The following is a 115,343-nucleotide window of genomic DNA, read 5'->3' on the forward strand; positions in this document are numbered from 1 at the left end:
GCAAACCAGCCACCGACGCGTCCCACACCCGCGAGAACCCCGAACCATCCCACCGGTACACATCAGCCGCATCAGCCGACCCACCCACACCAGGCGGGTTCGTCGCACCCACCGTCGAGAACCACAACGGTGCGGTGACGGCGACGGTCACGGTGGAGGTCGTGCTCCAGTTGCCGGCCGCGTCCCGGGCCCGGACGGTCACGACGAACGAACCCTCCGGACGGCTGGACACGTCGATCGAACCGGTCGCGGTCGTCGGACCGGTGCCCGACAACGTCATCGCGGTGCCGTTGCCGGCGCCGGGGTCGGTCCCGACGAACCACTCGACCCGGCTGATCGCGCTGGCCGAGTCGCTGGCCGCCGCGGTCAGGGTCACGGTCCGCGCTCCCTGCGTCGGGTTCGGGCTGGCCGAGACCGAGTCGAGCGTCGGACGCGTCTTGTCGACCACGAGCTCGGTCGTGGCAGCCGCGCCCCAGTTCCCGGCGGAGTCCTTGGCGTGCACGTACACCGGGTGCGAGCCCTCGGAGAGCAGCACGACGGTCGACAGCGGGATGTCCGCGTACCCGGCTTCGGTGGCCGAGTCGAACCGGCCGTCGGAGGCGGACATCACGATCCCGGTGCCGTCGGCGCCGAGCGTGTCGAGGAAGATCTCGGCCGCACCGACCGTGCTGTTCACGCCCGCGTTCGGAACGTCCTCGAGCGTGCCCGCGCTGACCCGCACCACCGGCGTGCCGCCGTTGTACGCGAGCGTGCCGTTGTTCGGCGACGGCGCCACCGCGAGGTTCTGCGAGACCGGTCCGGTCACGTCGATCACCAGCGGGACCGTGGCGACGGCGCCCCAGCTGCCGCCGCTGTCCTGGGCGTGGATCGACACGGTGTGCGATCCCTCGCCGAGGGCGGCCACGTCGGCAGCGGGGATGCTCGCGGTGAGGCTCGCGACCGATCCGCTGCCGCTGACCGTCATCGCGGCGCCCGTGCCGTCGGCCCCGACCGCGTCGACGAAGTACTCGGCCGCCGCGATCGTCGAGCCACCCGAGGCGGAGTCGTCCGCCGTCGCGGTCACGGACACGCTCACGGTGCCGTTGGTCGGCGACGGCTGCACCGCTGCCGCCGAGGTGGTGGGCCCGCCGGCGTCGCCGCCGTTGACCAGGACGGAGCTGAACGCGCCCCAGACGCCGCCGTCGTCCTGACCGCGCACGTAGAGGGCATGGTTGCCCGCCGGCACCGTGACGGCCGCCTCGACCGCCTCGGTGGCCGAGTCGAACGCACCGTCCGTCGCCGTCATCGGGACCGGTGTGCCGGCCGTGGAGTCGACGTAGTACTCGGCGGCAGCCACGACCGCACCCGGCGTGAGCGCGGTGGCCGTCGCGGAGAGCGTGCCACCTGCGGAGAGCGCGACCGCAGACGTGACCGGACCGATCGGGTCGGCCGGGGCGCCGCTGCCGGTGACGGCCAGGAACGTGACCATGCCGCCTGCGCCGGCCAGGTTGCTGTTGTGCAGCAGCAGGCTGCCGTCGTAGACCGGCACCGTCGCGTCGTCGCTCGAGTTCGGTGCCAGGACGAGTGCGTCAGCGGTCTGTCCCGGACCGAACGTCTCGGCGACGTAGTCGTGCGCGTACGTCAGCGGGTTGCCGTCGAGCGCGATCACGCTCTGGTCCGCGCCGAGCACCGCCATCGAGTGGTACAGGCTGCCCGCGTTGACGTAGCGCAGCAGCACCGTGTGCCCGGCCTGCGTCGCGATGGCGTCGGTGTCCGGGTACGCCTTGCCGTTGACCAGGAAGTAGCGCGGCGCGTAGTTGCGCATGTCGAACGTCGCGGGGTCCGCGCGGTTGTTCAGCGCCGGGTCGATCTCGCTGAGGACCAGCACCGCCTCGTCGTCGTAGGCCGTGCTCGCCGCGTCGTAGGCCTGACCGGCGGTCGCGGGACGCACGATCAGCGCGCCGTACAACCCCATCGCGACCTGGTGCTCGGCGTTCGGCACCGGACCGGCCTCGTACAGGTAGGTCCCCGGCAGGTCCGCCGTGAAGCTGTAGGTCTTCGAGCCGGCCGGCGCGACACCGGTCCGGTCGGGGACCATGACCTGCCCGCCGACGTACAGCGCCGTCGGCTCGGTGAGCTCGTTGTAGAGCGTGATGTCGACCGTGTCGCCCTGGTCGACGACCAGCGTCGGCCCACCGGGCGCGGTCACGGCCGCGTTCGTCGTGCTGTAGCCCCAGACCGTGACCGACTGACCGCCGGCGGGCAGCGTGGTGCTGCCCGCGACCGCGTAGAGGTCGATGGGGACGGCTGCGGCCGCAGCCGCGCCGGCCGGCACGACGACCGCCATCATCACGAGTGCTCCCCCGGCGACGGCCGAGATCACCGTCGAGGCGAGGTTCCTGGTTCGAGTCATCGTTGCGCCCACCTCTCGTGCTAGCCGCAGTTGTTGGGCGTCGGCGGGTTGATCCGCATGTACGTGATGGGGCCGGTCATCGTCACGCCCCACGAGGTGATCTGATACAGCGCGTGGTTGTGCGAGATGATGTAGTACTCGCCGCACTGGTTCAGGCTCTGGGTCCCGGGTGGCAACGCCTCCTGGGTGCCGAGGTACGGGCTGCCGCTGTAGAACACCCCGATCACCTGGTTCGCGAGGCTCGGCACCGTCACCGGCACCGGGTTGGTCACCGGGTCGTAGCTCTCGGCGTCGTACCACTTGAAGAGCACGTCCCAGGTCTGGCCGGGGCCGATGTTGATCGCGAACTTCTCGAACGACAGGTCCTCCCCGCCGGGCCCCTCGAGCGGCCGCCCGTCACGGGCGATCACGGTGCCGTTGTTGCCGTGCGGGTGGAACGGGTAGTCCTCGGTGCCGACGTTGAGGTAGCGCGCCAGGCCCGGGTCCGGGTGGTCGGTCGCGTCGTAGGAGTAGACCGAGGCGAGCGCTCCGTACGGCTGGGTGGGCAACCAGGACGCACCGTTGTCGGCGATGCTGTCGGGGAACCCACGTCCGTTGATCAACCAGTACCGCGGGTGGTACGTGTTCATGTTGAAGCTCCGGCCCTCCTCGACCGCCTGGTGCTGGTAGGGGTCGATCTCGGAGAGCAGGACCATGAACTCCTCGGACGGTGTGAACTTGCTGTCCGCACGGTCGTAGGCGTAGTCGGCACCGAGCGTCGGACGGACGATCAGGGCGCCGAACAGGCCCATCCGCACCTGCTTCTCCGGGTTCGTCCCGGACTCGTACAGGTAGGTGCCGGGGTTCGCGGCCGTGAACGTGTACGTCACGGTGCCGCCGCCGGCCGGAGCCGTCGGGGTGAGCGAGGTCATCACACCGCTGCCGTCGAGCTCCGGAGCGGCCGGGACGCCGTCCGCCAGGACGCCCGTCTGGCCGGGGAACATGACCGAGACCGGTTCGGCGAACGTGTTGTGCAGGATCACCGTCACGACGTCGCCCTCGTTGACGCACAGCACCGGGCCGGGGTGCTGGAAGGAGTCGAAGCCGTTCGAGTAGCCCCACATGAACGCGGTGTTCCCGTCGGGCAGGCTGATGTAGCCGGTCGTCGTGGTCAGGTCGAACACCGGCTGCCCGGGCGAGCCGGCCGTCGAGGTGGTGCACACGATGCCGACGCGCGGCGGGGCGTCCGCTGCAGCGGGCGTCGCCACGGACGCGGCGGCGAGCAGTGCGGCGACAGCGGCCGTGACGATCCATGTGGCGCGCCGACCCCGTGGGGCGCGCGTCCGAGCCTGGTTGGCTCCGCCGTTGGTGATCATGGCGTCAGATCCCCCAGTCGTTCGGATAGGCCTGCGCGGGCACGCCGTTCGGGTACACGTGGATCTCGGTGGCCGCGCCGCCGAACCCGCCGGGTGCGAGGTTGTTCGCCCTCGCGAAGGCGCGGTTGTAGAGGAAGTAGGTGTCGTACTCCCCCGGCCCCTGGTACGCGGGTGCGGTGAACACCACGTCGTAGCTCTCGCCGGGGCCCACGTTGACCGTGTCGGTCCCGTAGGCGGTGTCCGTGCCGTCGCGGCCGCGCATCAACGTGGCGTCGCGACCCACGACCCGCATCCGGATCCCGGTGATCGTCATGGCCTGCTCGCGGAAGCCGAGGTTCGCGAACCGCAGCGCGACCCGCTCACCCGCGTTGCAGGTCACGAGCGACGAGTGCGGCTGGTACTGGAGCTGCTCGTGGCCGGCGGGCGCGACCAGGTCGCCGTTGGCGTCGTACTGCGGGTTGAACGGGTCGATCGAGCCGTTCGGCGCGATGGTGTCCGGGTAGACGCGGCCGTTGATCATGCTGAAGTCGGCCCGGTAGTCGCTCCACTCCGGGAGCTGGATGTGGGCGTCGGCCCAGTGCGCCTCGGCCCACACCTCGGAGAGGAACATCGCGAACTCGCGGTCGAAACCGGTGGAGCCGTCGCCGTCGTTGTAGAGGTACTTGCCGCTCGGGTAGAGGGTCGTGTTGCCGTCCTGCAGCGGGCGCACGAAGACGAGGCCGGTCATGCCCATGTGCACGTGCTCCACGTCCTCGACGTGGCAGTGGTACATGTACGTGCCCGGGTCTCGCGGCCGGTACACGTAGGTGAAGTTCCGCCCGGCCGGCACCGAGACCGACCCGGTCGGCTCGCCGTCGAAGAACGGGATCACGTTGCGGAACCCGTGCCAGTGCAACGTGTGCGCGTCGAAGAGGTCGGGGCGCAGCGCGAGCCCGAGGTTCGTGAGCTGGACGGTGAAGTCGACCGGGTGCGCCGGGTCGAACTGGTTCACCCAGAACAGCGGCGCGGAGTGCTGCGCCTTGTTCTTCTGGTTCTGCCTCTGGGTGTCCGTCATGCCGCTCACGTTGCGGAAGCCGAAGATGTACGTGGTGAACGGGTTCGGCGCCAGCACGTCCGGGTGGTACGGCGGGATCGTGGGCGTGGGCGGCAGGTAGATCCACCCGTCGGTGCCGGCGAAGTAGAGGTCCGGAGGCCCCGCGGCCGCCGACGCGGCGATCGGCTCGAGGACGCGCCCCGCCCACGCCATGCCCCCCGCGACCGCCACCACTCCGCCGGCGACCTTGAGGAACTGACGACGGTCGAACCCTGCACTTCCGCTCATGGTCGGGTCTCCCTCCGGTGCGCCCGGGCTGCTGCTGGCTGGGTGGCGCCGCTGGTCACGGGCCTGGTCACGGAACATCGAAGGCGTCCAGGTCCTGGGCGTCGGCGGTGAGGCCGTGGGCGGTGCCGTCGAAGAACACCGACCATGCGCCGCCCGAGAAGAGCAGGACGTCCTCGTCCTGGACGGCGCCGAGCGCGCCCACCGTGGTGGTGGAGGCACTGAACGAGAAGTACCCGGTGGTCGCGTCGACCCGGACGTAGCCGTCGACGTTGGCGGCGTTCGGCAGGGAGTACGGCGCCGCGCTGGCGTCGATCACCCTGGCGAACGTGCTGCCGTTCCAGCTGTAGATGTCGGCGTCGTCCGCGGCACCGGTCACGCCCGGCGGGTTCGCGTTGCCGAGGGTCGAGAAGTAGAGCGTCCCGCCGACCACGCTGATCGCGTCCAGGTCCTGGCTGTTGTTCGTCAGGCCGTGCGCGGTCCCGTCGAAGAAGACGGACCAGGTGCCGTTGTCGTAGTAGACGACGTCCTCGTCCTGGACGTTGCCGATCCCCGGCAGGGTGGTGTCGCCCGAGGCGAACGACGCGTAGAAGTGCGTGTCGTCGATCCGGTCGAACCCGTCGATGTTCGCGTTCGTCGGCAGTGACGCGGCCGCGGCCGAGAACACCCCGTGGAAGCCCACGCCGTCCCAGCTGTAGATGTTGGCGTTGCTGTACGGCCCGGCCACGCCCGGCATCGTGGCGTTGCCGACCGTCGAGAAGTACAGCTGCGGGCTGGTCGGCGGAGGCGCCAGGGCGCGTCCCGCGAACGAGATCGCATCGAGGTCCAGCGCCCCGGACGTGCCCATGCCGTGCGCGGTGCCGTCGAAGTACACGGACCACGCCGTGCCGTCGAAGTACAGGACGTCCTCGTCCTGGACCGCCCCGAGCACCGGCATCGTCGTCGTCGTGTTGCTGAACGACAGGTACAGGTGCGTCGGGTCGACGTAGATCAGGCCGTCGACGACGGGGTTCGTCGTGCCGGTCGAGGACCCGGAGGCGGGCAGGTTGTACGGCGCCTCGCTCGCGTCCACGACCCGGGTGTAGGTGTCGTCGCCCGGGTTCCACCGGTACACGTCGGCGTAGCCGCCGGTACCGCCCGCGCCCGGTGGGATGGCTGCGTTGTTCGTCGACAGGTACAGCGTGTTGCCGACCAGGCTCATCGCTCCGACGTCGATCGAGCCGCCGAGCCCGTGGACGCTGCCGTCGAACCACAGCGACCACGCCGAGCCGTCGAAGAAGACGACGTCCTCGTCGGCCACCGTGCCGATGCCCGGCAGCGTCGTGTTGCCGGTGAAGGAGACGTAGAACCGCCAGCCGTCCACGTTGGCGAACGCGTCGACGTTGGCCCCGCCCGGCACGCTGTACGGCGCCTGCGAGAGGTCGAGCGTCCGGTTGAAGGCGGACAGGTCCCACCGGTAGATGTCGGCGTCGTCCGGTGTTCCCGGCACGCCGGGCGGGTTGGCGTTGCCGGCCGTCGAGAAGAACAGGTCGGAGGCCACGGTGGCACCCCACTCGTCGGCGCCGGCGTCGAAGCCGGCACCGGCCGGACGGCTCTGCTCGTCGAAGTCCCGCATCGGGGCGCTCACGCCCGAGGCTGCCGGGACGCCGAGGTCGATCGCCGGCGAGCCGTCGGCGAGGTGGTAGTCGCCGAGGATGCTCGGCGGTGCGTCGAGCGTGACGAGCGTCGCGTCGACGAACGACGGGTTCTGCCGCCAGGTCGCGAAGGACACCGTCACGTCGTAGGACTTGACGACCGCGGGGTCGCTCGCACTGTTGGTGGCGCTGGTGGTGTAGCCGTGGGTCCCGGCGTCCTGCTGGATCACCGACCCGGTCGGTGCGAGCAGACCGGTGCCGTCGGCCACCCCGAGGTCCCAGTTGTCGATCGGGCTCGGGTCACCGGTCAGGCCGATACCCGTGACGGTGGTGCCGGCCCGCGTTCCGGCGCGGTTGTCCCACAGGATGTCGTTGAACATCAGCGGGCGGCTGAACGTGGGCGAACCGGCCGGCAGCGTCGCCTGGAGCTGGTCGCTGTTCGCCGAGGTCGAGACCCCCGCCGGGGCGGGCAGGCCGTTGGACGTGACCGCGGTGGCCGTCGTGAGGTTCTTCATGATCGTGTTGTTGAAGATCCGCACGTCCGGCGCGTCGTTGATGCCGATGCCGCCGCCCTCGTGGGTCGAGACGTTGTCGACGATCATGTTGTTGTAGACGGCCATCGGGAAGTTGCCGGCCATCAGGAAGCGCAGGCCACCGCCGTCGTCGTTCGCCATGTTCGACTGGATCTCGTTCGCGAAGATCGAGACCGGGCCGGTGCCGGGCGAGAGCGCACCCGCCGTCGCCGGGAGCTGGCCGGCGATCATGATGCCGCCGCCCTCGTCGTTCGACTGGTTGAGGTAGACCCGGTTGTGGTGGATCGACCCGTTCGGGCTCAGCCCGTAGACGGTCAGGCCGCCGCCGTACTCGACCGAGAAGTTGCCGCAGATGTCGTTGCGGGCGATCTCGTAGCCGTCCGAGCCGGCGAAGATCCCGATCGCACCCGCGAGGTTGGTGCCGGCGTTGTTGATGATCCGGTTGCGGGTGATCCGCAGGTTCTCGTTGTGCTGGTTCGTGTCGGGAGCAGCCAGGTCGGGCGTGCCGATCCGGATGGTGCCGTAGCCGGCGCCGTTGTTCTCGACCACGTTGTTGGTGACCTGCAGGTTGCGCACGTAGGCGTTGGCGAAGATCGCGCCGCCCTGCGTGGTGATGTTCGGCGGCAGGCCGTTCTGAGCGCCGGTGAGGGCGTCGATGTTCGCCGGGACGCCCTGCTCGACGCCGCCGCGGATGTCGAAGCCGTCGATCGACGCCTTGTACGTCGCGGTGAACTGGCGCGCGGTGCCCGCGGCCGTCGTCGCGTTCTGCGACGCGACCAGGTAGATCGCCTCACCGTCGTTGACGTTCTGGTTGCCGTCCCAGGTCAGACCGGCGATCTTGGTGCGCCAGGCGTCGGCCAGGGCGGTGTCCCCACCGAACGCGCTCGCGTCGATGATCGAACCGGGGACGAAGGTGCTGCCCTGGAAGCCGCCCGGGCCGACGCCCTGGAGCTTCACCGGCGACGCGACGATGAGGTTCTCGTAGTAGGCGCCGCGCGGGTTGTTCCGCGGGTTGGCCAGGTCGGGCGTGCCCGGGTAGACGACCACGAGGTCGTCGGCGTTCGCCGTGAAGGCGTCGTCGAGGGCGGCCTGGATGGTGGCGTAGGTCTTGCCGGGGCCGACCTCACGCACGGTCGGGGTGTAGCCCGCGCCGAGCACGTGGAAGGTCAGGCCATTGATCGTCGTCATGCCGTTGCCGGCGGTGATCTCGAGCTGGTGCGGGCCGACCGGGGTACCGGCCGGGACCGTCACGTCGATGCTCGTGTCACCCCAGGCCGCGACGGGCAGAGCGACACCGTCGAGGGTGACCTTGCCGTCACCCTGGCTCGTGCCGAACGCCGCGCCCGCGATGGTGAAGGCACCGCTGCCGTCGACGTAGGGCTGCGAGACCGCGAACAGCTGGGGTGCGTCGGGCTCGGCGGCGCAGGCCACGTTGTTGGTCACGCTGCTGCCCGGCGTGCCGATGGTCACGCCCACCTGGGTCGGGGCGAGGTCGGTCGGGATGATCAGGCCGGGCCACGCCTCGAACTCGGTCGAGATCGTCCGGTACCGCGGGTTGAAGTTCGGGTTGAGCCGGCCCGGGATGCCCGGGTCGTTGCCGACGAAGCGGTACATGTTCGCGCAGATGCCGGACGGGGTCGGGCAGCTGATGTGGTTCGTCGACGGCAGCAGCACGTCGTACATGCCGTTGAAGTCGGACTCGAGCGTGGTCACGAGCCGGTTGGTGAAGTCGTAGACGCCGACCGGCGCGAACGGCACGCCACCCTTCTCACCGAACAGCGTCGAGCGCGGGTCGGTGGAGAAGTTCAGGTCGTCCACCAGCAGGCCACGCAACCGCGTCGGGAGCGGGACCTTGGTGAAGATGTTGAACATCGGCACGATCGACTTGCCGTTGTTGACCCGCACGAGCTTGGTGTCGCACAGCGGCTTCGCAGTGCCCTCGAACGGCGAGCCGCCCATGTCGACGAACGGGTCGTTGGCGACCGGGGTCGAGGCCGGCACGGTCACGCCGACCGGGAGGTCGTTGGTGACCCCGCCGTCGCCGACGACCGGGTCGTAGCCGTCCGTGCCGTCACCGGCGACGTCGACCGTGTGCAGCGCACCGGCGCACGCGGGCGGCGGGACCTGCGGGATGATCTGGTCGCCGTAGGCGACGTTGATGTCCTCCTCGCGGGTCGCCTGGTACACCGGGCGGCCGAGCGCGTCGTCCGGGATGGCGACCTTGACCAGGTAGTCACGCGCCGTCAGCGGGGTGAACGACCCGCCGACGCACAACGGCGCGGAGGGGTCGGTCGCGTCGAGCGCGCCGTCGAAGCACCCGTCGCCGAAGCCGTAGTTGCCGTCCACCGCGACGCCGAAGTTGGCGTCCGGCGTGCCCTGGTCGGTCGCGTTCGGGCCGAACTGGACGCCCTGCATGAAGGACGAGAGGCACTCGCCGTCGGTCTCCTGGTTGCGCACGAGCACGTTCTCGTCGGTGCCGTGGATCAGCGGGTTGCCGTCGACGTCGCGCGCGGTGCACCCGGTCGGGCGCTGCCAGCTCTCGGTCACGTAGGTGTTGAGCAGCGTGCCGAGCGCGTACGAGCCGTCGGGCGCGAGCTCGTACTGGCCGCTCGGGTCGCAGGGTGCCGAGGTCGTGCCGCACAGGACGGGGAGGTAGAGCTCCACGGGCAGGTCGGAGACGCCGGGCTGCCAGTCCTCGGTCGTCGCGTACTGCGGGACGAGCTCGTTGCGGGTCGTGTCGTAGCTGACCGTGCCGACGATGCCGCCGTTGCGCGGGTCGATGCCGTTCTTGCCGGTCGGGTCGTAGGCGTGCACGCCCCAGTCGAGCGTGCCGCTCAGACCGATGATCGGCAGCACGCTCACGTCGACGCCCGCGCCCAGCACCGTGGTCGGCGTCGGCTGGTTGTCGGCCTGGTAGGTGATGCCCGTGGTGTAGAACGAGTCGCTGTACGCCTCCATCACGTTCCACTCACCCAGCGGGTAGGCCGAGGTGAACGAGTAGTACCCGAGGGCGTCGGTGGAGACCGTGGTCATGCCGCGGTCCATCAGCGAGTTCTCGCGGCGCCGCAGCGTGAGCGTGTAGTTGGGCACGCCGGGCTCGCCGGCGTCCCGCACGCCGTTGCGGTTGGTGTCGTTGAAGACGTGGCCCGTGTACGTGGTCCACCAGCCGTTCAGCGGCATCAGCCCCATGTCGACGATCTCGCCGTCGGCGATCGTGACGTTGATCGTGTTGAGGAAGTAGTCCTGCGGCTCGTCCCACCAGCTCAGCGTGTAGTTGCCGGCCGGCACGCCGTCGATCGTGAAGCTGCCGTCGGCGCCGCCCCGCCCGACCCACACCGCGGTGTCGCCGGCCTGGAGGTCGGCGAGCGCGATCCATGGGTTGACGATCGGCTTGTCGATCTTGCTGCCGGTCATGCCGAGCCAGAAGTTGACGTTGCCCCCACGCGGCGGGACGTACTGCTTGACGGCCTCGACGACGCCCTTGATCTGCCCGGTCGCGTTCGCGTCGAGCGGCTGGCCGTTCTTGATCGGCGGGACGAACCCGAAGATCGGCGTCGGGACGGGCTCGCCGGCGACGGCGAACTCGGTGTCGTACCCGGTCGCGCCTTCCATCAGCCAGGTGTCCCAGTCGTGGTTGCCCTCGAGGGTCGTGGTCTGGATCCAGGTCTGGCCGTCCGGCGGCGTGGCGGTGAGCGTGTACCGGTTGCTGCCCAGGTGCGGGATGGTCAGCAGGCCGTCGGCGTCGGACACGCAGGTGCCGCCGGTCACGTCGACCACCGGGAGCATCTCGGCGTCGAGGCTGGCTGCCGGGATCTCGTGGGTCACCGGGTCCTCGCCGACGTACGTGGTGCACAGCGGGTTGCCGTAGACGTCGGTGGTGACCTCGCCGAGCACGTCGTTGATGTGACCGACGAAGCCGGCCAGCCCCGGCTCGCCCTGGTCGATGGCGCCGTTGGTGAACGCGGTGTCCTCGAACACCTGCGCGCGCAGCGTCGAGTCGGGCAGCGGGTTGGGCTGCAGCTCCACGGTGACGAGCCCCGGGTCCTCGAGCGGCACGGTGAAGTGCGCGCCGTCGATCTTGTAGCCGTCGGCGAGCACCGAGATCAGGTAGCGGCCGTCCGGGAGCGTCAGGCCGGCGCCACCGGCGAAGTCCGCCTGGTCACCCTCCGCGACGATCGGGCTGGCGTGCGGCTCCTCGGAGATCGACGGCCACGCGCACGACCCGGGATAGCCCGGGTCGTCGGGGTTGCAGCCGGTGCCGAGGGCAGGGCTGCGCTGATCGGTGGTGCCAGCGGTGTCGACGTTGATCATGTACTCGAACGTGCCGATCGCGTCACCCTTGGCGACGCCCGCGCCCTGGAACGCACGTGGCTCCGTGCGGGCGCTGATCACCTGGAGCGTGAGGCTGTTGGTGGCGGCCTGTGCGGCTGCGATCGGCAGCGCGCCGACCATGGTCACCGCCAGGGCGACGGTGGCGAGCCACGACCCTGCCGCGCGCCATCGGCTGCGAGCCTCCTGCGGGGACCAGGCCATCACTGTCGCGGTCGTGCTCCACGCTCCACGCATGTGCCGCACCTTCCAGGCGAGCCGGACGCTTGGTCGCCATCGTGCGCGGATCCGTGGGTGCGGCCCCGGTTCTGTCAGGGCTGTCACCGAGCCGTCATGAACCGGTCATCTGCGGCGGGGCCGGCGCGGCCTCCTGCGCGACGTCGCGGGTGCGGGACCGACCGGAGCGGCCGGGCCGCCCGCCGGCAGCCTCAGCGCGTGCGCGCCACCTCGGCGACGAACCTGACCGAACGCTCACGCAGCCCGTCCACCCGACGCCGGACGATCCGCTCCCGCTCGTCGAGCGGCGCCGTGCCGGCCTCCGCACGGGTCGGCGCGCGTCGCACGTTGCCCGAGCAGCCGAAGTCGGTGCAGATCAGCGTGCCGATCGTGTCGCCGTGGCGTCCGGGCGCACCGGCGCGGCGCGCGACGTACAGCGACACGTCCTCGGTCACGACGACGTCCTCGCACCACGCGCACACCGCGCGTCGGGGTGAGCGCCGCCCGCCGCCCGCGCGCAGCAGCACGCCGACCGGCTCGTCGTCGATCTCCAGGACGACGTACGCGGACAGCGGGGCCTTGCGATCGCGCCAGCCGAGGTAGTCGAGCCGGTCCCAGCGGGTCGCGGTCAGGTCGGGCAGGGTCGCAACGGCGGCCTCGCGCCGGGATGCGTTCACGAGGGAGGCACGGATCTGCGCCTCGGTCAGGGGCTTCATGGTCGGTCTCCAGGGTCGGGCGCGGCCGGGCGACGGTACGCGGCGGCTGCGGGTCGGCGCACACCCATTTCCGGTGACGTAGCGTCCGGGCCGGGTGGTTCACTGCACGCGTGGAGATCCTGGTGCTCGGCGGCACGGTGTTCCTCGGCCGGGAGATCGCGCAGGTCGCCCTGCGGCGCGGCCACTCGGTGACGTGCCTGGCTCGCGGCACCGCTCCGGCGCCCGACGGAGCACGCTTCGTGCCCGGCGACCGCGACCAGGACGCGGGCCTGGCGGGCGTGACGAACCGGACCTGGGACGCCGTGATCGACGTGTCGCGGCACCCGGGCCAGGTCCGCCGCGCGGTCCGCGACCTGACCACCGGCCGGTGGGTGTTCGTCTCCACGGCCAGCGTCTACGCGGACGCCGCACGCGTCGAGCAGGGCGAGGACGCCGCGGTCCTCGAGCCCCTCGACGGCGACGTGATGACCGGCCCGGACGTCTACGGCAACGCGAAGGTCGCCTGCGAGGACGCGGTGCGGGCCGCGGCAGCGCCCGCCACGGTCGTGCGCCCTGGACTGATCGGCGGGCCCGGCGACAGGTCGGCGCGCAGCGGCTACTGGCCCTGGCGGTTCGCCCACCCCAGCGGGGACGACGTCATCGTCCCCGACGACCCCGACCAGCCCTGCGCGCTGATCGACGTGCGCGACCTCGCGGACTGGATCGTCACCACGGCCGAGGACCATCTCGACGGCACGTTCAACGTCACCGGGCCGACCCTGCCGTTGGCCGAGGCTCTCGCGACCGCGGCGCAGGTCGGCGCGAGCAGCGCTCGCACGAGGCCCGTCCCGCCACAGCGGCTGCGCGAGCTGGGCGTCGGCTCATGGATGGGTCCGAGGTCGCTGCCCCTGTGGATCGACGACCCCGACTCACGCGGCCTGGCGACCCTCGACACCACACGGGCGCGGGCGGCCGGCCTACGCACCCGGCCGCTCGCGGAGACGTTGCGGGACGCGCTCGCCTACGAGGAGCGCCGTATCGACGCCCGTCCCGCCGGGCTCACCGACGACGAGGAACGCCGCGTCCGAGCGGCCCTCGACGGCACGTAGCGGGGAGCCGCGCCACAGGACCTAACCGTCCGCCAGCGGGATGAAGACCCGCATCGTCGACGGCCCCCGCTCCGCCCAGTCGTGGTACGGCACGAGCGGCACCAGCAGCTCGTCGTCGAGCCCGTCCACGCGGTCGGCCCGGTAGGGCCAGGGATCCTCCGAGGTCCGCAGCCGGACCATCGGCACCAGCACCCGCCCGTCCGCCTCCACCGGGGCGGCACGCCCGTTCATGCGGACGTCCGCCACGTCGTCCACGACCCCACCGCTGACGGCGACCAGGTCGGTCGACTCCAGGCACAGCACCTCGGGCCCGCGCTCGACCACGGCGCAGCCGCGGACCGCGTCGATCCTGGGGTCCGGGGTCACCAGACGAGGCGCCATCGGCAGCTCGAGCTCGACCGCGTCGCCGACCCGGAACGCCCGCTCCACCACGACGGCACCGGGCTGCACGTCGCGGTCCGGTTCGACCGCCGAGCCGTCGGCGCCCAGCACACGCAGCACCGCCCCCGGCGCCCACCCGGGCACGCGCAGGGTCAGCGTCCACGGCGCCTCGTCGGTGTCCGTGACCAGCACCCGGACGGTACCGCCGGTCGGGTAGTCGGTCTGCACCTCGAGCCCCACCGGGCGGTCCCCTGCCAGGCGCGTGCCGATGGTGCACGGCGCGTACTGGTGCAGCTGGATGCCGTGCTGGTCGGCGCTCGCGAGGTAGGCGTCGAGGCTGGCCAGCGTGCGGGCGACGTTGGGCGGGCAGCAGGAGACGCCGAACCACGGCGCCCGGAGCGAGGCCCTCGCCCGGGGCGACGGCTCGTCGGGATCGGCCGGCTCGCCCGGCACACGCTGGTGCAGGGTGTTGGCGTAGTAGAAGGACGTGCCCTGCGACGAGGGCGACGTGGCGACGACGTTGAACAGCGTGCGCTCGATCAGGTCGGCGTGACGGGGGTCGCCGTCGGCGAGCAGCAGCCGCCAGCTGAACATGATCGACGCGATGCCGGCGCACGTCTCGGAGTACGCCCGGTCGGGTGGGAGCTCCCAGTCGTCCCCGAAGGCTTCGTCCTGGTGGCGGGAACCCACTCCTCCGGTGATGTAGACCCGCCGCGCGACGGTCGCCGACCACTGGCGGCGCAGGGCCTCGAGGAGATCCTGGTCGTCCGTCTCGGTGGCGACGTCGACGGCACCCGCGGACAGGTAGCCCGCGCGCACCGCGTGCCCGCGCAGCACGGTGGCCTGGCGCACCGGCACGTCGTCCTGGAAGTACGCGGGACCGAACTCGATCTCACCGAGCACGCCGTGGCCGTGACGCTCGACGAACAGCGCCGCCTGGTCCACGTACCGCTGCTCACCGGTGAGTCGGCCGAGCTCCGCCAGCGCGGGCTCGATCTCGGCGTGACCGCACATCCCCGGGTTGCCCTCGGGCCCGAACTCGACGCAGACCAGGTCCGCGGCCCGACGCGCGACGTCGAGGAGGCCGTCACCGGCGTCGGGCCGCGTCCTGGCGCGCGCCACCGCGGCCTGGAACAGGTGGCCGAGGCAGTAGAGCTCGTGCCCCCACTCCAGGTCGGACCACCGCGGCGGTTGACCGGCGTTGCCGAAGGCGGTGTTGAGGTAGCCGTCCGGCTCCTGGGCGGCCGCGACCCGGTCGACCACGGCCCGGAACCGCGCGTCGAGCGCCTCGTCGCCGGTCCGCCCGATCTCCCAGGCGAGCGCCTCGAGGTACTTGTAGACCTCGGAGTCGGAGAACTGCCGGCCGCGCCGGTGGTCCGCGATCGTGCCGTCGACGACCCGGTCGAAGTTGGGCAGCCAGCCCTCGCGCTCGAGCCAGTGGCCGATGTGCGGGAGCGTCGCGGCCGCGTTCACGGCCTGGCGCGCGCCCCAGAAACCACCCGTGAGGGTGACCTCGGGCCGGCCGAGCGGGCGCAGTCGTCCCCTGGTGGGGCTCACCGGGACGGCGGCGTGCGTGGCGCGGGTCGGTGCGGTGTTCATGGTCACCCCTTGAGTGCGCCGGACAGGAAGCCGCGCACGTAGTGCCGTTGCAGGACGAGGAAGAGCACGATGCAGGGCAGCGCGAGGATCACGACGCCCGCCTCGGTCGCGCCGTAGTCGACGACCCCCTGCACCTGGACCCGGAGGTTCGACACGGCGAGCGGGAGCGTGAACTTGCTCGAGTCGTTGATGAGGATCAGCGGCGCCATGAAGTCGTTCCACGCCGCCAGGAAGGCGAACAGACCGACGGTGATCATGCCCGGGCGCACGGCCGGGAGCAGCACACGCCACAGGACGCCCCAGCTCGAGCAGCCGTCGACGATGGCCGCCTCGTCGAGCTGTCTGGGCACCGACTCGAACGAGATGCGCATCATGAACGTCGAGAACGGCAGCTGGAACATCGTGAGCACCAGCGCGACGCCGAGCAGCGAGTTCTGCAGACCCACCTGGTTGAGCAGCACGTACAGCGGGATCAGGAGGGTGGCGTACGGGACCATGAGGATCGCCAGCGTCGCAAGGAACAGCACGTCCTTGCCGGGGAAGCTGAACCGGGCGAAGGCGTACCCGCCGAGCAGCGAGATGGTCAGCGTCAGCGCCACGGTGGTCAGCGAGACCACCGCCGAGTTGAGCAGGTACTGCCAGATGCCGGCCTGGTAGTGGGCGAGCGTGACGTAGTTGCCGAAGCCCCATCCGTCGGTCTGGTTGGTCCCGGGCAGCGGCGACACCGAGGACACCGCGGTCCACAGCAGCGGGTAGAGGAAGAGCAGTGCCAGGGCGCCGGTGAACACCCAGTACGGCATCCGCAGGATCACACCGGCCACCCGGGCGCGGGGCGCGGGAGGCCGCGGGGCCGTCGTTCGAGGCGCCTTCGCGCCGAGCGTCGTCGCCATCGTCACTCCTCGTCCGGCGCGCGGAACGCCCGCAGCTGGGCGGCGTTGAGGGCGACCAGCGCGAGCAGCACGATGACCGACAGGGCCGCGGCGACCCCGAGGTCGTTCTGGCCCTGGAAGGCGACCGAGTAGATGAGCTGCACCACCGTGATCGTGCTGTTGTCGGGACCGCCCTTGGTGAGGATGTAGAACTGCTCGAACGCGAGCAGCGAACCCGTGACGCACAGCACCGTGGTCAGCGCGAGCGTCGGGCGCAGCAGCGGGAGCGTGATCCGCCGGAAGGTCTGCCAGCGTGACGCACCGTCCACCCGGGCCGCCTCGAACACGTCGTCCGGGATGCCCTGCAGACCGACGAGCATCAGCAGCATGTAGAAGCCGGCGAACCGCCACACGATGAGGAAGGTGGTGGACAGCAGGGCCGCGGTGGGCGTGCCGAGGAAGCTGAGGCCGAGCCGGTCCATGAGGCCTGCGGCGGGACCCACCAGCGGTGAGTACAGCACGTAGAACAGCAGCGACGCGGACGCGAGCCCGAGGGCGCTGGGCACCAGGAACGCGGTTCGCAGCAAGCCCTTCCACCGGCTGCTCTCCTGGACCAGCAGGGCCAGGGCGAGGCCGAGGCCGATGAGCAGGACGGTGGCCAGAACGGTGTACTTCAGGGTGAAGACGACCGAGTCGGCGAAGAAGCGGTTCGAGACGGCCGCCGTGTAGTTGTCGGGGAAGTTCCACCCCTGGTTCCCCGAGAGCAGCGGCCATCGCGAGACCGACATCTGCAGCACCAGGAGCAGCGGCACCACGAACAGCACGAACACGAAGGCCGCGGTGGGTGCGGCGTACATCCAGCCGGTGCGCCGGTTGCCGCGGCTCGTGGCCCGGCGGATCAGCGGCCGGCGCGCAGCAGTCGTCGTCATCGAGCACCTTCCTCGCGTTCGGGCCGTGGGGTCACCTGACGAAGCCGGTCCCTCGTGCTGCCGGACCACCTGCCGGCAGCACGAGGGACCTGCGGCTCACTGACCGAGCACGGCGGTGACCTCGTCGTTGTCGGCCTGGAGCGTGCTCGCGTCACCCAGGATCTGGTCACGCACGAGCGTCAGCCACGGGCTGTTCGTGGCGTTGTAGGCCTGCTGGAAGTTCAGCGCGACAGGTGTCTGCCCGTTGCCGGCGACCTGGTTGATCGTGACCAGGCGCGGGTCGGCCGTCGAGTACTCGTTCTCGGCCAGGTCGGACCGCGAGACCACGTCGTTGTCCTTGGCCAGGACTCCGACCTGGGCGTCCTCGGACATCATCCAGTTGAGGAAGTTCCACGCCTGAGCGGCGTTCTGGGAGTCCTTCGACACGCCGATCCCGTCACCGCCGACGAAGGTCGAGGCACCGCCACCCGGGCCTGGGATGCCTGCCACGCCGACATCGAAGCCGGTGGTCGAGGACAGCAGCGTCGCCGGGTAGAACATCAGGCCGACCTTGCCCTCGGTGAAGCCCGCGGTCCAGGTCGGGCCGGCCTCGTCCTTGGAGGACGGCAGCACGGCGCCGGAGTCCCACAGGTCACGCCAGATGCTGAAGACCTCGGTGCTCGGCGACTCGGCGAACAGCGCCTCCGTGCCGTCGGCGTTCATGACGTCGCCGCCGGCGGCCCAGACGCTGGGGAACCAGGTGAACACCAGGCACCCGCCGCAGTTGAGGCCGGTCGCGGTGCCGTAGACGTCGGGCTTGTTCATCGCCTGGATCGCCTTGGCGTCGGCCGCGTACTCCTCGAGGGTCGTCGGGGGCTGCTCGGGGTCGAGCCCGGCCTCGGCGTAGAGGTCCTTGTTCCAGAAGAGCATGGACAGGTCGAGCACGAACGGCAGCACGTACTCCTTGCCGTCCAAGGTGCCGGCCGAGAGGTGGCCCTTGTTGATCTGGTCCTTGAAGGACAGCCCGTCGATGTTGGTCGTCAGGTCCTGGAACAGACCCTGCTCGACCCAGTTCGGCACGTACACGATGTCGGCCGCGAACAGGTCCGGCAGACCGTTCGACCCCGCTGCGGCGCCGACCTTGGCCACGTAGTCGTCGTTCGGCACGACGGTGAGCGTGACCTGGTTCTGGTGGCTCGCGTTGTAGGCGTCCACCAGCAGGTTCGCCTGCTTCTCGAGCGGCGCCCGCGTCCACAGCGTCAGCTCGGTGCCGTCGTCCACTCCCTCGGGCCCGGCACTCGCCGCATCACTGCCGCCGGACGAACCGCCACCGCACGCCGCCATGCCGAGCGCGAGACTCGCGGCCGCGAGCCCGGTCACGGCCCGGCGCCCAACCCTGCCAAGCCTGGTCTTCATACCGACTCCTCACGTCGAGGGGCCCGCCACGCCGCCTTCGGCTGACCGTCGCCCCTCCGAAACGAATTCCGGACCCTGCTTCGTCACTGCCCGGCAGCCATGGCCAGAACATCGATCACCTTGGTCGCCATTAACGCTGTGACCTGCACCATGAGATCTCGCTTTGATGTCGCGGCAACCTCGCCCGGCATCTCGAAACCCGTTTCGGAAACTACTTGATCTCGGCTCGCTCGTCAACACCCTTCACGCTAGAGTGCCTACCGGAAGAGGAGACCCATGCGCGCTCGGAAGATCGCTCGGCCGACCACTCTCAGCGATGTCGCTCGGCTCGCCGGGGTCTCCCCAGCGACCGCGTCGAAGGCCCTGAACGGCCGCGACGAGGTGGCCCCGGCCACCCGCCAGCGGGTGATCGACGCGGCGGAGCGACTGGCGTTCAGCCCGAACCAGCTGGCCAAGGGTCTCTTCGCCGGCCGCACCGGCACCGTCGGACTGCTGACCAGCGACCTCGAGGGCCGGTTCGTCATCCCGATCCTCATGGGGGCGGAGGACGCCTTCGGCGCCGGCCAGGTGAACGCGTTCCTGTGCGATGCGCGCGGCGACGAGATCCGCGAGCAGCACCACCTGCGCGCGCTGCTGAGCCGACGCATCGACGGCCTGATCGTGGTGGGCCGGCAGACGGACCCCCGCCCGTCGCTCGGGCACGACCTCGGCGTACCCGTGGTGTACGCCTACGCCCCGTCCGACGACGAGACGGATCTGTCGATCACGCCGGACAACGTCGAGGCGGGCCGGATGGCGGCCGAGCACCTGATCAGCCTCGGCCGCACGCGCATCGCCCAGATCTCCGGCGACCGGAGCTACGCGGCGGCCCGCGACCGCGTCACGGGCGCCAACCAGGCGTTCAAGGCCGCCGGGCTGACCCCGGTCGGCGACGTGATGTTCGGTGACTGGTCGGAGACCTGGGGGCGGGACGCGGCCGCGGCGATGCTCGCGCAGCACCCGGAGATCGACGCGGTCCTGTGCGGGTCCGACCAGATCTCCCGCGGCGTCCTGGACCACCTGCGTGACATCGGCCGGTCGGTCCCGCACGACGTGGCCGTCATGGGCTTCGACAACTGGCTCGTGCTGACCACCAACGCGCGCCCGCAGCTCTCGAGCATCGACGCCAACCTCAAGCAGCTGGGCCGCACGGCCGCCGAGCGGGTGTTCGCCGCGCTCGACGGCGAGGACATCGGTACCGGCATCGAGCTGACGCCACCGCGTCTCGTGATCCGCGGCTCGACCGTGGCACGCCTGGGCTAGCTCCCCCGCGCAGGTCAGTCGCGGATCGCACCCTCCACGGCCGCGAACGCGCCCCCGATCATCTCGGCGAGGTCGCCCCGGGCGCCGTCGGCGACCCAGCGTTCGAAGGAGACGCGCAGGGCGCCGCCCGCGACCACGGCCGTCATCTCGGGCGCGAGGTCGCGCTCGTCCGCTCCGGTGCGCCGACGCACGGCGTCGCGGACCGCGCCCTCCCAGCGGGAGTACTCGAGCATGTCGCGCGCGACCAGCGACGGCGTCGCGGCGACGATCCGCGCCCGGGTCAGGGCCGCGGTGGCGTCCATCCCGAGCGCACGGCCGAGCTCGATCATCGCGTTGCGGACCGACTCCAGCGGGTGCTCCACGGCGGGCCGCGCCTCGATCGTGGCCGCGAAGAGCGCGAGCTGCTCGCCGCTGTCCGGCCACAGGACGTCCTCCTTCGCGCCGAAGTAGCGGAAGAACGTGCGCTCCGAGACCCAGGCGCGCTCGGCGATCTCACCGACGGTGACCGCGTCGTAGCCGCGCTCGGCGAACAGCTCGGTCGCGGCGGCGACGAGCTGTTCGCGGGTACGGAGCTTCTTGCGGTCCCGCAGCGACTCGGTGGCGTCCATGCCGGACAGCGTAGCGCGTGCGGACAGACACCGCCATACGGCGCTCACCTGTTTTTGGCAGTCATTGACATCTGACAGAGTGCGACCTACGGTGGTGCCATGACCAAGGAGCAAGCCGTGACCCACCTCACCGCCACCCCCGCCCTCGTCGTCGCCTTCGCGATCATGGCCGTGACCGGTCTGCTGCTGATGCGCTCGGCGCCGTCGTACGGATCGCTGCTGATCAACCTGCACAAGGTCGGAGTGCTGCTGCTGATCGCCGCGGTCGTGCTGCGCGCCCGCGCGGCCCACCTCGACACCGGCCTGCCCGGCACCACCTGGGCCGTGCTCGTGGTGGTGGCCGTCGCCGTGGTGCTCGCGGTCGCCACCGGCGGACTGCTCAGCGCACTGTCCAGCCCGCCGGCTGCGGTCCTCGTGGCGCACCGGATCCTGCCGTTCGCGGTCCTCGCGACCACCGTCGTCGCCGCCGTGCTGGTGCCGGCCCCGGTCCGCTGAGCGCACGCGACCCACCCCGCGAAGGAGCAGAACCCCATGACCACGTACACCAGCGTCACGGTGACCCACCGGGGAGGCCTCGACGCCGTGGCAGTGCTCGACCGGCCGCTGCGCGACCCCGAGCCCGGCGAGGCCCGGATCCGCGTGATCACAGCACCGGTGTGCCAGGACGACGTCGCGATCCGGATCGGGAACCGCCCGTTCCTGCGCAAGCCCCCGTTCGTGCCGGGCTACGCCTTCATCGGCGTCGTGGACGCGGTCGGCGAGGGCGTCACGGACGTGTCGGTCGGCGACCGGGTCACGGCCCTGACCCAGTTCGACAGCCACGCCGAGGTGATCTACCGCCCCCAGGGCGAGCTCGCCCCCGTGCCTGATGAGCTCGATCCCGTCCGGGCCGCTCCCCTGGTGCTCAACTACCTCGTCGCGCAGCAGGTCCTGCACCGCGTTGCCCACGTCGAGCGCGGGCAGTCGGTCCTCGTGATCGGAGCCAGCGGCGGAGTCGGCACCGCGTTCCTCGACCTGGCTCGACTCGCCGGCCTACGCGCCTACGGCACCGCGTCGCCCCGCAAGCACCCGGTCGTGGCCGGCTACGGCGCCACGCCGATCGACTACCGTTCCGGCGACCTGGTCGCTGCCGTCCGCCGGCACGAGCCCGACGGCGTGGACCTCGTGGTCAACGGCATGGGCCCGGAGTACCTGAGCGACGGTCTGGCCGCGCTACGACGAGGCGGCAGGCTCGTCGCCTACGGCGCCCCGCAGGGCCTCGGCGCCCTGGCTGTCCTGATCGGCCGGCTCGTCGCCACGAACGTCACGCCGAACGGCAAGAGGATCATCGGCTACGGCACCCACCGCGAAGGCGTCACCTCGTTCAAGGAGGACTGGGCCACGCTGTTCGAGCTGCTCGGCCGGCGGCAGATCGAGCCTCTGGTCGCCGGGACCTACCCGCTGCGCCGGGCACGGGACGCCTACGCCCGGCTCGAGAGCGGGAGTGTGGCGGGCACCCTGGTGCTCACCGTGCCGTAGGCCGCTCGGCCGCGCGGACGGTGCACCGGGGCGGCGTCCGTTCTCGGCCGGCAGTGCCGCAGAGGACGGACACCGTGCGTGATCGATCTTGGACACCGATACCCTTCTCGCGCCAAACCGCCAGAACGCCGGAGGTGCCCCTCGTGACTGCCAGCGGACCTCGACCGTCGATCTGGGGCTACGCCGGGCGCGGCGTGGTCGTCGGGTTCGTGGTGTTCATCGTGTGGGGATTCGTGAGCCCGATCCTCATCGAGCGAGACAAGTACGAGTACTTCGGGTTCACCTGGATCAACCTCTTCGGGTGGGAGGCGATCGGCGTCATCGGTGGTCTCGCCCTCGGTGCCGTGGCGATCTCCAGGCACGACGCGCGGGTGCGGGCTGCCGCCGACACGCAGCGGGTGGCGGCCGGACGCCTGGAGCGTGAGCGGCACGCGGAGCAGCGACGTCAGCTCGAGGAGCGGATCTCCGGGTACGCCGCTCGGGCCGAACGTGAGTTCACCGGCCTTCCCACGACCCTCACCCAGGCGGCGGACCTGCACGACGAAGCCCTCGAGCACTTCCGCGAAGGTGCCTACTCGCCGTTCTGGTCGGCGATCGAGCGAGCGTTCGTCCTGCTGGGCACGTACAACGCAGCCCTGCGCACGATCCAGACGTGCGCTGACGACCATGCCAGGACCAGACAGTCCTACCTGGCCGGGGGCGGCTCCCCCGACGTCGTCGCACCCTTCCCGGTGACTCTGGTCGCCGCCGAGGCCACCGGGGCGGCCGAACCGGTGGCCGCTGCCCTGCGCACCCTGGCCTACCGCGCGCAGAAGGACCCCGTGTACGCCCAGATCTGGGAGCAGCGGCGCACGACCGCGGCTGTCGTCCAAGGGTTCACGAGCCTCGAGCACGCGGTCGGCAGCCTCGCCACCACGGTCCAGCAGAGCACGCTCGGCCTCGTCCACGAGCTCCGGTCGGTCGGAGCCGGCGTCGGACGCGCGACCGACGCGATCACCACCACGGCGACCGAAGCGGAGCGGTCGCGTGACGCCGCAGCCACCCAGCTCCGGACGACCGTGGAGCGGGCCGTCTGGCTGCTCGACGACCATCGTCAACGGGCGGCCGGCTGGCGCACGTGAACCCGGCCCGCTCCTGTCATCGGTCGACGCGGATCGCCCCGGACTCCAGGCCCTCCCGTGCCCGGTCGGCGGCGTCGCGCTGAGCGGAGATCTCCAGCTCGGCACCCGCGGTGCTACGGAGGTGAGCGATCGCGGCCTGCTGAGCGGCCGTCAGCGCCGCCGGGCGCTGCCACCACAGGTCGATCACCGACTCGACGCGTCCCTGCGCGCCGATCGGCACGGCCGTCACCGACCGCAGGCCACCCAGCAGGGCACGGACGCGCACCCCGGGATCACGGCGGTCGACGTGCCAGTCGGGGACGGTGAGGACCTGGCCGTAGGCCGCGGCGGTCACGGCCGGGCCCCGGCATGCCTGCTCCTGCCACTGCTCGGCCTCCCGAGCACGGGGCCCGGTGCAGTGCACCAGGCGGGGACCACCGTCGGCATCGAAGCCGAGGACACACGCCTCGTCGGCGCCGAGACCGAGCACCGCCACACGAGCCAGCCAGCGCAGAACCGCGTCGTGACGGGGTGCACTCACGTCCAGCAAGGGACCGTCTCCTTTGACCTGCCCTCACGCCCGGCTCTCCAGACGTAGCCCCATGGTCCTCTCGTTCAGCACGGCGCGCGTGGGACCTCGACGCCGAGATGCTGCCTGACCCGGGAGGTGAGTCTCGTCACATCGGTGTCGGCAGTGCGTGCCGGCGGATGCCCAACCGGACCCGTGAGGAGCTAGCATCGAGCTCCCGGTACCAGCGGCGCCTCGGGTACAGCCGAGGACGCGCGGACCGAGATCCGGCCGTCGCCCCGTACGCACCCTTGCGGCCCACCACGATCCCCGGATCCCACTTCGACGCCGGCCGGCGACCGCTCGGCGGGTTCGTCCCGAGGGACGACCCACCGGCCCCCTCCTCGACCCTCCGACCACCTGTGAGGCTTCGATGACCCCGCACCTGACATTCACCCTCGAAGGCACCCGCTACGCGCTCCCGACCACGGCCATCGCCGCCGTCCTGCCGGCGATGCCGTGGGCCGGTGGCCCCCTGGCCGCACCCACCACCCTGCGCCCCGTCGACGTGCGACCTGCCCTGGCGGGTGTGGCGACCCAGGCCGGCGCCGCCTGCCCGCTCGTCACGATCCGCAACGCGCTGCCGGTGGTGTTCCCGGTCGACAGCCTCGACCAGGTGACCGACCTCGGCGATCCCTCCGTCACGAGCGTCCACGGCGCCGACCTCGTCTCCGGGATGCACGGCGGTGCCGATCAGGTCCTCATCCTGAACCCGGTCGCCATCGTGCGGCTCGCCGACAACACCGTGACACCCTCACCCGAGGCCTGAGTCGCCAGGCGTCACCGGCGACGACCCGGCCGCACGCCCTCGGCTTCATGGACGCCGAGCCCGCGAGCGGGGACGTCCGGGCGCCGGATCGCGTGTCGCGGAAGTTCCGGTATGGCCCGGCGCTCGCGCTGACGCGGAGGAGTCGCCTCCTGACAACGGGCACCTGCCGACGGGCCGCTCGGCGTCACGGCTCCGGCGCCACCTTGTCTCGCCAGACCGTGTAGCGCGGCGGGAAGACCCCGCGCGGTTCGTAGTTCGCCCACATCACCCGGTCCAGCAGGAGCTCGACGAGAACGGTGTCCGGCCCCGGGATGAAGGGGCAGGCGGCGGCGACCTCGTCCCGCAGCGCGACGTCCGCGCTGATCCGGGCGCGGCCGACGACCATCAGCTCGTCGTCAACGTCCTCCGACCCGGTCGAGTGCAACGCGTAGCGTCCGTCACGTTCGAGGTCCTTCAGCTTGGGTGACGGTTCGATGAAGGCGAACATCGAGCCGACGGCCCAGACCGGCATGATCGGGTGGATCCTCGGTGCGCCGCCGCGATCGACCGTGGCGAGGTAGCCGAAGCCGGTTCCCGGGACGGTGAGCAGGGAGGTCGCCACCTCCGCCACATCTGGTGCCTGCCGTGCGAACTGCGCCCACGTGGCCATGGCGCCGATCCTGACACGGCGAGCGCGTGGGAGCTGGCCGTTGACGCGATGTCTCCGGGCCGGGACCAACGGCTCTCGCTCCCTCGGCGCGGGTCGGGCATCACTGAGATGTGCCGGAGCGATCGGGCGAGCCCGCGATGCAGGACTTCTACCGTCGCTTCTACGAGCGCGTGCCGACCTCGCCGGCCTACCGACGGCTCTGCGAGCTGAGCCTCGGGGGCGACCTGGGCCAGCACGGGTTCGCCGACCTCGCGCAGATCGACGACCTGATCGAAGCACTCCGGCCGCGCGCCGGGCACCGCGTCCTGGACCTGGGCTGCGGGACCGGACAGATCAGCGAGCGCGTCGCCGTGCGGACGGGCGCGGCGGTGACGGGTGTGGACTTGTCGCCCCTGGCGATCGCGGCCGCCAAGGCCAGGACCGCCGACCGCCCCGCGCTGGAGTTCGTCTGCGCCGATCTGAACACCCTCCGGCCCGAGCCGGCGAGCCTCGATGCCGTGATGGCGATCGACAGCCTCTACTTCGCCGACGACCTGCCCGACCTGGCAGCCCGGTTGCTCACAGCGCTGCGGCCGGGGGGACGGATGTCGTTCCTGCACAGCCACGGCCGGCTGCCGTGGATCCCCGAGGATGAGTTCGACCGATCGACGCTCGACCCGCAGCGGACCCCCGTCGGCGCGGCGCTGGTCGCCGCAGGCGCCGACCCGGTGGCCACCGACCTCACCGCCGAGGACGTACGGCTCGCCGAGCTGCGCCTGGAGGTGCTCCGCGCCCTGCACGACGATTTCGCCACCGAGGACCTGCTCGACGTGTGGGACAACCGGCGCGCCGAGGCCGACGGCACCCTCCGCGCCGCCCGAGCCGGCCTGCACCGCCGCTATCGGCTCGATGCGCAACGACGCTAGGCGTCACCCGCGGGCGCCCGTCGATCTACGCGACGGTCCACGTTGCCCGGTCGACCTCGGTGTGATCGGTCATCGCCCCGGACGCACGACGGGCCGTGACCCACATCTCTGCAGGTCACGGCCCGTCGGCTCGCTGTCTCAACGAGTGTCCGGAGGGGGACTTGAACCCCCACGCCCTATACGGGCACTAGCACCTCAAGCTAGCGCGTCTGCCATTCCGCCACCCGGACGAGGTGGACCCGACTCCTCGTGTCGAGGGGCCGAGCGCGGCGATAAAGATAACACGGAGTGGCGGGAGGCCAGGACGCCACCCCTGCGGCAGACTGGCGAGCATGGCGCCCGCCACCGGTCGGGTGCGCGGGGAGGTGCGGTGTCCGAGCACGACCAGTCCGGCGGAGCCGAACGCCCTCACCCGTCGGCCCAGCTCCCGGGCGGCAGCCGCGTGATCGGACGCGTCGCGGGTTCGCGTCGCAACGCGCCCACCGAGGTCGCGCCGTTGTGGCTGCGGGCGGCGGCCGCATGGTCCTGGCGGATCATCATCGTGATCGCCGCCGTGGCTCTGGCGTTCTACGCGACGACCCGGGTGCTGCTGCTGTTCATCGCCGTCTTCCTCGCGCTGGTCTTCACCGCGGTGCTGCGTCCCCTGGTCGGCGCGCTGAGCCGCTGGATCCCCCGCGGGCTGGCCACGACCCTGTCGATCATCCTGGCGTTCGCCGTGGTCGCCGGCCTGTTCACCTACATCGGGTTCTCCGTCGCCGGGCAGTGGAACAAGCTCGGCCAGCAGTTCAGCGACGGCATCCAGACGATCTTCGACTACCTCGCGGCGTCTCCGCTCCACCTCACGATCACCAGCGCCGACTTCGAGCAGTGGCTCACCCAGGCCCAGCAGTGGGTGCAGGACAACTCCGGTCAGGTCGCGAGCACGGCTCTGACCAGTGCGGGTTCGGTCGCGGAGGTGTTCGCCGCGCTGGCACTGGCGATCTTCCTCACGGTGTTCTTCCTGATCCGGGGCACCGAGATGTGGACCTGGTTCCTGAACCAGCTGCCGGCCAGCATGCGCGTGCCGTGGCACAGCGGTGGCCGCGTCGCGTGGGACACGTTCTCCGGGTACACCAGAGGAACGTTCCTGGTCGCCGCGTCCGACGGGTTCCTCGCCGGCATCGCACTACTGATCCTGCGCGTGCCGCTGGCGGCGCCGCTTGCCGTGCTCGTGTTCATCGGTGCCTTCATCCCGCTGATCGGCGCCCCGCTGGCCATGGTGATCGCGATGATCGTGGCGCTCGCCGCCAACGGGCCGATCACCGCGCTGATCGTGGGTCTGGTGATCGCCGGCATCGGCCAGCTCGAGGGGCACGTCCTGCAGCCGCTGATCATGGGCAAGCAGGTGTCGCTGCACCCGGTCGCCGTCGCGCTCTCGGTCACCGCCGGCACCTTGGTCGCGGGCATCCTCGGAGCGGTGATCGCCGTGCCACTCGTCGCGGTCGCCTGGGCGGTGTTCGCCCGGCTCCGCCATGTCGACCCACCGATCACGCTGGCCGAGCTCGACGCAGCGACAGCCGGACCACCTGGCGAGGACGACACCGACGACGACCAGGACGAGAACGCCGAAGACGACTGACCCCACCCGGCAGTCGGCCGGTCGCCGGGTGCGAGGCGGGCGACGCGCGCAGGGTTCAGCGGTAGTCGCGTGACGTGCTCGGGATGCGCAGCGACAGCGCCGACATGTGCTCGGCGAGCAGGTTCGTCGCGCCGTCGGCCCGTTCCAGGCGACCACGCACCACCAGTGCAGCCGAGGTGCGTGCGGCCGTGCGGAACCGTTGCCACACGCCGGCGGTGCAGATCACGTTGAGCAGGCCGGTCTCGTCCTCCAACGACAGGAACGTCACGCCGCCCGCAGTGCCTGGCCGCTGGCGGTGGGTCACCACGCCCGCGACGGCGACCCGGCGACCGGGCTCGTGGCGGTGCGCGTCGGCCACGGTGAGCACCCCGGCATCGGTCAGCCCGTTGCGCACGTACTGCGTCGGGTAGGAGTCCACCGACACCCCGGTGGCCCACACGTCGGCCATCGCGACCTCGACCTCGTCCATGCCCGGAAGCATCGGCGCCTCGACCCCGACCGAGACCCCCGGCAGGGTGTCCGGACCCTCCTGCGCCAGAGCGCCGGCAGCCCACAGCCCTTCGCGTCGCTCGACCCCGAAGCAGGACAGCGCTCCCGCCGTGGCCAGCGCCTCGAGCTGGGCGGTGGACAGCCGCACCCGGCGCACCAGGTCGCGCAGGTCGGCGAACGGACCTCCGGTGCCGCGCTCGTCGACCAGAGCCTGGGACACGTCGGTACCCATCCCCCGCACGGATGCCAGCCCGAGCCGCACGGCGAGCGTGCCGTCCACCACGAGGGAGACCTGCCCGGGGCGGACCTCGGTACAGGGCGGCTGGTCCGGCGCCGGCGTCCAGCGACCGTCGGTGTCGCTGCGCTCGGCGCACCGTTCCAGCCCCGCCTGCACGTCCGAGTGCTGCACGTCGGGCCGCAGCACCGGCACACCGTGCCGGCGTGCGTCTGCCACCAGGGACTGCGGTGAGTAGAAGCCCATCGGCTGGGCGGCGAGCAGCCCGGCGAAGAACGCTGCCGGGTGGTGCATCTTCAACCACGAGCTCGCATAGACCAGGTAGGCGAACGAGTACGCGTGCGACTCGGGGAAACCGAAGTCCGCGAACGCCTTGAGCTTGTCGAAGATCTGCTCTCGAACGTCCGGGCCGACACCGCGTTCGGCCATCCCGTCCATCAGTCGCGCCCGCAGCGCGTCCATCCGTTCCATCGAGCGCTTGGACCCCATCGCGCGCCGCAGCTGGTCGGCCTCGGCACCGGTGAACCCGGCGACGTCGATCGCCATCTGCATGAGCTGCTCCTGGAACAGCGGCACGCCCTTGGTCTTGGCCAGCGACGACTCGAGCAGCGGGTGCAGATAGGTCACCGGCTGTCGTCCCCTGACCCGGTCGATGTAGGGGTGCACCGACCCGCCCTGGATCGGGCCCGGCCGGATCAGCGCGACCTCGACGACGATGTCGTAGAACCTCCGTGGTCGCAGCCGCGGCAGGGTGGCCATCTGCGCGCGGGACTCGACCTGGAACACGCCGACGGTGTCCGCGGCGCACAGCAGGTCGTAGACCGCCGGGTCCTCCTGCGGCAAGGTGTGCAGGCCGAGCTCGACGTCCTCGTGCTCGGCGATCAGCTCGAACGCGATCCGCAGCGCGGACAGCATGCCGAGCCCGAGCAGGTCGAACTTCACCAGCCCGGCGTCGGCGCAGTCCTCCTTGTCCCACTGCAGCACCGTCCGGCCGGGCATCCGTGCCCACTCCACCGGGCAGACCTCGATGACCGGCCGGTCGCACATGACCATCCCGCCGGAGTGGATGCCGAGGTGCCGCGGCAGCCTCAGGAACCGTTCGGCGAGATCGATGACGTCGGCCGGGATGAGCCCTTCCTCGGTGGCCGCCGGGGGCCGGTGCGGCGGGACGACGTCGTGGCCGTCGTCGGTGACGGTGCCCGGCGGGGCCTCCCGGGAGCCCGGGTGCCCGAGCGTCGGGGTCCAGGTCGCCTCGCTGCGGCCGATCGCGCGTCCCACACCGGTGACGTCCGGGCCGCTCCCGGGGGGAGGTCCGGTGTGGTCGACGTGCGGGCGGTCGGGGCGGCCCGCCGGCGCGGCACGCTGTGGTTGCTCCGGCTTGCCGTAGGTGCCGTGCGGGCCGAACCAGGACGGCAACCCGTCCACCGCCGGCGGGCCGACCGGGCCGGACTTGTGCATGGTCCACCAGCTGCTGGCCGGCTCCGGGCCTTTGAGCGAGCCCCAGCGCTCCACCGACTTGCTCCAGGCGTCCTGCTGGCCGACGTCGTAGCCCAGCGCCCGGGCGGCGTCGCGCACCGCTGACCGCGGCCGGTAGGAGATCACGTTGGCGACCTGCGCCGCGTGCCGTCGACCGAACCGCTCGTAGACGTACTGGATGACCTCCTCGCGCCGGGTGGACTCGATGTCCACGTCGATGTCCGGAGGCCCGTCGCGCTCCGGGGCGAGGAAACGCTCGAACAGCAGGCCGTGGCGCACCGCATCCACCGCGGTGACCCCGAGCGCGTAGCAGACCGCCGAGTTGGCGGCCGAGCCGCGGCCCTGGCACAGGATCCCGCGCTGCCGGCAGAAGTCGGTCAGGTCGTGGACGATCAGGAAGTACCCCGGGAAGCCGAGCACCTCGATGACGTCCAGCTCGTGCGCGAGCTGAGCCCACGCGCCAGGGACCCGCTCGGCGTCCGGCGGCCCGTACCGTTCCAGGGCACCACGCCGGACGAGCTCCCGCAGCCAGCTGGCCTCGTCGTGCCCGGGCGGCACCGGGTAGGGCGGAAGGCTCGGCGCGACCAGCGCCAGGTCGAAGGCGCACTCGTCGGCGAGGGCCGCGGCCGTCACGACGGCCTGCGGGTGCCGCCGGTGCCGGTCGAGCATCTCGGCGGCCGAGCGCAGGTGCCGCCCGGTCCCCCCGGGCAACCAGCCGTCCACCTCCTCCATGCTCGACCTGGCCCGCACCGCGGCCAGCGCCGCGGCGAGGTCGGCGTCGGCCGGCCCGGCGTGGTGCGCGTTGGTGGTCGCGACCACCGGCAGCCCTGCGTCGACCGCGAGCGCGGCGAGGGCGTCGTTGCGCTCGGTGTCCCAGGGGTCGGCGTTGTCGGTCAGCTCGACGGCGACGTTGTCCGAGCCGAACAGTGTGACCAGCCGGTCCAGCTCGGCCCGTGCGGCGTCGAGGTCGAGGCGCGAACCGTCCCGGTACGTCCGTCTGGCCCGCCCGGTGCCCTCCAACGCCTGACGCACCGCGCCCTTGCGACACCCGGTCAGCACGAGCCACTGACCGTCGGCGGCGGCCGCGAGCTCCTCGAGCCGGTAGCGCGCCACCCCCTTGGCACCGGTGACGAGGTGCCCGTCGGCGATCGCCGAGGACAACGACCGGTACCCGTCAGGACCACGGGCCAGCACCAGCAGGTGGGTCGCACGCGGGTCCGGTGTGCCGGTCGGCTCGTCCAGCACACCGTCCACGGTGGCCAGGTGCAGCTCGGCACCGAACACCGTGGGCAGGCCGACGTCACGCGCCGCCTGAGCGAACCGCACCACGCCGTACAGGCCGTCGTGGTCGGTCAGGGCGAGGCCGGACAGACCCAGCCGAGCCGCCTCGGCGACCAGGTCCTCGGGCTGGCTCGCGCCGTCGAGGAAGCTGAACGCGGAGTGCGCATGCAGCTCGGCGTACCGCGGCGGAGACGCGGGTCGCGCGCCGGTCAGGGGCCGCTCACCGGACATGGGCAGGTCAGTCATAGCGCGCCTCGAGCGACCAGACCCCGTCGCGCAGGGCCAGCAGCACAGCACGGCCGTCCGCCAGGGTGACCTGCAGGTACACCGCTCGCCGAGGGTCGTTCGACCACCACCGCTGCACCACCGGCCACGGTCCCGCCCATCCGGTGACCGAGGTCTGCGAGGTGCCGTCCGGCCACCACACCGTCGCCGGGTCGGCGCTCATGATCAGCCGGGCGTCGATCTCGACCCGCCGGCCGTCGGTCCCGCACAGCTGGACCGGCTGCGGTACCGGGAGCACCGTGGCGGGGGCCGGCGGCGGCAGCCTGCCGGGCCAGGGTGCATCCGCCCGACGCCCCGGTGGCACGGCGTCGCCCCAGGGCACCAGCTGGACCTGGTCCCGCACCTCGCGCCCGCCCTGGACCCGGGCGGACAGCACTGCCTCGGCACCGAGCAGACCCTGGACGCGATGCACCGCCCGATGTGCGCGGAGGTCCGACCCGGCCGCCTGGCCCCACAGCCGGCCCTGCTCGGCGCCGACCGCGACGACCTCCTCGGCCCGCAGCGCGAGCCTGGTCAGCGGTGCCGGCGGCGGGTCGCCGTCGCCCCTGCGCAGCTGCTGGGCGGTCAACCAGCCGTCGAGCTGCCAACGCACCCGGTCGGTCAACCTGGCCACCGACAGCCCGCCGAGCGCGGTGTCGGTGCGCCAGGTGCGCACGAGCTCGTTGCCCTCGGCCGTGGTCGCGGAGATCTGGACCCGTCCGCACCCGGCTCCGGCCTCGACCATCACGGTGTGCAGCCGACCGGCGAGCCGTCGGGCCACGAACGCCGCCTGCTCGACGGTCTCCACCGGCGGGTCGAGGTCGAGGTCGACCGCGACGTCGGCCTCGGGACGGCGCAACGCGGTGGGGCGGTCGTCCTGCCCCGAGGCGACCTGGTGCGCCCACTGCCCCCACGGCCCGAACCGGGCGAGCACGTCACGCCGAGGCAGGGCTGCCAGGTCTCCCAGGGTGCGCACACCGAGCCGGACCAACAGGTCGACGAGCTCGTCGACCTCGGCGACACCGTCGGGTGCCACCACGTGACGCAGCTCGCCGACACCCCGCCCGGCGAGGAACGACGCCGTACCCCCGGAGGGCACCATGGCGTGCGCCCGGGCGGCGATCACCGCGGCCCCCACACCGTCGGCCATGCCCACCTGAGCCTCGCACCCGGCCTCGGCCACCGCCTCGACAAGCAGCTGCGCGAGCGCCTGCTCCGAGCCGTGGTACCGCCCGGCGCCCGCAGCAGGCAGCAGCACGAGACCCGGCCGGGTGACCTCGAGCCCGGCGACCACCGTCTCGGCGGCGAGGACCACGGGCTCGAACTCGCGCACGTCCCGCCCGGGGTCGGCGGGCAGCAGGACGAGGTCGGGGCACACCTGCTGCGCGGCCCTGCGTCGCATGCCGCGCCGCACCCCCAGACGTCGGGCCGGTGCGGAGGCGGCGACCAGGCGGTGCCCGTCGTGCACGGCTGCCGGCAGGTGTGCGGGCACCTGCTCGACCTGCATCGCGGCGATCACCGGCCAGTCCGGTACCCACAGCGCTGCGGTCCGTCGTGGCCGCGACGTGCCGGCCGGCAGGTCCAGACTCGGCGGGCCACCCGGCGACGGGGTCTCGGTCGCAGTCATCCGACCCGCTCCAGCCCGACCACGACACCGTCGCGCACACCGCCGTGCGGGACGGTGTCGACCTCACCGCCGTGCAGCCGCACCTCACCCCGCCACCCGCGCGCCGCCGAGCCCCGGCCGGCCCGGCTCACCGTGAGCACCCGGTCACGCAGCCGCCCGTTCCCGCGCCCGACCCCCGACCATCGGGTCCTCTCGACGGTGAGCTGCACCGAGGCTCCTGGCCACGGGGTCGTGGCGACCAGGACCGCGGACCGTTCCCTGGCCCGTGCGCTGAGCCGACGCCGGTCGGCGTCGGCGAGCGCGACATCACCGACGACCACCGCATCCACGCCGTCCACGAGCGCCGCGATCACGCGTGGCCCGTCCGGACCGGGGTCCGGCACCAGGACCACACGGTCCAGCGCGAGCCCGAGCTGGTGGGCAGCGAGCATGCCGACCGCAGGCATGCCGACCACGGCGACCCAGCTGCCGGCAGCGGAGGCGGCGCCGAGCATCGTCAGGACGAGGGAGGTCGACCCGGTCACGGTCACGGTGGCGCCACGGGTCAGCCCGCCGGGCAGCAGCGGTGCCAACGCCGGGGCGATCGGCAGCACCGTGTGGTCGTCGGCGGACCTGCGGACCTCGCCGGAACGCCACGGCTTGCGACGCGTACCGGTGCGCTCCTCGGCACTGGCCAGCACGGCGCGTGCAGCCGCTGCCCTGGCGGCACGGTCGGCATGCTCGGCCGGACGCACCGTCACCGCAGTCATGCCGCACCTCGATCCACGATCGTTCGACCACCGGTCGATCTGTTCGAACACCTGTTCGAGTATCGCACTCTGGTCCGACACGATGTCAATCGCGCTCACCCCTGCTCTCCCCTCCGCTCGAACGCCACCCGAACGCCACCCCGACACCGAGCGCCCCGCCCGCACCGGGAGCAGGATGGGGACGAGACCACCGTCGAGGAGGCACACGTGGACCTCAGCCGACCTGTCGCACCCGAGCCCTACGAGCTGCTGCCGAGCGTCCCTGCCTTCGAGGTGACGAGCACCGACGTCGTCGACGGCGGTGCCTGCGACCACGTCTTCACCGCTGCGGGCGGCTCCACCTCACCGCAGCTGGCCTGGTCCGGGTTCCCGGCCGGCACCCGGAGCTTCGTGGTGAGCTGCTTCGACCCGGACGCACCGACCCCCGCCGGGTTCTGGCACTGGACAGTGGTGGACATCCCGGCCGGGGTGACCTCCCTGGCCACCGGAGCCGGGGCGCCGGACGGCAGCGGCCTGCCCGCCGGCGCGTTCCAGGTGCGCCACGACGGCGGCGGTCCGGGCTACATGGGGATGGCCCCGCCGGTCGGCGACCACGTGCATCGCTACGTCTTCGCCGTCCACGCCCTCGACGTCGACAAGCTCGGCGTCGGCCCGGACGCCACACCGACCGCGGTCGCGTTCAACACGCTCTTCCACACCCTGGCGCGCGGCACCCTGACTGCGACCTACCAGCGCTGACCTACCAGCGCTGACCGGCCGGCCGCGAGCCACCCGGCATGATGGCCCGGTGGACCTCGTCACCGTGCCTGCCCTGACCCGCCCGGACCTGCTCGCCGCTCCGACGCTCGCGGCGTTGCAGGACGTCGCCGAGCGCGACCCGGCCACGGCCGAACGCGTCCTGGTCACCGAGATCGACCCGGACCTGGCCGACACCGCCGCGCTGACCGAGGCCTACGGGCTCGACCTGCACGCCTCGGCGAACTGCGTGCTGGTGGTCGGCAGGCGCGCCGGCGAGGAACGGTTCGCCGCCTGCGTGGTGCGCGCGACCACCCGCGCCGACGTCAACAACCTGGTGCGCCGCCTGATCGACGCGCGCAAGGCCACGTTCCTGCCCACCGACCGTGCCGTGGAGCTGTCCGGCATGGAGTACGGCGGGATCACCCCGATCGGGCTGCCGGCCGACTGGCGCGTCCTGGTGGACGCGGACGTGCTCGCCGACGACGCGAACGTGATCGTCGGGTCCGGGGTGCGCCGCTCGAAGGTCCTGCTGCCCGGCCGCGACCTCGCGGCGTTCGGCGTCGAGGCGGTCGACGGGCTCGGCATGCCGGTCGGCTGAGGCCGCCGAGCACTCGGGCAGCACTCGGGCTGCACTCTGGCAGCACTCGGCAGCGCTCGGCCCACCGTTCAGGCCGGCACTGCCTCACCTTCGTCGACGAACCACCCGGAGGTTCCGATCCGGGACCCGTAGCGCGGCTGGTACTGCTCGAGGACGACCTTCGCGATCAGCTCGCGACGGCTGCCGACCCCGGCCTTGTCGAAGATCACCTTGAGGTGGTCCTGCACCGTGTACGGCGACAGGTGCAGGCTGCGCGCGATCTCCTGGGTGCTCGCACCGTGCACGACGGCCGCCAGCACGTCGCGCTCGCGACCGGTGAGCCCGAGCGCGGCCACCACTAGCGGCACGACGTCGGCCGGCCCCGCCTCCTCGATGGTCACCGCGACCTGGGCCGCCGGGCCGCCGTCCGGCGAGGCCAGCGGCGAGGCGTGCACCACGAGCCACTGCCCCGTCCGGCTGCGGACCCGCAGCCGCGGCACCAGGTCCGAGCGGCCGGCAGCCATCGCGCGAGCGACCGCGACGATCGACCCCACGGCGGTGGGCAGCCGCTCCCAGACCGAGCCACCCAGCTCGGCGACCCGCTCCTGCGCGGCCGTGCTCGCCTGGACCACACGGTCGTCGCTGCCGACCACGAGCACGGCCGGGCCCGACCCGGGCGCGGCCAGACCGGCGTCGGCCGCCTCGGCGACGAGGCCCACCCGCACCCCGCGCGCGATGCTCGGGGCGATGCCCGCCAGGAACTCGGCCTCGGCGGGGCTGAAGCCACCCGCACCGGAGGCCCGGTACAGCGAGAACCCCGCCCACGGCCGACCCTCGAGCACCGCGGCCGCGCGCACCTCGTGGCCCAGGTCCCACTCGGGCACGAAGAGCTCGCGGTAGCGCGAGACGACCTCCGGATGACCGTCGGTGTCGTCCACCAGGATCGCGACCGGGAAGTCACGCTTGGCCAGGTCCGAGAAGAGGTTGACCGAGTCGTCCAGGTACTCGTGGCGGAGGAACTCGAAGTCCTTCTCGTTGTGCAGCCCGATCTTGGCCGAGCCGGTGAGCAGCGCCGTGCGAGGGTCCGCCGGGCCGACGCAGGCGGCGTCGAAGGGGACGGCGCGTCGCAGGAGCTCCAGTGCTCCGATGGCGAAGGCCTCCCACGGCAGCCCGGTGCGGGCGAGCGCGTCGAGGCCCTGCCGCACCGGGTCGGTGCGCATGGTTGTCACACCCATATGGTGACCTTGGTCCCTTGCCTTGGGTACCCCCAGTTTTCTGGGTAGTCCGACGGTCCACCGCCCTGGGCCACGGATCCCCCAGGAAAATGGGATGGTCGCGGCCCGCCGGGACCGGGCACCTTTGCCGCCATGACAACCGCGAACGAGGCCCTCACCCCGTCCCACGACGGCGGGGCAGGCCACCCCGAGCACCACCACTCCCCCGACCGACCCGGCGACCACCCCCTCGCCGGGCTCCACCTCACCGGCCGCATCGTGCGCCCGTCCGACCCGGACTGGGACGCGGTCCGCATGCCCTGGAACGTCGCGATCGACCAGCGTCCCGTCGCCGTGGTCCTGGCCGCCGACGCCGAGGACGTCACGCAGGCGGTCCGGCACGCCGCGCACCACGGCCTGACCGTCACCGCGCAGCCACGCGGCCACGGTGCGTCCTCCGACCTCGCCGACGTCGTGCTGATCCGCACCACGGCCCTCGACGACATCTGGATCGACGCCGAGACCCGCGTCGCCCGGGTCGGTGCGGGCGTCCGGATGGGCGCCCTGCAGGCGGCTCTCGACGGCACCGGCCTCACCGCGCTCAGCGGCTCGAGCGGTGACGTGAGCGTCGTCGGCATCGCCCTCGGCGCCGGCCTGTCCTGGTTCAGCCGGGCGCACGGCAACGCCGCCCAGACGCTGCGCGCCGTCGAGCTCGTCGACCCGCACGGCCGCCGCCGATGGGTCACCGACGAGTCCGACCCCGAGCTGATGTGGGCGCTGCGCGGAGGCGGCGGCGACTTCGGCATCGTCACGGCCGCGGAGATCGGCCTGGTCCCCGCACCCGAGCTGCACGGCGGCACGATCGCCTTCCCGATCGACGCCGCACCGGTGGTCCTTCGCGCCTGGCGGGACGCCACCGAGCGGGCCACCCGGGACACCAGCCTCTGGGCCGCGCTGCTGCACCTGCCGGACATCCCCGAGATCCCCGAGCCCATGCGCGGGCAGTCCTTCGCGCTGGTCCAGGCGATGCACCTGGGCGACAGCGCCGGGCTGGACGCCCTGCTCGCCGAGGTGCGGGCGGCAGGTCCGGTGCTGCGCGACAGCATCCACCCGGTCGCGATCGCCGAGGTCGGCACGGTCGCGGAGGACCCGGAGGACCCCAGCCCGTCCATGCTGGCCGCGACCCGCCTCACCGGGCTGACCGACGAGGCGATCGACGCCCTGGTCGCCGTGGCCGGCGGCGGAAGCGGCACGCCGATCCTCCAGGTTCAGCTCCGTCACCTCGGTGGCGCGCTGGCCGACCCCGGCAGCCCGGCGGTCGCGGGTCCGGAAGCGGCGCCGTACCTCATGTCCGGCCTGGCCATGGTGCCCGCACCGCCACTGGCACCGGTGATGTCGGCCGGTCTCGACGCGGTCCTCGACGCCATGGCGCCGTGGGCCACCGGGACCGCGCCGCTGACGTTCCTGGACCGGGCCGACACCATTGCGCGCAGCTACCCGGACGATGCCGTGGTGCGCCTCCAGCTGCTCAAGGAGCTGGTCGACCCGGCGGGAGTCGTGCGCAGCAACCGCCCGGTCCTCGACGCGGCGATCGGGGCCAGGACGCCCGAGGCGCTGGTCAGCGAGATCTGACCCGGCGATCGAGCCGGAGACCCGACCAGGGGATCCGGCTCCGGAACCCGACACGGCCTGACGGGTCCGGCGACGCGTTCGCCGGGCCCGTCAGAGCGTCTTGGCGAACCAGTGGGTCGCGTTCGGGTTCTCGTTGTACCGCTCGACCTCGCGATAGCCGGCGGACCGGTACAGCGACTGCGCGGCCGGCAGGGTGTCGTTCGTGTCCAGGACGACGGTCACCGCACCGAGCGACACCGCCTCGGCCTCGAGGGCGGCGAGCAGCGCGCGGCCCCATCCGCGGCCGCGCTGCTCCGCGCGCAGGTAGAGGTGCTTCACCTCCGCGCGCTCCGGGTCGAGCATCCGGACCCCGCCGCAGCCGATCGGGTCGCCGCCCACCTCCGCGAGCAGGAACGCACCGCGCGGCGGCACGAACGCCGAGGGCACGGGCGGTGCGACATCCCAGGTCCCGCGCTCCACGGGCCATGCAGCGCGGCGCATCGCGAAGTACTCCGCGAGCACGGCGGCCGCCGTCGGATCGGTCAGCGGCACGCGGCGGGTCAGCACCGGGACAGCCTAGGTCGGTGCTGATCGCGAACCCCAACCGCGGCCGGAGAGCCGGGGCTACGCTGACAACGCGGACGACCGCACCCACCTGTGAGCGGAGGTTCCCATGGCGCTCGGCCCCATCGAGGTTCTCGAGATCGCGTTCCCCGGCAATCACTTCAACGGCCAGATCCTCCCCGAGCTGCAACGTCTGGTGGACACCGACGTCATCTCGGTCATCGACGGCATCTTCGTCCTCAAGGACGAGGCCGGGGAGGTCACCTTCCTCGAGTTCGACCAGCTCGACGCGAACGAGGACGCCGCCCGGCTCGCAGCCGTGGTCGACCACCTCGACGACCTGATCTCCGACGAGGACGTCGAGACGCTCGCCGAGGGTCTCGCGCCGGACAGCTCCGCGGCGATCCTCGTCATCGAGCACACCTGGGCCAAGGCGTTCCGCGACGCGATCCTCGACTCCGGAGGCATGCTCGTGGCCAACGTCCGGATCCCCGGTCTCGTCGTCGACGAGGTCCTCGACTCGCTCGCCGCCGCGGAGTGACGGCAACCCCCTCTCTCGTTGGAAGGACATGACATGCCTCGACGCATCGGCCGACCCGGTCTGATCGGGACGATGGCCCGGACCGCGGTGATCACCGGCACCGCCTCGGCGACCGCTGGAGCGATGAACCGGCGCCAGCAGGCCAAGTACTCCGCCGCGCAGCAGGAGCAGGCCGCCCAGCAGGCAGCCTTCGAGTCGCAGGCGCAGATGGCCGAGATGCAGTCCCAGCTCGCCGCGATGCAGGCCCAGCAGCAGCTGCCTCCCGCGCCGCCCGCCCCGGCACCGGCGCCCGCGGCAGCGTCCGGCGGCGACGACCTGATGGCCAAGCTCCAGCAGCTCGCCGAGCTCAAGGCCGCAGGCGTGCTCGACGACGCCGAGTTCGCGGCGGCGAAGGCGAAGCTGCTCTCCTGACCGAGCGGCTCAGCGGGTCGCCCAGAACGCCACGGCCGACGCTGCCGCGACGTTGAGCGAGTCGACCCCACCGGCCATCGGGATCCGGACCACGAGGTCGGCCGCGGCGACGGTCGCGGGCTTCAGCCCGTCGCCCTCCGCGCCGAGCACGAGGGCCAGGCGCTCCGGCGGCTCGGCGGCGAGCTCGTCGAGGCTGACCGAGTCGTCGTCGAGCGCCAGCGCGGCCACCGTGAACCCGAGCTGGTGCAACAGGTCGACGCCGCCCGGCCACGGGTCGATGCGGGTCCACGGGACTTGGAACACGGTGCCCATGCTGACCCGCACGGCACGCCGGTAGAGCGGGTCGGCGCACCGCGGGGTGACCAGCACGGCGTCGACCCCGAGGGCTGCCGCGCTGCGCACGATCGCCCCGACGTTGGTGTGGTCGACGATGTCCTCGAGCACGGCGACCCGGCGCGCGCCCGCTCCGGCCCGCGCACCGGTGACCAGGGCTTCGACGGTGGGCAGCTCGGGGCGCTGCATCGCCGCGAGCGCACCGCGGTGCACGTGGAACCCGGTGATCGCCTCGAGCACGTCGGTCTCGGCGAGGTACACCGGCACCTCGGCGCCGTCCGGGACGTCGGCGAGCATCGCCTCGACGTCGGGCAGCCAGCGCGGCGAGCACAGCACCGACCGCGCTCGGTGACCCGCCTCGAGCGCCCGGCCGAGGACGGTCGACGACTCCGCCATGTACAGCCCTCGCTCGGGCTCGATCCGCCGTCGCAGTGCGACGTCGGTCAGGGAGACGTAGTCGGTGAGCCGCTCGTCGGCGGGGTCATCGATCGGTACCACGGGCACGCCGGGCATTCTGCCGCGCCCGAGCTACCGCTGGTGGCTCACCACCAGAGCCCGGGCCCGGACACGGGGCGCCAGCCGTCCGGCGGGTCCTCCCCGACCCGGCCGTCCACCACCTCGCGCAGCAGGTCCGCGTGCCCGGTGTGGCGGCCGTACTCCTCGATGAGGTCGCAGACCAGGCGGCGCAGGCTGAGGTGCTGCCCGTCCGGCCAGCTCAGGTGGACCTCCTGGTCGAGCCCGCCGTCGGCGACCGCGATGGCCATCCGGGCCCGGCTGCGCGCCACGGCACCGTCCCAGATCGCGTAGAGCTCCTCGGGGCTGTCCGCGGCGGCGGAGACGAACTCCCAGTTCGGCACGTCGGGGTCGTACGGGCGCCAGACCGCGGGGTACGGCGCTCCGTCGAGGCGGTTCGTCGAGACGTCGTCCTCGCACAGCGCGAGGTGCTTGAGCAGCGCCCCGAGGGTGAGCGCCGACGCGCCGACGTGGGTGTCGAGCGCGGCGGCGTCCAGCCCGTCGGCCTTCCACCGGAACGTCGCGCGCAACCGGTCGAGCGCGCCGAAGAGGTGCTCGGCCTCGGTGCCGGCCACCGGCGGCTCCCACGGGGGGACGGTCGCGTCCTGACTCATCGCTCCTCCTGGTGACCTCGGTCGCCGTGCCGGCCCGCTGGGGCGGTTCCGCCATCCTCCGCGCCCAGGTCGATCCCGGCACGTCGGGCCAGGACCGCCAGGTCCCGCTCGGCGAACCGCCGGTGCCACCACTCCTCGTTGAGCAGGACGTGCAGCGGCTCGGTCACCGGGAAAGCCCGGACCGGTGGCCAGCCCGGGCCTTCGACCGGGACGGTGCTGCCGGCGAGCTGCTCGTCGGTCAGCGTCGCCAGGTAGTCCCGCACGCCGGCCTGCCGGTCCGCCCGTACCGCGAGCACGTCGTCCAGGCCCGGCCGCACCGCACGGTCCCGCGGCACGCCCGGGGTGTCCGGCATCTGGTCCCAGGGCAGGTCCAGCGCGTGCCACGGACGTGGGTCGCCGAGCAGGCCGCGGCGGACCCACGAGTCGGTGACGAACAGCATGTGCCGGAGCGTCTCGATGAACGACCACTCGCCGTCCACGGACTCGTGCAGCAGGTCCGGGTCGTGCGCAGCGAGCGTCCTGGCGCGTGCGACGGTGCGGTCCCACTGCTCCTCGAGCACCGGCCAGACGGCCCGGAGACCCGCCGCCGTGGTGGGTCTCAGGAGTCCGTACTCGGGGTACCGGCGGGCCAGCTCGGCGTCCACCAGCGGCCCGATCTCCACCCCGTTGACCGTGACGTTCTCGAGCTCGCCGGTGATCTCCACGTCGAGCATCTCCACGCCACGGATCCGGCCGCCGCGCCACAGCACGTCACGCAGCTCGACACCCGAGAGGTTCGCGTCGGTGATCCGCGCGTCCCGCAGCCGGACGTCGGTGAAGGCGCTGCCGGTCAGGTCGACCCGCTCGAACCTGCTGCCGCTGAGGTCCTCGTCCCGGTGCTCGATGGCCATGGCGGCACGGTAGACGCCACCTGTGACAACGGTTCGCGATCTCTGTCACCGCGGGGACGCCACGGGCTACGCTCGATGAATGGTGGTCTTCCTCATCCGCACCGGGATCTACCTCGGCTCTGCCGCGCTCGGGATCTGGGTGGCGTCGCTCCTTCTCGACGGCATGTCCGTCACGGCGACCGGTTTCGTGGTCGCGGTCCTCGTCTTCGTCGTCGCCCAGTGGATCCTGTCACCGCTGATCCTCAAGCTGACGCACAAGTACGCCAACGCCTTCATCGGCGGCGTCGGGCTCGTCTCGACGTTCGTCGCGCTGCTCGTCGCCACGCTCATCGCGAACGGCCTGACCATCGACGGTGCCGACACCTGGGTGATCGGGACGCTCGTCGTCTGGCTCGTGACGGCGCTGGCGACGCTCGTGCTCCCGATGATCTTCCTGAAGAACCGGATCGAGGAGCGCCGCGACTCGAAGTGACCGACTCGAGCTCGCCGGCCCGGGCCTGACCCGGGCCGACCGAGCCACGACCTCCGACACCCGAGCCACGAGCACCTGAGCCGCCGCAGCGCGCGAACCGGTCGCGCCCGTCGGCAGGCGGACGTCACGAGTGGGGCCGACCCCACGGGCCGGCCCCACTCGACGTCCACGCTCACTCGACCGGCGCGACGGCCTCCTCGAACTGCGAGCGGTAGAGCCGCGCGTACGCGCCGTCGGCCTCGAGCAGCTGGGCGTGCGAGCCCTGCTCGACGATCTGCCCGTGCTCCATCACCAGGATCACGTCGGCATCGCGGATCGTGGAGAGCCGGTGCGCGATCACGAACGACGTCCGCCCGTGCCGCAGCGCGTTCATCGCCTCCTGCACGAGCACCTCGGTGCGGGTGTCCACCGACGACGTCGCCTCGTCGAGGATCAGGATCGCCGGGTCGGCGAGGAACGCCCGCGCGATGGTCAGGAGCTGCTTCTCCCCCGCGCTGACGTTCGACCCCTCCTCGTCGATCACGGTGTCGTACCCGTCGGGCAGGTGGTGCACGAACCGGTCGACGTAGGCGGCGCGCGCGGCTGCCTCGACCTCCTCCTGCGTCGCGTCGACCCGCCCGTAGGCGATGTTGGCCGCGATCGTCCCGCCGAACAGCCAGGTGTCCTGCAGCACCATGCCGATCCGGGAACGCAGGTCCTCGCGGTCCATGGCCCGGGTGTCGACGCCGTCCAGCGTGATCCGCCCGGAGTCGACGTCGTAGAACCGCATGATGAGGTTCACCAGCGTGGTCTTGCCGGCCCCGGTCGGCCCGACGATGGCGATCGTCTGACCGGGCTCGGCGACCAGGTCGAGGTCCTCGATCAGCGGCGCGTCCTCGACGTACCGGAACGAGACGTCCTCGAACGCCACCCGGCCGGCGACCTTCTCGATCCGGGCGGGCTCGGCGGGCTCGGGGCTCTGCTCGTCCTCGTCGAGCAGCTCGAACACCCGCTCGGCGGAGGCGACCCCGGACTGCAGCAGGTTCATCATCGACGCGACCTGCGCGATCGGCTGGGTGAACTGCCGCGAGTACTGGATGAACGCCTGGACGTCACCGATCGAGATCGCGCCCGAGGCCACCCGCAGGCCGCCGACCACGGCGATCCCGACGTAGCTGAGGTTGGACAGGAAGATCATCGACGGCTGGATCAGCCCGGAGATGAACTGCGCGCGGAACGACGCCTCGTAGAGCTTCTCGTTCTCCTCGGCGAAGGTCTTGGCGGCGGCCTGCTGGCGCCCGAAGACGGTCACCAACGAGTGGCCCGTGTACATCTCCTCGATGTGCGCGTTGAGCGTCCCGGTGTAGCGCCACTGGTCGACGAAGCGCGGCTGGGACCGCTTGGCGATCTGCGCGGTGACGATCGCCGACAGCGGGATCACCACGAGCGCGATGAGCGCGAGGATCCAGGAGATCCAGAACATCATCACCAGCGTGCCGACGAGCATGAGCACCGACTGCACGAGCTGGCTCAGCGTCTGCTGCATGGTCTGGGCCAGGTTGTCGATGTCGTTGGTGACCCTGGACAGCACCTCGCCACGGGTCTGCTTGTCGAAGTACGACAGCGGCAGGTTGCCGAGCTTGACCTCGACCCGCTGGCGCAGCCGGTACACGGTGCGCTGGACGAGCGCGGTGGTCAGCCAGCCCTGGGCGTACATGAAGATCGATGCCCCGACGTACAGCGCGAGCACGCCGACCAGCACCGAGCCGAGGGCGGAGAAGTCGATCCCCTGGCCCACCGTGATGTCCATCGACGAGACGAGGTCGGCGAACTGGTTCTCCCCGGCTGCGCGCAGGGCCGCGACCACCTGGTCGGTGGTGGCGCCGTCCGGCAGGTTGCCGGCGAGCATCTTGCCGACGACGCCCTGCACGATCACGTCGGTGGCGTGCCCCAGGACCCGCGGGCCCATCACGTTCAGCGTCACGCCGATCGCGGTGAGCAGCAGGACGACCACGATCACCGGACGTTCGGGCTTCAGCTCACCGAGCAGGCGGCGCAGGGAGCCGCCGAAGTTCATCGCCTTGGCGGTCGGCATGCCGAGGCCACCCATCGGACCGTGCCCCATCGGACCGCGGCCACGCTGCTGCTGACCGGCACCGCCGGTCGCCGGCTGACCGCCGGCAGGTCGCTCCGCGCTCATGCTGCCTCGCTCTCGCTGATCTGGGACAGGACGATCTCGCGGTAGGTCTCGTTGCTCGCCATGAGCTCGGCGTGGGTCCCGGTCCCGACCACCCGGCCCTCCTCGAGCACCACGATCCGCTCCGCGTGCCGGATCGTGCTGACCCGCTGGGCGACGACCAGCACGGTCGCGTCCCGGGTCTCGGGCGCCAGCGCCCGACGCAGCGCGGCGTCGGTCGCGTAGTCGAGGGCCGAGAACGAGTCGTCGAACAGGTAGATCTCGGGCTTGCGGACCAGGGCCCGGGCGATCGCCAGCCGCTGGCGCTGCCCGCCCGAGACGTTCGTGCCGCCCTGGGCGATCGGCGCCTCCAGGCCGCCCATCTCCAGCACGAAGGTCTTCGCCTGGGCGATCTCCAGCGCGTGCCACAGGTCCTCGTCGGTGGCGTCCTCGTCCCCGTAGCGCAGGTTGGACGCCACGGTGCCGCTGAACAGGAACGGCTTCTGCGGCACCAGGCCGATCCGGGTCCACAGGGCCTCGGGCGCGAGGTCCCGCACGTCGACGCCGTCCACCAGCACGCTGCCGCCGGTCACGTCGAACAGCCGGGGCACGAGGTTGACCAGCGTGGTCTTGCCGGAGCCGGTCGACCCGATGATCGCGGTCGTCTGGCCCGGCTCGGCGACCAGCGAGACGCCGTGCAGCACGTCCTCGTCGGCTCCCGGGTAGCCGAAGCCGACGTCCCGCAGCTCGAGGTGACCGCGCCCGGTGACCTCGGTGACGGGGGCCATCGGCGGCACCACCGAGGACTCGGTGTCCAGGACGGCGCCGATCCGCTCGGCGCTCACCTCGGCGCGGGGCACGATCATGAACATCATCGTGGCCATCATCACGGCCATCAGGATCTGCATGATGTACTGCAGGAACGCGGTGAGCTCACCGACCTGCATGACGCCGGAGTCGATCCGGTGCCCGCCGAACCAGAGCACACCGACGCTGGTCACGTTCATGATCAGCATGACCATCGGGAACATCAGCGCCATCAGGCGACCCACCTGGATGCCGACCTGGCGCAGGTCCGCGTTGGCGACGTCGAAACGCTCCCGCTCGTGGTCGTCGCGCACGAATGCGCGGATCACCCGGATGCCGGTGATCTGCTCACGCATGATGCGGTTGATCCCGTCGATCTTGATCTGCAGCGAGCGGAACAGCGGGCGCATCCGGCTGATCGCGAAGCCGAGGGTCAGCAGCAGCACCGGGATCACCAGGAGCAGCAGACCGGACAGCTGGACGTCCTCCCGCAGCGCCATGATCACGCCGCCGACCGCCATCACCGGCGCGGCGACCATCAGGGTCAGCGCGAGCAGCACGACCATCTGGACCTGCTGGACGTCGTTGGTGCTTCGCGTGATCAGGGACGGTGCGCCGAACTTGGCCATCTCCCGCGCGGAGAACTCCTGCACCCGGCCGAACACGCCCGCGCGCAGGTCGCGGCCCACCGACATCGCGATCTGGGCACCGAAGTAGACGGCGACCATCGTCGCGACCACCTGGCCGAGCGTCACGGCGAGCATGACGCCGCCGATCCGCAGGATGTAGCCGGTGTCGCCCTGCAGCACGCCGTTGTCGATGATGTCGGCGTTGAGGCTGGGCAGGAACAGGTTCGCGATCGCCTGGAGCAGCTGGAGGACCAGCACGAGCGACAGCGGCCCGGCGTAGGGGCGCAGATAGCTGCGCAGGAGACGGATCAGCACGGTGCCTCCGGGGTGTCCGGTGAGAGGGTCTGGGTGGCGGGCCGGGCACGCATGCCGTCGAGGAAGACCTCGACGACCTCGCGTCCGGTGAGCTGCTCGGTGGCGCTGAGCGGCTCGTGGAAGGACGAGGTGACGATCGAGAAGAGGATGCGCGCGCACACCTCGGGGTCGCGACGCAATTCGGCGCGGTGCGGCGTGAGCGCGTCGGCGAGCGCTCCGACGATCCGCTCGGGCGCCCGACCCGCCCGGGAGCGCAGCTGGTGAGCAGCGTGCGCGAGGCTGCCCGGGCGGTCGACGTCCTCGTGCCGGCTGAGGGCGTCGGGATCACGGATCAGCCCGGTGTGCGGGTCCTCGGCCGAGGCGCGCCGCAGCTCGTGCGCCACGCCCATCACGCTGCGGATGCCGGCGCTGCGGGTGGCGAGCACGTCGACGAGCTCGGCGAGCACGTCGTCCAGCGCGCGCTCGCCGTCCACCGCGCCGAGGGCGGCGATCACGGGGTCCGGGTCCATCGCCCGCGCGATCGCCGCGATGACCAGGGCCTTCTTGTCGTCGAAGACGCGGAAGAGGGTGCCTTCGGCCACGCCGGCGGCGTCGGCGATCTGGCGGGTCGTCAGGCCGAGCCCGTGCTCGACGAGCAGCGGGATGGTCGCGTCGATCACCGCGGCGCGTCGGTCCTCCGGGCTGAGCCTGGTCCGGGCGACGGGATCGGCACCGCCGGCGCCCTCCGGCGCCTCCGTGCTCCCGGCGCCGACGTCATCCAGTGTTGTCACGGGCGCCGACGCTACCACAGCGGAGTGAGTGCTCACTCATTAGCGCCACGCGGTTTCACTTCTGGCGAACTGATCCCCGTGTCGGCAGGACGAATCGGTTCGACAGCGGTTGGCTGGGAACCATGACCACTCGCGTTCCCCTCGTGACCCTGTCCGGCTCCGCCACCATCCCGCAGCTCGGGTACGGGGTGTTCCAGATCCCGCCGGACGAGACCGCCGCCGCCGTCGCCGAGGCCCTCGCGACCGGCTACCGGCACATCGACACCGCCCAGATGTACCGCAACGAGCGCGGCGTCGGCGAGGGCGTGCGCGCCTCCGGTCTCCCCCGCGAGGACGTCTGGATCACCAGCAAGCTCAGCAACGCGGCCCACCGGCCGGACGACGCACGCCGCGCCATCGACGCGACGCTCACCGAGCTCGGCACGGACCACGTGGACCTCTACCTGATCCACTGGCCGCTGCCGACCCGCTTCGACGGGGACTTCGTCTCGACCTGGCGGGTGCTCGGCGAGGCGCTCGCCGACGGCCGCGCGCGCACCATCGGCGTCTCGAACTTCACGCCCGCCCACCTGGACCGGATCGTCGAGGAGACGGGCATCGCGCCGGCGGTCAACCAGATCGAGGTGCACCCCTACTTCGCCAACGACGAGACCCGCGCGGCGACCCAGCGGCACGGCGCGGTCGTCGAGGCCTGGTCGCCGATCGCCCAGGGCGCCGTGCTGGGCGACCCCGTGATCACGGCGATCGCCGAGCGCCTCGGCGCCACCGCCTCGCAGGTCGTGCTGGCGTGGCACCTCGGCCGGGGCGACATCGTGTTCCCCAAGACGACGCACGCCGACCGCATGGCGGAGAACCTCGCGGCGGTCGACGTACGGCTCTCCGGCGAGGACGTCGCCGCGATCTCCGCCCTCGACAAGGGCGAGGCGGGCCGCACCGGTCCGAACCCCGACGCGTTCGACTACATCCCCGGCTGAGGGGCCTGGGAGACACGGCGCACGCGCCACGGCCCTACGGACCGTCCGCGAGGCCGGCCGTCAGGTGACCGGCGGGTCGGCCAACGCCCGACCCCAGGCCTCGAGCAGCGCGGCCAGTGCGCGGCGCTGCCCGGGGTCGAGGCCCGCAACCAGGCGGTGCTCGTTCGCGACGTGCCGTTCGACGAGGCGGTCCACGGTCTCCAGGCCGGTTGCCGTGAGGCGGGCCAGCCGACCGCGCGCGTCCTGCGGATCGACCCGCCGCGCCACGAGCCCGGCGGCCTCGAGACGGTCCAGGCGCTTGGTCACCGCACCCGAGGTGACCATCGTGGTCGCGCCGAGGCGGCCCGGCGAGAGCTCGTACGGCTCCCCGGCCCGCCGCAGCGCCGCGAGCACGTCGAAGTCACCGTCGGACAGCCCCGCGGCCGCGAACACCGGCCGCAGCTCGGCGTCCAGCGCAGGTGCGAGCCGGTGCAGGCGTCCGATCAACCCCATCGGCGAGACGTCCAGGTCCGGGCGCTCGTGCGCCCACTGCTCGATGATCCGCGCGACGTGGTCGGGTGCCATGCCGGAGAGACTATCTTCCGCGGAAGGGAATTATCTTCCGCGGAAGATAGTTGCCTCGGGCATGGAGCACCACGACACGTCGCTGCGCACCGTCGCGATCACCGCCATCGCCCCGCTCGCATGGGGCACGACCTACATCGTCACCGCCGAGCTGCTGCCGCCCGACCGTCCGCTGTTCGCCGCCGCCGCGCGCGCACTGCCGGCCGGCCTCGCCCTGCTCGCCTGGCGCCGCACCCTTCCGCACGGAGGGTGGTGGTGGCGCGCCGGCCTCCTCGGACTGGTCAACATCGGGCTCTTCTTCCCGCTGCTCTTCATCGGGGCCTACCACCTGCCGGGAGGCCTCGCCGCGACCATCCAGGCAACCTCGCCGCTCGCGGTGATCGTCCTGGCCTGGCTGCTGCTGAGGGAACGACCGGGTACCGCGCGCATCCTCGGCTCGGTGATCGGCCTCACCGGCGTCGGGCTCCTCGTCCTGCGGGCCGGGGCCGGCGCGGACCTCGTGGGCCTGCTGGGTGCCTTCGGCTCGGTCGCGATCTCCGCGCTGGGCTTCGTCCTGGTCAAGCGTTGGGCGCCGCCGGTGGACATGGTGACCTTGGTCTCCTGGCAGCTCGTCGCCGGCGGGCTGGTGCTCGTCCCGGTGGCGGCCGTGGTCGAGGGCCCGCCACCGGCCCTCGACGTGCCCGCTGCGCTCGGCTTCACCTGGCTCGTGGTGGCCGGCACGGCCGTGGCCTACGTCGCGTGGTTCCACGGGCTCAACCGCATGCCGGCCGGCGCCACCGCCCTCGTCGGCCTGCTCAACCCGGTCGTCGGCACCGCGCTCGGCGTGGCGGTCGCAGGAGAGGCGTTCGGCTGGCCTCAGGCCATCGGCACCGCCCTCGTGCTGGGCGGCGTGCTCGCCGGGCAGCCCGCCGTCGCCGCGCGGTTCCGGGCAGGACGAGGGCCCCGGACCGAGACGGTCCGGGGCCCTCGTGAGGTCACGAGTCCTGCGGGGAAGGCGGCGTGACCGGCGGCTCGGTGGGACGCTGGCCGATCTCGACGTCCGGGTCGAACGGCCGCCCCGACAGCGTGCCCGAACGCGTCGCGTCGGCCGTCGCTGCCGTGGACTCCTTGCGCGCCTCGGCGAGCGCCGTCGCGGCGTCGCCGGGCGCGCTCGGCCCCAGGTCGTCCGTCGTCAACGGCGAGGCGCCCGCGGGCCGGGCCGGCGCGAAGGCGTCGCCGCTGTCCGGGCCGGGACCACCGCCGAAGCCCTTGGTGATCGCACCCAGCGCAGCCGTGAACTCGGTCGGCACGAACCAGACCTTGTTCGACTGCGTACGGGCGATCTCCGGCAGCACCTGGAGGTACTGGTAGGCCAGCAGCTTCGGGTCGGCGTCGCCGCGGTGGATCGCGTCGAACACCTGCAGGATCGCCCGCGCCTCACCTTCCGCCTTGAGGATGGCCGACTGGGCGGCGCCCTCGGCCCGGAGGATCGCCGACTGCTTCTCGCCCTCGGCGGTGAGGATCTGCGACTGCTTGACACCCTCGGCCGTGAGGATCGCGGCGCGGCGATCACGCTCGGCGCGCATCTGCTGCTCCATCGAGCCCTGGATGCTCGCGGGCGGGTCGATCGCCTTGAGCTCGACACGGTTCACCCGGATGCCCCAGCGGCCGGTCGCCTCGTCCAGCACCCCGCGCAGCTGGCCGTTGATCTGGTCGCGGCTGGTCAGGGTCTGCTCGAGGTCCATCGAGCCGATCACGTTACGCAGCGTCGTCACGGTCAGCTGCTCGATGCCGGCGATGTAGTTGGCGATCTCGTACACCGCGGCCTTGGGGTCGGTCACCTGGAAGTAGATGACGGTGTCGATGCTCACCACGAGGTTGTCGGAGGTGATCACCGGCTGCGGCGGGAAGGACACCACCTGCTCGCGCAGGTCGACCCGGGCACGAGGACGGTCGAACCACGGGATCAGCAGGTGCAGGCCGGCGTCCAGGGTGCGCGAGTAGCGCCCGAGCCGCTCGACCAGCACCGCCTCGGCCTGCGGCACGATCCGCACCGACTTGACCAGAGCCGTCACCACGAGGATGACGACGAGCAGCAATATGACGAGGCCCGCGATCTGGGACGCGTTCACGTTCACGAGGTGGTCTCCTGCGACTTGTCGTTGGGCGACGGCGGAGTGCCGGGGCCCGGGGGCTGGGGGCTGTCGACGTGCCGGGTGACGAGCGCGGTGGCGCCCATGATCCGGAGCACCCGGACCTCGTCACCGACCGTGACGACCTCGTCGTTCTCGGTGCGGGCGGACCACACCTCGCCGGAGAGCTTGATCCGGCCGGCCCGCTCGGTCACCTCGGACAGGACGACACCGATCTTGCCGACCAGCGCCGCGGCGTTCGTCTCGACGAGCGGCACGCGGTTGCGCAGGTGGCGCAACAGCCACGGACGCAGCGCGAGCAGCATGAGGGTCGATGCGACGGCGAAGCCGACGATCTGCCCCCACAGCGGTACGCCGAGCAGCGCGAGCACCATGCCGAACAGCGCACCGCCGGCCAGCATCATCAGGAACAGGTCGAGCGAGAGGAACTCCGCGACCCCGAGCAGCAGCGCTGCCCCCAACCACCACAGCCAGGCCATCAGCGGCTCCTTTCCAGCCGAGGCCAGCGTAGCGACGCCAATCTTGTCAATCCGGGACGACCGGGAGCCGGGCGGCGCACGTCCGGCTCCCGGGCACCGCAGGTCCGGGAGCCGGGCACCTGCCGGCGGGGGACCGCCGGGCCGCTCAGCGCGCCGACCGCGCGGACCAGCGCGCGCCGTGGCGGTCGACCACCAGGGGCAGGCCGAACGTCTCGGACAGCTGCTGACCCGTGAGGACCTCCTCGATCGGCCCGGCGGCGTGCACCCGGCCGTCGCGCAGCAGGAGCAGGTGGGTGAACCCCTCGGGGATCTCCTCCACGTGATGGGTGACGAGCACCAGCACGGGAGAGCCGGCGTCACGCGCCAGCTCGCTCAGTGCCGCCACGAGCTCCTCCCGGCCACCGAGGTCCAGGCCGGCCGCCGGCTCGTCGAGCAGCAGCAGCTCCGGGTCGGCCATCAGCGACCGGGCGATCTGGGTGCGCTTGCGCTCCCCCTCGGACAGCGTGCCCCACGTGCGATCGGCGAAGCGTCCCACCTCGAACGCGTCCAGCAGCGCCCGGGCACGCTCGTGATCGAGCGCCTCGTACGCCTCGCGCCACCGGCCGGTCATGCCGTAGGCCGCGGTCAGGACGACGTCGAGCACCTTCTCGTCCGCGGAGATCCGGTCCGCGAGCGCGGCCGAGGCGACACCGACCCGCTGGCGGAGCTCGAACACGTCGACGGCGCCGAGCCGCGAGCCCAGCACCCGCGCCGCCCCCGAGGTCGGGTGCATGCGACCCGCAGCGATCTGCAGGAGCGTCGTCTTGCCCGCTCCGTTGCGGCCCAGGATCACCCAGCGCTCGCCGTCCCGGACCGTCCAGCTGATCCCGTCGAGGATCTGGGTGGTGCCGCGCCGCAGCGTCACGTCGTCCAGCTGCAGCACGAGGTCGCTCGGCTCCGGAGGGGTCGTGCTCATGGCGACCGACCCTACCTGCGCCGTGCTGCTCGCGGCGGTCGCCAGGCCGTAGGTTGGACGGCGTGGACGTCCCGCAGCGCATCCTGCCCCGCTCGGTGCTGCTCGCGCTGTGGCTCGCGTACGTACCGAGCGGTCGCGGGGACCTGCGCCGCGCCGTGCAGCTCCTGCAGGGCGACGACGAGCCGCACGTGGTCGAGGGCCTCGCCGCCGAACCGGTGGACCTCGGACGGCTGCTGACCATGCTCGGCGGGAAGCGTGAGATCGCCGCGGTGCTGCCGGTACCGGGCGACCTCGGTGTGCCGCCCGAGGTGGCCGGCCTCGCGGCCGACGCCGGCGAGGCGGTCATCGTCCTCGGAGACGACCAGGGCTGGGCCTTGGTGCCGAACGTCCAGGAGTTCGGCAGCGCGCGGGAGACCGGGCACCTGGTCACCTGGCGCGCCGTCGCCCTGCCGAGCGGGCGCCGGTCGCTGACCGGCTCGCTCGGGACCCTGGCCGAGGCGCAGCAGGACCTACGCGCCACGCTGCAGCGGGCGGTCCAGGCCCTGGACGACCTCGATGTCGCACGCTGGCGCCCGGAGGCGGCCGAGGCTCTCGCCGAGCTGCGCACGGACCCCGGCCTCACCGCGGTACCGGACCAGGTGGACCGCCGGGTGGTCGGCACGCTCGTCGAGGCGGTCCGGCTGCTCCGGATCGTCGAGCTGGCGGAGGCGAACGAGGGTGGGGCCGTCAACGTGTGGCAGGCCGACCAGCGCTCGACCGCGTTGCGCGAGGTCGGCCGGGCCGCGCGACGTGCCATCGCGGCCGCGACCCTCACCGCGAGCGGGCCCGCGCCGGGGAGCCCGCGCCTGACCGGCACCTGACCGGTCGCTCAGCGCCCGGGCGGCACCGATCCGTTCGGCACCGACGTCAGCCCAGGACCGACCGGTACACCTCGAGCGTCCGCTCGCCGATCGCATCCCACGCGAAGTGGTCCTCGACGCGCTGCCGCGAGGCGACACCCATCGCCGCCGCCCGGGTCGGGTCGGTGGCCAGGGTCGTCAGGGCCTCGGCGAGGTCGGCGACGAACGCGTCCGGGTGGACCGGCGTCCCGGTCCCGTCGCTCACCTGCTCGATCGGCACCAGCAGCCCCGTGGCGCCGTCGTCGACGACCTCGGGGATGCCCCCGGTCGCGGTGCCCACGACCGGGAGCCCGCAGGCCATCGCCTCGAGATTGACGATCCCCAGCGGCTCGTAGACCGACGGGCAGGCGAAGACCGTGCCGGTCGAGAGCACCGAGACCAGCTCGCGGCGCGGCAGCATCTCCTCGATCCACACGACGCCGTCGCGGTGCCTGCGCAGGTCCTCGACCAGGCCCGTCACCTCGGTCATGATCTCCGGGGTGTCCGGCGCCCCTGCGCACAGCACGAGCTGGACGTCCGCCGGCAGCCGCTCCGCCGCGCGCAGCAGGTACGGCAGACCCTTCTGCCTCGTGATCCGGCCGACGAACACCACCGAGGGCCGGTCCGGGTCGATGCCGCGAGCACGCGCCACGGCACGAGCGGCCTCGACCTGCTCGTCACCGACCGGTCGCTGCCAGCCGTCCAGGTCGATGCCGTTGTGCACCACCGTGACGCGGTCGGGGTCCAGCGCCGGGTAGGACCGCAGGATGTCCGCTCGCATGCCGGCCGACACCGCGATGACCCGGGCCGCCGACTCGTACGCGGTCTTCTCCGCCCAGGACGACACCGCGTAGCCCCCGCCGAGCTGCTCGGCCTTCCACGGGCGCAGCGGCTCCAGGCTGTGGGCGCTGACGACGTGCGGCACGTCGTGCAGCAGGCTCGCCAGGTGCCCGGCCATGTTCGCGTACCAGGTGTGGGAGTGCGCGAGGTCGGCACCCGCGACGTCGTTGGCCATCTGCAGGTCGACCCCGAGGGTGGCGAGCGCCGGGTTGGCCCCGGCGAGCTCGGCCGGGACGTCGTAGCCGGTCACCCCCTCGACGTCGCGAGGCCCGTCGAAGCAGCGCACCCGGACGTCGACGTGCCGTCGCAGCACCGCGGCGAGCTCCGTCACGTGCACGCCGGCGCCACCGTAGACGTGCGGGGGATATTCCCTGGTCAGCATGTCGACTCGCACGGTCTCACCCTAGCCACGCGGGCCGCCGGCGTGACCCCCCGGCCGGACATCCGCCCGATCGGGCCGTGGTGTCCGGATCTTGGTCGGGCGTGCGTCCGGAGATGGCGCGTGCGGTGGCCGCCCGACACCATGCGCCCCTAGGGTGGGGCCATGGCAGCGCCGCGTGTTCTTGCGATCGTCCTCGCCGGGGGCGAGGGCAAGAGGCTGATGCCACTGACGGCGCAGCGAGCCAAGCCCGCGGTCCCGTTCGGCGGCATGTACCGACTCGTCGACTTCGCCCTGTCGAACCTGGTCAACTCGCGATATCTGCAGATCGTCGTGCTGACCCAGTACAAGTCCCACAGCCTGGACAGGCACGTCGCCAAGACCTGGCGGATGTCGCCGCTGCTCGGCAACTACGTCGCGCCGGTGCCCGCCCAGCAACGGGTCGGCAAGCACTGGTACCTGGGCAGCGCCGACGCGATCTACCAGTGCCTCAACATCATCACCGACGAGCGCCCGGACGTCCTGGTCGTGGTCGGCGCGGACCACGTGTACCGGATGGACTTCTCGCAGATGGTCGAGTCGCACCTGGAGTCGGGCGCGGAGTTCACCGTCGCGGGGATCCGCCAGCCGATCGCGCTGGCCGACCAGTTCGGCGTGATCGAGACCGCTCCCGACGACCCGAAGAAGATCGCCGCCTTCCGCGAGAAGCCGAGCGACCCCGTGGGCCTCATCGACTCGCCGCACGAGATCCTCGCCTCGATGGGCAACTACGTCGCGAACGTCAGCGCGCTCATCGACGCGGTGACGCTCGACGCCGAGAACCCGACCTCGCGCCACGACATGGGCGGCGACATCGTCCCGTGGTTCGTCGAGCGCGGTGAGGCGGGGGTGTACGACTTCGTCGAGAACGACGTGGCGGGGTCGACCCCGCGGGACCGCGACTACTGGCGCGACGTGGGGACCCTGGACGCCTACTACGAGGCGAACATGGACCTGATCTCGGTCAACCCGGTGTTCAACCTCTACAACCAGGCCTGGCCGCTGTTCGGTGGCTACCAGAACCTCCCGCCGGCCAAGTTCGTGCACGCCGGACCGGGGCGGCTCGGGCACGCGTCCGACTCCGTCGTGTCCTCGGGCGTGCTCGTCTCGGGCGCGACCGTCTCGGGCTCGGTGCTCTCCCCCAACGTCCACCTGCACTCGTGGTCGTCGGTGAGCGACTCGGTGCTGCTCGACGGCACTGAGGTCGGCCGGCACGCCCAGGTGCACCGCGCGATCCTCGACAAGAACGTCGTGGTGCGCGAACGCGCCAGGGTCGGCCTGGACCACGAGCACGACCTCGCACGCGGGTTCACCGTCACCGACGCAGGCGTCACGGTGGTGCCCAAGGGCGTGGTCATCGACGGCTGAGCGCCGTCGCTCCGAGCCCGGCCCGCCGGGTCGGGCGTGCCGCGCGGCCGCCGGCGGCGGCGCGGCTCAGGCGAACGGGTGCACGAACAGGCCCGAGCGCAGCTTCGGCTCGAACCACGTCGACTTCGGCGGCATGACCTCCCCCAGGTCGGCGACGTCCATGACGTCGACCGTCGACGTCGCATGCAGGGCGAACGCCACCGAGCCCGGCACCGCATCCACCCGCCGGACCAGCTCGTCGGTACCGCGGATCCCGCCGACGAACGAGATCCGGGCGTCGGTGCGCTGGTCGGCGATGCCCAGGATCGGCTCGAGAACACGCTCCGCGAGCACGGCGACATCGAGCCGTGCGATCACGTCGGACTCGTCGACCGTGCCGGGTCGCGTGTCGAGCAGGTACCACCGCCGGTCGAGGTAGACACCGAACTGATGACGGGCCGGCTCGGGCGCGGCGGGCACCGGCGTCACCGTGAACGACGCCTCGAGCGCCGCGAGGAACGACGCGGTGTCGTGCCCGGCGAGGTCGCGCACCACGCGGTTGTACGCCATCACCGTCAGCTCGTCGGCGGCCAGCACGGTCGCCGGGAACACCGAGGCCTCGGCCTCGTCCCGCAGCTGGGAGACCCGGGACGCCGCCGCGCACCGGTGGTGCCCGTCGGCCACGTACAGGCGCGAGACCCGACCGAACGCCTCCACGAGGCGCGTGACGAGGGACGGCTCGCTGACGTCCCAGAGAGTGTGCCGCACACCGTCGGCGGAGAAGTCGTACTCCGGCTCGGTCGACGTGACCGCGGCGAGCACGTCGGCGACATCGGCCGCGCCCGGCTCGTCGGTGCGATACATCAGCATCACCGGCTCGTCGTGTGCGCCGAGGGTGTCGATGTGCCTGGTCCGGTCGTCCTCCTTGTCCGGCCGAGTGAACTCGTGGGTCGCGATGACCCCCTCGCGGTACTCCCGCGCGCTCACGCAGCCGACCACGCCCGTCTGCACGGCGGGACCCATCTGCTGCCGGTAGACCAGCAGAGCCGGCTCGTGGCGCACCAACGATCCGCGCCGCACCGCGTCGTCGAGCGCGGACCGGGCCTGCTCGTAGGCGGCGTCCGAGTGCGGGTCGGGCTCGGCCAGGTCGATCTCCGGCCGGGTCACGTGCAGGAAGCTGTCCGGGTTGCCCTCGGCCAGGGCCGCCGCCTCGGGCGTGTCGACCACGTCGTAGGGCGGAGCAGCCACCGCCTCGACGAGCTCGCGAGGGGGACGCAGGGCGGCGAAGGGTCGGAATGTGGCCACGCAGCCATGCTGCCACGGCACCCGACCGGGCGGTCCGGGCGTCCGGCCCTCGGCCGACCGGCGCGGGCGAGGCCGGAACCGGGCCGGCGCCGGCACAGCCGCCGCGCCACGGGCCGGGTCAGCGCGGGGGTCGAGCCACCTCGAGCAGGCGCAGGGCGGCGCGGTCTGCCTCGGCCCACGCCGGGCCCTCGAGCACGGCGTAGCCGGCCGTGGGCAGTCCGACGTGCAGCTGACCGAGGTCCCCGACCGGAGGGGTCGGGTCCGCGAGCAGTGCGGCGGTCACGGACATGGTGGGCTCGTGGCCCACGACGAGCACCGTCGTGATCCGCTCGTCGAGCAAGCGCAGCAGCGCCAGGACGTCCCGAGGGCCCGCGTCGTAGAGCTCGTCGGTGAACAGCACCTCGGGCTCGGGCACGTCGCCCATCGCCGAGCGCACCAGGTCCCAGGTCTGCCTCGTCCGCACCGCCGTCGAGACCAGCACGTGCTCCGGCACCAGACCGGAGGTCGACAGCCGCTGCCCGACGTCGCCGCACTGGCGCCGACCGACCACGGCGAGCGGTCGGAGCTGGTCCGGTACGTTCCCGGCGGGCTCCGCCTTGGCGTGCCGCAGGAGCACGAGGCGTCGACGCCGCACCGAGGTCATCGGCTCACTGGCCCATCGCGTGCACGCCGCCGTCGACGTGCACGATCTCGCCGGTCGTGGCCGGGAACCAGTCGGACAGCAGGGCCGCGACGGCGCGGGCCGTCGGGACCGGGTCGGACACGTCCCAGCCGAGCGGTGCCCGCTCGGGCCAGCCCCCCTCCATCACCTCGAACCCGGGGATCGACTTCGCCGCCGTGGTGCGGATCGGCCCCGCCGAGACCAGGTTGACCCGGACACCGTCCGGTCCGAGGTCGCGCGCGAGGTAGCGCGCCGTCGACTCGAACGCCGCCTTCGCGACACCCATCCAGTCGTAGACCGGCCAGGCGAACGACGCGTCGAAGGTCAGACCGACGATCGAGCCCCCGTGGCGCAGCAGCGGCCGGGCCGCGACCGCGAGGGACTTCAGCGAGAAGGCCGAGATCTGCATCGCGGTCGCCACGTCCGGCCACTCGCCGGCCAGGAAGTTGCCGCCCATCACCGACTGGGGGGCGAAGCCGATCGAGTGCACCACGCCGTCCAGGTGGTCCGCGTGCTCCCCCACCCGCTCGGCCAGGGCCGCGAGGTCGTCGTCGTCGGTCACGTCGAGCTGCACGACGGGTGCCTCGGTCGGCAGGCGCTTGGCGATCGCCGCGGTCAGACGCGCCTGGCGCCCGAACGAGCTGAGCACGACCTGAGCACCCTCGAGCTGGGCCAGGCGTGCCACGTGGAAGGCGATCGAGCCCTCCGTGAGCACGCCGGTGACCAGCACCGTCTTTCCGTCCAGCAGAGCCACGTCGGGTCCTTCCTCGCAGTGCCGGTGGTCCGACCGTACCCGTCGGGGGGCGGTCCGGGTCAGGGGGGTGGCGCCGGTACGCGGTCGCGCGACGCCCGGGCGGGCGTCAGTGCCCCATGCCGAGGCCGCCGTCGACCGGTACGACCGCACCGCTGATGTAGCCGGCGCCGGCCGAGGCCAGGAACTCGACGACGGAGGCGACCTCGTCGGGCTCGGCGAACCGGCCCGCCGGGATAGCCGCCCGGTAGGCGGCCTGCCGCTCCTCGGGCAGCGCCGCGGTCATGTCTGTGTTGATGAAGCCCGGCGCGACGACGTTGGCGGTGATCCCTCGTGACCCGACCTCACGGGTCAACGACCGCGCGATGCCGACCAGGGCTGCCTTCGACGCGGCGTAGTTCACCTGGCCCTGGCCGCCGTACAGCCCGACCACCGAGGAGATCAGGACGATGCGGCCGCGCTTCATCCGTAGCATCGGCGTGGTCGCGCGTCGCACGCAGCGGAAGACGCCCGTGAGGTTGACGTCGATCACCTGGTCGAAGTCCTCGTCGGTCATCCGGATCAGGAGCTGGTCGCGGGTCATGCCGGCGTTCGCGACGAGCACCTCCACCGGGCCGTGCGCGGCCTCGGCCGCAGCGAACGCGGCGTCGACCGATGCCGTGTCCGTCACGTCGCCGCGGACCGACAGCACACCCTCGGGCACGTTCCCGGTGCGGTCCAGCGACGCGACCTTGTCCCCGGCGGCGACGAACCTCTCGGCGATCGCACGACCGATCCCTCTGCTGCCGCCCGTGATGAGCACGCTGCGCTGCGCGGTCACGCGGCACCTCCTCCGTTCCCGACGGGCGTCGGGTCAGTGCCAGACCGTACCGGACCGGGCACGGACGGCACGTCGAGGCCCACGAGGTCGACGGCCGAGCCGGGGCCACCGTGCCTGCGGGGGCGGTGCGACCAGCCCGGACGTAGCCTGTGGCGGTGACGAGGACCGGCTCCGACCGGGACCGGCGCACCGAGGAGGTGCACCGGATCACGGACGCGCGCGAGCCCCTCACCGACGACCTCGCACGGCGCACGCACCGCTACCTGCTGCAGATGTCGATCCGCATCGTGTGCTTCCTCGGCGCCGCCTTCATCGACCACTGGACGCGGTGGCTGCTGCTGGTCGGCGCGGTGGTCCTGCCCTACGTCGCGGTCGTGCTCGCCAACGCGGGTCGTGGGCCCGGCGAGGATCCCGGTACGTTCGTGGAGCCGCGGCACCTCGAGGCACCGCCCGAGCACCGCTGATCGCCGCGGAACGCACCGAAAGGCACACGATGGACGACGGGGACCTGATCTGCAGCGCGAAGGGCTGCCGCGCGCCGGCCGTCTGGGGGGTGCGCTGGAACAACCCCGCGCTGCACACGCCCGAGCGCCGCAAGGTCTGGCTCGCGTGCGACGACCATCGCCCGCACCTGGAGCGGCACCTCGAGGCCCGCTCCTTCTGGCGGGACACCGTGCCGGTCGGCGACCTGGGCGAGGGTGACGGGTGAGCGCACGGTGAGCGACTGGCGGCGGGTCGTCGCGACGCTCGGTGTCGCGAGCCTGGTCGCTGCCGCGTGCACGATGCTCGGTCTGTGGCAGTGGCACCGGCACGTGGCACGCAGCGCCGCGGTCGCCGTGCTCCTGTCCTGGACGGACGCGACGCCCGTGCCGATCGACGAGGCCCTGCCCGACGGCGGCCCGGTGCCCGACGACCAGGTCTGGCGACCGGTCGGCGTGGAGGGGCGGTACCTGCCCGACGCCGAGGTGCTGCTGCGCAACCGTCCGGTCGACGGACAGGTCGGGTTCCACGTGCTGAGCCCGTTCGAGATCAGCACCGGACCGCTCGCGGGTCAGGTGCTGCTCGTGGACCGCGGGTGGCTGGCGTCCGGCGGGGAGGCGTCCGTGGTGCCCGACGTCCCCGAGGCTCCCACCGGCACGGTCGACCTCGTGGTGCGGCTACGGCAGGCCGAGGGGCTCTCCGGCAGGGACGCACCGATCGGACAGGTGCAGTCGATCGACCCGGAGGAGGCCCGGGCCGCGGCCGTACAGCCGTGGCGGGGCGACGCGGTCGACGCGTACGGCCAGGCCGTGACCGAGAACGGCGCGGCCCCGGCCGGTCTCGGCCCGCTCGAGCGGCCGAGCACCGACCTGGGACCCCATCTCTCCTACGCCTTCCAGTGGTGGGTCTTCGCCGCCGGCGCCCTCGTCGGTGCGGTGATCCTCCTGCGGCGCGGAGAGGACTCGCCGCGTCCGGCCCGCGTCCGCAGCAGCGCGGAGCAGGAGGAGGACGCGATCCTCGACGCGCAGGAGCGCGCGGCGAGGGGCACCCTCAGCTGACGGTGCCCGTCGCCGGCGCCCCCTGCACCCTCTGTTCAGCCCTTCTTCAGCGCGGCGCGACGTTCCTCGGCGGCCTTGCCTCGGGTCGCGCCACCGCGGCTACGCATCGTCACGCCGGACTCCGCGAGCAGGCCGTGGACGAAGCCGTACGAACGCCCGATGTCGTCGGCGATCGAACGGATCGACTCCCCCTTCGAGTAGCGCTGCACGAGGGAGCCGGCCAGGTCCGTGCGCCCGGTACCGGTGATGCGCGATCCCTTCGGGAGCTTCGAGCTCATCTGGTCCTCCTGGCACAACAGGTGGCCCCGGGGCGATCGACCCCGGGAGCGACTCACGCGAGCGCGATGAGGTCCGCGTAGTCGTCGCTCCATAGATCTTCGTCCCCATCGGGCAGGAGCACCACCCGTTCCGGACCAAGAGCGGAAACGGCTCCTTCGTCGTGGGTGACCATGACCACCGCGCCGGTGTACTGGTGCAGCGCGCCGAGCACCTCGGCACGGCTCGCGGGGTCGAGGTTGTTCGTCGGTTCGTCGAGCAGCAGCACGTTCGCCGAGGAGACGACGAGCGTTGCCAGGGCGAGACGAGTCTTCTCACCACCCGAGAGCACCGACGTCGGCTTGTCGGCGTCGTCGCCGGAGAACAGGAACGAGCCGAGCACGGAACGCACCTGGGTGTCGGTGAGGTCGGGCGCGGCATGGCGGAGGTTCTCCACCACCGTCACCGAGCTGTCCAGCGTCTCGTGCTCCTGCGCGTAGTAGCCGAGCTTGAGCCCGTGCCCCGGCTGCACCTCGCCGGTGTCCGGCCGCTCGATCCCGGCGAGCAGGCGCAGCAGCGTCGTCTTGCCGGCACCGTTCAGCCCGAGCACGACGACCCGGCTCCCCCGGTCCACCGCGAGGTCCACGTCGGTGAAGACCTCGAGCGACCCGTACGACTTGCTCAGCCCGGTCGCCGTCAGCGGGGTGCGCCCGCACGCCGCCGGCTCCGGGAAGCGCAGGTGGGCGACCTTGTCGGACTGGCGCTCCGACTCCAGGCCCGACAGCAGCCGCTCGGCGCGGCGCGCCATGTTCTGGGCCGCGACGGCCTTGGTGGCCTTGGCGCGCATCTTGTCCGCCTGGGCCATCAGGGCAGCGGCCTTCTTCTCCGCGTTCGCGCGTTCCCGCTTGCGGCGCCGCTCGTCGGTCTCCCGCTGCAGGAGGTACGCGTCCCAGCCCAGGTTGTACTGGTCGAGCTCGGCCCGGTTCGCATCGAGGTGGAAGACCTTGTTCACGACCGTGCGCACCAGACCCACGTCGTGGCTGATCACCAGCAGGCCACCGGGGTAGACCGCGAGGAAGTCGCGGAGCCACGCGATCGAGTCGGCGTCCAGGTGGTTCGTCGGCTCGTCGAGCAGCAGCGTCTGGGCACCGGAGAACAGGATCCGGGCCAGCTCCACGCGTCGGCGCTGGCCGCCGGAGAGGGTGCCGAGCTGCTGGGCGAGGACCCGCTCGGGCAGGCCGAGGTTCGCGGCGATCCGGCTCGCCTCGCTCTCCGCCGCGTAGCCACCGGCGGCCGTGAACCGAGCCTCGAGGCGGGCGTACCGGGCCATCGCCTCGTCGCGGGTCCCGTCGTCGGCCGAGGCCATCCGGCCCTCGGTCTCGCGCATCGACCGGACGATGTGGTCCAGGCCCCGCACCGAGAGGATCCGGTCCAGCGCGGTGACCTGGAGGTCCCCGGTGCGGGGGTCCTGGGGCAGGTAGCCGACGTCGCCCCCGAGGACCACGCGGCCCGCGGTGACCTGCCCCTGCCCGGCCAGGGCCTTGGTCAGCGTGGTCTTGCCGGCGCCGTTGCGTCCGACCAGACCGATCCGGTCTCCCGCGGCGATGCGGAACGAGGAGGCGTGCAGCAGCACGCGGGCGCCGACCCGGAGCTCCACGTCGTGGGCGGTGATCACTGCGGTTTCCTCCGAGCGGCACGATGGCGTTCTGTCGCCCGGCACAGGCGACGCTCATCCTACGACCGGCTAGCCTCACGGGGACCAACCCGAGGTTGCCACGGTGATCCGGCCCCGGGCCACCGGATAGTCCAGCGCCCTCGACCGACGTCCCCGCACCGCACCGGCGCCCGCCGACAGGAGGCCACGTGACCGACGACGCCGCACCGACCCCTCGCGCCCTGGCAGCGACCGACCTCGCCCTCATCGGGACGGGCGCCGCCCTCGTGGCGGTGTGCTCGCTGCTCGCCATCCCGGTCGGCCCGGCCGGCGCGCCGATCACGCTGCAGACCTTCGCGGTCCTGCTCGTGGGGGCTGTGCTCGGCGCGCGCCGGGGCATGCTCGCCGTGGCGCTCTACCTGCTCGTGGGGTTCGCCGGCCTGCCGATCTTCGCCGAGGGCACCGGTGGGCTCGCCACGTTCGGCAAGGTGACGCTCGGCTACCTGCTGGCCTTCCCGTTCGCGGCGGCGGTGACCGGCCTCGTCGTGGAGCGCGCGGTGCGCTCGCGCCGGAGCTCCGCCGCACGAGACGGACGTCGCCCGGCGTGGCTCCGCAGCAGCGCCCCCGCCTTCGTCGGGTCGCTGCTCGGCGGGCTGCTCGGCACGCTGCTGATCTACCTCGTCGGCGTGCCCGTGCTCGCCGCCAGGATCGGTGTCTCGCTGGCCGAGGGCATCGCCATCAACGCGGTGTTCATCCCGTTCGACCTGGTCAAGCTGGTGCTCGCAGCCGTCGTGGCGAGCGCGGTGCACCGCGCCTTCCCAGACCTCCTTCGGCGGTGATCGAGCTCGACGCCGCCGGGGTCACCGTCCGGTCCGGCGATGCCGACCGGGTGCTCCTGCACCCCACGACGTGCACCCTCACCGAACGACGCGTCGCGTTGATCGGCGCCAACGGCTCCGGGAAGTCGACCCTCGCCCGGCTCGTGAACGGGCTGCGCCCGGTGACCAGCGGGCGGGTGCGCACGCTCGGCCTCGACGTGGCCACGCACGGCCCGCAGGTCCGAGCCCGGGTCGGCTTCGTCTTCACCGATCCCGACGCGCAGCTGGTCATGCCGACCGCGGTGGAGGACGTCGCGCTCTCGCTGCGGGCATCGGTGCGAGACGCACGTGAGCGGGACGCCCGGGCCCGCGCCGTGCTGGCCCGGATCGGCCTCGCCGGCCACGCCGAGACACCGGTGCACGCCCTGTCCGGTGGGCAGAAGCAGCTGCTCGCGCTCGCCGGGGTGCTCGCCACCGAACCCGAGATCCTGGTCTGCGACGAGCCGACCACGCTGCTCGACCTGCGGTGGCGTCGCGTGGTCGACGGCCTGCTGGACGAGGTGGACGCCCAGGTCCTGCTCGTCACGCACGACCTCGACGCGGCGGCGCGAGCCGACCGGGTGCTCGTGGTCGACGGTGGCCGGGTCGTGGTCGACGGCCCTCCGCTGGACGCCGTGGCGGAGTACCGCGACCGGATGGCCGCGCCGTGAGCTGGCTCGACCCGGCCGGGCTCTACCGACCGGGCACCTCGCTGGTGCATCGCGCCCCGCTGTGGCTGAGGCTGGGCGGTCTCGCCGCGCTCGGGGTGGCACTCGTCGTGCTGCGCGGACCGTGGTCGGCGCTCGCCGTGCTCGCCGCCGTGATCGGGCTGGCCGCGCTCGCCCGGCTGCCGTGGCGCGCGACCCTGCGGGGCGTGCTGCCCGCCCTCGTCACGGCCGTGCTGGTCGCCGCCTACCAGACCTGGCAGCGGGGGTGGGAGGTCGGCGTCGAGGTCGGCGCGGACCTGCTCTCGCTCGTGCTCGCTGCGACCGTGGTCACCGCGACCACCCGGGCCGACGTGCTGCTCGACGCGGCGGTGCGGACACTGCGCCCGCTGCGCCGCGTCGGGGTGGACCCGGAGGCCGTCTCGCTGGCGATCTCGCTCATGCTGCGCACCATGCCTGCCCTCGCCACGCTCGCCGGCGAGACCCGGGACGCCGCGCGGGCACGGGGGCTCGAGCGGTCGCCCCGCGCCCTGCTCGTGCCGCTCGCGGTGCGCACGGTCGGCCGCGCGCGGGCCACCGGAGAGGCCCTCGCGGCGCGAGGCCTCGGCGAGACGCCGGCCGACCGGCCGGTCAGGAGCTGACGGGTCGGCCGGTCAGACGTTGAAGCCGAGCGCGCGCAGCTGCTCGCGGCCCTCGTCGGTGATCTTGTCGGGCCCCCACGGCGGCATCCACACCCAGTTGATCCGGAAGCCGTCGACCAGACCCTCGAGCACTGCCGCCGACTGGTCCTCGATGACGTCCGTCAGCGGGCACGCCGCCGAGGTCAGCGTCATGTCGATCACCGCGTGGTTGTTCTGGTCGACGACCACGCCGTAGACCAGGCCGAGGTCCACCACGTTGATGCCGAGCTCGGGGTCGATGACGTCGCGCATCGCCTCCTCGACGTCGGCCACCGAAACCGGGCTCATGCATCCTCCTCGTTCGTCGCGACGCCGGCCTGGGCCAACGCGTCGCGCAGCGCCGCCCAGCCGAGCAGCGCGCACTTGATCCGGGCCGGGAACTGCGCGACGCCGGTGAAGGCCGTCGCGTCGCCGAGCTGATCCTCCAGCTCGTCCGACAACCCCTCACCACGCGAGCGCATCAAGGCCCGGAAGGTCTCACCGAGCTGCTCGGCCTCGTCCACCGACGTGCCCTCGACCAGCTCGGACATCACCGAGATCGACGCCTGCGAGATGGAGCACCCCTGCCCCTCCCAGGACACCCTCTCGAGCGTGCCGTCGTCCAGGTGCACCCGCAGCGTGACCTCGTCGCCGCAGGTCGTGTTGACCTGGTGCGACTCCGCCGCCGCGCCGTCCACCAGCCCCTTGGCGTGCGGGTGCTTCGCGTGGTCGAGGATGAGCTGCTGGTACAGCTGCTCCATCGCCGAGCTCATGCGGCACCTCCCAGGCCGAAGAAGGGTCGGACGTGCGCAAGGGCCTCGCCGAACGCCGCCACCTCGTCGATCGTCGTGTACACCGACGCCGAGGCGCGAGCCGTGGCCGCGACGCCGAACCGGCGGTGCAGCGGCTGCGCGCAGTGGTGGCCGACCCGCACCGCGACACCCGCGTCGTCGAGCACCTGACCGACGTCGTGAGCGTGCACGCCGTCGACCACGAACGAGACCACCGCGAGGCGGTCGGTCGGGTCGGTCGGACCGATCACGCGCACCCCGGGCACCGCGGCGACCGTGTCGAGCAGCGCCCGGGTCAGGGTGGCCTCGTGCTCGGCGACCGCAGCCATCCCGAGCTCGCGCAGGTACCGGGCGGCGGCGCCCATCCCGACCGCCTGCGCAACCATCTGCGTGCCCGCCTCGAACCGCTGCGGCGGAGCGGCGTAGGTGGTGGTCTCCATCGTGACGACCTCGACCATCGAGCCACCGGTCAGGAACGGCGGCATGGCCTCCAGCAGCGACCGCCTCGCCCACAGCGCACCGACGCCGGTGGGACCGAGCATCTTGTGCCCGGAGAAGGCCGCAGCGTCCACCCCGAGGGAGGGCAGGTCCACCGGCAGGTGCGGTACCGACTGGCACGCGTCCAGGAACACGAAGGCTCCGACCTCACGCGCCCGGGCCACGACGGTCCGCACGTCCGTGACGGCACCGGTGACGTTCGAGGCGTGCGACACGGCGACCACGCGTGTGCGGTCGCCCACCACAGTGGCCAGCTCGTCCAGCCGGAGGCGACCGTCGTCGTCGACGCCGATCCATCGCAGCGTCGCGCCCGTCCGTGCGCACAGCTCCTGCCAGGGCACGAGGTTCGCGTGGTGCTCGGCCTCCGTCACGACGATCTCGTCACCGGGACCGAGCGCGAGCGCCCGGGCCGCCTCGCCGCCGCGGCCCAGCGAGGCGTTGGACATCGCGTAGGCGAGGAGGTTGATCCCGGCCGTCGCTCCCGAGGTCCAGACGAGCTCGCGGGCCGGCACGCCGACCAGGGCGGCCACCTCGGCGCGCGCCTGCTCGTAGGCCTCGGTCGCCTCCTCGGCCAGCTGGTGGGCGCCGCGGTGCACCGCGGCGTTGCGCTGGCTGTAGAAGTCGAGCTCGGCGTCGATCACCACCTCGGGCTTCTGCGAGGTCGCCGCCGAGTCGAGGTAGACCAGCGGGCGACCGCCGCGCAGCCCGCGACCGAGCAGCGGGAAGTCCGCGCGGACCGCCGCGAGCTCACCGGCGCTCAGTGCTGCCGTCGTCATCAGGGCCTCCGGGGGATGCGGGGTGTGTGCGGTGCGAGAGGCTCAGGCCTTCGCGAGGAAGCGGTCGTAGCCTTCGGCCTCGAGCTGCTCGGCGAGCTCCGGGCCACCCTCTTCGGCGATCCGGCCGTCGACGAACACGTGCACGAAGTCCGGCTGCACGTAGCGCAGGATCCGGGTGTAGTGGGTGATCAGCATGACGCCCACGTCACCGCTCTCCCGGACGCGGTTGATGCCCTCCGACACGATCCGGAGCGCATCGACGTCCAGACCGGAGTCGGTCTCGTCGAGGATCGCGATCTTCGGCGCGAGGAGCTCCATCTGGAGGATCTCGTGGCGCTTCTTCTCGCCACCGGAGAAGCCCTCGTTGACGTTGCGGTCGGCGAACGCGGGGTCCATCCGCAGCTGCTCCATGGCGGTCTTGACGTCCTTGACCCAGTGGCGCAGGGCCGGCGCCTGGCCGTCCAGCGCGGTCTTGGCGGTGCGCAGGAAGTTCGAGACCGTCACGCCAGGCACCTCGACCGGGTACTGCATGGCCAGGAACATGCCGGCGCGGGCACGCTCGTCGACCGTCATCGCAAGGACGTCCTCGCCGTCGAGCAGCACGGTGCCGCCGGTGATCTGGTACTTCGGGTGGCCGGCGAGCGAGTACGCCAGCGTGGACTTGCCGGAGCCGTTCGGGCCCATGATCGCGTGCGTCTGGCCGGCGCTGATCGTCAGGTCGACGCCGCGCAGGATCGGCTTGGCGCCTTCCTTGGTCTCGACGCTGACGTGCAGGTCGCGGATCTCCAGGGTGGACATGCGGTTCCTCTCGGGTCTGTCTGGGATGTCAGGGGACCTCGACGAGCACACGCTCGCCGTCGACGGTCACGGGGTAGACGGGGACGGGCTTGGTGGCGGGCAGGGCCTGCGGAGCGCCGGTGCGCAGGTCGAACATCGACCCGTGCAGCCAGCACTCGATGTGGTGGCCCTCGACCTCGCCGTCGGACAGCGAGACCTGCCCGTGGGAGCAGATGTCGGAGATCGCGTACACCGAACCGTCGTCGGCGCGGACCACCGCGACCTCGACCGTGCCGGAGTCACCCGCCACCTCGACCCGCAGCGCGCTGCCCGGCGCGAGGTCGGCGAGACGGCACGCCTCGTGACTGCTCACGAGGCCGCCTCGATGAGCTTCATGCTGGTCTCCAGCTCGCGCTCGATGCCGGCGAGCAGGCGCTCCTCGACCTCGGGCACGCCGATCTGCTGGACGAGCTCGGCGAAGAAGCCGCGGACCACGAGCCGGCGGGCGTCGACCTCGTGGATGCCACGGGCCATCAGGTAGAAGAGCTGCTCGTCGTCGAACCGGCCGGTCGCGCTCGCGTGCCCGGCGCCCTCGATCTCGCCGGTCTCGATCTCGAGGTTCGGCACCGAGTCGGCACGGGCACCGTCGGTGAGCACCAGGTTGCGGTTCAGCTCGTAGGTGTCGGTGCCCTCGGCGTGGGCCTGGATGAGCACGTCGCCCACCCACACGGTGCGGGCCGACTCGCCCTGCAGCGCACCCTTGTAGGTCACCCGGGACCGGCACTGCGGCACGTTGTGGTCGATGAAGAGCCGGTGCTCCTGGTGCTGGTTCGCGTCGGCGAAGTACAGCCCGAGCGACTCGATGTTGCCGCCCTCGCCGGAGAACTCCGCGTCCGGCGTGATCCGTACGACGTCGCCGCCGAGCGTCACCACGACGTGCTTGAGGGTGGCGTCCCGGCCGACCACCGTGCGGTGCGCGGACGCGTGGACCGAACCGGTGTCCCAGTCCTGGATGGACACCACGGTCAGGTGGGCGCCGTCCTCGACGCGGATCTCCACGGTCTCGGCGAGCGTCGCCGCGCCCACGTGGTCGAGCACCACGACGGCCTCGCTGAGCTCGCGCGCGTGGATCAGCAGGTGCGCGGCCGAGGCGTCGCTGGTCACGCCCTCGATCCGGATGCTGGTCGCGGCCGAGGCGACGGCCTGCGGCGGCACGGTCACGACGGTCGCCTCGGCGAAGGACGACCACGCGGTCGCGGCGGTCCGGTCTCCCGGCCGGCCGACGGTACCCAGGCGGCGGTCCTCGCGGCCGACGATCTCGACCGTGACCTCGGGCGGGTTCACGACGGTGACCAGGACGCCGCCCGCGGCGAGCTTCTCGTTCGTGGCGTCGAACAGGGGGTTGAGCCGGTCCAGCGGGCTGAACCGCCACTCCTCCTCGCGGCCGGTCGGGACGGGGAAGTCCGCCGGGTCGAAGGAGGTACGCCGCTCGGCGCGCGAGGACTCCGGGACGGTGCTCGGCCGCAGGCCGTGGCTGTGCGCGCCGTCGGCCGACGCACGGCTGTGGTCGGTGGTCAGTCCGGCGGGCGTCCCGGCGGGCGTTCCGGCAGGCATGGAGGTGTCGGTCGTCATCACGTCTCTCTCGTGGGTGTCCGGTGGGGAGTCTCGGTCAGCCGACCGAGCCCTCCATCTGCAGCTCGATCAGGCGGTTCAGCTCGAGCGCGTACTCCATCGGGAGCTCGCGCGCGATCGGCTCGACGAACCCGCGCACGATCATCGCCATCGCCTCGGTCTCCGGCATGCCTCGCGACATGAGGTAGAACAGCTGGTCCTCGCTCACCTTCGACACGGTGGCCTCGTGCCCCATGGACACGTCGTCCTCACGCACGTCGACGTAGGGGTAGGTGTCCGACCGGGAGATCTGGTCGACCAGCAGGGCGTCGCACAGCACGTTCGACGCGGAGCGCTCGGCGCCCTCGAGCACCTGGACGAGCCCGCGGTACGAGGTCCGGCCACCGCCGCGGGCGACCGACTTCGACACGATCGAGCTCGAGGTGTTCGGGGCGGCGTGCACCATCTTCGCGCCGGCGTCCTGGTGCTGGCCCGTGCCGGAGAACGCGATGGACAGCGTCTCGCCCTTGGCGTGCTCGCCCATGAGGTAGATCGCCGGGTACTTCATGGTGACCTTGGAGCCGATGTTGCCGTCGACCCACTCCATGGTGGCGCCCTCGGCGGCGGTCGCCCGCTTGGTCACCAGGTTGTACACGTTGGTCGACCAGTTCTGGATCGTCGTGTACCGGACGCGCGCGTTCTTCTTGACGATGATCTCGACGACGGCCGAGTGCAGCGAGTCGCTCGAGTAGATCGGCGCCGTGCAGCCCTCGACGTAGTGCACGTAGGAGCCCTCGTCGGCGATGATCAGCGTCCGCTCGAACTGGCCCATGTTCTCGGTGTTGATCCGGAAGTAGGCCTGCAGCGGGATGTCCACGTGGACGCCCGGCGGGACGTAGATGAACGACCCGCCCGACCACACGGCGGAGTTCAGCGCGGCGAACTTGTTGTCGCCGGGCGGCACCACGGTGCCGAAGTACTCCCGGAACAGCTCGGGGTGCTCCTTCAGCGCGGTGTCGGTGTCCAGGAAGATGACGCCCTGCTGCTCGAGGTCCTCACGGATCTGGTGGTAGACCACCTCGGACTCGTACTGCGCGGCGACGCCGGCCACCAGGCGCTGCTTCTCCGCCTCCGGGATGCCGAGCTTGTCGTAGGTGCGCTTGATGTCCTCGGGCAGGTCCTCCCAGGAGGTGGCCTGCTTCTCGGTCGAGCGGACGTAGTACTTGATGTGGTCGAAGTCGATGCCCGACAGGTCGGCACCCCAGTGCGGCATCGGCTTCTTGCCGAACAGCCGCAGCGACTTCAGCCGGAAGTCGAGCATCCACTGGGGCTCGCCCTTGATGCCGGAGATGTACCGGACCACGTCCTCGTCGAGGCCGCGGCGCGCTGCCGCGCCGGCCGCGTCGGAGTCGTGCCAGCCGTAGCCGTACGAGCCGATCGACTCGATGATCTCCTGGTCGGACGTGGGGGCGGCGGGCGTGGTGGCCGGCTCGGTCGATGCGCTCATCGCTCTCCTTCCGCGACCACGTGCGGGCCGCTGGGGTCGGCGGGCCGGAGGGCCGCGCCGGTCGAGTTCCCGGGGACGTGCACCGGGACGTGGGTCGTGCAGACGTGCCCGCCGGTGGCGAGCGTGGACAGCCGCTGGACGTGCACGCCCAGCAACCGGGAGATCATCCGGGTCTCGGCCTCGCAGAGAGCCGGGTAGGTGGCCGCGACGTCACGGACCGGGCAGTGCCCCTGGCACAGCTGGACCGCGCGCCCGCCGGGGACCGAGCGGACCGAGGCCGCGTAGCCCTGGTCCGAGAACGCGTGGGCCAGGCTCGCGGTGCGCTCGCGGAGGTCGGCGCCGACGAGCGCCGGGCGGAGCACCTGCTCGAGGTCGGCCGCGCGCCGCTCCGCGAAGTCGTCGACCGCCTGCTCGCCGGCGACCTCGGCGAGCTGGGCGAGCGCCTGCCCGGCGAGCTCGGCATAGGTGCAGTCGAGCGTCGCCTGGGCACGCTGGGTCGCGATGTAGCGGCGGGCCGGGCGACCGCGGCCGCCCGGCCCGGGGGGGCGGGCGGGGGGCGCGGGGGCCGGGCCGGCCGCCGCGCGCGCCGCGATGTGCCGGCGCACCCCGGCCGAGGTGAGGTTCAGGTCGTGCGCGAGGTCCAGCACCGAGACCGGTCCGGCCTCCACGACGAGGTGCAGGATCCGCTCACGGGTGGAGCTCTCGCTCTCCGTCGTCTCGGTCATCTCACCCCCGTGCTGATCAAGCCTGGCCGATATTGGCAACAGTGTCGTTGCCGAAATCATTCCACGCAACGAAGGCAAACCTCACATGGCGCCGGGCGCTGCGCACTCGGGGTCCGTCCGACGGGCCTACACTCGGCGCACGTGAGCCTCGTCGCATCCGGGCTGGTGGTCCGCTACGGCCAGCACGAGGCGCTCGCCGGTGTGGACCTCGCCCTCGAACCGGGCCGTCTGACCGCACTGCTCGGGCCGAACGGGGCGGGCAAGACCACCCTCGTGGAGTGTGCGGTCGCGCTCCGCCGGCCGGACGCAGGCACGCTGCGCGTGCTGGACCGCTCCCCCGACGACCCCGCCCTACGCACCCGGGTCGGCGTCATGCTCCAGGACGGGGGGCTCCCGCTCGCAGCGCCGGCGGGCCAGGTGCTGCGGCACCTGGCGGCCCTCCACGCGCGGCCGCGCGACCTCGGCGAGCTGACCGAGCGCCTCGGCCTGACCCGGGTCCTACGCACCTCCGTGCGACGGCTGTCCGGCGGCGAGCGCCAACGCGTGGCGCTGGCCGCAGCGCTGGTCGGCCGACCCGAGGTCCTGCTGCTCGACGAACCGACCGCCGGCCTGGACCCGCAGGCCCGGCTCGCCGTACGCGAGCTCGTCGGCGAGCTGCGCGCCGACGGCACCACGATCCTGCTCACGACGCATCTCACGGAGGAGGCGGCCGCGCTGGCCGACCACGTCGTGGTCCTCGACTCCGGGCTGGTGCGGGCGGCGGGCAGCCCGGCGTCGCTCATGGGCGCCGAACAGGGACTGCGGATCGGCATCGCCGGGAACGCGGAGGTGCTCCGCGCAGACCTGCAGCGGCTGCTCAAGGTTCCGGTGCTCGCATCGGCCGGTCTGCTCGAGCTCCGCGCCACCCCGACGCCGGCGCTGCTGCACAAGGTCACCGGCTGGGCGTTGCAGCACGACGTGCAGATCCTCGAGGTCGCCGTCGGACATCGCACCCTCGAGGAGGTCGTGCTCACGCTGACCGGACGGAGCCTGCGATGACCGCATCCTCCGGCGCGGCCTCCCCGGTGGACCACGCTCCCGCCCCGACCTGGCGTCGGGTGCTCTCGCACGCCGACTTCGAGATCCGCGGCCTGGTGCGCAACGGGGAGCAGCTGCTGCTCACCCTGGTGCTCCCGATGCTCGTGCTGGTGGTCCTCGGCCGGACGAGCCTGGTGGACCTCGGGCCCGACCGCATGGCCGTCGTGGCCCCGGGCGTGCTGGCGCTCGCGGTGATGTCGACGTCCTTCACGTCGCAGGCGATCAGCACCGCGTTCGACCGACGCGCCGGGGTCCTGCGGCTGCTCGCGACCACACCACTCGGCCGATCCGGACTGGTCGCCGGGAAGGTGGTCGCCGTCCTGGCGGTCGAGGCGGCCCAGGTGCTCCTGCTCGCGGGCGTGGCCGTGGCGCTGGGCTGGCGGCCCACCGGCGTGGCCGGCGCCGCCCTCGTGCTCGTGCTCGGGACGGCCGCGTTCGTCGCGCTCGCGCTGCTGCTGGCCGGGACGGTGCGCGCCGAGGCGGTGCTGGCCGGGGCGAACCTGCTGTGGGTGCTGCTCCTGGTCGGCGGCGGGATCGTGGTGCCGGTCGACCTCCTCCCCGGCCCGCTCGCGGCGCTCGCCGGCCTGCTGCCGTCCGGTGCCCTCGGGGAAGGCCTCCGCGCGGCGTTCGACGGCCAGGGGATCGCCTGGGGCCCGGTGCTGGTGCTGGTGATCTGGACGGGCGCGGCCTCGACGCTGGTGGCCCGGACGTTCCGCTGGACGTGAGCGCCGACCAGACGTGAGCGCCGAGGACCGGATGCGACCGACGACACGCGCCCGGACGGCCGACCGGCGACACGCAGGTCTCAGCCGGGCGGGCCGAGCGCACCGGCGCGTCACACCCTCGGCCAAGTAGGTTGACCACGTGAGCCTCCTCGCCTCGTTGTCCCGGCCGTCGCCCGCGTGGACCAGCCGCGTGCTGTGGGCCAACCTCGTCGGACAGGTCGGGATCATCGTGACCGGAGGAGCAGTTCGGCTCACCGGGTCGGGCCTGGGGTGCTCGGACTGGCCCCAGTGCGAGCCCGGGCAGTTCACGCCGGTGCGCCACGAGGCCACCTCGTTCCACCCGTACATCGAGTTCGGGAACCGCACGCTCACCGGTGTGCTCGTGCTGCTCGCGGTGGCGGCGCTGTGGGTCGTGTGGCGACGGCCGGGCACGTCGGTGTGGCTGCGGTTCCTGGCCGTGGTGCCGCTGCTCGGGGTCCTCGTGCAGGCCGTGATCGGCGGGCTGACGGTGCTGGTGGACCTGCACCCCGCCCTGGTCGGTTCGCACCTGCTGATCTCGATGCTGCTGGTCGCCGCGTCCACGGTCCTGGCGCTGCGTTCGCGCGTGCCCGACGGGCGCGCCCGCTGGGCCGTGACCGGCCGGACCCGCGCCCTCGTGCTCGCCCTGATCCCGCTCTCGGCGGTCGTCCTGACCCTGGGCACGGTGGTGACCGGCTCTGGCCCGCACTCGGGCGACGCCGACGCCCCGTACCGGTACGCGGTCGACCCGCTCCTCGTCACCCGGGCGCACTCGCTCGCGGTGTGGCTCTACCTCGCCGCTCTCGTCGCGCTGGCGCTCGACCTTCGCCGGCTGGCCAGGCGCGACGCCGACCCGGCGGTCGTGGGTGGGCTGCGACGGACGACCGACCTGCTCGTGCTGGCCTTCGCGCAGGGCGCGGTCGGCTACCTGCAGTACTTCCTCGGCCTGCCCGAGGTGCTCGTGGGCCTGCACATGCTCGGTGCGGCCCTCACCGTGGTGCTGCAGAGCGCCCAGGTCGTGTCGCTGCGGCCCACTGCCCCGGCCACGGCTGACACCCCGCTCCCGCCGGCCCCGGCCGCCGCGGCCGCCTAGGACCCGACCGCGCCGAGCGCCCTACCGGGCTCCGGACGGGTCCACGGGCTCCAGGCCGGACCAGCCGGCCCCGCGAGCCACGTGCGCCGCCAGCAGCCCGGCGACCGCCGCGGGGTTGCTCACCCGACGGCCCAGGACCGCCGCCACGGCCTCGTCGAGCGGGACCCAGACCGCGACCATGTCGAGCTCCTCGGCGTGCCGTTGGTGCCGGTCCTCCTCGGGCACCGGACGCAGGCCACGAGCGAGGAACACCTCGACCCGCTCGTTGGAGCACCCGGGACTGGCCAGGTAGTCCACCAGGTGCCACCAGCGGTCGGCCGTGACGTCGGCCTCCTCGGCCAGCTCGCGCGCCGCGGTCAGCACCGCCGGCTCGCCCGGCTCGTCGCGCAGGCCCGCCGGCAGCTCCCACAGCTCGCCGCGCACCGGGTGGCGGTACTGGCGCAGCAGCAGCACCCGCTCCGCCTCGTCGAGCGCGAGCACCGCCACCGAACCCGGGTGGTCGAGGTACTCCCGCGTCACGACCCCGCCGTCACCCAGGTCGACGACGTCCACCGCGAGGCCGAACTTCCGCCCCTGGTACACGTTCTCGCTGCGCCGGACGGGACGGGAGGCCGCCCGGTCCGCGAGCGCCGACTCGGCGTCGCCGAGGTCGGCCGACGGCTCGGGGCTCACGCCTCCGCCTGGCGGGCCAGCGCGGCCGCGACCAGTCCGGCGAACAGCGGGTGGGCACGGGTCGGCCGGCTCTGGAACTCCGGGTGTGCCTGGGTCCCGACGTAGTACGGGTGGACCTCGGCGGGCAGCTCGACGAACTCGACCAGCGACGAGTCCGGGGACACGCCCGAGACGACCAGGCCGGCCTCCTCGAGGCGACCGCGGTAGCCGTTGTTCACCTCGTAGCGGTGGCGGTGGCGCTCGTGGACGCGCTCGACCCCGTAGGCCTTCGCGGTCACCGAACCCGGCGTGAGGATCGCCTCGTACGCGCCGAGCCGCATGGTGCCGCCCATGTCGCCCGAACCGTCGACGATCGCCTGCTGCTCCGCCATGGTCGCGATCACCGGGTGCTCCGGGTTCGCGTCGAACTCCGACGAGGACGCACCGTCGAGGCCGAGCACTGAGCGCGCGTACTCCATCACCATGACCTGCATGCCCAGGCACAGGCCCAGGGTCGGGACGCCGCGGGTCCGCGCCCAGCGCGCCGCACCGATCTTGCCCTCGATGCCACGCACACCGAACCCGCCGGGGATGCACACGGCGTCGACCCCGGCCAGCGCGCGCTCCGCCCCTTCGGGGGTGGCGCAGGTGTCCGAGGGCACCCACCGGACCTGCACCTTGGCCGCGTTCGCGAAGCCGCCCGCGCGGAGCGCCTCGGTCACCGACAGGTACGCGTCAGGCAGGTCGACGTACTTGCCCACCAGCGCGACCGTCACCTGGTGGGACGGCCGCTGCACGGCGTTCGTGACCTTGTCCCACGCCGTCCAGTCGACGTCGCGGAACGGCAGGTCGAGACGCCGGACGACGTAGGCGTCCAGGCCCTCCCGGTGCAGCACCCGCGGGATCTCGTAGATGCTCGGCGCGTCCGCCGCAGTCACCACCGCTTCCACGTCCACGTCGGTGAACAGCGCGATCTTGCGCTTGGTCGACTCGGGCACGTCGCGGTCGCAGCGCAGCACGAGCGCGTCGGGCTGGATACCGATCGAGCGCAGCGCGGCGACGGAGTGCTGGGTCGGCTTGGTCTTCAGCTCGCCGCTCGGCCCGATGTAGGGCACCAGCGACACGTGCAGGAAGAACACGTTCTCGCGACCGAGGTCGTGGCGCACCTGGCGGGCCGCCTCGAGGAACGGCTGGGACTCGATGTCGCCGACCGTGCCGCCGATCTCGGTGATGATCACGTCCACGTCGGAGCCCGCCTGAGCGCGCATCCGGGACTTGATCTCGTCGGTGATGTGCGGGATCACCTGCACCGTGTCGCCGAGGTACTCCCCGCGCCGCTCCTTGGCGATCACCGAGGAGTAGATCTGCCCGGTGGTCACGTTCGCCTGGGCGGACAGCGGCACGTCGAGGAACCGCTCGTAGTGCCCGATGTCGAGGTCGGTCTCGGCCCCGTCGTCGGTGACGAAGACCTCACCGTGCTGGAACGGGTTCATCGTTCCGGGGTCGACGTTGAGGTAGGGATCGAGCTTCTGCATCGTGACTCGAAGGCCACGGGAGCGGAGAAGACGACCGAGGCTCGAAGCCGTCAGTCCCTTGCCCAGTGAGGAGGCAACGCCCCCGGTGACGAAGATGTGCCGCGTCGTAGTGTCCGACCGGCCGAAGATCGCGCGCTCTGCCACGGGATTCCAGCCTACCTGACGCCGGGACCCGCTCCCGCACCGGGCGGTGCGTCGTCGGGCGTGTCGGGCGCGTCGGCGGGCGCGTCGTCGCGCGTGCCGGGCGCGTCGTCGCGCGTGCCGGGTGCGTCGGCGGGCGCGTCGGGTGTGCCGGCGGGCGCGTCGAGGGGTGCGTCCAGGGGCGCGTCCAGGGGCGCGGTCGCGCCCGGATCGAACCCCGCCGGCGACCCCTCCTGCGGCTCGCCCGTCACCCGGCCGAGCGGTGGGTCGACCGCCGGATCGACCGGCGCGTCGGCCTGTGCGGAGCGCAGCCCCAGCAGCGTGCCACGGTCGCCGAGGACGACGGCGACCACCGTCACGGCAGCGGCGACGATCCCCCCTGCGGCCGCCGCGGCCAGCGCCCGCACGAGACCGACCGCGAGGTAGGCGTCCAGGGACGGCACGACGGCAACGGGCGACCCCGGTGTCGGCAGTCCTGCGGCCTTCAACGTGACGAGGTAACCGGCACCCGCGCCGACACCCGCACCGACCACCAGCACGGCCGCGGTCCGCCCCAGCCCGGCCAGGGCCCCGGGTCCCGCTGCCCGGCGCAGCAGCCAGAGCAGCGCGACCGCACCGACCAACATGCCGAGGCTCATCGCCGCGCCGAGGGCCAGCAGCGTGTGCTGCGAGCCGGACTCCCCGGTGTTCGCGAGCACGACGGCCGCGACCGACACCGTCAGCCAGCCGAGGCCGATCCCGGCCACCGCGCTGCGCGACCGCTCGAGGGCGAACAGCGCACGTGAGGCGTGGAACAGAAGCCCGTACCCGACCACCCCGGGCGCCATCCAGACCAGCGTCGTCGCCATCCAGACGACCGTGCTGGTGCCGTCGTGGGGCGGCCGGATGGTCAGGAAGACGATCATCACCGCCGGAGCCACCGCGACCAGCACCGCGGCGCCGAGACCACCCGCCACGAGCACGGCCCGCGTGGTGATCGCGGTGAGGGACGCGAACCTCACCCGGTCGTGCGCGGCGGCGGCCAGCCGAGGGAAGGTCGAGGTCGCGAGCGGCACGACGAGCACGGCGTACGGCAGCAGGTACACGGCCTGGGTCCAGGCGTACACCGTGTAGGTGCCGTCGCCCCCGCGCGCGTTGGCGACCAGCATCGCGACGAAGTAGGCGAGCTGCTGCGCGACGAGCCCGCCGACGCCGGACGCCGCGAGCCGCAGCACACGCCGCCCGGCCCCGTCGGGGAACCGCAGCGACAGCCGCAGGTGCACCCCGGCCGCGCGCACCGGGCCGAGCAGCGGGACGACCATCGCGGCCACCCCCGCCGTGGTCCCCCACGCGAGCCACTCGAGCGCACCGGGCGCGAGCGCGGCGGGGTCGTTGATCTCACCACCCGCGAGCCGGCCGTAGACCAGGTAGGCGACGATCGTCACGATCGAGGCGAGGGCGGGGGCGAAGGCCGGCCAGAAGAACCGGTGGTGTGCCTGGAGCACGCCGTAGAGGAGCACCGCTGTGCCGTACAGCGGCACCTGCACCGAGAACACCAGGAGGAAGTACGCGACCACGGGCTCGAGCCCGTCGGTTCCCGGGATCGCCTGGGCGATCGGCCCGGAGAACGCGGCCAGCAGTCCCCCGAGCGGGACGAGCACGAGCAACGTCCAGCCGAGCGTCGCGGCGACCATCCGGTCGATCTCGTCGCGGGCGCCACGCTGGACCAGCCCGGCGAGGACCGGGACGACCGCTCCTGCGAGCGCGCCACCCGCGGCGATCTCGAAGAGCACGTTGGGCAGCAGGTTCGCCGAGTTGTAGGCGTCGCCGATCGCACCGTCGCCGACGCTGGCGGCCTGCGCCAACCACCGCCCGAACCCGAGCAACCGGGACAGCACGGTCACCCCGGCGATGAGGGCGGCCGCTCCCAGGAGCCCGGAGCCGCGACCGCGCGCGACGGCCTGCGAGGTCACGCCCGCCGACCCCACGCGTCCAGCTCCCGCAACCCCGGCGTGCGCGCGATCACCTCCGAGAAGCTCACCTTCTCGCTCGCCACCGTGAGGGCCACTGCCCCGGCCAGCAGCGCGAGCCTGGCCCGCGGCCCGGTGCTCGCGAGGACCGCGACCCCGAGACCGGCGCCCAACGCGTTCGCTCCCCCGTCACCCAGCATGTCGCGCTCGGCGAGGTCGCGCGGCAGCGCGGCCGCCGCGGCGCCCAGCACCGCCGCGCCTGCGGGTGCCCCCGCTCCGAGCAGGGTCGGTGCCGCGGCGATCCCGACGGCCTTGAGCGCACGGCCGGGGCGCAGGTCGAGGAGGTTGACCAGGTTCGCGGTGGCGGCCACGAGCGCGCCACCGGTCAGCACCTCGACGACCCACCGGACGGTTCCCCGACTCGGGCGGCCGGTCAGGACGGCGGACGCCAGCGTCGCACTGGCTCCGATACCGAGCACCTTGAGGCCGCCGGTGGTCAGCTCGCCGTGCACGAGCGCCCCCAGGTGGCCTCTGAGGCCCTTGCGAGCCCGGCGGGTGTCCTCGGCGAGGTCGTCGACCAGGCCGAACGCGAGCCCGCCGGCGCCTGCCAGCGCCGTCGCGGCCGCCAGCCGGCCCGGGCACGCCACGGCGCCCGCCAGCAGCCCCACGCCGACCGCGGGACCCTCGAGCAGGCTGATGGGTGCCCCGCGGTGGTTGGTCCGCGTCCAGCGGCCGTCAGCCGCGTCCGAGGGGCGCACCACGACATCGGCACCGCGCCGGGCGAGTGCGGTGCCCCCGGCCGCGAGCAGCCCGGAGAGCAGCGCGCGAGCCATCAGCCCTGCCCGGTGGACGCGTCCGCGCCCTCGGTGGGCTGCGTGTCGGACGGCGTCGGCTCCTCCACGACCTCAGGGGTCCGCTCGATCGGCGGAAGCTCGACGCGAGGCGGGATCGGGTCGCTCGCGTCCGGGCCGAAGCCGTACTGCCCGACGGTGCCCGAGATCCGGTTGGTGAGCGCCAGCGGGACCGCGATCCCACCGGCCGGCGTGAGGACGCTGTCCACCGTGGACAGCTGCCCGGAGAGGTCCGCATCGGTGCGGATCGACAGCACCAGCCCCGGGTCCGAGACGGTCCCGGTGACGACCACCGCTCCGTCGCTGCGACGCTGCGACGCGAGCGCGATCTCGCTCCACGCGGCGACCTGCGCCTCGACCTCCGTATCACTCGCCGACTCGCTGGCCGTCGCAGTCGCCTCGGCCGTCGCGGTGGCACTGGCGCTGGTCCCGTCCTGCGGGACGTCGGACGTGGCCGTCGAGTCCGGGGTCGGCGTCGCCACGGGCTCGTCCGCGCTGATCGGGCCGGCCACGACGACGATCGCGTCGGCGGGCGCCGTCACGGTGTCGGAGAACGTGACCAGGCCGGAGTCGCCGCCGAACAGGTCCAGGAGCACCTGGGCGTGCTCCGACAGCACGTCGGGGTCGGTCGGCTCAGGCGTGGTCAGCGCCTGCGCGAGCGCCTCGGCTAGCTCGGTGTCGGTACCCGCGTCGGCGGGTGGCACGGTGTCGAGGTAGGTGACCATCGTCGCGGCGAGCGACTGCCGGAAGGTCGAGCGGGTCGGGTCGGTCCACGCCTGCGTGACTGTCGCCACCGCGCTGACCGTGCCGCCTGCCTGCCCGACCGAACGGCTGATCTGCTCGACCACGGACTGGTCGACCTCGTCCAGGACGACGAGCGCCACCCGTCGCCCGCCGAGCGTGCCGTCGAGCACGCTCGGCCCGAGCGCGGTGAGTGCGGCCTCGGAGTCGTCGAGCTCTCCGGACAGCTGCTCGACCTGCGCACGCAGGTCGTCCTTCTCGGCGCGCAGCTGGTCGACCTGCCCGGTCAAGGTGTCGCCGATGGACTCCTCGAGCGGACCGGCGCCCAGGGCGATGCCCACCGCGAGCGCGAGGAACACCGAGATGAGCGAGACGAGGTGATAGCGGAAGTCGATCATGCGTTGCTCTCCGGGTCAGCAGCGGTGCGGGTCATCCCGCGCCACCGAACAGGCCGCCCAGGGACGACCACACGTCGTCGAACCAGGCGCCCACGAGGCCGAACAGGGTCTGCCCGGCGGTGGTCGAGGCGAGCGCGACGCCGAGCGCGAGCAGGCCCGCGATGATCAGCAGGCCGAGCTGCCAGGTGGCGATGCGCTGGCGGTACAGCTGTGACACGCCCTTGGCGTCGACGAGCTTGCCACCCACTCGCAGCCTGGTGAGGAACGTGCTCGCCATGCCGGCCCGTCCCTTGTCGAGGAACTCCACGAGGGTCGCGTGCGTGCCGACCGCGACGATCAGCTCGGCGCCCTTGTCGTCGGCGAGCAGCATCGCGACGTCCTCGCTGGTCCCGGTCGCCGGGAAGACGACCGGGTCGACCCCGAGCTTCTCGACCCGCTCCACGCCGGGCGCCCGCCCGTCGCGGTACGCGTGCACGACGATCTCGGCACCGCAGGTCAGCGCCTTGTCCGAGACCGAGTCCATGTCGCCGACGATCATGTCCGGTGTCCAGCCCGCCTCGAGGATCGCGTCGGCGCCGCCGTCCACCCCGATGAGCACCGGCCGGTACTCCCGGATGTACGGACGCAGCACCACGAGGTCCTCCCGGTAGTGGTAGCCGCGGACCACGATCAGCGCCTGCCGACCCTGGAGCACGGTCCGCACGTCCGGGACGCCCACGCCGTCCAGCAGGAGCTCGCGCTCCTTGCGCAGGTAGTCCATGGTGTTGGCGGCGAACGACTCGAGCTGCACGGCGAGCCCGGCACGCGCGTCCTCCATCGCCGCGGCGACCGAGCCCGCGTCCTGCACGACACCCTCGGCGACGAGGCGATCGCCGTCGTAGACGGACCCGCCCTCGACGCGGACCTGGTGCCCCTCGACGAGCGTGAGGACGTCGGCGCCGAGGTCGTCGATCAGCGTGATGCCTGCCTGCAGCAGGATCTCGGGGCCGAGGTTCGGGTAGCGGCCGCTCGTCGAGCGGGCCGCGTTGAGCACGGCCACCGGTCGGCAGGTCGCGAGCGCCTCCGCGGAGACCCGGTCGAGATCGAGGTGGTCGATGACGGCGATCTCGCCGGCCTTGAGCCGCTTGGTGAGGTTCTTGGTGCGCGGGTCGACCCGAACGGTGCCGGTCAGTCCGGGGCGTTCGGGCAGGCTCTCACGGGAACGGAATCGCAGTCTCATCGCGGGTCATCGTCCCACGACGGAGCGCTCGAGGAGCTCGGCGGCGTGCTCGAGCGCCGTGGCCGAGTCCGTGCCGGACAGCATCCGTGCCAGCTCGGCGACCCGATCGGCGCCGTCGACCCGGCGCACGTCGGACGCGGTCACGACGTCGACACCCTGCTTGCTGGAGCGGCTGACCACGAGGTGCTGGTCCGCGTAGGCGGCGACCTGCGCGAGGTGGGTCACCACGACGACCTGGCTGTGCCGGGCGAGCTCCGCGAGCCGTCGCCCGACCTCGACCGCCGCGCGACCGCCGACGCCCGCGTCGACCTCGTCGAAGACGAACGTCGAGGGGCGCTGCGCGTCGGGCGCGGTGGCGAGAGCGACCTCGACCGCGAGCATGACCCGGGAGAGCTCACCCCCGGACGCGCCCTGCCCGAGGGGCCTCGGCGGAGCGCCCGCATGACCGACGAGGGTCATCTCGACGTCTTCGGCGCCCCACGGCCCGATCTCGGGCAGCTCTCGCAGCACGACCCCGAACGTGGCGTCCGCCATGGCCAGGCCGGCCAGCTCGTCGGTCACGGTCGCCGCGAGCCGCCCCGCGGCATCGGCGCGGCCGGCCGTCACCCTGGCGGCGGTCGCGGCGAGCGTCGCGTCGAGGTCGGCCAGCTCCGCTGCGAGAGCGGCCCGCCGGTCGTCGCCCTGGTCGAGCTCGAGGAGCCGCGGACCGGCCGCCTCGACCCAGGTGAGGACGTCGTCCACGGTCCCGCCGTGCGCGCGGGCCAGGGTGGAGAGCTCGGCGCGCCGTGCCTGGACCTGGTCGAGGCGGCCGGGATCTGCTTCGAGCGTGTCGGCGTACCCGGACAGCTCGGCCGCGAGGTCGTCGAGCAGGTAGCCCACCTCGGCGAGGCGCTCGGTGAGGCCGGCCAAGGTCACGTCGTGCGACGCAACCGCGTCCGCGGCCCGCCGGGCCTGGTCCACCAACCCGGATGCGCCGGGCTCGTCCGGTCCGTCGCCACCGCTCAGCGCACCGTGCGCACGGGCCGCGGCGGCCCGCACGTCCTCGAGGTGCGCGAGGCGCTCGGCCTCCGCTGCGAGCTCGGTGTCCTCGCCCGGCTGCGGGTTCACCCGCTCCACCTCGGCCAGCCCGACCCGGAGCAGCTCCGCCTCGCGACGACGTTCGGCCATCGTGCGGTCGAGCTCGGCGAGCTCGGACGCGGCGTCCTGCCGCCTGGCCCAGGCGGAGCGGTGCTCCTCGAGCGCGACGAGGTGCGGTGCGCCCGCGAAGGCGTCGAGCGCGGCACGCTGGTGGCGCGGCGAACGCAAGCGCGCCTGATCGGCCTGTCCGTGCACCGTGACCAGGGTGTCCGCGAGCCCGGCAAGGACCGCGACGGGGACCCCGACTCCACCGAGCACGGTGCGCGACCTGCCCTGGGCGACGGTCCTCAGCACCACGAGCGTGCCGTCCTCGTCGAGCTCGGCACCGGCCTCCCTCGCGCGTTCGGCGACCTCGGACGCCGGGTCGACCAGGAACCGCCCCTCGGCACGCGCTCGGTCGGCGCCCGACCGCACCACCGAGGCGTCGGCCCGGCCGCCGAGAATGAGCGAGAGGCCGGACAGCACCATCGTCTTCCCGGCGCCGGTCTCGCCGGTGATCACGGTCAAGCCGGGAGACAGCGGGATCGTGGCCTCTTCGATGACTCCGAGATCGCCGATCCGCAGTTCGGAGATCACGTGGTGACCCCGTGCTCCCCGGCCCAGCCCCTCCAACCCTGGACCGGCAGCGAGAACCGGGACACCAGCCGATCGGTGAACGGCGCGGGACTCAGCCTGGCGAGCCGGACCGGGTCGGCTCCCCGCCGCACCTCGACCCGGGATCCGACCGGCAGGTCGATCCGACGGTGCCCGTCGGTGCACAGCAGCCCCGCACTGGACGACCGCCGGACGATCTCGACCGCCAGGACGGACTGCGGTCCCACGACGAGCGGACGCGCGAACAGCGCATGGGCCGAGACCGGGACCAGCACCATCGCGTCCACGTCGGGCCACACGACCGGCCCGCCGGCGGAGAACGCGTGCGCGGTCGATCCGGTCGAGGTCGACATGATGACCCCGTCGCAGCCGAACGAGGACAGCGGACGGCCGTCGACCTCGATGGCCACGGCGACCATCCGGGTCCGATCGGACTTCTCCACGGCTGCCTCGTTGAGCGCCCAGTCGGTGACCGGTGGGGCTCCGGGCCGGTGCACCGTGATCTCGATCGTGCCGCGCTCCTCGACCTCGTAGTCCCCGGTCGCGACGCGACGTACGACGTCGTCGACCTGCTCGCGCTCGGTCTCGGCGAGGAATCCCACGTGGCCGAAGTTCACCCCGACGAGCGGCGCCCCGCTGCCGCGCGCGAGCTCCGCCGCACGGAGGATCGTGCCGTCGCCACCGAGCACGAGCACCGCTTCGAGCGGGCTGCCGTACTCGAACTCGTCCTCGGTGACGGCACGCATGCCGACCTCTTCGAGCGTCCGCACCGCGAGCTCGGTGGCCGCGACGGCCTCCGGGTGGTGCAGGTGCGCGACGACGAGCACCGATCGAGTCATGAGTCCCTCCTGGGCGTACGCATCGGGCGCACGAGTGCTGCACGGCCGGCCACGGCCGCGTCGACGGCGGCCACGAGCTGGTCGCGCGGGTCGCGCGAGGCGTCGTCGGTGACGACGAGGTGCAGGAAGTACTCGCGGTTCCCGGCCGGTCCGGGCAGCCGGCTCGGCAGGACGGCGTCGATGCGGACGTGCTGGGGAACCGCGTCGGCCACGGCGAGAACGGCCTCGGCCCGCAGCGCGTCGGACGTGACCACACCGTCCGCTCCGAGTCGTTCGCGACCGACCTCGAACTGCGGCTTGACCAGCACGAGCAGGTGGGCCCCGGGCGCGGTGACCCCGATCAGGGCGTCGAGGACGAGGGTGAGGGAGATGAACGAGAGATCGGCCACGACCAGGTCCGGAGGACCCGTGAGATCTGCGGGGACGAGGTGGCGAACGTTGACGCCCTCGCGCACCGTGACCCTCGGGTCGGCGGCGATCTCGGGCGCGGCCTGCCCGTGCCCCACGTCGACGGCGTCGACGTGCGCCGCGCCGGCCTCGAGCAGGACCTGGGTGAACCCGCCGGTCGACGCTCCTGCGTCCAGGCACCTCGCGGAGGCGACCACGACGGGGGTCCCGAGCGCGGCCAGATCATCGAACGCGCCAAGCAGCTTGTGGGCGCCACGCGAGACGTACTCGTCGCCCGGGGCGACAGTGAGCTCTGCCGTGGGCGCGACAGCGCGGGCCGGCTTGGCAGCCGGGCTGCCGTCGACCAGCACCCGTCCGGCTTCGACCAGCTCGGCGGCGCGACGCCGCGAGCGAGCCAGTCCACGCCGGACGAGCTCGGCGTCCAGCCTGGTCACGCCTCGCGCTCGCTCAACCGGTCGGTGAGGGTGGTGTGCACCTGCTCGAAGACGACGACCTGCTCGCGCAACGGTAGGTCGCGTACGCCCTCGAGCAGCACCTCGATGTCATCGACCGCGCTCGGCGCGGGCTCCTTCGCCGAGGCGTCGGCCACGGACGGCGCGCCCGCGCCCGTGGTCTCGTCGTGCTCCACGCCGGTCCCTCCTGCTCGTGTCCGGGACCACGCTACCTTCCGCGGGGGCGAGTCACGCCTCGTCCACCGCCAGGTCGGGCACCGTGTCGGGGTCGAACGGCGCGCCCGTGTCGGCGGCGTCCCATCCCGCGGCGCACGCGGCGCGGGCCCGGTCGATCAGGGTGCCCCGGTCGGCCAGTTCCAGTCGACCGTCGGTGACCCGCGCGGCAGCGGAGCCGCATCGCCACCACTCGCCGTCACGCAGCGGTGCGGGATGCGTGGTGAGCAGGCCGCGCAGGTCCGCCGCAAGGTAGTGGGGTCGTTCGGCGGGCCGGGCCAGCACGGCGTCCCGCGCCGAGCTCACACCGGTGATGACGTGCAGCCCGGGATAGTCCGCGGCCCGCGCACCGGCGAGGTCGGTGTCCAGACGATCGCCGACCACGAGCGGGTTGCGGGCACCGTGGCGCCGCGCAGCGAGCTGGTACATCGTGGGTTCCGGCTTGCCGCAGTTGGTCGGGACGACGTCGGTCGCCGTCTGCACCGCCGCGACCAACGAACCGTTGCCCGGAGCGAAGCCGTGCTCGGTCGGGAGCGTCCGGTCGAGGTTGCTCGCGACGAACCACGCTCCGGCCCGGATCGCGTAGGTGGCCTCGGCGAGCTGCGGCCAGCCGACGTCCGCTGCGTACCCCTGCACGACCGCAGCCGGCCGGGCGTCAGCGCGGCTGACGACCTCGAAGCCCGCCTCCCGCACGGCCGTCGCGAGCCCTGCGCCGCCGACCACGAGCACACGGCTCCCCAGGTCGAGTCGGTCGGCGAGCACAGCGGCCGCCGCCTGTGCGGCGGTCATCACGTCGATGGGGTCGCACGGGATGTCCAGGCCGGTGAGCTGCTCGGCCACCGATCCGGGCTCGCGCGACGAGTTGTTCGTCACGAAGACGAGGTGCATGCCCAGCCCGCGCGCGCCTGCCAGACCCTCGGCGGCGTACGGGATCGGGTTCTTCCCTCGGTAGGCGACCCCGTCGAGGTCGACCAGGGCAAGGTCGTGCAGCTCGGCAAGGGGTCGATCCGCGCCGAGCAGCCCGACGCTCACTTCGCGCTCTCCGCCCCGGCTCCGCCGCCGGTTGGGTCCGCACCGTCCGGATCCGGCTCCTCGTCGTCGTCGTCGAGGTCCACGAGAACCAGCTCGTCCTCGTCGACCGGGAGCGACGACCGGAGCTCGGCGGCGTCGTCCGGTCGCCCAGCGGCCTCGAGCGCGTCGACCCGGACCTGGGCGACCCGCACGGCGAGCTCGCCCTTCGCGGAGCGAGCCTCCGGGGTGTTGAGTGCGACCAGGGCCCCTTCGGGGTCCTTCAGATCGAGCCTGGCTCCGGCGACCACCATCGCGAGCTCGACCTTCGCCGTACGGTCCAGGGTCGCGACGCCTTCGTCCTTCGCGAGCGCGATCGCGCGCTCCGGCCGGCCCAGGCCGCGCTCGCAGTCGGCCATCACCGGCAGGTGCTCAGCCGACCCGCTCAGCCGACGCACGGTCCTGAGCTCGCGGAGCGCCTCCGCGTACCGACCCGTGTGGTACGCGGCGATGCCCGCAGCCTCACGAACGACGTCGACTCTTCCCGCGCGCCGGACGGCGGCCTGGGCATGCTGATACGCGAGCTCCGGGTCTTCGTCCAGGAGACGACCGGCCATCACGAGGTGCCGCGCGACACCCTCGGCATTGTCCTTGCTCAGCGTCCGCAGGCGAGAACGCGCCGCCCGATCGAGATCCGACGCCTCGACCTCCCGCGGAATCTCAGGCGCTCGCGGCCGCAGCGAGTCTGCTGCGGCTCCGTCGCGGGCAGTCGGTCGCCGGCCCGGCTCGACACCCGAACGCCCACCGCGATCACGACGCACCTGCCCCGAACGACCACCGCGCTCATCACGCACCTGCCCCGAACGACCGCCGCGCTCGTCGCTCACCTGTCCAGAACGCCCACTCGGGCGCCCGGGTCGGGAACCGCCCCGCTCCCGGGTGCCTTCTCCACCGGACGCCTCGCCCGGCGCGCGCCCGCGCCGTTCCGAACCACCCGGCCGCCCGCGCCCGTCCCCGGACCCACCGCGCGAACCGGCGCCGGAGCCACGCACACCGGTGCCGCGCTCACCCCGCGTGCCACTCGAGCCGGCCGTCGAGCGTTGACCTGACGCCCCGTTGCTCCGCCCGCTCGAACTCTGTCCGCGGCCGACACCACGCGCACCAGCCTGGCGGTCCTGGCGGTCCTGGCGATCAGCGCTGCTCCGGTCCCGACCGGTACCGCGTTCGCCCGCGTCGCGCGACGTGCCACCGGCGGACCAAGACCGTCCCGCAGATCCGCCTCCGCGTGCAGAGCCTCCGCCACGCTGGCCGGCGCCGGAACCGTCACTCGGACCACGGCCCCGGCCACCGCCGGACCCCTCGCGTGCACCCCTGCCGCCCCTGGGTCGCTCGTCGCCGGCCACCGCTCACCATCCTCTCAGCGCAGCCGCCATGGTCTCACGCGCACGTACCGTGTGCCGCGTCGCCAGCTGGACGCGGTCAGAAAGCAGAAAAGGCCACCCCAGCGGGGTGGCCTTTTCTGAAGAAATGTTCGGCGGCGACCTACTCTCCCACACCGTCACCAGTGCAGTACCATCGGCGCAGAGGGGCTTAGCTTCCGGGTTCGGAATGGAGCCGGGCGTTTCCCCCTCGCTATGACCGCCGAAACTCTATGGAGATGTCAATCGGGTTCCCGACCGTATCTCGGGAACCGCACAGTGGACGCGTAGCAATGTAAGTGTGTGTCAAGTCATCGGCTTATTAGTACCGGTCAGCTGCATGTGTCGTTAGTCCACACTTCCACATCCGGCCTATTAACCCAGTGTTCTAGCTGGGAGCCTCTCGGGGCGAACCCCATGGAAACCTCATCTTGAAGCAGGCTTCCCGCTTAGATGCTTTCAGCGGTTATCCCTTCCGAACGTAGCTAACCAGCCGTGCTCCTGGCGGAACAACTGGCACACCAGAGGTTCGTCCGTCCCGGTCCTCTCGTACTAGGGACAGCCCTTCTCAAGTTTCCTGCGCGCGCAGCGGATAGGGACCGAACTGTCTCACGACGTTCTAAACCCAGCTCGCGTACCGCTTTAATGGGCGAACAGCCCAACCCTTGGGACCTACTCCAGCCCCAGGATGCGACGAGCCGACATCGAGGTGCCAAACCATGCCGTCGATATGGACTCTTGGGCAAGATCAGCCTGTTATCCCCGGGGTACCTTTTATCCGTTGAGCGACGGCGCTTCCACAAGCCACCGCCGGATCACTAGTTCCGACTTTCGTCCCTGCTCGACCTGTCAGTCTCACAGTCAAGCTCCCTTGTGCACTTGCACTCGCCACCTGATTGCCAACCAGGCTGAGGGAACCTTTGAGCGCCTCCGTTACATTTTGGGAGGCAACCGCCCCAGTTAAACTACCCACCAGGCACTGTCCCTGATCCGGATTACGGACCGAGGTTAGATATCCAGAACGACCAGAGTGGTATTTCAACGTTGACTCCACCGACACTGGCGTGCCGGCTTCACAGTCTCCCACCTATCCTACACAAGCCGTACCGAACACCAATACCAAGCTATAGTAAAGGTCCCGGGGTCTTTCCGTCCTGCTGCGCGTAACGAGCATCTTTACTCGTAGTGCAATTTCGCCGAGTTCGCGGTTGAGACAGCGGAGAAGTCGTTACGCCATTCGTGCAGGTCGGAACTTACCCGACAAGGAATTTCGCTACCTTAGGATGGTTATAGTTACCACCGCCGTTTACTGGGGCTTAAATTCTGAGCTTCGCTCCGAAGAGCTGACCCGTCCTCTTAACCTTCCAGCACCGGGCAGGCGTCAGTCCGTATACATCGTTTTGCAACTTCGCACGGACCTGTGTTTTTAGTAAACAGTCGCTTCTCCCTGGTCTCTGCGGCCCTCAAGCGCTCCGGCAGCAAGTGCCTTCACGCCTCAGGCCCCCCTTCTCCCGAAGTTACGGGGGCATTTTGCCGAGTTCCTTAACCACGATTCTCTCGATCGCCTTGGTATTCTCTACCTGACCACCTGAGTCGGTTTGGGGTACGGGCGGCTAGAACCTCGCGTCGAGGCTTTTCTTGGCAGCATAGGATCATCCACTACCCGCATATGCGGTCCGCGTCGGTTCTCAGGCACAGGAGGTGCGGATTTGCCTACACCTCGCCCTACAACCTTGCCCGTCGTCAACCATCGCGACGGCTGGACTACCTTCCTGCGTCACCCCTGTTAATACGCTTACCTACTACCGGTTCGGGTCGCGCGCTCCACCACGACGTCCCCGAAGGGATCTACGTGGCTTTGGGCGCTTAGCATCACCGGGTTCGGTATGGGCGGTTCTTCGCCGGTACGGGAATATCAACCCGTTGTCCATCGACTACGCCTGTCGGCCTCGCCTTAGGTCCCGACTTACCCAGGGCGGATTAACCTGGCCCTGGAACCCTTGGTCATTCGGCGGACGGGTTTCTCACCCGTCTTTCGCTACTCATGCCTGCATTCTCACTCGTGTGGCGTCCACCGCTGGGTTCCCCCGCGACTTCACTCGCCACACGACGCTCCCCTACCCATCCACACGCCTGGATCACGAAGACCTGGCTGTTGTGTGAATGCCACAGCTTCGGCGGTATACTTGAGCCCCGCTACATTGTCGGCGCGGAATCACTTGACCAGTGAGCTATTACGCACTCTTTCAAGGGTGGCTGCTTCTAAGCCAACCTCCTGGTTGTCTGTGCAACTCCACATCCTTTCCCACTTAGCATACGCTTAGGGGCCTTAGCTGGTGGTCTGGGCTGTTTCCCTCTCGACTACGGAGCTTATCCCCCGCAGTCTCACTGCCACGTTCTCACTTACCGGCATTCGGAGTTTGGCTGACGTCAGTAACCTTTTGGGGCCCATTGGCCATCCAGTAGCTCTACCTCCGGCAAGAAACACGTGACGCTGCACCTAAATGCATTTCGGGGAGAACCAGCTATCACGAAGTTTGATTGGCCTTTCACCCCTAACCACAGGTCATCCCCCCGGTTTTCAACCCAGGTGGGTTCGGTCCTCCACGCGGTCTTACCCGCGCTTCAACCTGCCCATGGCTAGATCACTTCGCTTCGGGTCTAGAGCACGCGACTGAATCGCCCTATTCGGACTCGCTTTCGCTACGGCTTCCCCACACGGGTTAACCTCGCCACGTACCACTAACTCGCAGGCTCATTCTTCAAAAGGCACGCCGTCACCCCTGCTAGGGAGGCTCCGACGGATTGTAGGCGACCGGTTTCAGGTACTATTTCACTCCCCTCCCGGGGTACTTTTCACCTTTCCCTCACGGTACTGGTCCGCTATCGGTCACTAGGTAGTATTTAGGCTTACAGAGTGGTCTCTGCAGATTCACACGGGATTTCTCGGGCCCCGTGCTACTTGGGATGACTCTCGGGAGATCGCACGATTTCGTCTACGGGGGTTGCACCCTCTGTGCCGGGCCTTTCAATGCCCTTCGACTATCACGCGATTTTCTGACTCCCTGGAAGTTCGGCAGAACTTCCCAAGAGGTCCCACAACCCCGCTGATGCAACGCCTGCCGGCTATCACACACCAACGGTTTGGCCTCTTCCGCTTTCGCTCGCCACTACTAACGGAATATCTCTTCCTGTGGGTACTGAGATGTTTCACTTCCCCACGTTCCCTCCACACGCCCTATATATTCAGACGTGGGTAACTGGACATGACTCCAGCTGGGTTCCCCCATTCGGAAATCCTCGGATCACGGTTCGCTTGCCAACTCCCCGAGGCTTATCGCAGGCTGCTACGTCCTTCTTCGGCTCCTAGTGCCAAGGCATCCACCAATCGCCCTTGAAGACTTGCCACAAAGACTTACAAAGATGCTCGCGTCCACTGTGCAGTTCTCAAGCTACGGGCGGGCCCGTCATCTCCCGGCGCCTGCCCCGACGAGTCGAGGCGGTTCATCCGTTCATGACGGTCCGACGTACCGGCCACCCGGCCGGCCCGAGGTCAGGCTCTCGCCCGTTCCCTCAGGACCCAACAGCGTGCCGGCACCGCGCCCTCGTCGCCAGGTTCCGCTCCCGAAGGAGGTACTGAGGCAGTAGGTGCGCGGTGCCAATAGTCGATGTTCCACCCTTGAGCTACCCACCTCGGAACGATCGTCCGAGTAGTAGGCCCTGGACGCCTCGAGGGCGCCAGATGCTCCTTAGAAAGGAGGTGATCCAGCCGCACCTTCCGGTACGGCTACCTTGTTACGACTTAGTCCCAATCGCTGGTCCCACCTTCGACGGCTCCCTCCACAAGGGTTGGGCCACCGGCTTCGGGTGTTACCGACTTTCGTGACTTGACGGGCGGTGTGTACAAGGCCCGGGAACGTATTCACCGCAGCGTTGCTGATCTGCGATTACTAGCGACTCCGACTTCATGGGGTCGAGTTGCAGACCCCAATCCGAACTGAGACCGGCTTTTTGGGATTCGCTCCACCTTGCGGTATCGCAGCCCTTTGTACCGGCCATTGTAGCATGCGTGAAGCCCAAGACATAAGGGGCATGATGATTTGACGTCATCCCCACCTTCCTCCGAGTTGACCCCGGCAGTCTCCTATGAGTCCCCACCATGATGTGCTGGCAACATAGGACGAGGGTTGCGCTCGTTGCGGGACTTAACCCAACATCTCACGACACGAGCTGACGACAACCATGCACCACCTGTATACCGCCCGTAAGGACCCCATGTCTCCATGAGTTTTCGGTATATGTCAAGCCTTGGTAAGGTTCTTCGCGTTGCATCGAATTAATCCGCATGCTCCGCCGCTTGTGCGGGCCCCCGTCAATTCCTTTGAGTTTTAGCCTTGCGGCCGTACTCCCCAGGCGGGGCACTTAATGCGTTTGCTGCGGCACGGAACTCGTGGAATGAGCCCCACACCTAGTGCCCAACGTTTACGGCGTGGACTACCAGGGTATCTAATCCTGTTCGCTCCCCACGCTTTCGCTCCTCAGCGTCAGTTGCGGCCCAGAGACCTGCCTTCGCCATCGGTGTTCCTCCTGATATCTGCGCATTCCACCGCTACACCAGGAATTCCAGTCTCCCCTACCGCACTCTAGTCTGCCCGTACCCACTGCAGGCCCGAGGTTGAGCCTCGGGTTTTCACAGCAGACGCGACAGACCGCCTACGAGCTCTTTACGCCCAATAATTCCGGACAACGCTTGCGCCCTACGTATTACCGCGGCTGCTGGCACGTAGTTAGCCGGCGCTTCTTCTGCAGGTACCGTCACTTGCGCTTCTTCCCTGCTGAAAGAGGTTTACAACCCGAAGGCCGTCATCCCTCACGCGGCGTCGCTGCATCAGGCTTGCGCCCATTGTGCAATATTCCCCACTGCTGCCTCCCGTAGGAGTCTGGGCCGTGTCTCAGTCCCAGTGTGGCCGGTCGCCCTCTCAGGCCGGCTACCCGTCGTCGCCTTGGTAGGCCTTTACCCCACCAACTAGCTGATAGGCCGCGACCCCATCCCCGACCGAAATTCTTTCCAGACGCCCAGATGCCTGTGCGCCTCATATCCGGTATTAGCTCCGATTTCCCGGGGTTATCCCAGAGTCGGGGGCAGGTTGGTCACGTGTTACTCACCCGTTCGCCACTGATCACCCGGAGCAAGCTCCGAGGTCACCGTTCGACTTGCATGTGTTAAGCACGCCGCCAGCGTTCGTCCTGAGCCAGGATCAAACTCTCCGTGAATGTCTGTTGGTCACCCGCGTCGAGACGCGGGGCTAACCGACTGGAGAAAGGCCCCGAGGGGCCAGATGATCTGGCATCGATCAAATAACAAAACTGACGTTTGTCACTTGTCGCTACCACGTCGACCGGGGGTTTCAGTCAGGGACCGTCGGTCCCATTCCTTGCCCTCCGCCGACAGTTGGCATCGACTTTTGGCACGCTGTTGAGTTCTCAAGGAGCGGACGCGCATCGTTCCGGGCCCTTCGACCCGTTCCCGAGGCAACCTCTCTAATCTATCTGCTCGGTTTGCCTCTGTCAAACCGCGTTCGCGGCTCGTCTCGGGCTTCCCGATCCCTGGCGCGACCGTTCGGACGCATCAGCGCCAGGACAGATCCTACCGGGGTTTTCGCCCTGCGGGACCGGCCGGCGAGCGGTGATCCGCTCTGCTGTCCGTTCCTCCCGTCTGGGCGACGGGGAGAAACATTACGCACCCCCAGGGACGTCGTCAAATCGGCTGACGCCCGGGCGTGTCGCGCCGCGGAAACGCCGTCTGACCTGCGAAGACGCTCGGTGGTGCCGATCCCGCCCGGACCACTACCCGGAGACGGCTTCGGCGACGGCCAAGGTCCGCTTGCCTCGGCGCAGCACCGCCCAACGACCGTGCAGCAGCTGCGAGGCGTCCAGCAGTGCATCCGGGTCGGTCACCCGCACGTTGTTGATCGACACCCCACCTTCGGCGACGGCCCGTCGGCCGGCGCCCCGGCCCGCCACGAGTCCCGCTTCGGCGAGCAGGTCGATGACCTGGACCGGCTCCTCCGGCACGACCGCGCGAGGCAGCTCCGCAACTGCGGCCGCGAGAGTCGACTCGTCCAGCTCGGCCAGGTCTCCCCGGCCGAACAGTGCCTGGCTCGCCGCGACCACTGCGTCGGTCGCGGCGCGGCCGTGCACCAGGGTCGTCACGTCGCCGGCCAGTACCCGCTGGGCCTCACGCGCATGCGGGCGTTCGACGACCGCACGCTCGAGCTCCTCGACCTCCTCGCGGGTACGGAAGGTGAACGTCTTGAGGTAGCCGACCACGTCCGCGTCGTCCGTGTTGATCCAGAACTGGTAGAAGGCGTACGGGGTCATCATGTCCGGGGCGAGCCACACGGCCCCACCCTCGGTCTTGCCGAACTTCGTGCCGTCGGACTTCGTGATCAACGGTGTCGTGAGCGCGTGCACGCCGGTCTGCTCGGCCTTCCGGATGAGCTCGACCCCGGAGAGCAGGTTCCCCCACTGGTCGTTGCCGCCGGTCTGCAGCGTGCAGCCGTACCGCCGGTTCAGCTCGAGGTAGTCCAGGCCCTGCAGGATCTGGTAGCTGAACTCGGTGAAGCTGATGCCCTCGTCGCTCGCGAGGCGCCGGGCAACCGTGTCCTTCGCGAGCATGGTGCCGAGCCGGTAGTGCTTGCCGATGTCCCGCAGGAAGTCGATCGCGGACAGCTCGGCGGTCCAGTCGAGGTTGTTCACCATCCGCGCCGGGTTGTCGCCGTCGAAGTCGAGGAAGCGCGAGATCTGAGCACGCAGCCGCTCGACCCACTCGGCGACCGTCTCCTTGCTGTTGAGCACACGTTCGCCGGACATCCGCGGATCGCCGATCATGCCGGTCGCGCCGCCGACCAGTGCGAGCACGCGGTGCCCCGACCGTTGCAGGTGGCGCAGCAGCACCAGCTGGACGAGATGACCGTGGTGCAGGCTCGGAGCCGTGGGGTCGAACCCGCAGTAGACGGTGACCGGCCCCGACTCGAGCGCGTCGCGCAGGGCCTGCTCGTCGGTGGACTGCGCGACCAGACCGCGCCAGCGCAGCTCGTCCAGGATGTGCACCACATGCTCCTTCGTCGTCACGACCGCCCCCTAGTGTGCCGTGCCCGCGACGGCGCTCGCCTCACCCGTCCGGCGTGCGGCGACGCCGGACGCCCGGACGGAACGCCGAGACCGTCGGATCGTCGGGGACCCACAGGCGCCACGGGAACCGCTCCGGGTCGCCACCCGGGCCGGCGACGCCGACCCGAGGGCCGCTGCGGAACCCTGTCACACGCGTCGGGGCCAGCTCGATCCCTTTTCCGAGCAGGTCCGAGCCGTCGTCGGCGAGCACCAGGCCCAGCGCGACCGCGAGCCGGGCGGGGCCGCGCGCAAGGTCCACCTCCCGCCGCACCACGCCCTCGGCGGACCGACGCGCCGTCGCCGCGTCGACGCCCTCCACCACCTGCCCGGCACGGAGCAGCACGGCGGACGCCTGCCCGGCCGGCCCGGTCACCACGTTGACGCACCGGTGCAGGCCGAGATGGCGGTAGACGTACAGGTGGCCCGGCTCGCCGAACATCACGGCGTTGCGTGCCGATCGCCCCCGGAACGCGTGCGAGCCCGGGTCGTCGGCGCCGCCGTAGGCCTCGACCTCAGTCAGCCGGACCGCGACCACGCCGTCCCCCCGCACGACCCGCAGCACGGCCCCGAGCAGGTCCGCCGCGACCTCGAGGACCGGCCGGTCGAACCACGCCCGTTCGGTCACCCGGGCCGACGGACCGCTCATGGTTGGACCGGTGCCGTGCCGTCGAGGACCAGGTCGGCACGCTCTCGCGTGCGCTCGGTCGCGAAGTGCGCGGCCTCGTGCACCTGCCAGCGCACCCACTCGGCGCGCAGCTGCTCGCCGTCGCGCGCCACGCCGCGGCGCAGCCGGAGCCGGGGCGGTGCCTCGACGAAGAGGCGGAGCGCTGCGCGGGGGTCGACCGCCGCGGGGGCTGCCCCGCAGCCCTCGAGCACGAGCACCTCGGGCACCGGCAGGTCGTGCCACTCCGCGAAGGCACCGGTCCCCCAGTCGTAGCGCTGCCACCGCCCCGCTGCGCCCTCCCGGAGAGGCCCGAGGACCTGGGACTCCACCCGGTCCCACACACCGCCCAGCCCGGACCAACCCTCGTACAGGTCGTCGAGGTGCAGCACCGCGACGACCCAGCCGTCCGCGCGCAGCCGTTCGGCGAGCCGCTCGGCGAGCGTCGTCTTGCCGGAACCGGCGGGACCGTCGACGCACACCAGCCGGACCGCGCCCAGGCCGGGCTCGGCGTCGCGCACCCGAGCCGCGATCGCGCCGAGGCGAGCCGGCTCCGAGGGCCGCCCGCCGTCGCACGTCACGCGGTGCGCCCCGCCGCCACCCAGGCACGCAGCCGGCCGGCCTCCGCGCGTGCGGCGACCAGCTGCTCGGCGACCCGCGACGGCGCCGTGCCACCGACCGAGGACCGGGAGGCGAGCGATCCGCCGACACTGAGCACCTCGCGCACGGCGGGCGTCAGGTGCGGCGAGATCGCGGCCAGGTCGGCATCGGACAGGTCCCACAGCTCGATCGGCGGGTCGTGCTGCTCACAGGCCCGGACGCAGGCACCTGCCACCTCGTGCGCGACCCGGAACGGCACGCCCTGCCGCACGAGCCACTCCGCGACGTCGGTCGCCAGCGCGAAGCCCTGCGGAGCCAGGTCGGCCATCCGCACCGTGTCGAAGCGCAGCGTCGCGACCATCCCGGCGAAGGCCGGGAGCAGCACGTCGAGGGTGTCGACCTGGTCGAACACCGGCTCCTTGTCCTCCTGGAGGTCGCGGTTGTACGCCAGCGGGAGCCCCTTGAGCGTGCCGAGGAGACCGGTGAGGTCGCCGAGCAACCGGCCCGCCTTGCCGCGAGCGAGCTCGGCGACATCGGGGTTCTTCTTCTGCGGCATGATGCTCGACCCCGTCGAGTAGGCGTCGTCGAGAGTGACGAAGCCGAACTCCTTGGTCGCCCAGAGGATGACCTCCTCGGCCAAGCGGGACAGGTCGATCCCGACCATCGTCGCCACGAAGGCGAACTCCGCGACCACGTCGCGTGACGCCGTCCCGTCGATCGAGTTGGCCACGGGCGCGTCGAAGCCGAGCTCCGCCGCCACCGCGGACGGGTCGAGCCCGAGTGACGAACCCGCCAGCGCACCCGACCCGTACGGCGAGACCGCCGCCCGGGCGTCCCAGTCGACCCAGCGCGCGACGTCCCGCAGCAACGGCCAGGCGTGCGCGAGCAGGTGGTGGGCGAGCAGGACGGGCTGCGCATGCTGCAGGTGCGTGCGGCCGGGCATCGGCGCGTCGCCCGCGGCGTCGGCCTGCGCGACCAGCGCGTCGACCACGTCGAGCACCCGACCGGCCAGGAGCCTGGCCTGCTCGCGCAGGTACATCCGGATCAAGGTCGCGATCTGGTCGTTGCGCGAGCGACCGGCCCGCAACCGACCGCCCAGGTCCGGCCCGGCACGCTCGATCAGGCCACGCTCGAGAGCGCTGTGCACGTCCTCGTCGTCGGGACCGGCGACGAAGGCACCCGAGGCCACGTCCGCGTCCAGCGCCCCGAGGGCCGACAGCATCCCCGCGAGCTGGCCGTCGTCCAGCAGACCCGCACCGTGCAGCACCCGCGCGTGCGCGCGCGACCCGGCCAGGTCGTGGCGGGCCAACCGCCAGTCGAAGTGTGTCGAGCGGGACAGCTCGGCCAAGGCATCCGCCGGGCCGCCGGCGAACCGGCCGCCCCACAACGCACCGGACGATCCCGCCACGTCAGTCCGTCCCGACTTCCATCGCGGCACTGTCCAGCGCGGCCTCCTCGTCGCCGGCCACCGACGGGTTGTCCGTGATGACGTCGGCCCCGCCCGCAGGCAGCGCACCGAACAGGGTGCCGTGCTCGACCAGCACCTGGCCCTGGTCGACCGGCTGCTTCGCGTACATCTCGAGCTTGTCCCGCGAGTCGGCGATGTCGAGGTTGCGCATCGTGAGCTGACCGATGCGATCGGTCGGGCCGAACGCGGCCGACTCCGTGCGCTCCATCGACAGCTTCTCCGGGTGGTACGAGAACGCCGGGCCGTCGGTGCGCAGGATCGTGTAGTCCTCGCCACGGCGCAGCCGCAGCGTCACCTCACCCGTGACGACCGAGGCGATCCACCGCTGGATCGACTCGCGCATCATCAGCGCCTGCGGGTCGAGCCAGCGCCCCTCGTACAGCAGCCGACCGAGTCGGCGCCCCTCGGCGTGGTAGTTGGCGATCGTGTCCTCGTTGTGGATCGCGTTGACCAGCCGCTCGTACGCGATGAACAGCAGAGCCATCCCCGGCGCCTCGTAGATCCCGCGCGACTTGGCCTCGATGATCCGGTTCTCGATCTGGTCCGACATGCCCAGGCCGTGCCGGCCACCGATCGCGTTCGCCTCGTGGACGAGCGCGACCGGGTCGTCGAAACGAACGCCGTTGATCGTGACCGGACGCCCGCCCTCGAAGGCGACCGTCACGTCCTCGGTGTCGATGGCGACCCCCGGGTCCCAGAACCGCACACCCATGATCGGCTCGACCGTCTCGAGCGACACGTCCAGGTGCTCCAGCGTCTTGGCCTCGTGCGTGGCGCCCCAGATGTTCGCATCGGTCGAGTACGCCTTCTCGGCGCTGTCGCGGTACGGCAGGCCGCGTTCGGTGAGGAACTGGCTCATCTCCGCGCGGCCGCCGAGCTCGGCGACGAAGTCCTTGTCGAGCCACGGCTTGTAGATCCGCAGCGACGGGTTGGCGAGCAGCCCGTACCGGTAGAAGCGCTCGATGTCGTTGCCCTTGAAGGTGGACCCGTCGCCCCAGATCTCCACGTCGTCGGCCTGCATCGCGCGGACCAGCAGCGTTCCGGTGACCGCGCGCCCGATCGGCGTGGTGTTGAAGTACGAGCGGCCACCGCTGCGGATGTGGAACGCCCCGCAGACCAGCGCCGCGAGCCCCTCCTCCACGAGCGCGGACTTGCAGTCGACGGCACGCGACAGCTCGGCGCCGTACTCCATCGCGCGGCCGGGCACCTTGTCGATCTCGGGCTCGTCGTACTGCCCGATGTCCGCGGTGTAGGTGCACGGGATCGCGCCCTTGGCCCGCATCCAGGCCACCGCGACCGAGGTGTCCAGCCCTCCCGAGAACGCGATGCCCACCCGCTCGCCGACCGGCAGCTCCGTCAGAACCTTGCTCACGTCTCGTCCTTCGTCTCTCGTCCGTACTCGCGGCCACCCGCGAGATCGAGGAATCGTTGTGCCACGACCGACCCGCCGTCGGGGTCGGAGCTGATCACGAGCACCGTGTCGTCGCCGGCGATCGTGCCCATCACGCCCGGGAGCACCGAGTGGTCGATCGCCGAGGCGAGGAACTGCGCCGCCCCCGGTGGCGTGCGCAGCACCACGAGGTTGCCCGACGACTCGGCGGTGACCAGGAGCTCGGCGCACAACCGGGCCAGTCGCGCGGCGAGCTGCTCGTCGGTCTCGGCCGCGACCGGGGTGCGGTCGCCGCCCTCGCCGGGCACCGCGTAGGTGAGCGTCCCGTCGGAGGCCCGGATCCGCACCGCGCCGAGCTCGACCAGGTCCCGGGACAGGGTCGCCTGGGTCACCTGGACGCCCTCGTCGGCCAGGGCCGCCGCGAGCTCGCCCTGCGAACGGATCGGCGCGTGGGTGAGCAGCCGCGTGATCAGCGCGTGCCGCGCGGCCTTCGTGGTGGGGACGCCGACCGTGCTCACCGTTGCTCCATGAGCCAGGTGAGCACGGCCTTCTGGGCGTGCAGCCGGTTCTCCGCCTCGTCGAAGACCACCGATTGCGGACCCTCGATGACCTCGTCGGTGATCTCCTTGCCGCGGTACGCGGGCAGGCAGTGCAGCACGATCGCGTGCTCGGCGGCGCCCGCCAGGCGGTCGGCGTCGAGCCGGTAGGGGCCGAACATCGCCTCGGCCTCGGCCGCGGAACGTTCGTCGCCCATCGAGACCCAGGTGTCGGTCGCGACCACGTCGGCGCCGGCGACCGCGGCGGCCGGGTCGTCCGTGACCACGACCGAGCCTCCGGTCCGGGCGGCGATCCGCTGGGCCGTCGCGACCACGACCGGGTCCGGCGGGCGAGCGGCCGGGGTGCCGATCCGCACGTGCATGCCGGCCGTCGCGCCACCGAGGAGGTATGACGCCGCCATGTTGTTCGCGCCGTCCCCGAGGTAGCCCAGAGTGAGGCCGGGCAACGCGTCCACTCCGCCGTGCCGCTCCGCGACGGTCAGCAGGTCGGCGAGCACCTGGCACGGGTGGAACTGGTCGGTCAGGGCGTTCACCACCGGGACACCGGCGTACGCCGCCATCTCGTCGATGCGCCTCTGGTCGAAGGTCCGCCACACGATCGCCGCGGCCTGCCGGCCCAGCACGCGCGCGGTGTCCGCGATCGACTCGCGGACCCCGATCTGGGCGAGGTTGCCGTCGACGACCATCGGGTAGCCGCCGAGCTCGACCACCCCGAGCGTGAACGAGAGCTGGGTCCGCAGCGTGGGCTTGTCGAACACCACGGCGACCGAGCGCGGCCCGGCGAACGGGTGCACGCCGAAGCGGTTCTCCTTGAGCCGCACCGCGAGCTCCAGGACGGACCGCTGCTCGTCCGGGGTCAGGTCGTCGTCACGCAGGAAGTGGCGCACCTCAGGAGTCCTCCAGGTCGGCGGGCGTGAGCCCGGTCAGGAAGTCGACGAACGGGCTCACCTGGTCCCAGGTGAGGATCAGCGGCGGCGCGAGGCGCACGGTGTCCGGCGTCACCGGGTTGACCACGAAGCCCGCGCCCAACGCCAGCTCGGCCACCCGGGCCGCCGCGGGGGCGACCAGCTGCGCACCGAGCAGCAGACCGGTGCCGCGGACCTCGGCGACCACGGGTGCCTGGGCGAGGGCGGCGGTGAGCCGGGCACCGAGCTCACGGACGTTCGCCAGCAGGCCGTCGCGCTCGATCACGCCGAGCGTCGCGAGCCCGGCGGCCGCGGCGACCGGGTTGCCGCCGAAGGTCGTGCCGTGCTGCCCCGGGTTGAGCAGGCTCCCGGCCGCACCGAACCCGACGACCGCACCGATCGGGAACCCGCCCCCGAGCCCCTTGGCCAGGGTCATCACGTCGGGTCGCACGCCCGCGCCGACGTCGGGGTGCTGGAAGGCGAACCACGACCCGGTGCGACCGATCCCGGTCTGCACCTCGTCGAACGCGAGCAGCGCGCCGTACTCGTCCGCGAGCGCGCGCGCCCGCGCGAGGTAGCCGCGCGGCAACGGGCGGACTCCCGCCTCGCCCTGGATGGGCTCCAGCACGATCGCGGCGACGTCGTCACCCATCGCGTCCTCGAGAGCACCCACGTCACCGAACGGCAGGAACTCCACCCCACCCGGGAGCGGCTCGAACGGTTCGCGGTAGGCGGCCTTGTGCGTCAGGGCGAGCGCACCCATCGTCCGGCCGTGGAACGCCCCCTCCTGGGCGAGGATCCTCGGCCGGCCGGTCCGCCGCGCGATCTTCACCAGGCCCTCGACCGCCTCGGTGCCGGAGTTGGTGAAGAAGACCCGTGAGCCGTCCGGGGCCTCGCTCAACGCGAGCAGGCGTTCGGCGAGCGCCACCTGGGTCGGCGTCGCGAAGAAGTTCGAGACGTGCCCGAGCGTGCCGAGCTGCGCGCTGATCGCCGCGGTGAGGGTCGGGTGGGCGTGACCGAGCACGTTCACGGCGATGCCGCCGAGCAGGTCGAGGTACCGCCGGCCGTCGGCGTCCCACACGTAGGGGCCTTCACCGCGGACGAGCACCAGACGCGGTGGGCCGAACGTGTTCATGAGTGCTGCGCCGTAGCGCTGCTTCCACTGCTCGGAGGTCGCCGGGGCGCCGGCCGTGGTCCGTGCGAGGTCGCCGCTCATCCGACCGGTCCGATCTGCCGCCGGACCACCGGGGTCGAGCCCGTGAGGTCGTCCGGCAGCACCATCGTCCCCACCCCGAGGGTGGTGAAGACCTCCATCAGGACCGAGTGCGCCTGGCGGCCGTCGACGACGTGCGCCTGAGGCACGCCACCGCGGACCGCGCGCAGGCAGGCCTCCATCTTCGGCACCATCCCGGACTCGAGCGACGGCAGCAGGCGTTCGAGCGCGGACACCCGGATCTGCTTGAGCAGCGACGACCGGTCGGGCCAGTCGGTGTAGAGGCCCTCGACGTCCGTGAGCACGATGAGCTTGCGGGCCCGCAGCGCGACCGCGAGGGCCGCCGCCGCGGTGTCGGCGTTCACGTTCAGGACCTGGGTGGGGTCGTCGATGTCCGGCGCGACGGTGGACACCACCGGGATGCGGCCCGCGTCGAGCAGGTCGCGCACCGCCCGCGGGTCCACGTCGACCACGTCGCCGACGTGCCCCACGTCCACCGGCTCGCCGTCGACGATCGCCGATCGACGCTGCGCCTTGAGCAGGCCGCCGTCCTCACCGGACAGCCCGACCGCGTACGGGCCGTGCGCGTTCAGCAGCCCGACGAGCTCGCGGGAGACCTGGCCGGTGAGCACCATCCGCACGACGTCCATGGACTCGGCCGTCGTGACCCGCAGCCCGCCGCGGAACTCCGACGGGATGCTGAGCCGGTCGAGCATCGCGGTGATCTGCGGACCGCCGCCGTGCACGACGACCGGGTGCAGGCCGACCTGCCGCAGGAACACCATGTCCTGCGCGAAGGCCCGCTTGAGCTCGTCGTCGATCATCGCGTTGCCGCCGTACTTGATGACGAGCAGCGCACCGTTGAACTCCTGCAGCCACGGGAGCGCCTCGATGAGCACCTCGGCCTTCTGGTCGGGGCGCAGGTCGGTGCGGGTGTTGAAGACGAAGTCGTCCGGCACCGGGGGCAGGTCAGGGTCGAGGGTCATCGTCCGCTCATGTCGAGTAGGCACTGTTCTCATGGACGTAGGCGTGCGTGAGGTCGTTGGTCCACACCGTGGCCTCCGCATCGCCGGCGTGCAGGTCGATGTCGATCCGCACCTCGCGGGCCGAGGCGAGGTCGACGAGCTCTCGCGGCTCGCCGACGCCGCCCGCACGGCAGACCATCACACCGTTGATCGCCACGTCCACCGTCTCGGCGTCGAACTCCGCGACCTCGACGGGGACCGTACCGACCTGGGCGAGCACGCGGCCCCAGTTCGGGTCGTTGCCGAAGACGGCGGCCTTGAGCAGGTTCGAGCGGGTCACCGCGCGCCCCACCGCGACCGCCGCGGTCTCGCTCTGCGCCCCGGCCACGTGCACCGCGATGTCGTGCGTCGCGCCCTCCGCGTCGGCGACCAGCTGACGGGCCAGCGACGCGCAGACCTCGGTGACCGCGCCGGTCAGCGCCGGGAGGTCCGCCGCGACGCCGGACGCGCCCGAGGCGAGCAGCACCACGGTGTCGGACGTCGACATGCAGCCGTCGGAGTCGATCCGGTCGAACGTGACCCGAGTGGCCTCGCGCAGCGCCGCATCGGCGTCGGCCCGGTCGACGACCGCGTCCGTGGTGAGGACGACGAGCATGGTCGCCAGGGCCGGAGCGAGCATGCCCGCACCCTTGGCCATCCCGCCGACGGTCCAGCCGTCGCGGGCGGCGACCGCCTGCTTCACGACCGTGTCGGTCGTCATGATCGCCTCGGCCGCCGCGACGCCGCCGTCGGCGCTCAGGCCGGCCGCGGCGACCTCGACCCCGGCCAGCAGGGCGTCGATCGGCAGCCGCTCACCGATCAGGCCGGTCGAGCAGACCACGACGTCACCGGGCGACACGTCGAGCGCCGCGGCCACCGTCTCGGCGGTGCGGTGCGTGTCGAGGAAGCCCTCCGGGCCGGTGCACACGTTCGCGCCACCCGAGTTCAGCACCACGGCGTGCACGACCCCGTCGGCGACCACCTGACGTGACCACGTGACCGGGTGACCCACGACACGGTTCGAGGTGAACACGGCGACGCCGACGTGCTCGGGACCGTCGTTGACCACGAGCGCGAGGTCCGGGCGACCGGACGCCTTCAGACCGGCCGTGACGCCGGTGGCGCGGAAGCCCTGCGGGGTGGTGACGCTCACGGGGCGACTCCCTCGACGGTGAGCCCGGTGGCCTCCGGAAGGCCGAGGGCGAGGTTCATGGACTGCACCACGGCGCCCGCGGTGCCCTTGGCCAGGTTGTCGAGTGCGGCCACGGCCACGACGGCGCCGGCGCGCTCGTCGACCGTCACCTGGACCAGGGCCGTGTTGGCTCCCACGGTGGCTGCGGTGCCCGGCCACTGGCCCTCGGGGAGGAGCTGGACGAACAGCTCGCCCGCATAGGCGTCCTGCCACGCGGCGCGGACCGCCGCAGCGTCCGCGCCGGGTGCGAGCGGCGCGGTGACGGTCGCCAGGACACCGCGGGACATCGGCACGAGGACCGGGGTGAAGGTCAGCCGGACGTCGGCCGCGCCGGCCACCCGCAGGTTCTGCTCGATCTCCGGGATGTGCCGGTGGGTGCCACCGACCGCGTACGGCACGGCCGTGCCGAGCCCCTCCGAGGCGAGCAGATGCGTCTTCAGCGTCCGGCCGGCGCCCGAGTAGCCGACGGCGAGCGTCGCCGAGAGCGCGGTCGGGTCCACCAGGCCGGCCGCGACGCCGGGCTGGATCGCGAAGGTCACCGCCGAGGCGTTGCAGCCGGGGGCCGCGACCCGACGTGCACCGCGGAGCACGTCGCGCTGCCGTGAGCCGTCCGCGTGGATCAGCTCGGGCACCCCGTACGGCCAGGTGCCGGCGTGGTCGCTGTGGTAGTAGGCCCGCCAGGCTTCCGGGTCCACGAGGCGGTGGTCGGCTCCGCAGTCCAGCACGAGGGGGTCGGCGCCCGACGCGGCGAGCTCCGCCGCCACGGCACCCGACGCACCGTGCGGGAGCGCCAGGACCACCACGTCGTGCCCCGAGAGCACCTCCGCAGTGGTCGGCTCGAGCACGCGGTCGGCCAGCGAGCGCAGCTGGGGCTGGTGGGCACCGAGGAGGTCACCCGCGTTGGAGTGCGCGGTCACGGCGCCGATCTCGATCTCGGGGTGCGCGACGAGCAGGCGCAGCACCTCGCCGCCTGCGTATCCACTGGCCCCGGAGACCGCCACCCGCACCGTCATGTGCATGACTATACACACGGATGCATACCGCGTGCTCCGGCCGGCTGATCCCATCGCGCGGCGTGTCGGCGCGCGGTTGACTGGACCCATGCGCGCTGTCCAGGCCACCGCCCCCGGCGGTCCCGAGGTCCTGTCCGTCGTCGAGCTGCCGGAGCCCCAGCCGGGTGCCGGCCAGGTCGTCGTCCGACTCGCCGCGGCCGGCCTGAACTTCATCGACACGTACCGCCGCGAAGGTCGGTACCCGATGCCGTTCCCGCACACCGTGGGCAGCGAGGGCGCCGGAACGGTGGTCGCGGTCGGCCCGGACGCGGGCGACGTGGCCGTGGGCGACCGGGTCGCCTGGCTGGACGGCAACGACGGCTCGTACGCCGAGCTCGTGACCGTGCGCGCCGAGCGAACCGTGCCCGTGCCGGACGACGTCGGGCTCGACCTCGCCGCTGCGGTCATGCTCCAGGGCTCGACCGCGCACTACCTCGCGAACGACACCGCACCGGTCCGGCCCGGCCAGGACGTCCTCGTGCACGCCGGGGCGGGTGGGGTCGGGCTGCTGCTCACACAGCTCGCCACCGCGATGGGCGCACGCGTGCTCACCACGGTCTCCACCGACGAGAAGGCCGAGCTGTCCCGCGACGCCGGGGCCGCCGAGGTGCTGCGCTACGACCTGCTCGGCGACCTCGCCACCGAGCTGCCCGCCTGGGTGCGCGGGCACACCGCGGGCGCGGGCGTGCACACGGTGTTCGACGGCGTCGGCAGGGCGACGTTCGACGCCTCGCTCGCAAGCCTGCGCACGCGCGGCATGCTCGTGCTGTTCGGCGGGTCCAGCGGCGCGGTGCCACCGTTCGACCCGATGCGCCTGCAGCATGCCGGCTCGGTCTTCCTCACGCGGCCCACGCTCGGCGCATACGTGCGCGACCGCGACGAGCTCCGCGCCCGCACCGACGACCTGTTCGCGCACGTGGGCGCAGGCACGCTCGACGTACGGATCGGGGTGCGCTTCCCGCTGGAGAGTGCCGCCGACGCGCACCGCGCGCTCGAGGGACGGATGACCACCGGCAAGGTCCTGCTCGTTCCCTGAAACGTTCACCGGGCAGCGGGCCCGCGACGCTAGGGTTTCGGCACGCAGGCCGCCGGGTCTCGCCGGTCGGCCGTCATCGCTGACGCGCGCGCCGTCGCGCCGAGCCGGAGGGCACCCATGACCGACTCCCCCGCCCCCTCGACCGCTCCCGAACCGCTGGGTTCGGTGGTGCCGTCCGCGGTGCCGACCCACTGGTACAACCTCTCGGCGGACCTGCCCGAGCCCGTGCCGCCGGCGCTGAACCCCGGTACCAGGGAGCCGCTCGGGCCCGCCGACCTCGCGCCGCTGTTCCCGATGGCGCTGATCATGCAGGAGGTCGCGACCGAGCGGTACATCGAGATCCCGCAGGCCGTCCGCGAGGTCTACGCGCTGTGGCGGCCGTCGCCGCTGATCCGGGCGATGCGGCTCGAGCGGGCGCTCGGCACCCCGGCGCGGATCTACTACAAGTACGAGGGCGTCTCGCCGGCGGGGTCGCACAAGCCGAACACCGCGGTCGCGCAGGCGTACTACAACGCCGCCGAGGGCGTCACGAAGCTCACCACCGAGACCGGAGCCGGCCAGTGGGGCGCGTCGCTGTCGATGGCGTGCGCGCTGATGGGGATGGAGTGCGAGGTCTGGCAGGTCCGCGCGTCCTACGACCAGAAGCCGTACCGGCGCATGCAGATGGAGACCTACGGCGGGGTGTGCCATCCCTCGCCGTCGGAGCTCACCGAGGCCGGGCGCGCGATGCTCGCGAAGGACCCGGAGACCACGGGGTCGCTCGGCATGGCGATCAGCGAGGCGGTCGAGGTCGCGGCGAAGGACCCGAAGGCGCACTACTCGCTGGGCAGCGTGCTCAACCACGTGCTGCTGCACCAGACGGTGATCGGCCAGGAGGCGCTCGCCCAGCTCGACGAGATCGGCGAGACCGCCGACATCGTGTTCGGCTGCGCCGGCGGCGGGTCCAACCTCGCGGGGCTGTCCTTCCCGTTCCTCGGCCGCAACCTGCGCGACGGGGCGACGACCAAGGTGGTCGCGTGCGAGCCGGCGTCCTGCCCGTCGCTCACCCAGGGCGAGTACCGCTACGACTTCGGTGACGTCGCGGGCCTGACGCCGCTGCTCAAGATGCACACGCTCGGCAAGGACTTCGTGCCGCCGCCGATCCACGCGGGCGGGCTGCGGTACCACGGGATGGCGCCGATGGTCTCGCACGCCAAGGAGCTCGGGCTGCTCGACGCGATCGCGATCGACCAGGACACCGCGTTCGCCGCCGGTCTGGAGTTCGCGCGGGCCGAGGGCATCATCCCGGCGCCGGAGTCGACCCACGCGGTGGCCGGCGCCGTCGCCCACGCACGGCGGGCCACCACCGACGAGGTGATCGTCATCGGCCTGTCCGGCAACGGAGTCCTCGACCTGCCGGCCTACGCCGACTACGTCTGAGCCGATGAACGCGACGGCCGGGGCCCACCGGGTCCTGGCCGTCGCGTCGCCAGGGTGCCCACGTCACCCCAGACCGACGACCTCCTCGCCGGTCGACGCCACGAGGTGGTGGTCGACGACCGTGAGCTCGACCGTGCTCGGCGGCAACGCCGCCCGCCACACCTGCGTGCCGTCGAGAACCCTGCGCGCGACCAGCTCCTCCCCGCCGCCGTCCGCGAGCACCGGCAGCAGCACGACCTGACCGTCGGTCAGCGCCGGGTGGGTCACGTGCGTGTCCACCGGCACCCACCAGAGCACGTCGCCCGTCGCCACGTCGAGCGCGGTCACGGTGGCGCCGTCGTCGAGCAGGAGCACACCGTTGACGAGTGCCTGGGCAGTCACCGTCGGCGCCCCCGCGTACGGTCGGGACCAGCGGCTCCGGCCGCTGCGCAGGTCCAGACCGCGCAACCGTTCCCCGTCGGCGGTCATCACGACGAGGACGTCGTCGTCCGAGCCGTCGGTGATGGCCGGGACGAGCGGTGGACCCGGCAGGCTGAACGGGTAGCTGCGGTCCCCCCGGCTCACCCGACCGAGTCCGTAGGCCCGGTCCGGGGACCACGACCAGGTCGCCTCAGCAGCGCCCGGCAGGGCGTACCCCTCATGTCGGACCAGATCGTCACTGGCGGTCGCGAGGTCGACCGGCTCACCGGTCGCCAGGCTGACGCCGACGTCGCCGACGACGAGCGAGTGCTCCATCAGGTCGACGGCAGGCTGGGTCCGGCCGACGGCCACCGGCCACCGACTCGTGTACTCCCACCGCGGGCTCCCGTCCGCCACGTCCCAGCGGGCCGCGCCGAGCCTCCCGTCCGGGTGTATCGCCGCGACCAGCAGGTCGCGGTCCAGAGGCACCACGGTCAGGAGCGTGCCGTCGACGGCGATCGTCCGGGCCACGACACCCGTGCCCGGGTCCACGATGAGCACACGGACCTGGGTCGAGGGGGCAGAACCTGAGATCAGCGAGCCGTCGATGCCCGCAACGCAGGCGACCGGGACCTCGCGGGCGGACTCGTCGACCGGCGTGCCCCCGGGGCGAAGCCCTTCGTCGACCGTGCGGCACCGCAGCACGACGTCGTCCCCGGCCGACGGCGTCATCCACACGGCCTCACCGGTCGCCGGGTCCACCCGCTGGAGCGAGCCGTGCGGCGCACCCGCCAGCAGCAAGGCGTCGGCCCGGTCGCTGACCAGCTGTCCGGACGCGCGCCACTGCTCGACGGGGGGCTCCGCCGTCGAGGCGACGAAGCCCGGTGTCGCCTCGACGGCCGCGAGCCGTGCCGCCTCGTGCCTGGCGTCCATGACCTTCGCCGCGATCACCGACCCGAGGATCACCACGCCGGCGACCACCGCCGACGTCACCAGACGACGCCGGCCGACCCGGCGCAGGAGCCTGGCGGCTGCGCCCCCGTCGTCCTGCGGCGGCGGGCCGGGCGGTTCGGACTCGACCTTCGGGTCGCCCGGTGAGCCGGCCCGCAGTGCGATCGCCTCGAGCGCGATCTCGTGCAGGAGCGCCAGGAACTCGTCCGGGGGCTCCTCGGCGAGGTCGTCCTCCAGGAAGATGACGTCGATCGTGTCGACGTCGTCGTCGAGCTGCGACCGGTGCCGGCGCATGCCGCCAGACTAGAACGGCCTCAGGAACGCAGCACCGCTCCGCACCGACGGGCCGCCTCGGCCACGGCGGACTCGCGCACGGCGACGATCTCGTCGTTCGTGAGCGTGCGGTCCGCGGCCCGCAGACGCAGCGCGAAGGCGAGCGACTTCGTGCCCGTGCCGAGCTGGGCGCCGGTGTAGACGTCGAACAGCCGCAGGTCCTCGAGCACGTCGCCCGCGACCGACGTCGTCGCGCCGGTCCGCACCGCCTCGGTGAGCTCGGCAGCTGTCACCGACGCATCGACGACGAAGGCGAGGTCCTCCTTGGCGAGCGGGAACGTCGACACGGGTACCGCCTGGCGCGGCGCGTCCGGCGCGGCGTCGATCAGTGCGTCGAGGTCCACCTCGAAGGCGACCGCACGCGGCGGCAGGTCCAGGGCGCCGACCACGCTCGGGTGCAGCTCGCCGGCGTGGCCGATCACCCGGCCGTCGACCAGCACCTCCGCGCACCGGCCCGGGTGCCACGGCATCGCGTCGGCGGCGCGCACCTCGACGGCGGCGCCGACGGTGCGGGCCACCAGCCGCACGGCCTCGATCGCATCGGTGTGGTCGGCCGGCCGACCGGCCCCCCACCACCCGGCCGGCTCGCGCCGGCCGGCGAGCACGCCCGCGACGTGCCGGGGCTGGGTGGGCACCGCGGCGCGGATCTTCGCCACGACGTCGTCGCCCGGGTAGACCCCACCGGTCGGGGCCTCGGCCGCTGCGCCGTCGGCCACGGTCACCAGGCCGACCTCGAAGATGGCCAGGTCCGACTGACCGCGCGAGACGTTGCGTCGCGCCGTCTGCCCGAGGGTCAGCAGCACCGCGGTGCGCAGCTCCGGCTGGGTCTCGGCGAGCGGGTTGACCAGACGCACGGTCCGCCGCCGCGGGTCCTCGGCCGGCCAGCCCAGGGCGTCCATCTCAGCGGCACCCACGAACGGGTACGACAGGGTCTCGACCAGCCCGGCGTCGGCGAGCGCGTCGGCCACCCGACGCCGCATCCGCTGCGCGTGGGTGAACCCGCGCCCGGCCGGCGCGGTCGGCAGCACCGAGCCGATCCGGTCGTAGCCGGTCAGCCGCGCGACCTCCTCGACCAGGTCCACCGGCATCTGCAGGTCCGGGCGCCAGGACGGCACCGTGGCGTCGACCACGTCGCGGCCGCCCTCGGCCCGCACCTCCCCGAGGCCGCAGCCCAGGGCCCGCAGGGTGCCCAGGACCTCGTCGGCGGTGTAGGCGACGCCGACGACCCGCTCGGGCAGGTCGAGCGGCAGGGTGATCGTCACCTGCTCCACGGGCGAACCGACGTCGGTGAGCTCGTCGGTGATCTGCCCGCCGCCGTAGGTGGTGATGAGCTCGGCGCACCGGCGCACGGCGACCCGCTGCAGCTGGGGGTCGACCCCCCGCTCGAACCGCTTGGCCGCCTCCGACGGCAGCTTGTGCCGCCGCGAGGTGCGCGCCACCGTGATCGGGTCGAAGTGCGCGCCCTCGATGAGCAGGTCGGTCGTGACGGCCGTCACCTCGGTCTCGGCGCCACCCATCACACCGGCGAGACCCAGGATCCGCGAACCGTGGCCGCCCGCCGAGTCCGTGATGAGCAGGTCCTCGGGGTCCAGTCGCCGGGTCACGTCGTCCAGCGTGGTGAGCGTCTCCCCCGGGGCTGCACGGCGCACCACGATCGGTGCGACGAGCGAGGCGAGGTCGTAGGCGTGCAGCGGCTGGCCCAGGTCGAGCATGACGTAGTTCGTCACGTCCACCGCGAGCGAGATCGGCCGCATGCCCGCCTGGGTCAGGCGACGTTGCATCCAGCCCGGCGAGGGGCGCGTCGGGTCCACGCCGCGGACCACCTGGGCGACGAACCGGTCGCAGCCCGGCACGCCGTGGATCGGCGCCTCGTCGGCCGGCTCGACCGCGAACCCGCCCGGCGCCGGCGCGAGGTCCGCCGCGGTGGGCAGCGCGGGGTCGGTGAACTCCGCGCCGGTGGAGTGCGAGTACTCGCGGGCCACGCCACGCATCGAGAAGCAGTAGCCGCGGTCCGGCGTGACGTTGATCTCGAGCACCTCGTCGGCCAGGCCGAGCAGGGTGCGCGCGTCGGCACCGGGAACGACGGCCGCGGGGTCCATGCCGTAGCGCGCCATCACGTCGTCGTCGAGCACGAGGATCCCGGTGTGGTCGTCGCCGATGCCGAGCTCGCGGACCGAGCAGATCATGCCGTCGGACACGTGCCCGTAGGTCTTGCGCGCGGTGATGTGGAAGCCGCCCGGCAGCGTGGTGCCCGGCAGCGCGACCACCACGAGATCGCCGGCACCGAAGTTGTGCGCGCCGCAGATGATCCCGCGTGACGGGGGGCCGGCGGGGTCGACCGGGTTCGCCTCGTTGTGCTGCGGACCGACGTCCACGGTGCACCAGTGGATCGTCTTGCCGTTCTTCTGCGGCTCGCCCACCTCGGTGAGGACACGACCGACCACGAGCGGCCCGGTCACCTGGGCGCCGTGGATCTCCTCCTCCTCGAGGCCGACCTTCACCAGGTCGGCGGCGAGCGTCTCGGCCGTGGTGCCGGGGCGGAGCGCGACGTGCTCGCCCAGCCAGGTCAGCGGGATGCGCGGCATCAGATCGTCCCCTCGAGCTGGAGGGAGAACCGCACGTCGCCCTCGACGATGTCGTACATGTCGGCGATGCCGTGGCGCAGCATCAGCGTGCGCTCGATGCCCATGCCGAACGCGAACCCCTGGTAGAGGTCGGGGTCGACACCGACCGACCGGAGCACGTTCGGGTTGACCATCCCGCAGCCACCCCACTCGATCCAGCCCGGGCCGCCCTTCTTCTGCGGGAACCACAGGTCCATCTCGGCGCTCGGCTCGGTGAACGGGAAGAACGAGGGCCGCAACCGGGTGCGCGCCTCGGGCCCGAACATCGCGCGGGCGAAGTGGTCCAACGTGCCCTGCAGGTGCGCCATCGTCAGGCCCTTGTCGATCGCGAGGCCCTCGACCTGGTGGAACACCGGGCTGTGCGACGCGTCGAGCTCGTCGGTGCGGAAGGTGCGGCCCGGGCACGCCACGTAGACCGGCAGCTCACGCTCGAGCAGCGACCGTGCCTGGACCGGGGACGTGTGGGTGCGCAGCACGAGCCCCGACGCGCCGGCGTCCGGACCCTCGGGGTGCTCGACGAAGAACGTGTCCTGCATCTGCCGCGCAGGGTGGTCGACGCCGAAGTTCAAGGCGTCGAAGTTGAACCACTCGGCCTCGAGCTCAGGTCCCTCGGCGATCTCCCAGCCCATCCCGACGAAGAAGTCGGCGATCCGCTCCTGGATCCAGGAGATCGGGTGCCGGGCACCGGTCGCGCCGCGGTCGCTCGGGAGCGTGACGTCGACCGACTCCTCGCGCAGCACCCGCGCGTCGCGGTCCGCCTCGAGCTCGACGGTGCGGGCGGCGAGCGCCTGGTTCACGCGGCCACGGGCCGCGCCGACGCGCTTGCCGGCCTCGGCCTTGTCGGTGTGGGCCAGACCGCCGATCCCGCGGTTGGCCAGCGCGAGCGGGCTCCGGTCGCCCGCGTGGGCGATCCGGGCCTCCTTGAGAGCGTCCAGGTCTTCGGCGGCCGCGAACGCCGCGAGCGCGGCGTCGACGGCCGCCTGGACGCCCTCCGCATCGAGCGGCGACAGGGCTGGGACAGGGGTCTGGTCGGACATGACTGCCTTCCGGGCGGGTCGGGTGTGGTCGGAGCGGGCCCGCCGTGGGCACTCGGGATTCCCGGGCGCGGCTCAGCCGCGCGGCCCACCTGCGGGCCTGGTAAATCGGCGATCGCGCGCCACGCTGTCCACCACGGCCCACATCCTGCCACAGCGGGCCGTGCCGTCCTGGCCCGTCTCGCATCGCGCGAGCATGACTCACTGGCCCGGCCGGGACCGGGACTTTCCGCCCTCTCGGGTGAGGTAAGGCTGCACTAACTTCGTGCCATCCGCCCCGCTCGACGCCGAGGAGAACCGATGACGAGCACCGCCGCGGCCGAACGTTCGCTCGCCGGGCTGCGCACCGGCGACGCCGCCACCGTCGCGGCGATCTGCGAGACCTGCGACCCCGCGCTGCGCTGCCGGCTGCGCGACCTGGGCTTCACCGCTGGCACACCGGTGAGCTGCGTCCGGCGCGCACCGTTCGGCTCACCGATGGTCTACCGGATCGGCGAGACCGACCTGTGCCTGCGCCGCGGCCTCGCCGAGCTGGTGCTCGTCCGGTGACCGCCACCTGCCACGACCCGGCCCCGCACGCCGGCGCACCGGCCGGGACGGCGGACATCGCGCTCGTCGGGCCACCGAACACCGGCAAGTCGAGCGTCTTCAACCACCTCACCGGGATGCGGGTGAAGACCGCGAACTACCCGGGGGTCACGGTCACCCGCGCATCGGGCCGCGTCGAGGGCCGCGACGGGCTGCCCGACGTCATCCTGACCGACCTGCCCGGCACCTACGGCCTGACCCCGGTCAGCCCCGACGAGCAGGTGGTGGCGGACCACGTCGCCGGGCGGCTCGACGGCGCGGCCGCCCCGGACGCCCTCGTGCTCGTCGTCGACTCGACGACCCTGCGGCGCTCGATGCCCCTGATCGCGGCGGCGCTCGCGACCGGACGGCCCTGCGCGGTCGCCCTCACGATGACCGACGAGCTGCGCGGCCGGGCCGGCGACCTCGACCCCGTGGCCCTCGGCACCGCGCTCGGCGTACCCGTGCAGGAGGTCGTCGGGCACCGCGGACGCGGCGTCCCCGCGCTGCGCGCGACCATCCTCGGCTGGCGCTCGTGGGACCTGCCGGTCCTGCCGCCGCCGGTCGACGACGACCAGCAGCTCGAGGCCTGGACCTCGTCCGTGCTCGGCGCGGCCGCGTACCGGGCCCCGTCGCTGCCGGCACGCTCACGCGGGATCGACCGCGTGCTGCTCCACCCCGTCGGCGGGCTGGTCGCGTTCCTGCTCGTGATGGCCGCGTTCTTCCAGACGATCTTCACCGTGGCAGCGCCGCTGCAGGGACTCATCGAGACCGCGTTCGCGTGGCTGGCCGACCTCGCAGCGGCGTCGATCACCCAGCCCCTGCTGGCGGACCTGGTCGGCACCGCACTGATCGGCGGCGTCGGTGGGGTGCTCGTCTTCCTGCCCCAGATCGCTCTGCTCTTCCTGCTGCTCGCCGTGCTCGAGGGCTCGGGCTACCTGGCGCGGGCGGCCGTGCTGATGGACCGCGTGATGGCCCTCACCGGCCTCGACGGGCGAGCGTTCGTGTCGATGCTCTCCTCCGTGGCGTGCGCCGTGCCGGGGATCATGTCGACCCGCACCATGCCGTCGTCGCGGGACCGGCTCGCGACGATGCTCACCGCGCCCCTGATGCCGTGCGCCGCACGGCTTCCGGTGTACCTCCTGCTGGTCGTGATGCTCGTTCCCGGCACGGCGACCTGGGGCCCGTTCGGCGTGCAGGGCCTCGTGCTGCTCGGGCTGTACCTGCTCGGCGGTCTGTCCGCCCTCGTCGCCGCCGCGGTGCTGACCCGGACCACGCTGCGCGGCGGCGGGCTGCCGTTCTACCTGGAGCTGCCGCCCTACCGCGTCCCGTCATGGCGCACCGTGGCCCGCACGGTCGGCGGTGCGGTGGGCGCCTTCCTGCGCAAGATGGCCACCGTCATCCTGGTCTCGTCGCTCGTGCTGTGGGCTCTGATGTCGTTCCCGCTGCGCTCCGCGGAGACCGCCCAGATGCCCGAGGCCGAGGCGTCCGCCTACGTCCTCGACCACAGCTGGGCCGCGTCGCTGGGGCGCGCCGTCGAACCGGTCTTCGCCCCCCTCGGGTTCGACTGGCGCACCGACGTCGGCCTGATCGGCGCCATGGCGGCGCGCGAGGTGTTCGTCTCCACGATGGGGCAGGTCGCCGCGGCGGAGGATCCCGACAACCCGGCGGACGCACTGGCCGGTCTCACCTGGAGCGACGGACCGCGCGCCGGGGAACCCCTGTTCACGCCGCCGACCATCGCGGCCCTGCTCGTGTTCTTCGTGTACGCCCTGCAGTGCTTCGCGACCATCGC

The 115,343-nt window shown here is 72.0% G+C and carries 99 protein-coding genes, 1 tRNA gene and 3 rRNA genes (1 of these 103 running past the window's edge); 31 read left to right on the forward strand and 72 right to left on the reverse strand.

All coding sequences use genetic code 11. The features are described from left to right. The 5 genes from OEB99_RS03130 to OEB99_RS03150 form a co-directional block, all read right to left on the reverse strand. Positions 1-2,392, reverse strand: a 2,392-nt coding sequence (locus OEB99_RS03130; RefSeq protein WP_263508284.1) for a multicopper oxidase domain-containing protein, incomplete at its 3' end; no start/stop codon positions are given. Positions 2,393-2,412: 20 nt separating this feature from the next. Continuing rightward, a complete protein-coding gene (locus OEB99_RS03135; RefSeq protein ID WP_263508285.1) occupies positions 2,413-3,747 on the reverse strand; it encodes a multicopper oxidase domain-containing protein in 1,335 nt (444 codons plus the stop codon). Between the two features lie 4 nt (positions 3,748-3,751). After that, entirely contained in the window at positions 3,752-5,068 is a 1,317-nt protein-coding gene (locus tag OEB99_RS03140) for a multicopper oxidase domain-containing protein (protein WP_263508286.1), read from the reverse strand. A gap of 67 nt (positions 5,069-5,135) precedes the next feature. After that, positions 5,136-11,798, reverse strand: coding sequence for an SdrD B-like domain-containing protein (locus OEB99_RS03145; protein WP_263508287.1), 6,663 nt, complete (start codon positions 11,796-11,798; stop codon positions 5,136-5,138). Positions 11,799-11,989: 191 nt separating this feature from the next. Further along, positions 11,990-12,493, reverse strand: coding sequence for an FBP domain-containing protein (locus tag OEB99_RS03150; RefSeq protein WP_263508288.1), 504 nt, complete (start codon positions 12,491-12,493; stop codon positions 11,990-11,992). Positions 12,494-12,603: 110 nt separating this feature from the next. On the opposite strand from OEB99_RS03150, the gene OEB99_RS03155 reads away from it, so the two are divergent. Beyond that, the gene (locus OEB99_RS03155) at positions 12,604-13,581 is read left to right on the forward strand and encodes an NAD-dependent epimerase/dehydratase family protein (protein ID WP_263508289.1); all 978 of its coding nucleotides are present in this window, start codon (positions 12,604-12,606) and stop codon (positions 13,579-13,581) included. A gap of 21 nt (positions 13,582-13,602) precedes the next feature. On the opposite strand, the gene OEB99_RS03160 is transcribed toward OEB99_RS03155, so the two are convergent. The 4 genes from OEB99_RS03160 to OEB99_RS03175 all read right to left on the reverse strand — a co-directional run bounded on the left by OEB99_RS03160 (position 13,603) and on the right by OEB99_RS03175 (position 18,754). Next, the gene (locus OEB99_RS03160) at positions 13,603-15,561 is read right to left on the reverse strand and encodes a glycoside hydrolase family 127 protein (RefSeq protein ID WP_263508290.1); all 1,959 of its coding nucleotides are present in this window, start codon (positions 15,559-15,561) and stop codon (positions 13,603-13,605) included. A 2-nt stretch (positions 15,562-15,563) separates the two neighbouring features. After that, entirely contained in the window at positions 15,564-16,451 is an 888-nt protein-coding gene (locus tag OEB99_RS03165) for a carbohydrate ABC transporter permease (RefSeq protein ID WP_263508291.1), read from the reverse strand. 2 nt (positions 16,452-16,453) lie between these two features. Further along, positions 16,454-17,359 (reverse strand): carbohydrate ABC transporter permease, encoded by a 906-nt coding sequence (locus tag OEB99_RS03170; protein WP_263508293.1) that lies wholly within the window; start codon positions 17,357-17,359, stop codon positions 16,454-16,456. Positions 17,360-17,455: 96 nt separating this feature from the next. Beyond that, positions 17,456-18,754, reverse strand: a complete 1,299-nt coding sequence (locus OEB99_RS03175; RefSeq protein WP_263508295.1) for an ABC transporter substrate-binding protein — start codon at positions 18,752-18,754, stop codon at positions 17,456-17,458. A gap of 276 nt (positions 18,755-19,030) precedes the next feature. Here OEB99_RS03175 and OEB99_RS03180 point away from each other — a divergent pair, with 276 nt between their 5' ends. After that, complete coding sequence (locus OEB99_RS03180; protein WP_263508298.1) at positions 19,031-20,056, forward strand: LacI family DNA-binding transcriptional regulator; 1,026 nt, start codon at positions 19,031-19,033, stop codon at positions 20,054-20,056. 14 nt (positions 20,057-20,070) lie between these two features. On the opposite strand, the gene OEB99_RS03185 is transcribed toward OEB99_RS03180, so the two are convergent. After that, positions 20,071-20,664 (reverse strand): acyl-CoA-like ligand-binding transcription factor, encoded by a 594-nt coding sequence (locus OEB99_RS03185; RefSeq protein ID WP_263508300.1) that lies wholly within the window; start codon positions 20,662-20,664, stop codon positions 20,071-20,073. A gap of 99 nt (positions 20,665-20,763) precedes the next feature. Between OEB99_RS03185 and OEB99_RS03190 the strand changes: the two genes are divergently transcribed. The 3 genes from OEB99_RS03190 to OEB99_RS03200 all read left to right on the forward strand — a co-directional run bounded on the left by OEB99_RS03190 (position 20,764) and on the right by OEB99_RS03200 (position 23,303). Further along, positions 20,764-21,159 (forward strand): hypothetical protein, encoded by a 396-nt coding sequence (locus OEB99_RS03190; protein ID WP_263508301.1) that lies wholly within the window; start codon positions 20,764-20,766, stop codon positions 21,157-21,159. A gap of 36 nt (positions 21,160-21,195) precedes the next feature. Continuing rightward, a complete protein-coding gene (locus tag OEB99_RS03195; protein ID WP_263508302.1) occupies positions 21,196-22,182 on the forward strand; it encodes a zinc-binding dehydrogenase in 987 nt (328 codons plus the stop codon). Between the two features lie 143 nt (positions 22,183-22,325). After that, the gene (locus OEB99_RS03200) at positions 22,326-23,303 is read left to right on the forward strand and encodes a hypothetical protein (RefSeq protein WP_263508303.1); all 978 of its coding nucleotides are present in this window, start codon (positions 22,326-22,328) and stop codon (positions 23,301-23,303) included. Positions 23,304-23,319: 16 nt separating this feature from the next. On the opposite strand, the gene OEB99_RS03205 is transcribed toward OEB99_RS03200, so the two are convergent. Beyond that, complete coding sequence (locus OEB99_RS03205) at positions 23,320-23,823, reverse strand: GAF domain-containing protein (protein ID WP_263508304.1); 504 nt, start codon at positions 23,821-23,823, stop codon at positions 23,320-23,322. Positions 23,824-24,223: 400 nt separating this feature from the next. On the opposite strand from OEB99_RS03205, the gene OEB99_RS03210 reads away from it, so the two are divergent. Then, on the forward strand, positions 24,224-24,619 hold the full coding sequence (locus OEB99_RS03210; RefSeq protein WP_263508305.1) for a chemotaxis protein CheW: 396 nt from the start codon (positions 24,224-24,226) through the stop codon (positions 24,617-24,619). Positions 24,620-24,803: 184 nt separating this feature from the next. On the opposite strand, the gene OEB99_RS03215 is transcribed toward OEB99_RS03210, so the two are convergent. Then, on the reverse strand, positions 24,804-25,268 hold the full coding sequence (locus OEB99_RS03215; RefSeq protein ID WP_263508306.1) for a pyridoxamine 5'-phosphate oxidase family protein: 465 nt from the start codon (positions 25,266-25,268) through the stop codon (positions 24,804-24,806). 110 nt (positions 25,269-25,378) lie between these two features. Between OEB99_RS03215 and OEB99_RS03220 the strand changes: the two genes are divergently transcribed. Further along, positions 25,379-26,173: a class I SAM-dependent methyltransferase gene (locus OEB99_RS03220; RefSeq protein WP_263508308.1), complete on the forward strand. Its 795-nt coding sequence runs from the start codon at positions 25,379-25,381 to the stop codon at positions 26,171-26,173. Positions 26,174-26,319: 146 nt separating this feature from the next. Here the strand turns inward: OEB99_RS03220 and OEB99_RS03225 are convergent. Continuing rightward, positions 26,320-26,403 (reverse strand) — tRNA-Leu (locus tag OEB99_RS03225). Between the two features lie 140 nt (positions 26,404-26,543). On the opposite strand from OEB99_RS03225, the gene OEB99_RS03230 reads away from it, so the two are divergent. Then, positions 26,544-27,791: an AI-2E family transporter gene (locus OEB99_RS03230; RefSeq protein WP_263508309.1), complete on the forward strand. Its 1,248-nt coding sequence runs from the start codon at positions 26,544-26,546 to the stop codon at positions 27,789-27,791. Between the two features lie 55 nt (positions 27,792-27,846). Here OEB99_RS03230 and OEB99_RS03235 read toward each other — a convergent pair whose 3' ends face one another. From OEB99_RS03235 to OEB99_RS03245, 3 genes are read right to left on the reverse strand one after another with little or no spacing between them, the layout of a single operon-like run. Next, positions 27,847-31,518, reverse strand: a complete 3,672-nt coding sequence (locus OEB99_RS03235; RefSeq protein ID WP_411910652.1) for a PHP domain-containing protein — start codon at positions 31,516-31,518, stop codon at positions 27,847-27,849. Continuing rightward, complete coding sequence (locus OEB99_RS03240; RefSeq protein WP_263508310.1) at positions 31,511-33,163, reverse strand: DNA polymerase Y family protein; 1,653 nt, start codon at positions 33,161-33,163, stop codon at positions 31,511-31,513. The genes OEB99_RS03235 and OEB99_RS03240 overlap by 8 nt, the downstream gene beginning before the upstream one ends. After that, positions 33,160-33,912: a hypothetical protein gene (locus tag OEB99_RS03245; RefSeq protein WP_263508311.1), complete on the reverse strand. Its 753-nt coding sequence runs from the start codon at positions 33,910-33,912 to the stop codon at positions 33,160-33,162. The genes OEB99_RS03240 and OEB99_RS03245 overlap by 4 nt, the downstream gene beginning before the upstream one ends. 207 nt (positions 33,913-34,119) lie before the next feature. On the opposite strand from OEB99_RS03245, the gene OEB99_RS03250 reads away from it, so the two are divergent. Both OEB99_RS03250 and OEB99_RS03255 read left to right on the forward strand, forming a co-directional pair. Beyond that, on the forward strand, positions 34,120-34,650 hold the full coding sequence (locus tag OEB99_RS03250; protein ID WP_263508312.1) for a YbhB/YbcL family Raf kinase inhibitor-like protein: 531 nt from the start codon (positions 34,120-34,122) through the stop codon (positions 34,648-34,650). Positions 34,651-34,699: 49 nt separating this feature from the next. Continuing rightward, entirely contained in the window at positions 34,700-35,248 is a 549-nt protein-coding gene (locus OEB99_RS03255) for a YbaK/EbsC family protein (RefSeq protein WP_263508313.1), read from the forward strand. Between the two features lie 68 nt (positions 35,249-35,316). Here OEB99_RS03255 and OEB99_RS03260 read toward each other — a convergent pair whose 3' ends face one another. Continuing rightward, on the reverse strand, positions 35,317-36,447 hold the full coding sequence (locus OEB99_RS03260; RefSeq protein ID WP_263508859.1) for a helix-turn-helix transcriptional regulator: 1,131 nt from the start codon (positions 36,445-36,447) through the stop codon (positions 35,317-35,319). 147 nt (positions 36,448-36,594) lie between these two features. Between OEB99_RS03260 and OEB99_RS03265 the strand changes: the two genes are divergently transcribed. Then, positions 36,595-38,073 (forward strand): FAD-binding oxidoreductase, encoded by a 1,479-nt coding sequence (locus OEB99_RS03265; protein WP_263508314.1) that lies wholly within the window; start codon positions 36,595-36,597, stop codon positions 38,071-38,073. Positions 38,074-38,163: 90 nt separating this feature from the next. On the opposite strand, the gene OEB99_RS03270 is transcribed toward OEB99_RS03265, so the two are convergent. After that, a complete protein-coding gene (locus OEB99_RS03270) occupies positions 38,164-38,619 on the reverse strand; it encodes a GNAT family N-acetyltransferase (RefSeq protein ID WP_263508315.1) in 456 nt (151 codons plus the stop codon). A gap of 106 nt (positions 38,620-38,725) precedes the next feature. On the opposite strand from OEB99_RS03270, the gene OEB99_RS03275 reads away from it, so the two are divergent. Both OEB99_RS03275 and OEB99_RS03280 read left to right on the forward strand, forming a co-directional pair. Next, positions 38,726-39,157: a DUF6325 family protein gene (locus OEB99_RS03275; protein WP_263508317.1), complete on the forward strand. Its 432-nt coding sequence runs from the start codon at positions 38,726-38,728 to the stop codon at positions 39,155-39,157. A 33-nt stretch (positions 39,158-39,190) separates the two neighbouring features. Further along, complete coding sequence (locus tag OEB99_RS03280) at positions 39,191-39,568, forward strand: SHOCT domain-containing protein (RefSeq protein ID WP_263508318.1); 378 nt, start codon at positions 39,191-39,193, stop codon at positions 39,566-39,568. A 9-nt stretch (positions 39,569-39,577) separates the two neighbouring features. On the opposite strand, the gene OEB99_RS03285 is transcribed toward OEB99_RS03280, so the two are convergent. Genes OEB99_RS03285 through OEB99_RS03295 form a run of 3 tightly spaced genes read right to left on the reverse strand, consistent with a single transcriptional unit; the run spans position 39,578 to position 41,918 of the window. After that, positions 39,578-40,414 (reverse strand): TrmH family RNA methyltransferase, encoded by an 837-nt coding sequence (locus OEB99_RS03285; protein ID WP_263508320.1) that lies wholly within the window; start codon positions 40,412-40,414, stop codon positions 39,578-39,580. Positions 40,415-40,443: 29 nt separating this feature from the next. Beyond that, positions 40,444-41,028 (reverse strand): DinB family protein, encoded by a 585-nt coding sequence (locus OEB99_RS03290; RefSeq protein WP_263508322.1) that lies wholly within the window; start codon positions 41,026-41,028, stop codon positions 40,444-40,446. Beyond that, a complete protein-coding gene (locus OEB99_RS03295; RefSeq protein WP_263508323.1) occupies positions 41,025-41,918 on the reverse strand; it encodes a DinB family protein in 894 nt (297 codons plus the stop codon). Before OEB99_RS03295 ends, OEB99_RS03290 begins: the two co-directional genes overlap by 4 nt. Before the next feature lie 79 nt (positions 41,919-41,997). Between OEB99_RS03295 and OEB99_RS03300 the strand changes: the two genes are divergently transcribed. After that, the gene (locus OEB99_RS03300) at positions 41,998-42,390 is read left to right on the forward strand and encodes a phage holin family protein (RefSeq protein ID WP_263508324.1); all 393 of its coding nucleotides are present in this window, start codon (positions 41,998-42,000) and stop codon (positions 42,388-42,390) included. A 172-nt stretch (positions 42,391-42,562) separates the two neighbouring features. On the opposite strand, the gene OEB99_RS03305 is transcribed toward OEB99_RS03300, so the two are convergent. The 3 genes from OEB99_RS03305 to OEB99_RS03315 are packed head-to-tail and all read right to left on the reverse strand — an operon-like array spanning position 42,563 to position 47,066. Beyond that, complete coding sequence (locus OEB99_RS03305) at positions 42,563-44,569, reverse strand: ABC transporter ATP-binding protein (protein WP_318011383.1); 2,007 nt, start codon at positions 44,567-44,569, stop codon at positions 42,563-42,565. After that, positions 44,566-46,296, reverse strand: coding sequence for an ABC transporter ATP-binding protein (locus OEB99_RS03310; protein ID WP_263508325.1), 1,731 nt, complete (start codon positions 46,294-46,296; stop codon positions 44,566-44,568). Before OEB99_RS03310 ends, OEB99_RS03305 begins: the two co-directional genes overlap by 4 nt. Beyond that, positions 46,290-47,066: a TetR/AcrR family transcriptional regulator gene (locus OEB99_RS03315; RefSeq protein ID WP_263508326.1), complete on the reverse strand. Its 777-nt coding sequence runs from the start codon at positions 47,064-47,066 to the stop codon at positions 46,290-46,292. Before OEB99_RS03315 ends, OEB99_RS03310 begins: the two co-directional genes overlap by 7 nt. A 122-nt stretch (positions 47,067-47,188) precedes the next feature. Between OEB99_RS03315 and OEB99_RS03320 the strand changes: the two genes are divergently transcribed. Then, on the forward strand, positions 47,189-48,040 hold the full coding sequence (locus OEB99_RS03320; RefSeq protein ID WP_263508327.1) for an aldo/keto reductase: 852 nt from the start codon (positions 47,189-47,191) through the stop codon (positions 48,038-48,040). A gap of 60 nt (positions 48,041-48,100) precedes the next feature. Here the strand turns inward: OEB99_RS03320 and OEB99_RS03325 are convergent, their stop codons facing one another. Beyond that, positions 48,101-48,604 carry a MarR family winged helix-turn-helix transcriptional regulator gene (locus OEB99_RS03325; RefSeq protein WP_263508329.1) on the reverse strand — a complete coding sequence of 168 codons (504 nt, stop codon included), beginning with the start codon at positions 48,602-48,604 and terminating at the stop codon, positions 48,101-48,103. 61 nt (positions 48,605-48,665) lie between these two features. On the opposite strand from OEB99_RS03325, the gene OEB99_RS03330 reads away from it, so the two are divergent. Next, a complete protein-coding gene (locus OEB99_RS03330) occupies positions 48,666-49,607 on the forward strand; it encodes a DMT family transporter (protein WP_263508330.1) in 942 nt (313 codons plus the stop codon). Here the strand turns inward: OEB99_RS03330 and OEB99_RS03335 are convergent. From OEB99_RS03335 to OEB99_RS03345, 3 genes are all read right to left on the reverse strand, one after another. Then, on the reverse strand, positions 49,579-50,715 hold the full coding sequence (locus tag OEB99_RS03335) for an SPFH domain-containing protein (RefSeq protein ID WP_411910660.1): 1,137 nt from the start codon (positions 50,713-50,715) through the stop codon (positions 49,579-49,581). The two genes, OEB99_RS03330 and OEB99_RS03335, sit on opposite strands and share 29 nt — an antisense overlap. 2 nt (positions 50,716-50,717) lie before the next feature. Beyond that, positions 50,718-51,215: an NfeD family protein gene (locus OEB99_RS03340; RefSeq protein WP_263508332.1), complete on the reverse strand. Its 498-nt coding sequence runs from the start codon at positions 51,213-51,215 to the stop codon at positions 50,718-50,720. A gap of 145 nt (positions 51,216-51,360) precedes the next feature. Continuing rightward, positions 51,361-52,170, reverse strand: a complete 810-nt coding sequence (locus OEB99_RS03345; RefSeq protein ID WP_263508334.1) for an ABC transporter ATP-binding protein — start codon at positions 52,168-52,170, stop codon at positions 51,361-51,363. 62 nt (positions 52,171-52,232) lie between these two features. On the opposite strand from OEB99_RS03345, the gene OEB99_RS03350 reads away from it, so the two are divergent. Then, positions 52,233-53,030, forward strand: a complete 798-nt coding sequence (locus OEB99_RS03350) for a hypothetical protein (protein WP_263508335.1) — start codon at positions 52,233-52,235, stop codon at positions 53,028-53,030. Between the two features lie 46 nt (positions 53,031-53,076). On the opposite strand, the gene glgA is transcribed toward OEB99_RS03350, so the two are convergent. Further along, the gene (glgA, locus tag OEB99_RS03355; RefSeq protein ID WP_263508336.1) at positions 53,077-54,282 is read right to left on the reverse strand and encodes a glycogen synthase; all 1,206 of its coding nucleotides are present in this window, start codon (positions 54,280-54,282) and stop codon (positions 53,077-53,079) included. Positions 54,283-54,432: 150 nt separating this feature from the next. Between glgA and glgC the strand changes: the two genes are divergently transcribed. Then, entirely contained in the window at positions 54,433-55,674 is a 1,242-nt protein-coding gene (gene glgC, locus OEB99_RS03360) for a glucose-1-phosphate adenylyltransferase (protein WP_263508337.1), read from the forward strand. 66 nt (positions 55,675-55,740) lie between these two features. On the opposite strand, the gene OEB99_RS03365 is transcribed toward glgC, so the two are convergent. The 4 genes from OEB99_RS03365 to fabG form a co-directional block, all read right to left on the reverse strand. After that, positions 55,741-56,958, reverse strand: coding sequence for a DUF1015 domain-containing protein (locus OEB99_RS03365; protein WP_263508338.1), 1,218 nt, complete (start codon positions 56,956-56,958; stop codon positions 55,741-55,743). 118 nt (positions 56,959-57,076) lie between these two features. After that, the gene (locus OEB99_RS03370) at positions 57,077-57,601 is read right to left on the reverse strand and encodes a SixA phosphatase family protein (RefSeq protein ID WP_263508339.1); all 525 of its coding nucleotides are present in this window, start codon (positions 57,599-57,601) and stop codon (positions 57,077-57,079) included. A 4-nt stretch (positions 57,602-57,605) separates the two neighbouring features. Further along, on the reverse strand, positions 57,606-58,373 hold the full coding sequence (gene fabI / locus OEB99_RS03375; protein ID WP_263508341.1) for an enoyl-ACP reductase FabI: 768 nt from the start codon (positions 58,371-58,373) through the stop codon (positions 57,606-57,608). A 106-nt stretch (positions 58,374-58,479) separates the two neighbouring features. Next, positions 58,480-59,190: a 3-oxoacyl-ACP reductase FabG gene (fabG, locus tag OEB99_RS03380; RefSeq protein ID WP_263508342.1), complete on the reverse strand. Its 711-nt coding sequence runs from the start codon at positions 59,188-59,190 to the stop codon at positions 58,480-58,482. Between the two features lie 155 nt (positions 59,191-59,345). Between fabG and OEB99_RS03385 the strand changes: the two genes are divergently transcribed. Genes OEB99_RS03385 through OEB99_RS03395 form a run of 3 tightly spaced genes read left to right on the forward strand, consistent with a single transcriptional unit; the run spans position 59,346 to position 60,728 of the window. Next, positions 59,346-59,654: a DUF3099 domain-containing protein gene (locus tag OEB99_RS03385; protein ID WP_263508343.1), complete on the forward strand. Its 309-nt coding sequence runs from the start codon at positions 59,346-59,348 to the stop codon at positions 59,652-59,654. Between the two features lie 29 nt (positions 59,655-59,683). Beyond that, complete coding sequence (locus tag OEB99_RS03390) at positions 59,684-59,899, forward strand: hypothetical protein (RefSeq protein ID WP_263508344.1); 216 nt, start codon at positions 59,684-59,686, stop codon at positions 59,897-59,899. Between the two features lie 7 nt (positions 59,900-59,906). Then, positions 59,907-60,728 (forward strand): SURF1 family cytochrome oxidase biogenesis protein, encoded by an 822-nt coding sequence (locus OEB99_RS03395; protein WP_263508345.1) that lies wholly within the window; start codon positions 59,907-59,909, stop codon positions 60,726-60,728. Positions 60,729-60,763: 35 nt separating this feature from the next. Here the strand turns inward: OEB99_RS03395 and OEB99_RS03400 are convergent, their stop codons facing one another. Both OEB99_RS03400 and OEB99_RS03405 read right to left on the reverse strand, forming a co-directional pair. After that, positions 60,764-61,006 carry a helix-turn-helix domain-containing protein gene (locus OEB99_RS03400; protein WP_263508347.1) on the reverse strand — a complete coding sequence of 81 codons (243 nt, stop codon included), beginning with the start codon at positions 61,004-61,006 and terminating at the stop codon, positions 60,764-60,766. A gap of 53 nt (positions 61,007-61,059) precedes the next feature. Continuing rightward, a complete protein-coding gene (locus OEB99_RS03405) occupies positions 61,060-62,658 on the reverse strand; it encodes an ABC-F family ATP-binding cassette domain-containing protein (protein ID WP_263508348.1) in 1,599 nt (532 codons plus the stop codon). Between the two features lie 188 nt (positions 62,659-62,846). Between OEB99_RS03405 and OEB99_RS03410 the strand changes: the two genes are divergently transcribed. The 3 genes from OEB99_RS03410 to OEB99_RS03420 are packed head-to-tail and all read left to right on the forward strand — an operon-like array spanning position 62,847 to position 64,800. Continuing rightward, a complete protein-coding gene (locus OEB99_RS03410; RefSeq protein ID WP_263508349.1) occupies positions 62,847-63,476 on the forward strand; it encodes a biotin transporter BioY in 630 nt (209 codons plus the stop codon). Beyond that, complete coding sequence (locus OEB99_RS03415) at positions 63,473-64,165, forward strand: energy-coupling factor ABC transporter ATP-binding protein (RefSeq protein WP_263508350.1); 693 nt, start codon at positions 63,473-63,475, stop codon at positions 64,163-64,165. Before OEB99_RS03410 ends, OEB99_RS03415 begins: the two co-directional genes overlap by 4 nt. Next, a complete protein-coding gene (locus tag OEB99_RS03420; protein WP_263508351.1) occupies positions 64,162-64,800 on the forward strand; it encodes an energy-coupling factor transporter transmembrane component T family protein in 639 nt (212 codons plus the stop codon). The genes OEB99_RS03415 and OEB99_RS03420 overlap by 4 nt, the downstream gene beginning before the upstream one ends. Positions 64,801-64,812: 12 nt before the next feature. On the opposite strand, the gene OEB99_RS03425 is transcribed toward OEB99_RS03420, so the two are convergent. Genes OEB99_RS03425 through OEB99_RS03460 form a run of 8 tightly spaced genes read right to left on the reverse strand, consistent with a single transcriptional unit; the run spans position 64,813 to position 71,503 of the window. After that, the gene (locus OEB99_RS03425; RefSeq protein WP_263508352.1) at positions 64,813-65,127 is read right to left on the reverse strand and encodes a metal-sulfur cluster assembly factor; all 315 of its coding nucleotides are present in this window, start codon (positions 65,125-65,127) and stop codon (positions 64,813-64,815) included. Further along, on the reverse strand, positions 65,124-65,591 hold the full coding sequence (sufU, locus tag OEB99_RS03430; RefSeq protein WP_263508353.1) for a Fe-S cluster assembly sulfur transfer protein SufU: 468 nt from the start codon (positions 65,589-65,591) through the stop codon (positions 65,124-65,126). Before sufU ends, OEB99_RS03425 begins: the two co-directional genes overlap by 4 nt. Further along, complete coding sequence (locus OEB99_RS03435; RefSeq protein WP_263508354.1) at positions 65,588-66,883, reverse strand: SufS family cysteine desulfurase; 1,296 nt, start codon at positions 66,881-66,883, stop codon at positions 65,588-65,590. Before OEB99_RS03435 ends, sufU begins: the two co-directional genes overlap by 4 nt. A 42-nt stretch (positions 66,884-66,925) precedes the next feature. Continuing rightward, entirely contained in the window at positions 66,926-67,681 is a 756-nt protein-coding gene (sufC, locus tag OEB99_RS03440) for a Fe-S cluster assembly ATPase SufC (RefSeq protein WP_263508355.1), read from the reverse strand. A 28-nt stretch (positions 67,682-67,709) separates the two neighbouring features. Then, positions 67,710-68,033, reverse strand: coding sequence for a Rieske (2Fe-2S) protein (locus tag OEB99_RS03445; protein ID WP_263508356.1), 324 nt, complete (start codon positions 68,031-68,033; stop codon positions 67,710-67,712). After that, positions 68,030-69,292, reverse strand: coding sequence for a Fe-S cluster assembly protein SufD (gene sufD, locus OEB99_RS03450; RefSeq protein WP_263508357.1), 1,263 nt, complete (start codon positions 69,290-69,292; stop codon positions 68,030-68,032). The genes OEB99_RS03445 and sufD overlap by 4 nt, the downstream gene beginning before the upstream one ends. Positions 69,293-69,329: 37 nt before the next feature. Continuing rightward, the gene (sufB, locus tag OEB99_RS03455) at positions 69,330-70,778 is read right to left on the reverse strand and encodes a Fe-S cluster assembly protein SufB (RefSeq protein ID WP_263508358.1); all 1,449 of its coding nucleotides are present in this window, start codon (positions 70,776-70,778) and stop codon (positions 69,330-69,332) included. After that, entirely contained in the window at positions 70,775-71,503 is a 729-nt protein-coding gene (locus OEB99_RS03460) for a helix-turn-helix transcriptional regulator (protein ID WP_263508360.1), read from the reverse strand. The genes sufB and OEB99_RS03460 overlap by 4 nt, the downstream gene beginning before the upstream one ends. Before the next feature lie 141 nt (positions 71,504-71,644). Between OEB99_RS03460 and OEB99_RS03465 the strand changes: the two genes are divergently transcribed. The 3 genes from OEB99_RS03465 to OEB99_RS03475 all read left to right on the forward strand — a co-directional run bounded on the left by OEB99_RS03465 (position 71,645) and on the right by OEB99_RS03475 (position 74,416). Next, complete coding sequence (locus tag OEB99_RS03465; protein WP_263508361.1) at positions 71,645-72,541, forward strand: ABC transporter ATP-binding protein; 897 nt, start codon at positions 71,645-71,647, stop codon at positions 72,539-72,541. Further along, positions 72,538-73,305, forward strand: coding sequence for an ABC transporter permease (locus OEB99_RS03470; protein ID WP_263508362.1), 768 nt, complete (start codon positions 72,538-72,540; stop codon positions 73,303-73,305). Before OEB99_RS03465 ends, OEB99_RS03470 begins: the two co-directional genes overlap by 4 nt. 139 nt (positions 73,306-73,444) lie before the next feature. Continuing rightward, the gene (locus OEB99_RS03475; RefSeq protein ID WP_263508364.1) at positions 73,445-74,416 is read left to right on the forward strand and encodes a COX15/CtaA family protein; all 972 of its coding nucleotides are present in this window, start codon (positions 73,445-73,447) and stop codon (positions 74,414-74,416) included. 21 nt (positions 74,417-74,437) lie between these two features. On the opposite strand, the gene OEB99_RS03480 is transcribed toward OEB99_RS03475, so the two are convergent. The 26 genes from OEB99_RS03480 to argC all read right to left on the reverse strand — a co-directional run bounded on the left by OEB99_RS03480 (position 74,438) and on the right by argC (position 105,146). Further along, positions 74,438-75,088 carry an NUDIX domain-containing protein gene (locus OEB99_RS03480; RefSeq protein ID WP_263508366.1) on the reverse strand — a complete coding sequence of 217 codons (651 nt, stop codon included), beginning with the start codon at positions 75,086-75,088 and terminating at the stop codon, positions 74,438-74,440. After that, entirely contained in the window at positions 75,085-76,746 is a 1,662-nt protein-coding gene (gene pyrG / locus OEB99_RS03485; protein ID WP_263508367.1) for a CTP synthase, read from the reverse strand. Before pyrG ends, OEB99_RS03480 begins: the two co-directional genes overlap by 4 nt. A gap of 11 nt (positions 76,747-76,757) precedes the next feature. Then, on the reverse strand, positions 76,758-78,695 hold the full coding sequence (murJ, locus tag OEB99_RS03490) for a murein biosynthesis integral membrane protein MurJ (protein ID WP_263508368.1): 1,938 nt from the start codon (positions 78,693-78,695) through the stop codon (positions 76,758-76,760). Next, positions 78,692-79,525, reverse strand: coding sequence for a hypothetical protein (locus OEB99_RS03495; RefSeq protein WP_263508369.1), 834 nt, complete (start codon positions 79,523-79,525; stop codon positions 78,692-78,694). Before OEB99_RS03495 ends, murJ begins: the two co-directional genes overlap by 4 nt. Then, positions 79,525-80,682: a copper transporter gene (locus OEB99_RS03500; protein WP_263508370.1), complete on the reverse strand. Its 1,158-nt coding sequence runs from the start codon at positions 80,680-80,682 to the stop codon at positions 79,525-79,527. The genes OEB99_RS03495 and OEB99_RS03500 overlap by 1 nt, the downstream gene beginning before the upstream one ends. A 31-nt stretch (positions 80,683-80,713) precedes the next feature. Then, entirely contained in the window at positions 80,714-81,901 is a 1,188-nt protein-coding gene (steA, locus tag OEB99_RS03505) for a putative cytokinetic ring protein SteA (RefSeq protein WP_263508371.1), read from the reverse strand. A 6-nt stretch (positions 81,902-81,907) separates the two neighbouring features. After that, positions 81,908-83,614 carry a DNA repair protein RecN gene (gene recN, locus OEB99_RS03510; protein ID WP_263508373.1) on the reverse strand — a complete coding sequence of 569 codons (1,707 nt, stop codon included), beginning with the start codon at positions 83,612-83,614 and terminating at the stop codon, positions 81,908-81,910. Beyond that, complete coding sequence (locus OEB99_RS03515) at positions 83,611-84,471, reverse strand: NAD kinase (protein WP_263508374.1); 861 nt, start codon at positions 84,469-84,471, stop codon at positions 83,611-83,613. Before OEB99_RS03515 ends, recN begins: the two co-directional genes overlap by 4 nt. Further along, positions 84,468-85,313, reverse strand: coding sequence for a TlyA family RNA methyltransferase (locus OEB99_RS03520; protein WP_263508375.1), 846 nt, complete (start codon positions 85,311-85,313; stop codon positions 84,468-84,470). Before OEB99_RS03520 ends, OEB99_RS03515 begins: the two co-directional genes overlap by 4 nt. Next, positions 85,310-85,507, reverse strand: a complete 198-nt coding sequence (locus OEB99_RS03525; protein ID WP_263508376.1) for a hypothetical protein — start codon at positions 85,505-85,507, stop codon at positions 85,310-85,312. The genes OEB99_RS03520 and OEB99_RS03525 overlap by 4 nt, the downstream gene beginning before the upstream one ends. 52 nt (positions 85,508-85,559) lie before the next feature. Beyond that, positions 85,560-86,576, reverse strand: coding sequence for an HAD-IIA family hydrolase (locus tag OEB99_RS03530; protein ID WP_263508377.1), 1,017 nt, complete (start codon positions 86,574-86,576; stop codon positions 85,560-85,562). Beyond that, positions 86,573-87,169, reverse strand: coding sequence for a hypothetical protein (locus tag OEB99_RS03535; RefSeq protein WP_263508378.1), 597 nt, complete (start codon positions 87,167-87,169; stop codon positions 86,573-86,575). The genes OEB99_RS03530 and OEB99_RS03535 overlap by 4 nt, the downstream gene beginning before the upstream one ends. Positions 87,170-88,081: 912 nt before the next feature. Beyond that, positions 88,082-88,198 (reverse strand): 5S ribosomal RNA (rrf, locus tag OEB99_RS03540). 74 nt (positions 88,199-88,272) lie between these two features. Next, positions 88,273-91,378, reverse strand: a 23S ribosomal RNA gene (locus OEB99_RS03545). A 345-nt stretch (positions 91,379-91,723) separates the two neighbouring features. Continuing rightward, positions 91,724-93,244: ribosomal RNA gene (locus tag OEB99_RS03550) — 16S ribosomal RNA — on the reverse strand. Together the 16S, 23S and 5S rRNA genes form the textbook arrangement of a ribosomal RNA operon. 573 nt (positions 93,245-93,817) lie before the next feature. Continuing rightward, complete coding sequence (gene tyrS / locus OEB99_RS03555) at positions 93,818-95,086, reverse strand: tyrosine--tRNA ligase (protein ID WP_263508862.1); 1,269 nt, start codon at positions 95,084-95,086, stop codon at positions 93,818-93,820. Between the two features lie 58 nt (positions 95,087-95,144). Beyond that, a complete protein-coding gene (locus OEB99_RS03560) occupies positions 95,145-95,789 on the reverse strand; it encodes a DNA-3-methyladenine glycosylase (protein ID WP_263508379.1) in 645 nt (214 codons plus the stop codon). Continuing rightward, positions 95,786-96,385 carry a uridine kinase family protein gene (locus tag OEB99_RS03565; protein ID WP_263508380.1) on the reverse strand — a complete coding sequence of 200 codons (600 nt, stop codon included), beginning with the start codon at positions 96,383-96,385 and terminating at the stop codon, positions 95,786-95,788. Before OEB99_RS03565 ends, OEB99_RS03560 begins: the two co-directional genes overlap by 4 nt. After that, positions 96,382-97,812: an argininosuccinate lyase gene (gene argH / locus OEB99_RS03570; RefSeq protein WP_263508382.1), complete on the reverse strand. Its 1,431-nt coding sequence runs from the start codon at positions 97,810-97,812 to the stop codon at positions 96,382-96,384. The genes OEB99_RS03565 and argH overlap by 4 nt, the downstream gene beginning before the upstream one ends. Position 97,813: 1 nt before the next feature. Next, the gene (argG, locus tag OEB99_RS03575; protein ID WP_263508383.1) at positions 97,814-99,244 is read right to left on the reverse strand and encodes an argininosuccinate synthase; all 1,431 of its coding nucleotides are present in this window, start codon (positions 99,242-99,244) and stop codon (positions 97,814-97,816) included. Beyond that, a complete protein-coding gene (locus tag OEB99_RS03580) occupies positions 99,241-99,780 on the reverse strand; it encodes an arginine repressor (protein ID WP_263508384.1) in 540 nt (179 codons plus the stop codon). The genes argG and OEB99_RS03580 overlap by 4 nt, the downstream gene beginning before the upstream one ends. Continuing rightward, complete coding sequence (argF, locus tag OEB99_RS03585) at positions 99,777-100,706, reverse strand: ornithine carbamoyltransferase (protein ID WP_263508385.1); 930 nt, start codon at positions 100,704-100,706, stop codon at positions 99,777-99,779. The genes OEB99_RS03580 and argF overlap by 4 nt, the downstream gene beginning before the upstream one ends. A gap of 1 nt (position 100,707) precedes the next feature. Beyond that, on the reverse strand, positions 100,708-101,940 hold the full coding sequence (locus tag OEB99_RS03590; protein ID WP_263508387.1) for an acetylornithine transaminase: 1,233 nt from the start codon (positions 101,938-101,940) through the stop codon (positions 100,708-100,710). After that, positions 101,937-102,923 (reverse strand): acetylglutamate kinase, encoded by a 987-nt coding sequence (gene argB / locus OEB99_RS03595; RefSeq protein WP_263508388.1) that lies wholly within the window; start codon positions 102,921-102,923, stop codon positions 101,937-101,939. The genes OEB99_RS03590 and argB overlap by 4 nt, the downstream gene beginning before the upstream one ends. A 7-nt stretch (positions 102,924-102,930) precedes the next feature. After that, positions 102,931-104,094 carry a bifunctional glutamate N-acetyltransferase/amino-acid acetyltransferase ArgJ gene (argJ, locus tag OEB99_RS03600; RefSeq protein ID WP_263508389.1) on the reverse strand — a complete coding sequence of 388 codons (1,164 nt, stop codon included), beginning with the start codon at positions 104,092-104,094 and terminating at the stop codon, positions 102,931-102,933. Further along, the gene (gene argC / locus OEB99_RS03605; RefSeq protein WP_411910653.1) at positions 104,091-105,146 is read right to left on the reverse strand and encodes an N-acetyl-gamma-glutamyl-phosphate reductase; all 1,056 of its coding nucleotides are present in this window, start codon (positions 105,144-105,146) and stop codon (positions 104,091-104,093) included. Before argC ends, argJ begins: the two co-directional genes overlap by 4 nt. 88 nt (positions 105,147-105,234) lie before the next feature. On the opposite strand from argC, the gene OEB99_RS03610 reads away from it, so the two are divergent. Beyond that, a complete protein-coding gene (locus OEB99_RS03610; RefSeq protein WP_263508393.1) occupies positions 105,235-106,221 on the forward strand; it encodes a quinone oxidoreductase family protein in 987 nt (328 codons plus the stop codon). A gap of 117 nt (positions 106,222-106,338) precedes the next feature. Further along, on the forward strand, positions 106,339-107,640 hold the full coding sequence (locus OEB99_RS03615; RefSeq protein ID WP_263508394.1) for a TrpB-like pyridoxal phosphate-dependent enzyme: 1,302 nt from the start codon (positions 106,339-106,341) through the stop codon (positions 107,638-107,640). A 63-nt stretch (positions 107,641-107,703) separates the two neighbouring features. Here OEB99_RS03615 and OEB99_RS03620 read toward each other — a convergent pair whose 3' ends face one another. From OEB99_RS03620 to pheS, 3 genes are read right to left on the reverse strand one after another with little or no spacing between them, the layout of a single operon-like run. Beyond that, complete coding sequence (locus OEB99_RS03620) at positions 107,704-109,284, reverse strand: outer membrane protein assembly factor BamB family protein (RefSeq protein ID WP_263508395.1); 1,581 nt, start codon at positions 109,282-109,284, stop codon at positions 107,704-107,706. Positions 109,285-109,304: 20 nt separating this feature from the next. Beyond that, on the reverse strand, positions 109,305-111,908 hold the full coding sequence (pheT, locus tag OEB99_RS03625) for a phenylalanine--tRNA ligase subunit beta (RefSeq protein WP_263508397.1): 2,604 nt from the start codon (positions 111,906-111,908) through the stop codon (positions 109,305-109,307). After that, positions 111,908-112,984, reverse strand: coding sequence for a phenylalanine--tRNA ligase subunit alpha (pheS, locus tag OEB99_RS03630; RefSeq protein ID WP_263508398.1), 1,077 nt, complete (start codon positions 112,982-112,984; stop codon positions 111,908-111,910). Before pheS ends, pheT begins: the two co-directional genes overlap by 1 nt. A 297-nt stretch (positions 112,985-113,281) precedes the next feature. On the opposite strand from pheS, the gene OEB99_RS03635 reads away from it, so the two are divergent. Beyond that, a complete protein-coding gene (locus OEB99_RS03635; RefSeq protein ID WP_263508399.1) occupies positions 113,282-113,530 on the forward strand; it encodes a FeoA family protein in 249 nt (82 codons plus the stop codon). Then, positions 113,527-115,343, forward strand: partial view of a ferrous iron transporter B gene (gene feoB, locus OEB99_RS03640; protein WP_263508400.1) — the 5' portion only. 121 nt of this gene lie beyond the right edge of the window; the window shows 1,817 of its 1,938 coding nt (coding positions 1-1,817); the start codon lies at positions 113,527-113,529; the stop codon falls past the right edge of the window. The genes OEB99_RS03635 and feoB overlap by 4 nt, the downstream gene beginning before the upstream one ends.

The organism is Actinotalea endophytica (assembly GCF_025717005.1).
Taxonomy (GTDB): Bacteria; Actinomycetota; Actinomycetes; order Actinomycetales; family Cellulomonadaceae; genus Actinotalea.

What these genes read in the sequence shown, in the direction of transcription:
- OEB99_RS03135 (WP_263508285.1), bottom strand. Translation starts at nt 3,747, where the DNA reads ATGATCACCAACGGCGGAGCCAACCAGGCTCGGACGCGCGCCCCACGG.
- OEB99_RS03140 (WP_263508286.1), bottom strand. Translation starts at nt 5,068, where the DNA reads ATGAGCGGAAGTGCAGGGTTCGACCGTCGTCAGTTCCTCAAGGTCGCC.
- OEB99_RS03145 (WP_263508287.1), bottom strand. Translation starts at nt 11,798, where the DNA reads ATGCGTGGAGCGTGGAGCACGACCGCGACAGTGATGGCCTGGTCCCCG.
- OEB99_RS03150 (WP_263508288.1), bottom strand. Translation starts at nt 12,493, where the DNA reads ATGAAGCCCCTGACCGAGGCGCAGATCCGTGCCTCCCTCGTGAACGCA.
- OEB99_RS03160 (WP_263508290.1), bottom strand. Translation starts at nt 15,561, where the DNA reads ATGAACACCGCACCGACCCGCGCCACGCACGCCGCCGTCCCGGTGAGC.
- OEB99_RS03165 (WP_263508291.1), bottom strand. Translation starts at nt 16,451, where the DNA reads ATGGCGACGACGCTCGGCGCGAAGGCGCCTCGAACGACGGCCCCGCGG.
- OEB99_RS03170 (WP_263508293.1), bottom strand. Translation starts at nt 17,359, where the DNA reads ATGACGACGACTGCTGCGCGCCGGCCGCTGATCCGCCGGGCCACGAGC.
- OEB99_RS03175 (WP_263508295.1), bottom strand. Translation starts at nt 18,754, where the DNA reads ATGAAGACCAGGCTTGGCAGGGTTGGGCGCCGGGCCGTGACCGGGCTC.
- OEB99_RS03180 (WP_263508298.1), top strand. Translation starts at nt 19,031, where the DNA reads ATGCGCGCTCGGAAGATCGCTCGGCCGACCACTCTCAGCGATGTCGCT.
- OEB99_RS03185 (WP_263508300.1), bottom strand. Translation starts at nt 20,664, where the DNA reads ATGGACGCCACCGAGTCGCTGCGGGACCGCAAGAAGCTCCGTACCCGC.
- OEB99_RS03190 (WP_263508301.1), top strand. Translation starts at nt 20,764, where the DNA reads ATGACCAAGGAGCAAGCCGTGACCCACCTCACCGCCACCCCCGCCCTC.
- OEB99_RS03195 (WP_263508302.1), top strand. Translation starts at nt 21,196, where the DNA reads ATGACCACGTACACCAGCGTCACGGTGACCCACCGGGGAGGCCTCGAC.
- OEB99_RS03210 (WP_263508305.1), top strand. Translation starts at nt 24,224, where the DNA reads ATGACCCCGCACCTGACATTCACCCTCGAAGGCACCCGCTACGCGCTC.
- OEB99_RS03215 (WP_263508306.1), bottom strand. Translation starts at nt 25,268, where the DNA reads ATGGCCACGTGGGCGCAGTTCGCACGGCAGGCACCAGATGTGGCGGAG.
- OEB99_RS03235 (WP_411910652.1), bottom strand. Translation starts at nt 31,518, where the DNA reads ATGACTGACCTGCCCATGTCCGGTGAGCGGCCCCTGACCGGCGCGCGA.
- OEB99_RS03240 (WP_263508310.1), bottom strand. Translation starts at nt 33,163, where the DNA reads ATGACTGCGACCGAGACCCCGTCGCCGGGTGGCCCGCCGAGTCTGGAC.
- OEB99_RS03245 (WP_263508311.1), bottom strand. Translation starts at nt 33,912, where the DNA reads ATGACTGCGGTGACGGTGCGTCCGGCCGAGCATGCCGACCGTGCCGCC.
- OEB99_RS03260 (WP_263508859.1), bottom strand. Translation starts at nt 36,447, where the DNA reads ATGCGCACCGACCCGGTGCGGCAGGGCCTCGACGCGCTCGCCCGCACC.
- OEB99_RS03265 (WP_263508314.1), top strand. Translation starts at nt 36,595, where the DNA reads ATGACAACCGCGAACGAGGCCCTCACCCCGTCCCACGACGGCGGGGCA.
- OEB99_RS03275 (WP_263508317.1), top strand. Translation starts at nt 38,726, where the DNA reads ATGGCGCTCGGCCCCATCGAGGTTCTCGAGATCGCGTTCCCCGGCAAT.
- OEB99_RS03280 (WP_263508318.1), top strand. Translation starts at nt 39,191, where the DNA reads ATGCCTCGACGCATCGGCCGACCCGGTCTGATCGGGACGATGGCCCGG.
- OEB99_RS03285 (WP_263508320.1), bottom strand. Translation starts at nt 40,414, where the DNA reads ATGCCCGGCGTGCCCGTGGTACCGATCGATGACCCCGCCGACGAGCGG.
- OEB99_RS03290 (WP_263508322.1), bottom strand. Translation starts at nt 41,028, where the DNA reads ATGAGTCAGGACGCGACCGTCCCCCCGTGGGAGCCGCCGGTGGCCGGC.
- OEB99_RS03295 (WP_263508323.1), bottom strand. Translation starts at nt 41,918, where the DNA reads ATGGCCATCGAGCACCGGGACGAGGACCTCAGCGGCAGCAGGTTCGAG.
- OEB99_RS03300 (WP_263508324.1), top strand. Translation starts at nt 41,998, where the DNA reads ATGGTGGTCTTCCTCATCCGCACCGGGATCTACCTCGGCTCTGCCGCG.
- OEB99_RS03305 (WP_318011383.1), bottom strand. Translation starts at nt 44,569, where the DNA reads ATGAGCGCGGAGCGACCTGCCGGCGGTCAGCCGGCGACCGGCGGTGCC.
- OEB99_RS03320 (WP_263508327.1), top strand. Translation starts at nt 47,189, where the DNA reads ATGACCACTCGCGTTCCCCTCGTGACCCTGTCCGGCTCCGCCACCATC.
- OEB99_RS03325 (WP_263508329.1), bottom strand. Translation starts at nt 48,604, where the DNA reads ATGGCACCCGACCACGTCGCGCGGATCATCGAGCAGTGGGCGCACGAG.
- OEB99_RS03330 (WP_263508330.1), top strand. Translation starts at nt 48,666, where the DNA reads ATGGAGCACCACGACACGTCGCTGCGCACCGTCGCGATCACCGCCATC.
- OEB99_RS03340 (WP_263508332.1), bottom strand. Translation starts at nt 51,215, where the DNA reads ATGGCCTGGCTGTGGTGGTTGGGGGCAGCGCTGCTGCTCGGGGTCGCG.
- OEB99_RS03345 (WP_263508334.1), bottom strand. Translation starts at nt 52,170, where the DNA reads ATGAGCACGACCCCTCCGGAGCCGAGCGACCTCGTGCTGCAGCTGGAC.
- glgC (WP_263508337.1), top strand. Translation starts at nt 54,433, where the DNA reads ATGGCAGCGCCGCGTGTTCTTGCGATCGTCCTCGCCGGGGGCGAGGGC.
- OEB99_RS03370 (WP_263508339.1), bottom strand. Translation starts at nt 57,601, where the DNA reads ATGACCTCGGTGCGGCGTCGACGCCTCGTGCTCCTGCGGCACGCCAAG.
- OEB99_RS03390 (WP_263508344.1), top strand. Translation starts at nt 59,684, where the DNA reads ATGGACGACGGGGACCTGATCTGCAGCGCGAAGGGCTGCCGCGCGCCG.
- OEB99_RS03400 (WP_263508347.1), bottom strand. Translation starts at nt 61,006, where the DNA reads ATGAGCTCGAAGCTCCCGAAGGGATCGCGCATCACCGGTACCGGGCGC.
- OEB99_RS03425 (WP_263508352.1), bottom strand. Translation starts at nt 65,127, where the DNA reads ATGAGCCCGGTTTCGGTGGCCGACGTCGAGGAGGCGATGCGCGACGTC.
- sufU (WP_263508353.1), bottom strand. Translation starts at nt 65,591, where the DNA reads ATGAGCTCGGCGATGGAGCAGCTGTACCAGCAGCTCATCCTCGACCAC.
- OEB99_RS03435 (WP_263508354.1), bottom strand. Translation starts at nt 66,883, where the DNA reads ATGACGACGGCAGCACTGAGCGCCGGTGAGCTCGCGGCGGTCCGCGCG.
- sufC (WP_263508355.1), bottom strand. Translation starts at nt 67,681, where the DNA reads ATGTCCACCCTGGAGATCCGCGACCTGCACGTCAGCGTCGAGACCAAG.
- sufD (WP_263508357.1), bottom strand. Translation starts at nt 69,292, where the DNA reads ATGACGACCGACACCTCCATGCCTGCCGGAACGCCCGCCGGGACGCCC.
- sufB (WP_263508358.1), bottom strand. Translation starts at nt 70,778, where the DNA reads ATGAGCGCATCGACCGAGCCGGCCACCACGCCCGCCGCCCCCACGTCC.
- OEB99_RS03460 (WP_263508360.1), bottom strand. Translation starts at nt 71,503, where the DNA reads ATGACCGAGACGACGGAGAGCGAGAGCTCCACCCGTGAGCGGATCCTG.
- OEB99_RS03470 (WP_263508362.1), top strand. Translation starts at nt 72,538, where the DNA reads ATGACCGCATCCTCCGGCGCGGCCTCCCCGGTGGACCACGCTCCCGCC.
- OEB99_RS03495 (WP_263508369.1), bottom strand. Translation starts at nt 79,525, where the DNA reads ATGGCTCGCGCGCTGCTCTCCGGGCTGCTCGCGGCCGGGGGCACCGCA.
- OEB99_RS03500 (WP_263508370.1), bottom strand. Translation starts at nt 80,682, where the DNA reads ATGATCGACTTCCGCTATCACCTCGTCTCGCTCATCTCGGTGTTCCTC.
- steA (WP_263508371.1), bottom strand. Translation starts at nt 81,901, where the DNA reads ATGAGACTGCGATTCCGTTCCCGTGAGAGCCTGCCCGAACGCCCCGGA.
- OEB99_RS03515 (WP_263508374.1), bottom strand. Translation starts at nt 84,471, where the DNA reads ATGACTCGATCGGTGCTCGTCGTCGCGCACCTGCACCACCCGGAGGCC.
- OEB99_RS03535 (WP_263508378.1), bottom strand. Translation starts at nt 87,169, where the DNA reads ATGGCCGGTCGTCTCCTGGACGAAGACCCGGAGCTCGCGTATCAGCAT.
- OEB99_RS03560 (WP_263508379.1), bottom strand. Translation starts at nt 95,789, where the DNA reads ATGAGCGGTCCGTCGGCCCGGGTGACCGAACGGGCGTGGTTCGACCGG.
- OEB99_RS03590 (WP_263508387.1), bottom strand. Translation starts at nt 101,940, where the DNA reads ATGAGCGGCGACCTCGCACGGACCACGGCCGGCGCCCCGGCGACCTCC.
- argB (WP_263508388.1), bottom strand. Translation starts at nt 102,923, where the DNA reads ATGACCCTCGACCCTGACCTGCCCCCGGTGCCGGACGACTTCGTCTTC.
- argC (WP_411910653.1), bottom strand. Translation starts at nt 105,146, where the DNA reads ATGACGGTGCGGGTGGCGGTCTCCGGGGCCAGTGGATACGCAGGCGGC.
- OEB99_RS03610 (WP_263508393.1), top strand. Translation starts at nt 105,235, where the DNA reads ATGCGCGCTGTCCAGGCCACCGCCCCCGGCGGTCCCGAGGTCCTGTCC.
- OEB99_RS03615 (WP_263508394.1), top strand. Translation starts at nt 106,339, where the DNA reads ATGACCGACTCCCCCGCCCCCTCGACCGCTCCCGAACCGCTGGGTTCG.
- OEB99_RS03620 (WP_263508395.1), bottom strand. Translation starts at nt 109,284, where the DNA reads ATGCGCCGGCACCGGTCGCAGCTCGACGACGACGTCGACACGATCGAC.
- pheT (WP_263508397.1), bottom strand. Translation starts at nt 111,908, where the DNA reads ATGCCGCGCATCCCGCTGACCTGGCTGGGCGAGCACGTCGCGCTCCGC.
- pheS (WP_263508398.1), bottom strand. Translation starts at nt 112,984, where the DNA reads ATGTCCGACCAGACCCCTGTCCCAGCCCTGTCGCCGCTCGATGCGGAG.
- OEB99_RS03635 (WP_263508399.1), top strand. Translation starts at nt 113,282, where the DNA reads ATGACGAGCACCGCCGCGGCCGAACGTTCGCTCGCCGGGCTGCGCACC.